101 protein-coding genes, 1 tRNA gene and 3 pseudogenes (2 of these 105 only partly in view) are annotated in these 113,282 nt (G+C 72.3%); 51 read left to right on the forward strand and 54 right to left on the reverse strand.

Annotated features, from left to right (window positions below; all coding sequences use genetic code 11):
• Positions 1-601: the 3' portion of an SURF1 family cytochrome oxidase biogenesis protein gene (locus ACQPYA_RS25370; RefSeq protein ID WP_433529578.1), read on the forward strand. Its footprint begins 209 nt before the window's first position; only the last 601 of its 810 coding nucleotides appear in the window; its start codon lies off the left edge, out of view; the stop codon is at positions 599-601.
• A gap of 15 nt (positions 602-616) precedes the next feature.
• On the opposite strand, the gene ACQPYA_RS25375 is transcribed toward ACQPYA_RS25370, so the two are convergent.
• From ACQPYA_RS25375 to ACQPYA_RS25390, 4 genes are all read right to left on the reverse strand, one after another.
• Positions 617-2,215, reverse strand: coding sequence for an ATP-dependent DNA ligase (locus ACQPYA_RS25375; protein WP_433529579.1), 1,599 nt, complete (start codon positions 2,213-2,215; stop codon positions 617-619).
• A 122-nt stretch (positions 2,216-2,337) separates the two neighbouring features.
• Positions 2,338-2,544: a hypothetical protein gene (locus ACQPYA_RS25380; protein ID WP_092377633.1), complete on the reverse strand. Its 207-nt coding sequence runs from the start codon at positions 2,542-2,544 to the stop codon at positions 2,338-2,340.
• 70 nt (positions 2,545-2,614) lie between these two features.
• Positions 2,615-3,961, reverse strand: coding sequence for a dipeptidase (locus tag ACQPYA_RS25385; RefSeq protein WP_433533614.1), 1,347 nt, complete (start codon positions 3,959-3,961; stop codon positions 2,615-2,617).
• Positions 3,962-3,997: 36 nt separating this feature from the next.
• A complete protein-coding gene (locus ACQPYA_RS25390; protein ID WP_433529580.1) occupies positions 3,998-4,681 on the reverse strand; it encodes a uridine kinase family protein in 684 nt (227 codons plus the stop codon).
• Positions 4,682-4,774: 93 nt separating this feature from the next.
• Between ACQPYA_RS25390 and ACQPYA_RS25395 the strand changes: the two genes are divergently transcribed.
• Entirely contained in the window at positions 4,775-5,176 is a 402-nt protein-coding gene (locus ACQPYA_RS25395; RefSeq protein ID WP_433533615.1) for a rhodanese-like domain-containing protein, read from the forward strand.
• Positions 5,177-5,214: 38 nt separating this feature from the next.
• Here the strand turns inward: ACQPYA_RS25395 and ACQPYA_RS25400 are convergent, their stop codons facing one another.
• The 3 genes and pseudogenes from ACQPYA_RS25400 to ACQPYA_RS25410 all read right to left on the reverse strand — a co-directional run bounded on the left by ACQPYA_RS25400 (position 5,215) and on the right by ACQPYA_RS25410 (position 9,011).
• Entirely contained in the window at positions 5,215-6,753 is a 1,539-nt protein-coding gene (locus ACQPYA_RS25400) for a cobyric acid synthase (RefSeq protein WP_433529581.1), read from the reverse strand.
• A gap of 110 nt (positions 6,754-6,863) precedes the next feature.
• Positions 6,864-7,865, reverse strand: a pseudogene (locus tag ACQPYA_RS25405) (cobalamin biosynthesis protein); the annotation flags it as partial.
• 225 nt (positions 7,866-8,090) lie between these two features.
• Positions 8,091-9,011, reverse strand: coding sequence for a single-stranded DNA-binding protein (locus tag ACQPYA_RS25410; RefSeq protein ID WP_433529582.1), 921 nt, complete (start codon positions 9,009-9,011; stop codon positions 8,091-8,093).
• A gap of 346 nt (positions 9,012-9,357) precedes the next feature.
• Here ACQPYA_RS25410 and ACQPYA_RS25415 point away from each other — a divergent pair, with 346 nt between their 5' ends.
• From ACQPYA_RS25415 to ACQPYA_RS25445, 7 genes and pseudogenes are all read left to right on the forward strand, one after another.
• Positions 9,358-9,771 carry an HPF/RaiA family ribosome-associated protein gene (locus ACQPYA_RS25415; protein WP_433529583.1) on the forward strand — a complete coding sequence of 138 codons (414 nt, stop codon included), beginning with the start codon at positions 9,358-9,360 and terminating at the stop codon, positions 9,769-9,771.
• Positions 9,772-9,864: 93 nt separating this feature from the next.
• A complete protein-coding gene (locus ACQPYA_RS25420; protein WP_433529584.1) occupies positions 9,865-10,920 on the forward strand; it encodes an alpha/beta hydrolase in 1,056 nt (351 codons plus the stop codon).
• 123 nt (positions 10,921-11,043) lie between these two features.
• Positions 11,044-11,116, forward strand: a tRNA-Arg gene (locus tag ACQPYA_RS25425).
• Between the two features lie 372 nt (positions 11,117-11,488).
• Positions 11,489-12,433 carry a hypothetical protein gene (locus ACQPYA_RS25430; protein ID WP_433529585.1) on the forward strand — a complete coding sequence of 315 codons (945 nt, stop codon included), beginning with the start codon at positions 11,489-11,491 and terminating at the stop codon, positions 12,431-12,433.
• A gap of 39 nt (positions 12,434-12,472) precedes the next feature.
• Positions 12,473-12,723: pseudogene (locus tag ACQPYA_RS25435) on the forward strand (transposase); the annotation flags it as partial.
• 148 nt (positions 12,724-12,871) lie between these two features.
• Complete coding sequence (locus tag ACQPYA_RS25440) at positions 12,872-13,438, forward strand: hypothetical protein (RefSeq protein ID WP_433529586.1); 567 nt, start codon at positions 12,872-12,874, stop codon at positions 13,436-13,438.
• A gap of 3 nt (positions 13,439-13,441) precedes the next feature.
• Positions 13,442-14,092 carry a nucleotidyl transferase AbiEii/AbiGii toxin family protein gene (locus tag ACQPYA_RS25445; RefSeq protein WP_433529587.1) on the forward strand — a complete coding sequence of 217 codons (651 nt, stop codon included), beginning with the start codon at positions 13,442-13,444 and terminating at the stop codon, positions 14,090-14,092.
• A gap of 126 nt (positions 14,093-14,218) precedes the next feature.
• Here the strand turns inward: ACQPYA_RS25445 and ACQPYA_RS25450 are convergent, their stop codons facing one another.
• Together ACQPYA_RS25450 and ACQPYA_RS25455 are read right to left on the reverse strand one after the other, a co-directional pair.
• The gene (locus tag ACQPYA_RS25450; RefSeq protein ID WP_433533616.1) at positions 14,219-14,524 is read right to left on the reverse strand and encodes a cellulose binding domain-containing protein; all 306 of its coding nucleotides are present in this window, start codon (positions 14,522-14,524) and stop codon (positions 14,219-14,221) included.
• 90 nt (positions 14,525-14,614) lie between these two features.
• A pseudogene (locus tag ACQPYA_RS25455) lies at positions 14,615-15,712 on the reverse strand (PQQ-dependent sugar dehydrogenase); the annotation flags it as partial.
• Positions 15,713-16,002: 290 nt separating this feature from the next.
• Between ACQPYA_RS25455 and ACQPYA_RS25460 the strand changes: the two are divergent.
• The 4 genes from ACQPYA_RS25460 (at position 16,003) to ACQPYA_RS25475 (ending at position 19,835) form a co-directional block, all read left to right on the forward strand.
• The gene (locus tag ACQPYA_RS25460) at positions 16,003-17,178 is read left to right on the forward strand and encodes a sensor histidine kinase (protein WP_433529588.1); all 1,176 of its coding nucleotides are present in this window, start codon (positions 16,003-16,005) and stop codon (positions 17,176-17,178) included.
• Complete coding sequence (locus ACQPYA_RS25465; protein WP_433529589.1) at positions 17,168-18,373, forward strand: hypothetical protein; 1,206 nt, start codon at positions 17,168-17,170, stop codon at positions 18,371-18,373. Before ACQPYA_RS25460 ends, ACQPYA_RS25465 begins: the two co-directional genes overlap by 11 nt.
• A complete protein-coding gene (locus tag ACQPYA_RS25470) occupies positions 18,346-19,059 on the forward strand; it encodes a response regulator transcription factor (protein ID WP_433529590.1) in 714 nt (237 codons plus the stop codon). The genes ACQPYA_RS25465 and ACQPYA_RS25470 overlap by 28 nt, the downstream gene beginning before the upstream one ends.
• A gap of 74 nt (positions 19,060-19,133) precedes the next feature.
• On the forward strand, positions 19,134-19,835 hold the full coding sequence (locus tag ACQPYA_RS25475; protein WP_433529591.1) for a hypothetical protein: 702 nt from the start codon (positions 19,134-19,136) through the stop codon (positions 19,833-19,835).
• 47 nt (positions 19,836-19,882) lie between these two features.
• Here ACQPYA_RS25475 and ACQPYA_RS25480 read toward each other — a convergent pair whose 3' ends face one another.
• The 9 genes from ACQPYA_RS25480 to ACQPYA_RS25520 form a co-directional block, all read right to left on the reverse strand.
• Positions 19,883-20,632, reverse strand: coding sequence for a lysophospholipid acyltransferase family protein (locus tag ACQPYA_RS25480; RefSeq protein ID WP_433529592.1), 750 nt, complete (start codon positions 20,630-20,632; stop codon positions 19,883-19,885).
• A gap of 89 nt (positions 20,633-20,721) precedes the next feature.
• Positions 20,722-22,782, reverse strand: a complete 2,061-nt coding sequence (locus ACQPYA_RS25485; RefSeq protein ID WP_433529593.1) for an amylo-alpha-1,6-glucosidase — start codon at positions 22,780-22,782, stop codon at positions 20,722-20,724.
• Positions 22,782-23,150 (reverse strand): SCP2 sterol-binding domain-containing protein, encoded by a 369-nt coding sequence (locus tag ACQPYA_RS25490; RefSeq protein ID WP_433529594.1) that lies wholly within the window; start codon positions 23,148-23,150, stop codon positions 22,782-22,784. The genes ACQPYA_RS25485 and ACQPYA_RS25490 overlap by 1 nt, the downstream gene beginning before the upstream one ends.
• Before the next feature lie 153 nt (positions 23,151-23,303).
• A complete protein-coding gene (locus tag ACQPYA_RS25495) occupies positions 23,304-23,720 on the reverse strand; it encodes a CBS domain-containing protein (RefSeq protein ID WP_433529595.1) in 417 nt (138 codons plus the stop codon).
• Positions 23,721-23,845: 125 nt separating this feature from the next.
• Positions 23,846-24,868: an aspartate-semialdehyde dehydrogenase gene (locus ACQPYA_RS25500; protein ID WP_433529596.1), complete on the reverse strand. Its 1,023-nt coding sequence runs from the start codon at positions 24,866-24,868 to the stop codon at positions 23,846-23,848.
• 73 nt (positions 24,869-24,941) lie between these two features.
• Positions 24,942-26,288 (reverse strand): M16 family metallopeptidase, encoded by a 1,347-nt coding sequence (locus tag ACQPYA_RS25505; protein ID WP_433529597.1) that lies wholly within the window; start codon positions 26,286-26,288, stop codon positions 24,942-24,944.
• Between the two features lie 263 nt (positions 26,289-26,551).
• Positions 26,552-27,844 (reverse strand): M16 family metallopeptidase, encoded by a 1,293-nt coding sequence (locus ACQPYA_RS25510; RefSeq protein ID WP_433529598.1) that lies wholly within the window; start codon positions 27,842-27,844, stop codon positions 26,552-26,554.
• An 81-nt stretch (positions 27,845-27,925) separates the two neighbouring features.
• Entirely contained in the window at positions 27,926-28,141 is a 216-nt protein-coding gene (locus tag ACQPYA_RS25515) for a hypothetical protein (RefSeq protein WP_433529599.1), read from the reverse strand.
• Positions 28,142-28,244: 103 nt separating this feature from the next.
• A complete protein-coding gene (locus ACQPYA_RS25520) occupies positions 28,245-29,399 on the reverse strand; it encodes an alkaline phosphatase PhoX (RefSeq protein WP_433529600.1) in 1,155 nt (384 codons plus the stop codon).
• A gap of 303 nt (positions 29,400-29,702) precedes the next feature.
• Here ACQPYA_RS25520 and ACQPYA_RS25525 point away from each other — a divergent pair, with 303 nt between their 5' ends.
• From ACQPYA_RS25525 to ACQPYA_RS25535, 3 genes are all read left to right on the forward strand, one after another.
• Positions 29,703-30,803 (forward strand): 3-deoxy-7-phosphoheptulonate synthase, encoded by a 1,101-nt coding sequence (locus ACQPYA_RS25525; RefSeq protein WP_433529601.1) that lies wholly within the window; start codon positions 29,703-29,705, stop codon positions 30,801-30,803.
• 250 nt (positions 30,804-31,053) lie between these two features.
• Entirely contained in the window at positions 31,054-31,296 is a 243-nt protein-coding gene (locus ACQPYA_RS25530; RefSeq protein ID WP_433533617.1) for a hypothetical protein, read from the forward strand.
• A 165-nt stretch (positions 31,297-31,461) separates the two neighbouring features.
• Complete coding sequence (locus tag ACQPYA_RS25535) at positions 31,462-31,659, forward strand: hypothetical protein (RefSeq protein ID WP_433529602.1); 198 nt, start codon at positions 31,462-31,464, stop codon at positions 31,657-31,659.
• Between the two features lie 75 nt (positions 31,660-31,734).
• On the opposite strand, the gene ACQPYA_RS25540 is transcribed toward ACQPYA_RS25535, so the two are convergent.
• From ACQPYA_RS25540 to ACQPYA_RS25550, 3 genes are all read right to left on the reverse strand, one after another.
• Complete coding sequence (locus tag ACQPYA_RS25540) at positions 31,735-32,262, reverse strand: DUF1360 domain-containing protein (protein WP_433529603.1); 528 nt, start codon at positions 32,260-32,262, stop codon at positions 31,735-31,737.
• A gap of 88 nt (positions 32,263-32,350) precedes the next feature.
• Positions 32,351-32,674 carry a hypothetical protein gene (locus tag ACQPYA_RS25545; RefSeq protein WP_433529604.1) on the reverse strand — a complete coding sequence of 108 codons (324 nt, stop codon included), beginning with the start codon at positions 32,672-32,674 and terminating at the stop codon, positions 32,351-32,353.
• Complete coding sequence (locus ACQPYA_RS25550) at positions 32,674-32,997, reverse strand: DUF6158 family protein (RefSeq protein ID WP_433529605.1); 324 nt, start codon at positions 32,995-32,997, stop codon at positions 32,674-32,676. The genes ACQPYA_RS25545 and ACQPYA_RS25550 overlap by 1 nt, the downstream gene beginning before the upstream one ends.
• Positions 32,998-33,121: 124 nt before the next feature.
• Between ACQPYA_RS25550 and ACQPYA_RS25555 the strand changes: the two genes are divergently transcribed.
• Entirely contained in the window at positions 33,122-33,589 is a 468-nt protein-coding gene (locus ACQPYA_RS25555) for a hypothetical protein (RefSeq protein ID WP_433529606.1), read from the forward strand.
• 26 nt (positions 33,590-33,615) lie between these two features.
• Positions 33,616-33,951 carry a DUF3817 domain-containing protein gene (locus tag ACQPYA_RS25560; RefSeq protein WP_433529607.1) on the forward strand — a complete coding sequence of 112 codons (336 nt, stop codon included), beginning with the start codon at positions 33,616-33,618 and terminating at the stop codon, positions 33,949-33,951.
• Positions 33,952-33,964: 13 nt separating this feature from the next.
• On the opposite strand, the gene ACQPYA_RS25565 is transcribed toward ACQPYA_RS25560, so the two are convergent.
• Positions 33,965-34,495 carry a DUF6232 family protein gene (locus ACQPYA_RS25565; RefSeq protein WP_433529608.1) on the reverse strand — a complete coding sequence of 177 codons (531 nt, stop codon included), beginning with the start codon at positions 34,493-34,495 and terminating at the stop codon, positions 33,965-33,967.
• Positions 34,496-34,952: 457 nt separating this feature from the next.
• Between ACQPYA_RS25565 and ACQPYA_RS25570 the strand changes: the two genes are divergently transcribed.
• On the forward strand, positions 34,953-35,924 hold the full coding sequence (locus ACQPYA_RS25570) for an NlpC/P60 family protein (RefSeq protein ID WP_433529609.1): 972 nt from the start codon (positions 34,953-34,955) through the stop codon (positions 35,922-35,924).
• Positions 35,925-36,007: 83 nt separating this feature from the next.
• Here ACQPYA_RS25570 and ACQPYA_RS25575 read toward each other — a convergent pair whose 3' ends face one another.
• The 3 genes from ACQPYA_RS25575 to ACQPYA_RS25585 all read right to left on the reverse strand — a co-directional run bounded on the left by ACQPYA_RS25575 (position 36,008) and on the right by ACQPYA_RS25585 (position 39,276).
• Positions 36,008-36,997 (reverse strand): sigma-70 family RNA polymerase sigma factor, encoded by a 990-nt coding sequence (locus ACQPYA_RS25575; RefSeq protein WP_433529610.1) that lies wholly within the window; start codon positions 36,995-36,997, stop codon positions 36,008-36,010.
• Between the two features lie 414 nt (positions 36,998-37,411).
• A complete protein-coding gene (locus tag ACQPYA_RS25580) occupies positions 37,412-38,365 on the reverse strand; it encodes an N-acetylmuramic acid 6-phosphate etherase (protein WP_433529611.1) in 954 nt (317 codons plus the stop codon).
• Complete coding sequence (locus ACQPYA_RS25585) at positions 38,362-39,276, reverse strand: MurR/RpiR family transcriptional regulator (RefSeq protein ID WP_433529612.1); 915 nt, start codon at positions 39,274-39,276, stop codon at positions 38,362-38,364. Before ACQPYA_RS25585 ends, ACQPYA_RS25580 begins: the two co-directional genes overlap by 4 nt.
• 193 nt (positions 39,277-39,469) lie before the next feature.
• Here ACQPYA_RS25585 and ACQPYA_RS25590 point away from each other — a divergent pair, with 193 nt between their 5' ends.
• Positions 39,470-40,159 carry an SDR family NAD(P)-dependent oxidoreductase gene (locus tag ACQPYA_RS25590; protein WP_433529613.1) on the forward strand — a complete coding sequence of 230 codons (690 nt, stop codon included), beginning with the start codon at positions 39,470-39,472 and terminating at the stop codon, positions 40,157-40,159.
• 20 nt (positions 40,160-40,179) lie between these two features.
• Here ACQPYA_RS25590 and ACQPYA_RS25595 read toward each other — a convergent pair whose 3' ends face one another.
• The gene (locus ACQPYA_RS25595) at positions 40,180-40,920 is read right to left on the reverse strand and encodes a dTMP kinase (RefSeq protein WP_433533618.1); all 741 of its coding nucleotides are present in this window, start codon (positions 40,918-40,920) and stop codon (positions 40,180-40,182) included.
• A 150-nt stretch (positions 40,921-41,070) separates the two neighbouring features.
• Here ACQPYA_RS25595 and ACQPYA_RS25600 point away from each other — a divergent pair, with 150 nt between their 5' ends.
• The 10 genes from ACQPYA_RS25600 (at position 41,071) to ACQPYA_RS25645 (ending at position 50,595) form a co-directional block, all read left to right on the forward strand.
• A complete protein-coding gene (locus ACQPYA_RS25600; RefSeq protein ID WP_433529614.1) occupies positions 41,071-41,655 on the forward strand; it encodes a nucleotidyltransferase family protein in 585 nt (194 codons plus the stop codon).
• The gene (locus tag ACQPYA_RS25605; protein WP_433529615.1) at positions 41,652-41,927 is read left to right on the forward strand and encodes a hypothetical protein; all 276 of its coding nucleotides are present in this window, start codon (positions 41,652-41,654) and stop codon (positions 41,925-41,927) included. Before ACQPYA_RS25600 ends, ACQPYA_RS25605 begins: the two co-directional genes overlap by 4 nt.
• 10 nt (positions 41,928-41,937) lie before the next feature.
• Positions 41,938-42,714 carry a metallophosphoesterase family protein gene (locus ACQPYA_RS25610; RefSeq protein ID WP_433529616.1) on the forward strand — a complete coding sequence of 259 codons (777 nt, stop codon included), beginning with the start codon at positions 41,938-41,940 and terminating at the stop codon, positions 42,712-42,714.
• Positions 42,705-42,851, forward strand: coding sequence for a GPGG-motif small membrane protein (locus ACQPYA_RS25615; protein WP_433529617.1), 147 nt, complete (start codon positions 42,705-42,707; stop codon positions 42,849-42,851). The genes ACQPYA_RS25610 and ACQPYA_RS25615 overlap by 10 nt, the downstream gene beginning before the upstream one ends.
• A 293-nt stretch (positions 42,852-43,144) precedes the next feature.
• Positions 43,145-44,494 (forward strand): ABC transporter substrate-binding protein, encoded by a 1,350-nt coding sequence (locus ACQPYA_RS25620; RefSeq protein ID WP_433529618.1) that lies wholly within the window; start codon positions 43,145-43,147, stop codon positions 44,492-44,494.
• 70 nt (positions 44,495-44,564) lie between these two features.
• Positions 44,565-45,617, forward strand: coding sequence for a carbohydrate ABC transporter permease (locus tag ACQPYA_RS25625; protein WP_433529619.1), 1,053 nt, complete (start codon positions 44,565-44,567; stop codon positions 45,615-45,617).
• Between the two features lies 1 nt (position 45,618).
• The gene (locus ACQPYA_RS25630) at positions 45,619-46,584 is read left to right on the forward strand and encodes a carbohydrate ABC transporter permease (RefSeq protein ID WP_433529620.1); all 966 of its coding nucleotides are present in this window, start codon (positions 45,619-45,621) and stop codon (positions 46,582-46,584) included.
• Positions 46,585-46,647: 63 nt separating this feature from the next.
• The gene (locus tag ACQPYA_RS25635; RefSeq protein WP_433529621.1) at positions 46,648-47,682 is read left to right on the forward strand and encodes a LacI family DNA-binding transcriptional regulator; all 1,035 of its coding nucleotides are present in this window, start codon (positions 46,648-46,650) and stop codon (positions 47,680-47,682) included.
• A gap of 64 nt (positions 47,683-47,746) precedes the next feature.
• Positions 47,747-49,402 (forward strand): glycoside hydrolase family 13 protein, encoded by a 1,656-nt coding sequence (locus ACQPYA_RS25640; protein ID WP_433533619.1) that lies wholly within the window; start codon positions 47,747-47,749, stop codon positions 49,400-49,402.
• A gap of 152 nt (positions 49,403-49,554) precedes the next feature.
• Positions 49,555-50,595 (forward strand): IS630 family transposase, encoded by a 1,041-nt coding sequence (locus tag ACQPYA_RS25645; protein WP_433529622.1) that lies wholly within the window; start codon positions 49,555-49,557, stop codon positions 50,593-50,595.
• A gap of 75 nt (positions 50,596-50,670) precedes the next feature.
• On the opposite strand, the gene ACQPYA_RS25650 is transcribed toward ACQPYA_RS25645, so the two are convergent.
• The 3 genes from ACQPYA_RS25650 to xylA all read right to left on the reverse strand — a co-directional run bounded on the left by ACQPYA_RS25650 (position 50,671) and on the right by xylA (position 55,005).
• A complete protein-coding gene (locus ACQPYA_RS25650; RefSeq protein ID WP_433529623.1) occupies positions 50,671-52,089 on the reverse strand; it encodes an MFS transporter in 1,419 nt (472 codons plus the stop codon).
• Positions 52,090-52,328: 239 nt separating this feature from the next.
• Positions 52,329-53,807, reverse strand: a complete 1,479-nt coding sequence (xylB, locus tag ACQPYA_RS25655; RefSeq protein ID WP_433529624.1) for a xylulokinase — start codon at positions 53,805-53,807, stop codon at positions 52,329-52,331.
• Positions 53,808-53,817: 10 nt separating this feature from the next.
• On the reverse strand, positions 53,818-55,005 hold the full coding sequence (gene xylA, locus ACQPYA_RS25660; RefSeq protein WP_433529625.1) for a xylose isomerase: 1,188 nt from the start codon (positions 55,003-55,005) through the stop codon (positions 53,818-53,820).
• 49 nt (positions 55,006-55,054) lie between these two features.
• On the opposite strand from xylA, the gene ACQPYA_RS25665 reads away from it, so the two are divergent.
• Together ACQPYA_RS25665 and ACQPYA_RS25670 are read left to right on the forward strand one after the other, a co-directional pair.
• Positions 55,055-56,314 (forward strand): ROK family protein, encoded by a 1,260-nt coding sequence (locus ACQPYA_RS25665; RefSeq protein WP_433529626.1) that lies wholly within the window; start codon positions 55,055-55,057, stop codon positions 56,312-56,314.
• Between the two features lie 188 nt (positions 56,315-56,502).
• A complete protein-coding gene (locus ACQPYA_RS25670; RefSeq protein WP_433529627.1) occupies positions 56,503-57,120 on the forward strand; it encodes a hypothetical protein in 618 nt (205 codons plus the stop codon).
• Between the two features lie 140 nt (positions 57,121-57,260).
• Here ACQPYA_RS25670 and ACQPYA_RS25675 read toward each other — a convergent pair whose 3' ends face one another.
• Positions 57,261-57,824: a MarR family winged helix-turn-helix transcriptional regulator gene (locus ACQPYA_RS25675; protein ID WP_433529628.1), complete on the reverse strand. Its 564-nt coding sequence runs from the start codon at positions 57,822-57,824 to the stop codon at positions 57,261-57,263.
• 92 nt (positions 57,825-57,916) lie between these two features.
• On the opposite strand from ACQPYA_RS25675, the gene ACQPYA_RS25680 reads away from it, so the two are divergent.
• Positions 57,917-59,044 (forward strand): PP2C family protein-serine/threonine phosphatase, encoded by a 1,128-nt coding sequence (locus tag ACQPYA_RS25680; protein WP_433529629.1) that lies wholly within the window; start codon positions 57,917-57,919, stop codon positions 59,042-59,044.
• A gap of 18 nt (positions 59,045-59,062) precedes the next feature.
• Here ACQPYA_RS25680 and ACQPYA_RS25685 read toward each other — a convergent pair whose 3' ends face one another.
• From ACQPYA_RS25685 to ACQPYA_RS25715, 7 genes are all read right to left on the reverse strand, one after another.
• Positions 59,063-60,550 carry a sugar transferase gene (locus ACQPYA_RS25685; RefSeq protein WP_433529630.1) on the reverse strand — a complete coding sequence of 496 codons (1,488 nt, stop codon included), beginning with the start codon at positions 60,548-60,550 and terminating at the stop codon, positions 59,063-59,065.
• 206 nt (positions 60,551-60,756) lie between these two features.
• Positions 60,757-62,520, reverse strand: a complete 1,764-nt coding sequence (locus ACQPYA_RS25690) for a VWA domain-containing protein (RefSeq protein WP_433529631.1) — start codon at positions 62,518-62,520, stop codon at positions 60,757-60,759.
• A 145-nt stretch (positions 62,521-62,665) separates the two neighbouring features.
• The gene (locus ACQPYA_RS25695) at positions 62,666-63,703 is read right to left on the reverse strand and encodes a lactonase family protein (RefSeq protein WP_433529632.1); all 1,038 of its coding nucleotides are present in this window, start codon (positions 63,701-63,703) and stop codon (positions 62,666-62,668) included.
• Between the two features lie 114 nt (positions 63,704-63,817).
• Positions 63,818-64,420: a GTP-binding protein gene (locus ACQPYA_RS25700; RefSeq protein ID WP_433529633.1), complete on the reverse strand. Its 603-nt coding sequence runs from the start codon at positions 64,418-64,420 to the stop codon at positions 63,818-63,820.
• Positions 64,401-64,790, reverse strand: a complete 390-nt coding sequence (locus tag ACQPYA_RS25705; RefSeq protein WP_433529634.1) for a DUF742 domain-containing protein — start codon at positions 64,788-64,790, stop codon at positions 64,401-64,403. The genes ACQPYA_RS25700 and ACQPYA_RS25705 overlap by 20 nt, the downstream gene beginning before the upstream one ends.
• Complete coding sequence (locus ACQPYA_RS25710; protein WP_433529635.1) at positions 64,780-65,199, reverse strand: roadblock/LC7 domain-containing protein; 420 nt, start codon at positions 65,197-65,199, stop codon at positions 64,780-64,782. The genes ACQPYA_RS25705 and ACQPYA_RS25710 overlap by 11 nt, the downstream gene beginning before the upstream one ends.
• Positions 65,199-67,889, reverse strand: coding sequence for a sensor histidine kinase (locus ACQPYA_RS25715; RefSeq protein WP_433533620.1), 2,691 nt, complete (start codon positions 67,887-67,889; stop codon positions 65,199-65,201). The genes ACQPYA_RS25710 and ACQPYA_RS25715 overlap by 1 nt, the downstream gene beginning before the upstream one ends.
• Positions 67,890-68,271: 382 nt before the next feature.
• On the opposite strand from ACQPYA_RS25715, the gene ACQPYA_RS25720 reads away from it, so the two are divergent.
• The 3 genes from ACQPYA_RS25720 (at position 68,272) to ACQPYA_RS25730 (ending at position 70,551) form a co-directional block, all read left to right on the forward strand.
• Entirely contained in the window at positions 68,272-68,859 is a 588-nt protein-coding gene (locus ACQPYA_RS25720; RefSeq protein WP_433529636.1) for a hypothetical protein, read from the forward strand.
• Positions 68,860-68,869: 10 nt separating this feature from the next.
• Positions 68,870-69,970 carry a hypothetical protein gene (locus ACQPYA_RS25725; RefSeq protein ID WP_433529637.1) on the forward strand — a complete coding sequence of 367 codons (1,101 nt, stop codon included), beginning with the start codon at positions 68,870-68,872 and terminating at the stop codon, positions 69,968-69,970.
• A gap of 143 nt (positions 69,971-70,113) precedes the next feature.
• The gene (locus ACQPYA_RS25730; protein ID WP_433529638.1) at positions 70,114-70,551 is read left to right on the forward strand and encodes a hypothetical protein; all 438 of its coding nucleotides are present in this window, start codon (positions 70,114-70,116) and stop codon (positions 70,549-70,551) included.
• A gap of 201 nt (positions 70,552-70,752) precedes the next feature.
• On the opposite strand, the gene ACQPYA_RS25735 is transcribed toward ACQPYA_RS25730, so the two are convergent.
• Positions 70,753-72,546, reverse strand: coding sequence for a glycoside hydrolase family 6 protein (locus ACQPYA_RS25735; RefSeq protein ID WP_433529639.1), 1,794 nt, complete (start codon positions 72,544-72,546; stop codon positions 70,753-70,755).
• 640 nt (positions 72,547-73,186) lie between these two features.
• Between ACQPYA_RS25735 and ACQPYA_RS25740 the strand changes: the two genes are divergently transcribed.
• Together ACQPYA_RS25740 and ACQPYA_RS25745 are read left to right on the forward strand one after the other, a co-directional pair.
• On the forward strand, positions 73,187-74,152 hold the full coding sequence (locus tag ACQPYA_RS25740; protein WP_433529640.1) for a hypothetical protein: 966 nt from the start codon (positions 73,187-73,189) through the stop codon (positions 74,150-74,152).
• A complete protein-coding gene (locus ACQPYA_RS25745; RefSeq protein ID WP_433529641.1) occupies positions 74,136-74,843 on the forward strand; it encodes a class F sortase in 708 nt (235 codons plus the stop codon). Before ACQPYA_RS25740 ends, ACQPYA_RS25745 begins: the two co-directional genes overlap by 17 nt.
• Before the next feature lie 176 nt (positions 74,844-75,019).
• Here the strand turns inward: ACQPYA_RS25745 and ACQPYA_RS25750 are convergent, their stop codons facing one another.
• Positions 75,020-80,077, reverse strand: a complete 5,058-nt coding sequence (locus ACQPYA_RS25750; protein ID WP_433529642.1) for an NAD-glutamate dehydrogenase — start codon at positions 80,075-80,077, stop codon at positions 75,020-75,022.
• 336 nt (positions 80,078-80,413) lie between these two features.
• Between ACQPYA_RS25750 and ACQPYA_RS25755 the strand changes: the two genes are divergently transcribed.
• On the forward strand, positions 80,414-82,336 hold the full coding sequence (locus tag ACQPYA_RS25755; RefSeq protein ID WP_433529643.1) for a penicillin-binding transpeptidase domain-containing protein: 1,923 nt from the start codon (positions 80,414-80,416) through the stop codon (positions 82,334-82,336).
• A 33-nt stretch (positions 82,337-82,369) separates the two neighbouring features.
• Here ACQPYA_RS25755 and ACQPYA_RS25760 read toward each other — a convergent pair whose 3' ends face one another.
• The 6 genes from ACQPYA_RS25760 to ACQPYA_RS25785 all read right to left on the reverse strand — a co-directional run bounded on the left by ACQPYA_RS25760 (position 82,370) and on the right by ACQPYA_RS25785 (position 89,214).
• Entirely contained in the window at positions 82,370-83,524 is a 1,155-nt protein-coding gene (locus ACQPYA_RS25760; protein ID WP_433529644.1) for an arginase family protein, read from the reverse strand.
• A gap of 178 nt (positions 83,525-83,702) precedes the next feature.
• On the reverse strand, positions 83,703-84,611 hold the full coding sequence (locus tag ACQPYA_RS25765; protein ID WP_433529645.1) for a tetratricopeptide repeat protein: 909 nt from the start codon (positions 84,609-84,611) through the stop codon (positions 83,703-83,705).
• Positions 84,612-84,734: 123 nt separating this feature from the next.
• The gene (locus ACQPYA_RS25770) at positions 84,735-86,423 is read right to left on the reverse strand and encodes an acyl-CoA mutase large subunit family protein (protein ID WP_433529646.1); all 1,689 of its coding nucleotides are present in this window, start codon (positions 86,421-86,423) and stop codon (positions 84,735-84,737) included.
• Positions 86,424-86,527: 104 nt separating this feature from the next.
• Positions 86,528-86,932, reverse strand: a complete 405-nt coding sequence (locus ACQPYA_RS25775) for an Asp23/Gls24 family envelope stress response protein (RefSeq protein WP_433529647.1) — start codon at positions 86,930-86,932, stop codon at positions 86,528-86,530.
• Between the two features lie 84 nt (positions 86,933-87,016).
• Positions 87,017-87,952 carry a methylmalonyl Co-A mutase-associated GTPase MeaB gene (gene meaB / locus ACQPYA_RS25780; RefSeq protein ID WP_433529648.1) on the reverse strand — a complete coding sequence of 312 codons (936 nt, stop codon included), beginning with the start codon at positions 87,950-87,952 and terminating at the stop codon, positions 87,017-87,019.
• 62 nt (positions 87,953-88,014) lie between these two features.
• On the reverse strand, positions 88,015-89,214 hold the full coding sequence (locus ACQPYA_RS25785) for an acetyl-CoA C-acetyltransferase (RefSeq protein ID WP_433529649.1): 1,200 nt from the start codon (positions 89,212-89,214) through the stop codon (positions 88,015-88,017).
• Between the two features lie 61 nt (positions 89,215-89,275).
• Here ACQPYA_RS25785 and mce point away from each other — a divergent pair, with 61 nt between their 5' ends.
• From mce to ACQPYA_RS25810, 5 genes are all read left to right on the forward strand, one after another.
• The gene (mce, locus tag ACQPYA_RS25790) at positions 89,276-89,740 is read left to right on the forward strand and encodes a methylmalonyl-CoA epimerase (RefSeq protein WP_433529650.1); all 465 of its coding nucleotides are present in this window, start codon (positions 89,276-89,278) and stop codon (positions 89,738-89,740) included.
• A gap of 310 nt (positions 89,741-90,050) precedes the next feature.
• On the forward strand, positions 90,051-91,406 hold the full coding sequence (gene ccrA / locus ACQPYA_RS25795) for a crotonyl-CoA carboxylase/reductase (RefSeq protein WP_433529651.1): 1,356 nt from the start codon (positions 90,051-90,053) through the stop codon (positions 91,404-91,406).
• Positions 91,407-91,686: 280 nt separating this feature from the next.
• Positions 91,687-92,949: a cell division protein DivIVA gene (locus tag ACQPYA_RS25800; RefSeq protein ID WP_433529652.1), complete on the forward strand. Its 1,263-nt coding sequence runs from the start codon at positions 91,687-91,689 to the stop codon at positions 92,947-92,949.
• A 173-nt stretch (positions 92,950-93,122) separates the two neighbouring features.
• The gene (locus ACQPYA_RS25805; protein ID WP_433529653.1) at positions 93,123-95,459 is read left to right on the forward strand and encodes a hypothetical protein; all 2,337 of its coding nucleotides are present in this window, start codon (positions 93,123-93,125) and stop codon (positions 95,457-95,459) included.
• A gap of 558 nt (positions 95,460-96,017) precedes the next feature.
• The gene (locus tag ACQPYA_RS25810) at positions 96,018-97,346 is read left to right on the forward strand and encodes an AI-2E family transporter (protein WP_433529654.1); all 1,329 of its coding nucleotides are present in this window, start codon (positions 96,018-96,020) and stop codon (positions 97,344-97,346) included.
• Positions 97,347-97,384: 38 nt separating this feature from the next.
• On the opposite strand, the gene ACQPYA_RS25815 is transcribed toward ACQPYA_RS25810, so the two are convergent.
• From ACQPYA_RS25815 to ACQPYA_RS25830, 4 genes are all read right to left on the reverse strand, one after another.
• A complete protein-coding gene (locus tag ACQPYA_RS25815; protein ID WP_433529655.1) occupies positions 97,385-98,194 on the reverse strand; it encodes an alpha/beta hydrolase in 810 nt (269 codons plus the stop codon).
• Positions 98,195-98,333: 139 nt separating this feature from the next.
• On the reverse strand, positions 98,334-98,660 hold the full coding sequence (locus ACQPYA_RS25820; protein ID WP_433529656.1) for a hypothetical protein: 327 nt from the start codon (positions 98,658-98,660) through the stop codon (positions 98,334-98,336).
• Between the two features lie 127 nt (positions 98,661-98,787).
• On the reverse strand, positions 98,788-100,584 hold the full coding sequence (locus ACQPYA_RS25825) for a 3-hydroxyacyl-CoA dehydrogenase family protein (protein WP_433529657.1): 1,797 nt from the start codon (positions 100,582-100,584) through the stop codon (positions 98,788-98,790).
• 108 nt (positions 100,585-100,692) lie between these two features.
• Complete coding sequence (locus ACQPYA_RS25830) at positions 100,693-101,142, reverse strand: FHA domain-containing protein (RefSeq protein ID WP_433529658.1); 450 nt, start codon at positions 101,140-101,142, stop codon at positions 100,693-100,695.
• A gap of 253 nt (positions 101,143-101,395) precedes the next feature.
• On the opposite strand from ACQPYA_RS25830, the gene ACQPYA_RS25835 reads away from it, so the two are divergent.
• Entirely contained in the window at positions 101,396-102,895 is a 1,500-nt protein-coding gene (locus ACQPYA_RS25835; RefSeq protein ID WP_433529659.1) for an aldehyde dehydrogenase family protein, read from the forward strand.
• Here ACQPYA_RS25835 and nucS read toward each other — a convergent pair.
• A complete protein-coding gene (gene nucS, locus ACQPYA_RS25840) occupies positions 102,892-103,551 on the reverse strand; it encodes an endonuclease NucS (protein ID WP_433529660.1) in 660 nt (219 codons plus the stop codon). The two genes, ACQPYA_RS25835 and nucS, sit on opposite strands and share 4 nt — an antisense overlap.
• Before the next feature lie 71 nt (positions 103,552-103,622).
• Here nucS and ACQPYA_RS25845 point away from each other — a divergent pair, with 71 nt between their 5' ends.
• Entirely contained in the window at positions 103,623-104,243 is a 621-nt protein-coding gene (locus ACQPYA_RS25845; protein WP_433529661.1) for a DUF4126 domain-containing protein, read from the forward strand.
• Positions 104,244-104,292: 49 nt separating this feature from the next.
• Complete coding sequence (locus ACQPYA_RS25850) at positions 104,293-105,213, forward strand: polysaccharide deacetylase family protein (RefSeq protein WP_433529662.1); 921 nt, start codon at positions 104,293-104,295, stop codon at positions 105,211-105,213.
• 17 nt (positions 105,214-105,230) lie between these two features.
• Here ACQPYA_RS25850 and ACQPYA_RS25855 read toward each other — a convergent pair whose 3' ends face one another.
• Positions 105,231-107,234, reverse strand: a complete 2,004-nt coding sequence (locus ACQPYA_RS25855; protein WP_433529663.1) for a protein meaA — start codon at positions 107,232-107,234, stop codon at positions 105,231-105,233.
• Between the two features lie 166 nt (positions 107,235-107,400).
• Here ACQPYA_RS25855 and ACQPYA_RS25860 point away from each other — a divergent pair, with 166 nt between their 5' ends.
• Together ACQPYA_RS25860 and ACQPYA_RS25865 are read left to right on the forward strand one after the other, a co-directional pair.
• Positions 107,401-108,249: an ABC transporter ATP-binding protein gene (locus ACQPYA_RS25860; protein WP_433529664.1), complete on the forward strand. Its 849-nt coding sequence runs from the start codon at positions 107,401-107,403 to the stop codon at positions 108,247-108,249.
• Complete coding sequence (locus tag ACQPYA_RS25865) at positions 108,246-109,094, forward strand: ABC transporter permease (RefSeq protein WP_433529665.1); 849 nt, start codon at positions 108,246-108,248, stop codon at positions 109,092-109,094. The genes ACQPYA_RS25860 and ACQPYA_RS25865 overlap by 4 nt, the downstream gene beginning before the upstream one ends.
• A 218-nt stretch (positions 109,095-109,312) precedes the next feature.
• Here the strand turns inward: ACQPYA_RS25865 and ACQPYA_RS25870 are convergent, their stop codons facing one another.
• On the reverse strand, positions 109,313-110,161 hold the full coding sequence (locus ACQPYA_RS25870) for a 3-hydroxyacyl-CoA dehydrogenase family protein (protein ID WP_433529666.1): 849 nt from the start codon (positions 110,159-110,161) through the stop codon (positions 109,313-109,315).
• A 73-nt stretch (positions 110,162-110,234) separates the two neighbouring features.
• Complete coding sequence (gene murA, locus ACQPYA_RS25875) at positions 110,235-111,677, reverse strand: UDP-N-acetylglucosamine 1-carboxyvinyltransferase (RefSeq protein WP_433529667.1); 1,443 nt, start codon at positions 111,675-111,677, stop codon at positions 110,235-110,237.
• Between murA and ACQPYA_RS25880 the strand changes: the two genes are divergently transcribed.
• A complete protein-coding gene (locus tag ACQPYA_RS25880; protein ID WP_433529668.1) occupies positions 111,676-112,248 on the forward strand; it encodes a cob(I)yrinic acid a,c-diamide adenosyltransferase in 573 nt (190 codons plus the stop codon). The two genes, murA and ACQPYA_RS25880, sit on opposite strands and share 2 nt — an antisense overlap.
• Positions 112,224-112,640, forward strand: coding sequence for a VOC family protein (locus ACQPYA_RS25885; protein ID WP_433529669.1), 417 nt, complete (start codon positions 112,224-112,226; stop codon positions 112,638-112,640). The genes ACQPYA_RS25880 and ACQPYA_RS25885 overlap by 25 nt, the downstream gene beginning before the upstream one ends.
• A 58-nt stretch (positions 112,641-112,698) precedes the next feature.
• Here ACQPYA_RS25885 and ACQPYA_RS25890 read toward each other — a convergent pair whose 3' ends face one another.
• Positions 112,699-113,282, reverse strand: partial view of a hypothetical protein gene (locus ACQPYA_RS25890; protein WP_433529670.1) — the 3' portion only. Its footprint extends 1 nt past the window's final position; only the last 584 of its 585 coding nucleotides appear in the window; its start codon straddles the right edge of the window (only 2 of its three bases are visible, at positions 113,281-113,282); it ends in the stop codon at positions 112,699-112,701.

Raw genomic sequence — 113,282 nt, forward strand, 5'->3', positions numbered from 1 at the left:
CGGCCCGCCGCCGGCCGAGGAGCGGACCTTCACCCGGGTCACCGTGACCGGCCGGTACGACGCCGACAACATCGTCCTGGTCCGGGGCCGGACGGTCGAGAGCCGGGTCGGCTTCGAGGTGGTCACTCCGCTGCTGCTCGCCGACGGCACCGCCGTCCTGGTGGACCGGGGCTGGATTCCGCCGGCGCCGGGCGGGGCGATGGCGCAGCCGCAGGTGCCGGCGACGCCGGTGGGCGAGGTGACCGTCGAGGGCCGGGTGCACGTGAGCGAGAGCGGGGACGGCCGGGTGGCCCGGCGCGACGGCCGGCTGGAGAGCCGCCGCGTCGCCGTGCCCCAGCTCGCCCGGGAGCTGCCGTACCCGGTGCACGGCGCGTACCTGATGCTCGACGAGCAGACCCCGGCGGCCGATCCGGCGTTCAAGGCGGTGGCGATCGGCCACGCCAACAACTGGCAGAACCTCGGCTACGTCGTACAGTGGTGGATCTTCGCGGCGATGACCGTGTTCGGCTACGGCTGGGTCGCCCGCCGCGAGGCCCGCCGCCGCGCCGGCATCACCGACCAGCGGCCCCGCGACCGGGCCGCCGAGCCCACCCCCGGCTGACGCCGGCCACTCGGGTCAGGCGATGGGACGGGCGGTGTGGATGGCGCGTACGGCGTCGATGGTGTCGGCCTCGGCGGCCGACTTGTCGTGGCGGTAGCGGACCACTCGCGCGAAGCGCAGGGCCATGCCGCCCGGGTACCGCGAGCTGGTCTGCACCCCGTCGAAGGCGATCTCCACGACCTGCTCGGGCCGGACCCGGACCACCCAGTCACCGCGCTCCACGGCGAGCCCGAGGAAGCGTTCGGTCTGCCAGCGCAGCAACTCGTCGGTGAGCCCCTTGAAGGTCTTGCCGAGCATCACGAACCCGCCGCCACCCGGGTCGCGCGCCCCCAGGTGCAGGTTGGACAGCCAGCCGGTGCGCCGGCCGCTGCCCCACTCCACGGCGAGCACGACCAGGTCGAGGGTGTGCCGGGGTTTCACCTTGACCCAGGCCGCGCCGCGCCGGCCGGCATCGTAGGGCGCCTCGGGGGCCTTCACGACCACGCCCTCCTGGCCGGCGTCGAGCGCCGCGGCGAAGGCCGCGCCGGCCTGCTCCGGCCCGTCCACCTCCACCCTTCCCACCAGCAGCGACGCGTCGACCGTGCCGCGCAGCGCCGCCCACCGCTCGCGGCCGGGCAGGTCGATCAGGTCCGCGCCGTCGAGGTGCAGCAGGTCGAAGAAGTACGGGGTGAGCACGGTCCCGCCGCCGCGCGCGGCGGCGCGCACCGCCGGGGCGACCGGTGGCCGGTCGACGGTGGCGTCCGACCCGGTGCGGCCCGGCCCGGCCCGGCGGGCGGCGACACTGGAGGTCTGCTGGAACGGCAGCGGCCGACCGGTCTCGTCCAGCCCGATCGCCTCGCCGTCGAGCACCAACTCCCGGGCGGGTAGCGCCCGGACGGCGGCCACCACCTCGGGCACCCGGGCGGTGATGTCGTCCAGGCTGCGGGTGAAGACGGCGATGTCGGGGCCGCTTCGGTGCACCTGGATGCGGATGCCGTCGAGTTTGACGTCGACCACGGCGGGCGTGCCGGTGGCGGTGAGCGCCTCGTCGACCGACGACGCGGCCTGCGCCAGCATCGGCGCGAGCGGCCGGCCGACCCGCAGCCCGAACCCGGCCAGCGCCGCGGCCCCGCCGTCGAGCGCGGCAACCGCCACCTCCCGCAGGTCACCGGCGAGCAGCAGGGCCCGGCGTACCGCGGCGACCGGCACCCCGGCGGCCCGGGCGATCGCGTCGGCGAGCAGCCCGGCCTGGGCGCCGTGGCGCAGCTCGCCGAGGAACAGACCGGTCAGCAGACGCTGCTCGTCGGCGGTCGCGGCGGCGTAGAGGGCGTCCAGCAGGGCCCGTCGGCGGGCCTGCGAGCCCGCCCCGCGCACCGCCGCGATCCCGTCGATAGCGGCGTCGACCGCAGCCACGGTCAGCGTCGGCGCCACGGCCGGCGGGGGCAGGTCGCGGAGGCTGGCCCAGCCGACACCGGTCTGCCGCTGGCGCAGCTCACCGGCGAGCCAGCCGGACCCGGCCGCGACCTCGGCCGGGTCGAGCCGGCGCAGCGCGTCGGCGAGCAGCTCGACCTTGGCCCGCCGGCCGCTGGTGGCGCCGACGGCCGCAGAGGTCGCAGCCAGGTCGAGAAACCGCACGCCCCCAATCCTGCCAGCTGAGCAAGGAAGGGCCCCCTGTTAACGCCTCGTGTATAGGAGGGGGCCCCTCCTAACATCCAGCGGTCGGCACGGCTGGACCGGGCTGGCCGGCGGGGCCGGGGTCAGGCCGGGACCGGTTCCTCGACGCGCAGGCCGCGGGCGCGGACCCCGTCGGCGATCCGGGACAGCGACGTGTCCAGGGCAACCAGGGCGGCGGATAGCTCACCGAGCTGTTCCTTGAGCGTGTCCTCAGGCCACGCGGAGACGTCGACGTCCCCCAGAGCACTGACGGCGGCCTCCAGGCGGGCCAGAACCTCGTTCGTACGCATGTTCGAGAGGCTACAACAGCCCGACGGCCGACACACCGGAAACGGCGACCATCCGCCGGAAGTTACGGGTTCACCCGCGCCCCGCCCCGGCCACCCGGGCCAGCAACAACGCCTCGGCCAGGCAGACCCGGGCGAACTCGCCCAGGTGCAGGCTCTCGTTCGGCCCGTGCGCCCGGGCGTGCGGATCCTCCACACCGGTCACCAGGATCGCCGCCCGCGGGAACATCTCCTGGAAGGTGGCGATGAACGGAATCGAGCCGCCGACGCCGATGTCCACCGGGTCGATGTCGTCCCAGGCGGCCCGGAAGGCCGAGCGGGCCGCGTCGAACATCGGACCGGTGGCGTCGATGACGCAGGGTGCCCCGTCGTGTTCGAGGGTGACCTCCACCTGGGCGCCCCAGGGCGCATACCGCGCCAGGTGGTCGCGGAGCGCGTCGTACGCCCACTTCGGGTCGTCGCCCGGTGCCAGCCGTACGCTCAGCTTGGCCTTGGCGGCCGGGACCAGGGCGTTCGGCGCCTCCGCGGTGGGCGGCGCGTCGATGCCGAGCACGGCGACCGCCGGCTTGGTCCACAGCCGGTCGGTGATCCGGCCGGTGCCGATCAGCTGCACACCCTCGGCCAGCCCCGCCTCGGCGCGGAACCGATCCTCGGGGTAGTCGACGCTGGCGGTCTCCCGGGCGGCCAGCCCCGTCACCGCCACGTTCCCGGCGTCGTCGTGCAGCGTGGCGAGCAGCCGGACCAGGGCGGTGAGCGCGTCCGGCACCGGGCCGCCGAACATGCCGCTGTGCACGGCGTGGTCCAGGGTGCGCAGCTCGACGAAGCAGTTGACGACGCCACGCAGCGAGGTGGTCAGGGCCGGCACCCCGACGTCCCAGTTGGCCGAGTCGGCGATCACGATGACGTCCGCGGCGAGCTTGTCGCGGTGCTGGGCGAGCAGCAGTTCGAGCGAGTCGGAGCCGTACTCCTCCTCGCCCTCGATGAAGAGGACCACGCCGACCGGCAGCCGGTCGCCGAACGCGCGCAACGCCGCGACGTGCGCCATGATGCCGGCCTTGTCGTCGGCGGCACCCCGCCCGTACAGCCGGCCGTCCCGCTCGACCGGCTCGAACGGGTCGGACTCCCACAGCGCCCGGTCGCCGACCGGCTGCACGTCGTGGTGGGCGTAGAGCATGACCGTCGGCGCGCCGGGCGGGGCCGCCTTCCGGCCGATCACCGCCGGCTGGCCGCCGGCCCGCACGATGTCGACATCGAGCCCGCAGCCGCGCAGCAGCTCGGCCACCGCCTCGGCGGAACGTTCCACCTGCGAGTGGTCGAAGCCCTCGAAGGCGATCCCGGGAATGCGGACGAGTCGCTCCAGGTCGGCCCGGACGCCGGGCAGTTCCCGCGCGACGGCGGCCCGCAGGTCGGACTCGGACATGATCGGTGTGGTCATGACCGGAATCGTATGCCGGCCTTACCCCGGGCCATCGCCCGAGGCCACACCCCCCGCAGCCGGAACGAGGCGCAGGAAGTGGCGGTCGGCGTCGTGGGGCAGCGTGGGCGCGCCGTCGACCACCAGGTCGGCCCGGGACTCGGTACGGTCGGCGGCGAAGTGGTCCCGCTCGGCAGCGTGCCAGCGCCGCAGCTCCGGCAGGATCGAGGGGCCGTCGCGGGCCACCGCCCGGGTGAGCCGCAGCGGCTGCGGGGCGGTCACGAAGACCGCCAGGGTCAGGTCGGGCCCGGCGGCGGCCCGAGCCGCGCTGACCCCCTCCACGATCAGCACGGGGGCGGCCGGCACCGGCACCGGCCCGGGCAGGAAGCGGTGCTGCGTCCAGCTGTAGCGGTGATACTTCCCGGCGCTGCCGGCCCGCACCGGCGCCAGCACCGACTCCTCCAGCCGGTCCCAGAAGGTGAGCTGGTCGTCCCACCCGTCGAGCAGGTCGTCGGTGTGCACCACCGGCGGTCGCCCACTGCCGACACAACATGTCCCGGCGGCGCGGGTCTCGACGGCGATGGCGTCGGCCAGGCGGGCGGCGAAGGCGGTCTTCCCGGCGCCACTGGGCCCGTCGACCGCCACCAACCGGGTACGCCCCAGCCGGGCCCGCCCAGCCAGCACCCGGCGCGCCAGCCCCGCGTACCCCTCGAAGACCACCACCACGGGCACCGACGTTACCGATCGGGTTGTCCCGGGCGGCTTCGGGCCGTGCGCCCGCCGGGCAGGCGGCATGATCGTGCCGTGTCCCATTCCGTGATGAGTCCCGGCGTCGAGGCGTTGCTGGAACAGGCCCGCGCGGGCATGAACCGGTTGACCCCGCAGGAGACCGTGCAGGCCGCCACCCGGGGTGCACTCGTGATCGACACCCGCACCGACGAGCAACGGCGGGAGCAGGGCGACCTGCCCGGCGTCATCGTGATCGACCGGACGGTGCTGGAGTGGCGGATGGACCCGGCCAGCGACTGGCGCATCCCCGAGGCCACCGGGTACGACATCGAGGTCGTGGTGGTGTGCCGCCAGGGCTACAGCTCCAGCCTCGCCGCGGCGAGCCTGCGCGCCCTCGGCCTGCACAAGGCGACCGACATGATCGGCGGGGTGGACGCGTGGCGGTCGGCCGGGCTGCCCTTCACCGACAAACCCGCCGACACCCGCTACTGACCCGGGCCTCTCGGCCCCGACCAGGACAGCGGCGGACGTCAGCGCGGCGCGCCGGGTGGGACGAAGGGCAGGCCCGCGGGCGGGCCACTCTCGATCAGCCGCCACAGGGCCGTTGTGTCCAGGTGTTCCTCGACCAGATCGCCGAGCAGGTCGAGGGTGCGCTCGCGGGCGGCGGCGAACGAGGTGCCCGGCGCGACCCGAAACCCGGTGCGCCCGGCGAGGCGGGCCGTCCGGGCGAGGAACCACCGGCGGAACTCGTCGGACTCGAAGGCGCCGTGCCAGTGGGTGCCGTGCACGACGCCGTGTGCCGCGCCCTCCCCGGTGCCGTCGGCGTGGTGCAGCAGCGGGGGCAGTTCCGGGTCGGCGGCCGAGACGTGCCCGTGGTGGATCTCGTAGCCACGGACCGGCCGGTCGCCCCCGCCGGTGCCCACCGCCGGCCGCACGGTCTTGCGCGAATCGAAGGTGATCTCGGTGGGGAGCAGACCGAGGCCGGGAACGGTGCCCCGGCGGCTCTCCACCGGGTCGTGGATGGCGCGGGCCAGCATCTGGAAGCCCCCGCAGATGCCGAGCAGCGGCCGGCCGGCCGCCACGTGCCCGGTCACCGCGTCGGCCAGGCCGGTCTCGCGCAGCCAGGCCAGGTCGGCCACGGTCGACTTGGAGCCGGGCAGCACCACCAGGTCGGCCGCGGCCAACTCGGCCGGCTCGACGGTCAGCCGCACCCGCACCCCGGGTTCGGTGGCGAGCGCCTCGACGTCGGTGGCGTTGCTGATCCTGGGCAACCGCACCACGGCCACGTCGAGCCACTCGGTGCCGTGCGGTGCGGCGGGACGGCCGAGCACCCGCCCGTAGGCCAGCGAGTCCTCCGCGTCGAGCCACAGGTCCAGCGCCCAGGGCAGCACCCCGTACGTCGGGCGGCCGGTGAGCCGGCGCAGCATGTCCAGCCCCGGAGCGAGCAGGCCGAGGTCACCGCGGAACTTGTTGACCACGAAGCCGGCGACGAGCGCCTGGTCGGCCGGGTCGAGCAGGGCCAGGGTGCCGAACATGGCGGCGAACACACCGCCCCGGTCGATGTCGCCGACCACGATCGTGGGCAACCGGGCGTGCCGGGCCAGGCCCATGTTCACGTAGTCGCCGTCGCGCAGGTTGATCTCCGCGGGGCTGCCGGCACCCTCACAGATCACCACGTCGTACGCCGCCCGCAGCTCCGCCAGGGCCGCGTACGCCGTCTCGGCCAGCCGGGGTCGCAGCGTGCGGAAGGTGCCGGCGGTGACGGTGTCGACCGCCGCGCCGAGCAACACCACCTGGCTGGCCAGGTCGCTGCCCGGCTTGAGCAGCACCGGGTTGAACCGCAGGTCCGGTGCGAGCCCGCAGGCCGCCGCCTGCATCGCCTGCGCCCGGCCGATCTCCCCGCCCCGGCCGTCCGGCCCGACCACGACGGCGGAGTTGTTGGACATGTTCTGGGCCTTGAACGGCGCCACCTGCACGCCCTGCCGATACAGCCAGCGGCAGATGCCGGCGGTGAGCACGCTCTTTCCGGCGTCGGAGGTGGTCCCCGCGACCAGCAGACCGCCGGTCACCGCCGGCTCCCGACCTCACCGCCGGCCGGCCCGGCAGGTGCACGCCCGCCACCGGGCAGCCGGACGAGCCGCGTCACGGCGCCAGACCGGGCGGCCCGGCGGGTGAGAGCGCCGGTCAGCCGCCTGCTGAGAGCGCCGGTCAGCCGGCGGGTGAGAGTGCCGGTCAGCCGGCCGGCGGTGAGCGGATACGCCGCCGCCAGCCCGAGCGCGGCCAACCCGACCGCGCCGGAGATCCGGGCGGCCCGCGCCAGGTGCCGCGCCTCGGGCCGGGGGCCGTCGCCGAGGAATGGACGCACCTCGGTCCGACCGAAGTAGACGTTGCGCCCGCCCAGCCGTACGCCCAACGCGCCGGCCATCGCCGCCTCGCACTGCCCCGCGTTGGGGCTGGGGTGGTCGGCGCGGTCCCGCCGCCAGACCCGCAGGGTCTGCTCCCGGTCGCCGCGCCCGGTGGGCGCCAGCGCGACGGTCAGCAGCCCGGTCAGCCGGGCCGGCACCAGATTGAGCAGGTCGTCCAGGCGGGCGGCCGGCGTGCCGAACCGGGCGTAGCGGGCGCTGCGGTGCCCGACCATCGCGTCGAGGGTGTTCGCCGCACGGTAGCCGAGCAGGCCCGGCAGCCCGGCGACCGCGCCCCAGAGCAGCGGGGCGACCACGGCATCGGAGGTGTTCTCCGCGACCGACTCGACCGTCGCCCGGGCCAACTCGGGCTCGTCGAGCGCCGACGGGTCCCGCCCGCAGAGGTGCCCGAGCCGCTGCCGGGCGGCCGGCAGGTCACCGTCGCGCAGCGCACGACCCATCGCGTCCGCCTCGTGGCGCAGGCTGCGCCCGCCCAGCACCGCCCAGGTGCCGGCGGCGACCAGCACCGCACGGGCCACCGGCCGACGCCGGGTGCCGTACGCCGCGACGGCCCCGACCAGCACCGGTCCGCCCACGGTAAGCGCGGTGAAGACACTCCCGGCCAGCCGGTCCGGCCGGTAGAGGCGGCGTTCCAGGGCGGCAGCGGCCCGGCCGAACCCGGCAACCGGGTGCCCTCGACGGGGGTCGCCGAACAACGCGTCCAGCGCATATCCCGCGACGAGACCCGCCGCGTTCGCCACCGCACCCGCGTTCCGCACCCACATCACCCCCGGCCGGCCAGCCTAACCGAAGCCCGACATCCGCCCCCGCCCACCGTTCCCCGCCCCCCTCAACCCCCTCCCCTCCCCACCCCAGCAGGCCCCACCCCCCGCCTCGGCACCTCCCGCCGCCCTCGATCGTTTGCGGACGAGTGACTCGACACGCCGGTCACCTGGTCACTCATCCGCAAACGATCACTGGCCAGCCGCTCCCGGCCGCTGTGGTCAGACCGGCTGCGGCAGCCGCCCGCGACCCCGCCGGCTGCGCCCGGTCGCTGCGTCGCCCGCCCCCGATTCCTCCGGACGCGCCGCCGACCCGCTCTCCTGCCCACCGGCCGCCCCCTCCGCCGGCACCCCGCTCGCCCCGTCCCCGTGCAGCGGGGCCAACTCGTCGGCCTCTGCCTCTGCTCCACCGGTGAAGTCGTCGAACGGATCGGACGAGAGAAGCTCGTCGCGGGCGGCCCCTCGCGGGGTTGCGGCAACCGTGGTCGGCTCGACGTCGTCGGCCACGCCCCGCCCACTATCGGCACCCGACAACCCGACCTCACCGGCCGCACCCGGCCGGTAGCCGGCGTCGGACGGCTCGACGCCGTCGGCCGGGCCCGGCCGGTAGCCGCCGGTGTAGGCCCGCGACGGGGCGAGGTCGGGCAGCTCGAACTCGTCGTCGAGCGGACGGTCGTCGAGCTGGGCGGGGGCCTCGGCGTCCGGCACCGGCTCGGTCGGCTCGCCGTGCACCCGCTGCTCGGCCTCGTCGTCGGAGACGGCGCTGGTGGTCAGGCTCGGCCGGTTGCGCAGGAACCGCCCGCGACCCCGGGACAGGTCGTGACCGACCGCGACGGCCTCCAACTCGTAGAGCGTGCGGTGGTTGCCGGCGTCGTCGGTCCAGTCGCGGGTGTAGAGCCGCCCGCAGACGACCACGGGATCGCCGAGCGCCACGGAGGCGGCCACCCCCTCGGCGAGCTTGCGCCAGCAGTTGACCCGTACCCGCAGGCTGTTGCCGTCGACCCAGCGCCCGCTGTCGCGGTCGAGGCGCCGGGCGGTCGAGGCGACCTTGAAGTTGGCCACCAGGGTGTTGCTCTGGGCGGTCCGCCGCCACTCGGGCGCGGTCAGCACATTCCCGACAATCGTCACATAAGTATCGAACATCGTCCCTCCAGCGGGGATCGGTGGCCGGCCTCCGCAAGCCGACTCGCAGCCGAGCCTGCGGCCCGGCGCCACCGCCGGGCAGCCCCGAGACCCCGATCTGTGGACAACCGGGCCGCCTGTGGACAACCGCCTGATCAAGGTCCCGGTGTGGTAGGCCGGCCGGCCCTGCCCACCCGGCGCCCGCGTCGCGATGATCGAGAGGCACCGGAAATGCTCACGTTCCGGACGGAGCCAACCTGGGTAGGGATCTTCCAACCGCACCAGTGAGCACGACGTCGAACGAAAGGTCAGTGATCATGAAGATGACCACCACCCGTTCCATCCGCGTCCCTGGTCAGGTGCGGCGATGAGCACGAACCCGGCCACCGTGGCGAAGTGCCTCCGGCTCGGCGCCGGTTTCTCGCAGGCCGACCGGGACTGGATCCTCGGGCAGTTCGGCACGCTCGACGCCCGGCTGGCCACCTTCCACGCCGACGCCACCGAGCTTGAGCTGTCGGTGAAGAACCGGGAGTCCCGGGGCCAGCGGGTCACCCTGGAATGCTGGATCGCCGGCCGGCAGAAGATCGTCACCACCTCGGCCGAGGAGGACCTGCGCGCCGCGCTCCACGATGCCCGCGACGACCTGCGCCGCAAGCTCAACGACGCGAAGACCCGACAGGAGCCGCGCAACAACAAGCACCTGCGGGTGACGACCCCGCCCGGTCAGGCCACGCCGGCCGACGAACTGGCCGATGCCGGGGTGACGACCGACGAAGGGTGATCGCGCCGCTGGCCGGGGGTGACCCCGGCCAGCGCGCTGGCCGGGCGCGCTCGGGGCTACCACCCGGTAGCTCGTCGGCGTACCGTCGGCAAGGTGGAACCGGACCTGCTGGGCCCGCCGTACGAGCGGCACACCATCGACCTGGGCAGCGACGACGAGGGGCCGGTGGTGGCCACCCTGGTCCGCCGCCGGGCCGAACGCCCCACCGGGCGGGCGGTGCTCTACGTGCACGGATTCGTCGACTACTTCTTCCAGACCCACCTGGCCGACTTCTTCGCCGAACGAGGCTGGGACTTCTACGCGCTGGACCTGCGCAAGTACGGCCGCAGCCTGCTACCGCACCAGACCGCCAACTTCTGCCAGGACCTCGGCGACTACTTCCCCGAGCTGGACGCCGCCGCGCGGATCGTCCGCACCGAGGACGGGCACGACACACTGCTGGTGATGGGCCACTCCACCGGCGGCCTGATCCTCTCGCTCTGGGCCCACGCCCGCCGCGACGCCGGGCTGGTCGACGGCGTCTTCCTGAACAGCCCCTTCTTCGACCTGAACGCCCCGTGGTTCGTCCGTCGACCCCTCGCGGCCGCCGTCGCCCGCCTGGGCCGCAGGGCGCCGCACCGAATCCTGCCGTTCGGGCTCGGCACGGTGTACGGCGAGAGCATCCACGCCGACCATCACGGCGAGTGGACGTACGACCTGGCCTGGAAGCCGCTCGCCGGCTTCCCCGTCCGGGCCGGCTGGCTGGACGCCATCCGCACCGGCCAGCGACGCCTGCGCGCCGGACTGGACATCCCGGTGCCGGTACTGCTCGCCTGTTCGACCCGCTCGTTCCGGAGCACGAAGTGGCACGACTCGGCGTCGCTCGCCGACGCCGTCCTCGACGTCGAGCACATGGTCCGCTGGGCACCCCGGCTGGGCCAGCACGTCACGCTGGCCCGCTTCGACGGCGGACTGCACGACCTGACGCTCTCCGGCCCCGCCGTACGCGAGAAGGTCTTCACCGAGGTGGGCCGATGGGCCGAGGCGTTTCTGGATGCCGGACCGACGACCGCCCGCCCGGCCACCCCGGCACCCCGCCGCCCGGTCGACGGCGCCCCGGACCCGCTGGCCGAGGCCCCACCCCACGCGAACGCCGCGACGAACGGCTGACCGCAGCCCGCAGCCGGCGAGTAACCGGGTGCGCGACGCCGTCCCACGTGCGACGCTTCCCCCGCCACCCGTTCCGTCGCGCAGGGCCGGGGCGGCGGTACCCTTCTCGCGCGATACCACGATGCGCCCGTAGCTCAGCGGATAGAGCAGGGGACTTCTAATCCCAAGGCCGCAGGTTCGAATCCTGCCGGGCGCACAGCCACTTCCCTCGACGGCTCACGTGGAGCTTCGTGGTGCGGGGGAGCCACGGTTGCCGCGTGGCGAGTTCGAGCAGGCGCAGCAAACGCCACAGCGCGGCGAGGCCGAACGCTGCCCAGCGGGGACAGACGAGGCCAGCGATGATGGCAGCGCGGGCAAGACTCACTTCGGGCGATCGGCATAGCGTGGAGAACCTTGATGATCTTTTGACCGGTCATACCCGTCTTGCTGCGGCCAACAGCGCGCTTCTACTCCAATCCTCATAATTCAGACACCATCACGACTTTGCCGGGGACTGCGCGGCGGGCCCACCCCGACATCGAGGCGACCCTTGGACAACCCGTCGCACACCTGTGCCAGAGTGACCCACATGCGAATGACCGACGACCGCGGCCAGGTACTCGACGCTGAATTTTCCGCAGAACCCGATGGCGACCACGTCGCCGTCATCCTCGAAAGCATGAGCGGCCGGGCTACGGGCAGAGCAGCCCGGAACACCGACTATCGGGTCGCATTAGAACTGATCTTGCAGCGTCTCAAGGACCGCCGAGCTGTCATCGAGGCAGCCGTGGTCGATTCTCAACGCACTCAACTACTTCCCGAGTCGACCCGTGGTCTGGTCAGCGAGCCCATTCGCCTGGTCGATGTTCCCGATCCCGATGGACTGCGACGGAGACTGACCAACGCACAGACCACGATCGGGCAGGCGCCCACCGCCAAGCGCCCCGGCAACAGCACCAAGCGGATTCGACTACGTCTCAGCGTCCCCGGCTACAACCCGTCCGATGCGGATCAACTGGCGGTCGATCTCGCCGCAGGATCTTTCATTACAGTCGGCGTCCCCGAGAGTCTCCCAGCCGACCTAAGCGAGCTGCGGAAGGCCATCAAGGACTTCCCCGGCGACCCAGACGGTCGCCGCCTCGCCGCGTACCGAAGGGAGCAAGCACAGCTCAAGCGACGCCTGTGTGACATCGGCGGAGCGGCATGCGCGCTCTGCGGTCGTGGACTGCCACCGCAGTTCCTTGTCGCCGCCCACATCAAGAAGCGCTCCGAATGCACGGACGCCGAGAAGCTCGACTACGACAACGTTGCGATGCTTGCCTGCGTCCTCGGGTGCGACAGCCTCTATGAACACGGCTTCGTGGCGGTCCAACCGGGAGGCGCCATCGAAGTCAGCCCGCAGGTAGCGCTTGCCCCCGCGGTCGCCGCTCACTGCAGCACTGTGTTGACCAGAAAGACGACCGACTGGTGGTCCGCCAGTCGAGAGCCCTACTTCGCCTGGCACAGAGGCCACACCTTCCGACGCGCCCTGTAGGCCACTTTGCTCCGCCACGACGCCGCCCTCAGTTCGTGCCCGTTCCTCGCCTTCGACATCGAGATCCGCAAGGTCATCTGCTCCATCAACGCCATCGAGTCGGTGAACGCCCGCATCCGCAAGGCCGTCCGCGCCCGCAGCCACTTCCCCAACGAACACGCCGCGCTCAAGTGCGTATACATGGCCTTGATGAGCCTCGACCCCATCGGCACTGGACCACACGCTGGAAAGCATCCCTGAACGCCTTCCAGATCGCCTTCGAAGGCCGGCTCACCCCGGCCAACCACTGACCACCTAAACAACCAAGATCAGCCGTTAACTTGTCGGACTCGCCCAGGGTTCACAGACAGCCCCCGTGGTGGCGTGAAGGGCTTGGGTGACTCCGGAAAGGGGCAGGAAAGCCAAGCGCGCTTGGCCTAGCGTAGTAGGCTGACGGCTGTGGGCCGGTTTTCCGAGGATGAGTTGCATGCGGTTGTCTCCAGGTACGAGGCGACGCGGGCGGCAGCGTTGACCGAGCGGGACGAACAGCTGCGGGCGTTTCATGCGGCCGGCTGGCGGCCGGTGGATCTGCAGCGGGTCACCGGGTACAGCCGGGAGACGATCCGTCAGGCGCTACGGCCGGAAGTCCGGCGGGCGACCAACATCAGCCGGCGCAGGACATCGCCTCAGCCCCCGGCGGACTACCGGCCCTACGGCGACCGGAAGCCCTACGTGGTGGCCGAAACCCTTGCCACGCTGCACGGCCCGACCGAAGGCAGGGTCACGCTTCCGCGTCATCTCGACTGGTCCGGGCAGGCCGAGTACGACCTGAACCGGCCCGCACGCCTGGCCAGCATGTACAAGGTGGTGCTCACCGAAGCCAACGCGGCAGAGGACTTGAACACCTGGCTCGATGCCGACCTCCTCCGGCGACTCTGGCCCACCCTCTGGCTGCCACCCCAGCTCCGCCAACGCTGGGAGGAAGCCTTCCCCGAACTCGCCGCGACCCGCAACAACGCGGCGTAGCGGATGGATCCGTTCCACGAACGCCTCGCCCGCACCGGGCTCGGGGCCGCCGACCGGTACGGCTTCGCTCTGGCTGGCGGCTACGCGGTCCAGGCCGCCGGGCTTCTGGAGCGGCCCAGCGAGGACGTTGATCTGTTCACCGCCTGGGACCGCCGCCAGGAGTTCACCGCCGCGGTCACCGCCGTCGTGCACGCCTACCGAGACGACGGCCTCACCGTCGACATCGAGCGGCACCACGACACGTTCGCCCGGCTGACTGTCACCGACGATGTGCGGGTTTCCAAGGTCGAACTCGGCGTGGACTGGCGCGCCAACGAACCGATCCTCATGGCGATCGGACCGGTACTCCACCCCGACGACGCGGTCGCGAACAAGATGAGCGCGCTTTACGGGCGAGCGTTCGCTCGCGACTTCATCGACATCGACGCCACGCTCCGATCCGGCCGCTACACCCCCGAAGCCCTCCTCACCCTGGCACAGCGCGCCGACCGCGGCTTCGACCGGCGCGTCTTCGCCGACGCTCTGGGACAGGCCACCCTGCTCGATCCCGACGACTTCGCCCAGTACGGCGTCACCGGCCAGGCGCTGGACAATCTCCGGAGCCGATTCGCCGCCTGGCGCCGTGAGCTGCTCGGCGAGGAGAGATCCGCTTGACCTGGCGGCTCCGTCGGCTGATCCCGTCGTGCTCCGCTGGTTTTCGGACGGCGGGCGATCAGGCGACCCGAACAGCGCCCCACCGTCCGACATGAGCCGACGGGGCGCCGTCCCGCGCGGGTGGGGTCAGCCGGTTTGGCAGGGGGTGTTGTTGAGGCGGAAGTCGGTCGGGCGGTCGTTGGTGCCGGAGTAGGTGGCCTGGAGGCCGAAGGTGACCGTGCCGTTGGTCGGCAGGCTGCCGTTCCAGGCGACGTTGCGTGCGGTCACGTTCCGGCCGGACTGGGTGACCTGTGCGTTCCACGCGTTGGTGATCTGCTGGTTGCCGGTGAACGACCAGGTCAGGGTCCAACTGGTCAGGGCGGGCCCGCGGTTGGTGACGCGTAGGTCGGCGGTGAACCCGTTGTTCCACTGGTTCGCCGTCCAGTTGACCACGCAGGAAGAGCCGGGCGTGGTCGGGGGCGGCGTGGTGGGGGGCGGTGGCGGGGTGGTGGGGGGCGGGGTGGGGGTGTCCCGGGGCGGGAAGCGGAGGATGCGGTCGTCGCTGGCCGCCGGGGTGCCGCGGCCGTCGCGGTTGCTGGTGGTGACCCAGAGCCAGCCGTCGGGGCCGTACTCCACGGTGCGCAGCCGTCCGTAGGTGCCGACCAGTTCGGCGACGGGGGTGCCGACGCCACCGGAGCCGTTCAGCGGGATGTTCCACAGCCGGGTGCCGCGCAGGCTGGCCACGAAGAGGCGGTTGCCGGCGATGGTGGCGCCGCTGGGCGACGCCTCGGCCGGGGTCCAGGTGATCAGCGGGTCGCGGAACCGGGAATCGTTCGCCCGTCCCTCGACCGTGGGCCAGCCGTAGTTGCCGCCGGCCACGATGAGGTTGACCTCGTCCCAGGTGTTCTGACCGAACTCGGTGGCATATAGTCGGCCCTGGGCGTCCCAGGCCAGACCCTGCACGTGGCGGTGGCCGAGGCTGTAGACCGGCGAGCCGGCGATCGGATTGCCCGGCGGGACGGAGCCGTCCGGCCGGATCCGCAGGATCTTGCCGTTGCGGCTCTGCGGGTCCTGTGCGGTGGCGGTCTGTCCGGCGTCACCCACCCCGACGTAGAGCAGCCCGTCCGGGCCGAAGGCGATCCGGCCGCCATTGTGGATCGCCGCCCGGGCCAGCCCGGTGAGGATCGGCTCCTGGTTCTGCGGTGCGGTGAGCCGGAAGCGGGCGATGCGGTTGTCGGTCGCGGTGGTGAAGTAGACGTAGATCCAGCCGTCCTGCGGGTAGCTCGGCGAGATGGCGAGGCCGAGCAGGCCGCCTTCGCTGGTGGCGGTCACTCCGGAGATCTGGGCGACCGGTTCGGGCTGCTGGCCCGGGCGCACCCGCACCACCTGACCGGTGGGGCGTTGGGCCACCAGGGCGCTGCCGTCGGGGAGGAAGTCCATTCCCCACGGCACCTGGAGCCCGGTGGCGACCGTCTCCGGCCGGGTGAGGTCGAAGTCGCCGACGGCGAGCAGCCCGGGCGCCGCGGCGGCGTCCGGCGGGCGTTCGGTGGTCGGTACCGCGCCGGCGAGGCCGCCGACACCGACACCGCCGGCGACCAGCGCAGCGGTGAGTACGGCCCCGACCGCGAGTCGGATTTTCATGCCACCCCCTCAGATAGTGATATTCATCAATATAACACGCCGTGGTCGAATGCGAACCGAAAAGGTGTTGGCCCGGCGACCGGTGGATCGCCGCGCAACCCGCGCGCCACCGGCCAAAGTGCAGCCGTACGAGATGTCGAACGCCGGGCGACCAGGCTCTCCAGGCTGACGCATCGGCGACACACCCACCACCCACCGTCACCGGAACCGCCTCGGCATGTTATTCTCCGGCGTCGATCTCCGCAGCGCGGACCCGGATCGGGTCGTTTGTCGCAAAGGACGCCCTCCCGATGCCGGCCCTGCCCACGCTGAGTACGCCACCGGACACGGTGGAGCCTCCAGCCGCTGGCGCATTCGCATTCATCTTCACCCGGCTGCCGGCGGTGTTGCGGCTCTCCTGCGGGCTGGTCTGCGCGGTGGTGGCGCTCGCCGTGCGGACCCCGCCGGTACGCCCGGAACTGCTGCTGCCGGCGGTGGCGGCGCTGACCGCATGGTCGGTCTGGTATGCGCTGCGCGCCTGGCGCCACGGCATCGGCGGCGCGCTGGTCGCCGGGGACGTGGCCCTGACCAGCGCCGCCTGCCTGGCGATGCCGGTACTGGTCGCGCCGGAGGTGCTGCCCGGCGAAGCCAGTTGGATCGCGGTGCTGGCCAGCACCACGGTGATCAACACGCAGGCGACCGCGCCGGCACGCTGGTCGGTCCCGGCCGGGTTGCTGCTCGCCGCCACCTACGCGGCGGGCGCGCACACGGCCGGCAACACGGCCGAGGCGAGCGCACACGCGGCGACCCTGCTGGCGCAGACCGCCTGCACGGCGATGCTGACCACGGTCATGCGCCGGCGGCTCGCCCGGGCCGACGCCGCCTTCGTGGCGGACCAGCGGGCCACCCGGGAGGCGCTGGTCGCCCGCACCGCCCGGGAGGAGGAGCGGCAGCAGAACCGCGACCTGCACGACACCGTCCTGGCCACGCTCACCATGGTCGGGCTCGGCGCGGTCGCCGGCCCCTCCGCGGCGCTACGCGAGCGATGCGCCGCCGATCTGCGTACCCTCGCCGCCCTGGCCGAGGCCCGGTCGGTGCCGAGCGGCACGGCGTGGCTGGACGAACGTCTGCGGGAGGTACTCACCCGGCTGCCCGGCCCGCCGGTCAGCGCCGACCTGCCACCCTGCGCGGTGCCGGCGCCGGTCGCCGAGGCGATCGCGGAGAGCGCGCACGCCGCACTCTCCAACGTGTCCCGGCACGCGCCCGGCGCCGCGACGGTGCTGCGGCTGCGGTGTGACGCGGGCGCCGTCGCGGTCGAGGTGATCGACGACGGTCCCGGCTTCGACCCGGCCACCGTCCCGGCCCACCGGTACGGCCTGCGCGAGTCGGTACGCGGCCGGATGGCGACCGTCGGCGGACGGGCCGACGTCGACTCCGCGCCCGGCCGGGGGACCCGGATCCGACTGGAGTGGTCGGATGTCGGTTGAACCGGACACCACCCTTGACGGGTGGGCGCGACGGGGCAGCAGGCTACCGACTCCGCGTAGCGCGGGACTGGCCGACGAGGCGGAGGCGGGCCGGGCGGCGGCCGCGGTGGCCCGTACCTCGGACCGGGGTGCCCGGATCGTGGCGGTGACCATCGCGCTGGTCTGGCACCTGGCGATCGGTCTGCCCGCGGTGCTGGCCGCCCGGGCGGAACTGGCGGTGCCGCAGGTGGTGCTCGGTGGCTGGCTGCTGGTGGCGGCCACCGGGGTGGTCGCCGGGCTCCGGCTGCTGCGCGACGCCCCGTTGCCGGCGCCTCCGCTGGCCGGACTGCTGCTCGCGGTCGACGTGGCGGTCTTCGCCGCGGTGGGCCGGCCGCACCTTTTCGGCCCGGCCAACTGGGTCTGGGGCACGCTCGCCTGGTTCTTCGTGGTGGCCGTCTGGGGGCGGCCGGTGCGCTGGCTGCTCGCCCTGCTGGTCGTGCACGCGACCACCGCGCTGACGGCGGTCGCCCTGTACGGCGCTACCGGCGCCGCGGACCTGGCCCGCTCCACGATGGCCCTGTACGGCACGTCGTCGCTGCCGGTGGCCGTCTTCGCCGGGGCCACGGCGCTCGCCGCGCTCTCCCGCAGCCGGGCCACCATCGCCGCCACCGCGAACGCGATGGTGGCCGACCGCGAGGCCGCCGAGCGGGCCCGCCACGACCGGCGCGAGCGGCTGGCCCTGGTCAGCGGCGCGGCCGGGGACGTGCTGACCGAGTTGACACAGGGCCGGGCCGATCCGGCCGACCCCGAGGTGCAGCGCCGGTGCGTACGCGCCGCCGGGCGGCTGCGCCGGCTGATCGCCGAGTCCGACGACGTGCCCCATCCGCTCCTGCACGAGCTGCGGGCCGCCGCCGATCTGGCCGAGCGCAACGGACTGCCGATCGACCTGGTCACCGTCGGCACCCCGCCACCGCTGCCGGTGCAGGTCCGTCGGGCCCTGGCCGATCCACTCACCGCCACGCTCGCCGACGCGCGTGACTGGGCCCGGCTGACCGTCGTCGCCGGCCCGGACGAGGTGGTGATCGGTCTGGTCACGCCGGACCGGTCGGGTCCTGGCGCGACCGGACCGCCGCCGGATGATGGTGATGGTCAGGTCGAGCACCTAGACGAACGGGACGGGAAGATCAGATGGACGCAGACGCGCTGGCGGCGGTGACGCCGGGGCGGCCCGTCGGCGTGGCGATCGTGGACGACCACCCGGTGGTCATCGACGGGGTGCGCGCCTGGCTGGCCACCGAGCCGCGGCTGACCGTACTGGCCACCGGTGACGATCCCGACGAGGTGCTGCGGGCGGCGCCCGAGGCCGACGTCGTGCTGCTCGACCTTCGGTTGCACGGCCGGGTGATGCTGGACAAGCTGGCCGAGCTGAGCGCCACCGGCCGGCGGGTGGTGGTCTACTCCGAGCACTCCGACCCGCAGACGATCCTGGCCGCCCTGGACGCCGGGGCGGTCGCCTTCCTCGCCAAGCACGAGGGGCGGGAACACTGCGTGGCGACCGTGCTGGACGCGGCGAGCGACCGCCCGTACGTGGCGCCCGCGCTGGCCGGGGCGATCGTCGGCGATTCGCGGCCGGACCGGCCGGTGCTGTCCGACCAGGAACGCGAGGCGCTGTTGCTGTGGTTCCAGTCGATGTCGAAGGCGTCGGTCGCGCGCCGGATGCGGATCAGCGAGCACACCGTGAAGCAGTACGTCGACCGGGCGAGGATCAAATACACCCGGGCGGGCAGGCCGGCCGCCACGAAGGCGGCGCTGCTCGCCCGGGCGATCGAGGACGGCCTCGTCCGACCGGAGGAAATCGGTATCTACCGGTCGCAGGCGTCGACCGATTGGCCGACCCCCTAACGGGTGTCATGACAGCCCGGCCCGGCTGGGCGAGGCTCGTCCGCAGATGCCGTCTGCACCGGAGGTCCGTGGCGATGCACGATGACGCGTCCCCCTTCTTCATCGCCCCGCATCGTTTCGACGCGGTGGACGACGAGGCCGGCCCGGTCCTGGACCGGCGGCACGAACTGGTGCCGGAGAACGGCGAGCGGGTGCTCGGTCGCCACCGGCTGGACGTGGCGGGATACCTGCTCGGCCCCTCCGAGGCGTGGCGCCGGTGGGCGCTGCCCGCCGCGGTGACGCTCACCGTCACCGACCGCCGGATGGCGTACGTCGGCAGGGGCTCGCAGCTCGCCCTGGTCGGTGCCCGGCACCGGCGCGGCGCCCGGCTGCCCGGGCTGGTCAGCGGGCAGATCCGCTGGCAGTGGCCGTCCCGGCTGGAGCTGCTGCCGGCCGCCGAGGGTCGTCCCGCCCGGTTGCTGGTGGTCTGCGACGCGTTGCGCACCATCCAGCAGCCCGCGCTGGCCCTGATCGCCTCGGCTGGGCAGGTCGACGAGTTGGCCCGGCAGCTCCGCCGGGTGGTGGCCACGTTCCGCCTGACCCGGCCCGAGCTGGTGGACCTGTCCCCGCCGGAGCGGGACGTGCTGTCCCGCCTGACCATCGTCGCGCCACGGGCCGCCGAGGCACGGGTGCTCCTGCCCGGGTCGCTGCCCGTCGAGTTCCACTCCCGCGAGGACTACTACCGGCCTCGGCACGTCGACCAGATGCCGTACGACGCGGCCTCCGGGCAGCGGTAGGCGCAGCCCGGCCTGGCCCACCGGCCGCCGACGCCCGAGCAGCACGGTCACCGGGCGGAGGTACGGCGGTCGGCCGCGTCCAGCGCGGCGGCCTCCTCCGCGGTCGGCGCGGTGCCGTCGAGATGCGCCGGCAGCCACCACCGGTCCGCCGGGCCGGCCGGCCGGTCCGGGTACTCCCGCTGGGCCCGGTCGACCAGCGCGTGCAGTCGGGTCCGCAGGTCGGCGCTCATCGCGTTGGCGTCCGGGTAGCCGGCCGGATCCATCGGCTCGCCGACCAGGATGGTGATCGGGATGTGCCGCCGGGTGAGCGTGCGCGGACGGCCCTTGGTCCACAACCGCTGGGTGCCCCAGAGCGCCACCGGCAGCACCGGCACGCCCGCCTCGCCGGCCATCCGGGTGGCCCCGCTCTTGAGTTCCTTGACGGTGAAGGAGCGGCTGATGGTCGCCTCCGGGAAGACTCCGACCGCCTCGCCGGCCCGCAGCGCGGCCACCGCGGCGGCGTACGACTCCGCGCCCGCGCGCCGGTCCACCGGGATGTGCCGCATGCCGCGCATCAACGGCCCGGACACCCGGTGCCGGAACACCGAGTCCTTCGCCATGAACCGGACCAACCGCTTCGACTTGAGCGCGCCGAGCCCGCAGAAGATGAAGTCCAGATAGCTGACGTGGTTGCTGGCCAGCACCGCCCCGCCGGCACGCGGCACGTGCTGGTCGCCCTCGACGGTGATCCGCAGGTCGAGCACCCGGAACATCGTCTTGGCGGCGGCGATCACGGGCGGGTACACGAGTTCCGGCATCCGGCAACTTTACCGTGAGTAGGTTACGCGTCGGTAGGGCCGGGGTGCACGCGACCGGGCCCCGGGTGGGCGGTCCGGCCACGCGACCCTCATCCGGCGAGCTTGTCCAGGTCGAGGCGGCCACGGGCGAAGGCGTCGACCCGGCCCCAGCGCCCCGGGATGTCCAGCACCTCAATCCGTCCCATGCCCACCGGCAGCCGGGGCTCGACCGCCAGGTGCCCCTCGTGCGGTTCCAGGCCCAGCATCGTCCGCAGCAGCAACAGCGGCGCGCCGGTCGACCACGCCTGCGGGCTGCACGCCGTCGGGTACTCCACCGGAAACTTCGTCTGCTCACGCGGATAGCCGCCGAAGGCCTCCGGCAGCCGCCCGTCGAAGTACCGGGCGGCGTCGAGGATCCCGCTGGCGATGGTGGCCGCCTCCTCGGCGAAGCCGTACCGCCGCAGGCCCCAGGCGCACAGGGAGGTGTCGAAGGGCCAGACCGTGCCGTTGTGGTACCCGATCGGGTTGTAGCGGACCTCCCCCTCGGCCAGCGTCCGCACCCCCCAGCCGGAGAAGAGCCGCGGCCCGACCAGGTGTTGCGCGACCTGCTCGGCCCGGTCGTCGTCGACGATCCCGCTCCACAGCAGGTGGCCGATGTTGGAACTGAGCACGTCGCACTGCCGCCCGTCCGGGTCCAGCCCGAGCGCGTAGTAACCGCCGTCGGTGACCCACCAGTCCCGGTTGAACCGTTGCTTCAGCTGGGCGGCCTCCCGCTCCAACTGCTCGGCGTACCCCGGGTCGCCCCAGAACTCGCGGGCCAGCCGCGCCGCGCGCATCTTCGCGTCGTACGCGTACCCCTGCACCTCGCAGGTGGCCCGCGGGAAGGGCGGCAGCGTGCCGTCGGCGTACGAGATGGAGTCCCAGGAATCCTTCCAGCACTGGTTCTCCAGGCCCTTGTCGGTGTTGCGCCGCTCGTACCAGACGTAGCCGTTGCCGACCAGGTCGGCGTAGTCGTCGATCCACCGCAACGCCCGACGGCACTCCTGCTCCAGCTCCTTGACCAGCGCGACGTCGCCACTCCACCGCTCGTACTCGTCGAGCAGCACCACGAACAGCGGCGTGGCGTCCACCGAGCCGTAGTACGGCGAGTGCGGCTGTTCCTCGAAGGCGGCGCTCTCGCCGTAGCGCATCTCGTGCAGGATCCGGCCCGGGTCCTCCTCCCGGAAGTCGTCGATCCGGGTGCCCTGTAGGGCGGCCAGGATCCGCAGCGTGGTGGCGCTCAGCTCCGGCGTGAACGGCAGCGTCTGTAGGCAGGTCAGAATGCTGTCCCGGCCGAACATGGTCATGAACCAGGGCAGGCCGGCGGCGGGGAGCGTCTGGCCGCCGAGCGACAGCGGCGAGAAGCGCAACGCGGCCAGGTCGATCATGCACCGCCGGTAGGTGGCGGAAAGCTCCCCGTGCTCGCTGTTCACCTTCGGCGCCTTGGCAATCCACTCCTCCAGGTCGTGCTGGAGGGCGAGCCGCTCGTTGCCGTGGATGGTCAGCCCGATCCGCAGGTCCCGTCCGCCGGGGCCGAGCGCCAAGGTCTGTACGTCGATGGCGGTGTCCCACTGCTCGTTCGGCTCCAGGTGGACGGTGTAGGAGAAGCCGTTGCGGTCATACCGCGCCGCAGCCGAGGAGCAGATGACCGTCTCCCGGGTGAAGTTCCCGCGCCGGTAACCGAGGCGCAGCCGGTCCGGCTCCACCTCGGTGTAGATCTCGCCCTTCTTGTTCAGGATCTCGTCCTTGACCTCGAACAGGTCGGCGAAGTCACAGCCGGCGTCCATCCTGATCTCCAGGTCGACCGCCTTCTCGTCGTGGTTGAGGATGGTGATGCTCTCCCGGAAGCTGCCGCCCACGGCCCGCTCCCGGATGATCGACAACTTCGCGTCGACGTAGTGCGTGGCCAGGCCGGGCACCAGGAAGAAGCGCGACTCGAAGTACTGGAGGTCGTCGTAGGAGAGGGCGTTGAGCCGCTCGCCGTTGACCCGGAGCACCCACTTCGACAGGAACCGGGTGTCGAGGGAGAAGAGCCCGGTCGGCTCGGTCGGCGTCGCCTCGATGTCCCCGGTGGCCTCGCAGACGACGAACGTGTTGCCGTCCAGGATCCGTACGGTGTGGCTCGGTGCCATCAGCGCACCCCCTTCCGGTGCCGGCGCGGTCCCTCGGCCTGCGGCGGCCCCGGGAAGATCCGTTCCATCTGCACCACCAGGCGGGCGTCACCGGTCACCGTCATGTCGCCACGCAGCAACGCCGACAGCCCGTTCTCCCGCCCGCTGACCAGGTCCTCGAAGAGGGCCGGGCTGGCGCCGACCACCGTGTCCGCCGCCATGTCCTGCTGGCTGACCCGGACCTCCCCCCGGTCGATCCGGACCAGCCAGTGCGTGGTCTGCGGCCCCTCGTGCAGGTCGAAACGCAGGGCTCCGGAGGACTTCGCCAGCAGGGGGTCGTACCCCCGGCGGTCGAGGTCCTCGAAGAACCGCATGGTCGCGTCCCCCATCGGGCCCTCCCTCCCGTTCGCTGATGTCCTCCAGGCGGGTCCCCGCCCGGTGCCGGGTCAACCTCGCCCGGATCGGGTGAGCCGGTGGCCACGCCGGCCGGTACGCGTCGACGCCGGCTCCTCGGAAGGAACCGGCGTCGCGCGGCAGGAGGGTCAGTTGTTGGGGTCGTCGGCGCTGATGTCGGCGAGCACCGACTGCGGCTCCCGCTCCACGGCCAGGTCGCCCATTGACACGAGGCCGATCAACCGGCCGTCCTCGACCACCGGCAACCGCCGAACGGCGTACGTCCGCATCAGGTCGGCGGCGGCCACGGAGTCGTCGTACTGGCTGACCGTGATCACGTCCTTGGTGGTGAGCTGGTTGAGCCGGGTGCTGCTCGGGTCCAGGTTCTCCGCCACGCCACGGACCGTGATGTCCCGGTCCGTGATGATGCCGACCACGCTGTCGCCGTCGGTCACCACCACGTCGCCGATCGCCGAGTCACGCATCACCTGGGCCGCCGCGACGAGCGTGTCGTTGCCGTCCATGGTCACCAACCGGGTCGTCATGAACTCTCCGACCGTTGTCATGGTGCCTCCCTCTGGGTGTAGGGCAACCACGGTCTACCCGACGGCCGCGACCAGTAACGCCCCCGGCGCCGGCCCGGCGGCCGCAACCCTCGGTAACGGCCCGGCGGGACCGGTCCTCGGCCGCCTCAGCCCTCGGCGGCGACCAGCTCGGCGAGCTGCACGGCGTTGAGCGCGGCCCCCTTGCGCAGGTTGTCGTTGGAGCAGAACAGGGCCAGCCCGTGCTCGACGGTCTCGTCGGCGCGGATCCGGCCCACGTACGTCGGATCCTGGCCGGCGGCCTGCAACGGGGTCGGCACGTCGGTCAGCGCCACACCGGGCGCGTCGGAGAGCAGCTCCAGCGCCCGCTGCGGGCTGATCGGCCGGGCAAACCGGGCGTTGATCTGGAGCGAGTGCCCGGTGAACACCGGGACCCGGACACAGGTGCCGGAGACCTTCAGGCCGGGGATCTCCAGGATCTTGCGGCTCTCGTTGCGGAGCTTCTGCTCCTCGTCGGTCTCCGCCGACCCGTCGTCGACGATCGACCCGGCGAGCGGAAGCACGTTGAACGCGATCGGCCGGGCGAACGAGCGGGGCGCGGGGAAGTCCACCGCGGCACCGTCGAAGGCCAGGCCGGAGGCCGTCTCGGCGACCTTGCGAACCTGCTCGTCCAGCTCGGCGACGCCGGCCAACCCGGCCCCGGAGACCGCCTGGTACGTCGAGACGACCAGGCTGACCAGTTCCGCCTCGTCGTGCAGCGGGCGCAGCACCGGCATCGCCGCCATGGTGGTGCAGTTCGGGTTGGCGATGATGCCCTTCGGCCGGAGGGCGGCGGCGTGCGGGTTGACCTCGGCGACCACCAGCGGCACCTCCGGGTCCATCCGGAAGGCCGAGGAGTTGTCGATGACGACCGCACCGGCGGCGGCGACCCGCGGCGCCAGCTCCTTGGCCGTGCCCTTGCCGGCCGAGAAGAGCACGACGTCCAACCCCGAGTAGTCGGCGGTGCCCGCGTCCTCGACGGTGATCTCCTCGCCGCGCCACGGCAACGTACGCCCGGCCGACCGCGCGGAGGCGAACAACCGCACCTGTTCCGCCGGGAACTCCCGATCCGCCAGCACCTGCCGCATCACGCCACCGACCTGGCCGGTGGCGCCCACAATCCCGATCCTCATGCCCGCGAGGCTACCCAGCCGGCCGGTGGCGGCGGGAACGGTTTCCCATCGCCCCGGCCGGGCAGCGCCCCGATCACAGCGTGGCGTCGATCACCTCGCCCAGCTCCGTCACGACGAGTTCGTCCCTGATCATCGCAGCGTCACCCTCGATGACCAGGGTCAGCGACTCCGGGTGCAGGTGGGCGGCGGCGGCCGCCGAGACCTGCGCCACGTCGGCGGCGAGCAGCGCCTCGCGCAGCCGGGCGTGGTAGTCGTCCGGCAGGTCGTGCACCACCAGCGTGGTCAGCGCCCCGGCGATCGCCCGTGGGCTCTGCAACTCGACCGAGAGCTGTCCCGCCCGCCAGGACCGGGCCACCGCCAGCTCCTCCTCGGTCACCCCACCGGCCTGGGTACGGGAGATCTCCCCGACCGCCTCCACCAGGGCGGGCGCGGTCACCGCGGTCTGCACTCCCGAGCTGACCGCGAACCGGCCGAACCGGCGGGACGAGGCGAAGTCGCCCCGGATGCCGTACGTGTAACCGCGTACCTCGCGGATGAGGTGGTTCAGCCGGGAGGTGAACGCCCCGCCGAGCACCGTGCCGGCGAGGGCGATCGGCACGTGGTCCGGGTGGGCCCGGTGCGGGGCGGGGTGGCCGAGCCGCAGCGTGGACTGCACCGAGCCGGGCCGGTCGACCAGGATGATCCGGCGACCGGTGTGCAGCGGCACCTCGATCGGGCCGCCCCGGTCCACCGGCCCGCCGCCGGTGCCGGCGAACGCCGCCGCGGCGAGCCCGTCCAGGTCGATCCGGTCCAGGTCACCGGCGACCACCAGCGTCCCCGGGCGGAGGAACCACTCGGAGTGGAAGACGGTGACGTCCTCCACGTCCAGCCCGGCCACCGACTCCGGATCGCCGTACATCGGGCGGCCCCAACGGTTCCCCACGCCGAACAGGTCGGCGCGCAGCACCGCGTCGGCGCGCGGGCCCGGGTTGGCCCAGTCCATCCGCAGCGCGGTCGCCTCGTCGTCGCGGACCCGCCGCACGTCGTCCGGGTCGAGCTTCGGCGTACGCAGCGCCTCGGCGAGCAGTTCCACCGCGGCGCCCAGCCGGTCCACCGGCACCTGCACGCTGGCCTGGAAGGTGTCCCAGTCCAGCGCGGTCACCAGCTCGGTGCCGAGCGCCTCGATGGCGAGCGCGTACGCGGTGGCGTCGCGCCGCGTGGTGCCCTCCTCCAGCGCCTTGGCCAGCACCCCGCCGAGCCCCTCCTTGCCCACCGGTTCCCGGCCCGCCCCCGCGTCCAGCAGCAGCAGCGCGACGGCGAGGTTCTGCCCGGGCAGGTGGGCGGCGACGACCTGGCCCCCCGCGACGGCCCGGCGAACCACCGGCGGGAACCGGTACGGACGGGCCGCCCCCGGTCCGGGACGAGCGGCGATCAGGGTCACTGGACAGTCCTTTCGTTCGCGACTGCGGGGCTCGCGGGTACCAGGTCGCAGCGCCCCACCGGGCCGCGCCGCGCACTCCTCGCGCTCACCGAGCCGTCCTTTCGTTCGCGACTGCGGGGCTCGCGTGCGCCAGGTCGCAACGCCCCACCGGCCCGCGCCGCGCACTCCTCGCGCTCACCAAGCCATCCTTTCGTTCGCGACTGCGGGGCTCGCGTGCGCCGGGCCACAGCGCCCCACCGGGCCGCGCCGCGCACTCCTCGCGCTCACTGGTCCCCCTCGGGTAGGTAGGTCAGGATCGCCCGGTCGGGGGCGGCGAGCACCTCGGCGGCTGCCCCGGCGATCTGGTCGGCGGTCACCGCGAGCCAGGCCGGCAGCCGCTCGGCGACGGTCCTCGGGTCGCCGAACTGCGTGGCGTACCGGCCCAGCGCGTCCGCCCGGCCGTCCACCGTGGACATCTGCCGCCACCAGGCGGTGGTCAGCAACGCCTTAGCGCGGTCCAGCTCGGCGGCGGTGACCGGCACGGTGGTCAGCTCGTCGACCACCTCGGCCAGCCCGGCGGCCAGCCGCTCCGCGTCGACCCCGGGGCGCGCGGTGGCGGTGGCGATCAGCGGTGCCGGGGCGTGCGCCAGGTCCACCCCGTACGCCCCGACCAGATCCGGCTGGGCGATCCGCTCCCCGTCGGCGAGGCGCTGGTAGAGCCGGCTGCCTCGACCGCTGCCGAGCACGGTGGCCAGCACCGTCACCACGTCGTAGCCGGGGCTGCCGAACGGGTACGTCCGGTGTGCCACGTAGACCCGGGGCGCCGGCACGTCGGCGACCACGATCTCCACGGCCGGCTCGCCGGTGGCGGGTACCACCCGGCCGTCCGGCGCGGGCGGGATCTCCGGCCGGGGCGCGATGGCGCCGAAGTACTTCCCGGCCAGCGCGACGACCTCGTCGGCGGTGGTGTCGCCGACCACGGTGAGCACCGCGTTGTTCGGCGCGTAGTAGGTCTGGTGGAACGCCTGGAAGGTGGCCAGGCCGGCGGCGTTCAGGTCGGCCATCGAACCGATGGTGGCGTGGTGGTAGGGGTGACCCGGCGGATAGAGCAGCGGCAACAGCCGCAACCAGGCATCGCCGTACGGCACGTTCTCGTAGCGCTGGCGGCGTTCGTTCTTGACCACGTCCCGCTGGTTGTCCAGCGTCTCCTGGGTCAGCGCCGGCACCAGCCCGCCCATCCGGTCGGCCTCCAGCCAGAGCGCCAGCTCCAGATGCTCGGCCGGGACCGTCTCGAAGTAGTTCGTCCGGTCGGGGTTGGTGGTGGCGTTGAGCGAACCGCCCGCCCCCTGCACCAGCTTCATGTGCTCGGTCTTCGCGACGTTCACCGAGCCCTCGAACATCAGGTGCTCGAAGAGGTGGGCGAACCCGGTCTGGCCGGCCGGCTCGTGCCGCGAGCCGACGTCGTACCAGAGGTTGACCGCCACCGCCGGGGCGGTGCGGTCCTCGCTGACCACCACGCGCAGGCCGTTGTCCAGTCGGGTCGTCGAGATGGGCCAGGGGTAACCGCTGTCGGGCATGGCCCCGACGCTATCCGATCTCCGGGGCTCGGCGGGGGTGGGACGCGGCAGGGCTCGGCCCGGAAGCCGGGCGGGCGCGGGTCAGTCCGGCGGTTCGACCGGGGTCACCGTCTCCGCCGAGGTGCGCCGTTCCAGGACGGTGTCCGGTGCGGCGTTGCGGTCGGCCTCGCGGATATCCGACTCGCTCAGGATCGCCTCCGCCTGGGCCTCGGCGTCCTCGCTGCCGGCCGCCGCCTCCTCGGGCAGCAGGTGCGCCCGGGACTCGATCCGCTCCTGATCGCTCTTCCCCTCAGTCATCCCCCTCCCATACCCCCACCACATCCCACCCACGCGTGAAAGGAGGGGTCCCTTGTTAACGCCTCGTGTACTAAAAGGGCCCCCTCCTAACACTGGGGGCGGGTCAGGAACGGAACGGGCCGCGCACCTCGTAGGTGATGCCGCCGGAGGACGATCCGGAGGCGCCACGCTGCGAGGAGAAGTAGAACCGGGTGCCGTCCGGCGAGAAGGCCGGCCCGCAGATCTCCGAGGCGGACTGGCCGGTGATCCGCAGGAACGGCGCGACCACCTCGGCCGGCGTGATCACGCAGATCTCCATGTTGCCGCCGTCCTCGGCCACGTAGAGATCGCCCGAGCGGGCACCGGTGATGTTGTCCACCCCGGTCAGCGGCGCGCCACCGGAGACCCGCGCGGCGTCGTACGCCAGGTCGATGCGCTGGTTGACCGCGTCGTACGCCCAGACCCGGTTGTCGCCCTTGGTGGTGAACCAGCAGGTGCCGTCGGCGTACCAGCAGCCCTCGCCGCCGTTGAAGCGCTTGGCGCCGGAGACCTGGTTCCGGGTCAACGTGCTCGCCGCCGACGGGTCGGGCACCCGCGCCCAGGTCACCGGCCCGCTGGTGGCGGTCCCCGCGACCAGCACCTCCAGCGTGCCGGCGGAGAGGTCGCCCCAGTTCGTGGGCCGGAACCGGTAGAGGCAGCCGTTGGTCTCGTCCTCGGTCAGGTAGATCACCCGCCGGTCCGGGTCGCAGGCGGCGGCCTCGTGCTTGAACCGTCCCATCGCCCCCCGGCGCACCGCCGCCGTCCCGCCCTGCGGGTAGGTCTCGTAGACGTATCCGCGGCTGACCTCCTCGCAGGAGAGCCAGGTCGCCCACGGGGTGGCGCCGCCGGCGCAGTTCTGGTTGGTGCCGGAGAGGATCCGGTACGCCGAGGCGATGCTGCCGTCGGCGTTGAACCGGACCGCCGAGGCACCGCCGCCCGGGGTGATCTCGGAGTTCGAGACGTAGATCCAGCCCGCGCCGACGGCGAAGCAGGCGCCGCCGTCGGGCGCGTCGTGCCAGGCGTACGACGTGCCGGGCACCGCCTGGCGGGACCGGGCGACCACCCGGCTGGTGAATCCGGCGGGCAACTGGATGCCGTTGGCGTCGGCCGCGCCCGGCGGCCCGTACGGGCTGGGGCCGGGCTGGGCGGGTGCGGCCACGGCGGCACCGGTCCAGAGGCTGCCGGCGAACGCGGCGGCGCCACCGGCGACGGTGGCGCGCAGGACGGTACGGCGATCCATCGAGTACCTCCGATTTGGCGACTTTCGGTGGCGCCGAAGTTACCGGCGGCTCCATAGATGGAGGTGAACGTAGGGCAAGGCTTTGCCGACGAGGGGGTGAGCGGCGGCGTGCGGTCGGGTACGCTTACCGCCGTGACGCGCTCGTATCGATGGTTTAGGCAGCCGGCTCGCAAGCCGGTGACCTCACCATGATCTGACGTCACCGAATTCGAGCCGGCCGGGCAGGAGCTTTCGCTCCTGCCTTTTCGCGTACGAGCAGCCGGCTCGACCCGGGCACCGGCCCCGGGTGCGGTCGGCGAAAGGATGCCCACCGTGACGACCCCGGAGACCCACCGGGTCATCGACCAGCGGATCGACCGTGTCGTGCCGCTGACCACCCCGGCGCTGCTGCACCACGAGTTGCCCCTGGACGACAGCCTCACCTCGGCCGTGCTGGCCGGCCGGCGGGCGGTCGGGCAGGTGCTCGACCGGGTCGATGACCGACTGCTGGTGGTGGTCGGGCCGTGTTCGGTCCACGACCCGGCGGCGGCCCTGGACTACGCCCACCGGCTACGCGAGGCGGCCGAGCGGGTCGCCGACGACCTGCTGGTGGTGATGCGGGTCTACTTCGAGAAGCCGCGCTCCACGGTGGGCTGGAAGGGCCTGATCAACGACCCGGGGCTGGACGGTTCCGGCGACGTCAACACCGGCCTGCGGATGGCCCGGGCGCTGTTGCTCGACGTGTTGCGCCTCGGCCTGCCGGTGGGCTGCGAATTCCTCGACCCGATCACCCCGCAGTACATCGCGGACACCGTGGCGTGGGGCGCGATCGGGGCGCGCACCGTGGAGAGCCAGGTGCACCGCCAGCTCGCCTCGGGCCTGTCCATGCCGATCGGCATGAAGAACCGCCCCGACGGCAGCATCGCCACGGCGGTCGACGCGATCCGGGCGGCCGGCGTACCGCACGTCTTCCCCGGGATCGACGTCTCCGGCACCCCGGCGATCATGCACACCCGGGGCAATGCGGACGGCCACCTGGTGCTGCGCGGCGGTGGCGGTCGACCGAACTACGACGCCGAGTCGGTGGCCGGCGCGCTGGGCCTGCTGCGGGCCGCCGGGCTGCCGGAGCGGCTGGTGGTGGACGCCAGCCACGCCAACAGCGGCAAGGACCACCGTAACCAGCCCACGGTGGCCGCCGACGTGGCCGCGCAGATCGCCGCCGGCCAGCGGGGCATCGTCGGCATCATGCTGGAGAGCTTCCTCGAACCCGGCCGCCAGGACCTGGACCCCACCCGTGAACTCACCTACGGCCAGTCCATCACCGACGCCTGCCTCGGCTGGGAGACCACCGAAGAGGTCCTCACCACCCTGGCCACCGCCGCCCACGCCCGCCGCACCCCAGACCCCCACCCCACGCTGCGTTGATCAAAGAGTTTGGGTCGCCGAGAGGCCGGAACCAGGCGCACACCTCTTGATCAATTTTGTCATGGGGTAAGGGTGGGGGGTGTTTTGCGGAGTCTGTCGCGGGTAGCTGACGGGCGTGACCGATGACGTACCTGTGACCGGGGCACCCACGGCACCCGCGACGCCGACGACCGAGGCGCGGTTGCCCGAGGCCATCCTCGCCGACGTGCCCGTGGTCGACACCGCCGCGCTCGATCAGCCGACCACCGAACTGCCCGGTACGGCCGCCGCCGTACCGGGCGAGGTGGAGACCGAGGAGGTGGACACCAGGCCCCTCGACGAGCTGCTCGACGACCTCTACCACGGTCAGGAGCGGATCAGCCAGGTGGACATCTACCGGCGGGCGGTGGCCGCGGAGTTGCCGGCCCAGTTGCTCTCCCGGCTCAACGCGCTGCCACAGGGCGAGTACGCGGTGGACGAGGTGACCGACCTGCTGGGCGGCTCGGTGAGCTGATCCACCGACCGCCCCACGGCCGGCCGCGCCCAGCCCGGCTCAGGACCGACCACGGCCGGCCCGGTCGATCCACGGCACGCCCGACCGACCCAACCGACCCACGGCCGGCCCGGCCGGCGCCCGGCCGCACGGCAGTCCGGCCCCGGCGACCAGGAGAGGACCGCGATGTCGCAGCGCGAGGAACGTCAGCAGGATCGGATCAACGCGCTCGCCCAGCCGCCGGAGGGCATGGACACCCTGCCCGAACCGGACTTCGCCGACGAACACGACCGGACCGCTGTCGACCGGGACATCGTCACCGGGGCGGACGAGGAGGAGCGGGAGCCGGAATCGCCACGTGGCTGGTCCGGCATGCAGCGCTGACCGCAGAAGGCAACACCGGCGAGCAAGCGAGCAAAGATACGATGCCGGCCCGGGTCACCCGCCCCGGGCCGGCGGTCAGTCCTTCTGGCCGTGCGCACCCTGCTGGGCCATCGCGTACGCCATCTGGAGGAAATCCGAGGCGGCCACCGCGGTCAGCGCGGTCGCGACCAGGCGGGTGAGCCGCGGGGCGAGCACCAGGGCGCCGGTGAACCCGGTGGCCACCCAGACCGCCAGGCAGAACGGGCAGCTGAGCAGTTCGCCGATGGCGTGCCGGGTGGAGCTGCCCGAGTCACGTACCTGCTCCATCACCTCGCCGCTGCCGATCGGCCGGTCGTAGCGGGTGAAGGGAGCGCGCAGCGGGCTGGTCACGGCGTCCTTGGAGAGCAGCCGGCTGAGCTTGTGGGTGGCGATGGCGAGGAGCACCACGTCGGACGTGGCGGGCCGCTCCGGCACGCTGCGTCCGGTCGCCTTGACCAGGCCCGCGATCGCGCCCGCCGCACCCGCGTAGGTGCCCATCGCGGCCAGGTAGCCGCCGAGCGGCCGATGCTCGTGCGGGGCGTACGCCTGGCGCAGCCGTGTCACCTTCTGCTTCAGCTCGCTCACCCGGCCTCCTTCGGTCACGCCACGATCGTGTCGACCGGCCCGGGACGGGCCGGTGATTCGTCGCCCCGCCCGGGCCGGGCCAGCCGGGTCAGCCGGCCTGCAGGTTGTCGGCCACCTCGCGAACGAGGTTGACCAGGGCCTCGTCGGCCAGCCGGCCGGTCTCCTGGCCGCCACCGTCGAGGTCCAGGCAGACCCGGGCACCGCCGGCGTCGACCGGCTCCACCCGCAGCTCGGCCGACCAGTCCGTACGCCGGGCGGCCCAGCGGGCCCGCAGCCGCTCCGCGTCGGCGTCCCGGGTCGGCTCACCGGAGAGCAACGGCTCGGGCAGCCAGGCGGAGACCCGGCGCGGGTCGGTCGCCGTGTTGAAGACGACCTCGGGCGGGGCGGACATGCCCCGCTCGGCGTACGCCATCACAGGTCCCGCAGCCGGCTCGGGTCGACCTCCCGGCCGGGGTGCCGGGCGAGGTACTCGGTCTCCAGTTCGGCGGTCCGCCGCAGGTGGTTGGCGAGCGCCGAGTCGGTCGCGTGCCGCAGCGTGTCCAGCCGGGTGCGGTGCAGGCTCTGCATCTCGCGGATGAGTTGGTCGTCGGGCAGCTCGGCCGGGTCGATGCCGGGCAGGTCGGCGTCGAGCGCCGGGGTGGCCACCCGGTCGTCACCCCATTCGGGGATCCGCTGCTCGGGGCTCACCTCCGTGCCACCGGCCGGAAATCCGTCCTGTCGTCCCGATGCCGTCATCTCGCGCCCCCTCGTCCGTCGTGGGCTGGCGTCTGTACGGATGCCCACGCCGGATGCGACCAAACCACCGCCGCCACTACGACACCGCGTCGGAGAGCGCCCGGCAGCCCGGTACCCTCGTGGCATGAAGCGGCTCTGGACACCGGCGTGGATCGCCCGCCACGTGGCCATGGTCGTGCTGGTGACGTCCTTCCTCGGGCTGGGCTGGTGGCAGGTCAGCCGGGCCGCCGCGGGGAACGCCATCAGCTGGGGCTACGCCGTGGAGTGGCCGATCTTCGCGGGGTTCGTGGTCTTCGTCTGGTGGCGCGAGGTGCGCCACACGCTGCACGGCGCGGCATCGACGACCACCGCCGAGGCCGGGTCGACCACCGAAGCGCCCGCCGAGATGCCGGCGGTCACCGGCGGACCGGACGGCCCCGCCGAGGCGCTGGTCGGGACGAACCGGCCACGGCCCGGGATCCGCCGGCCGGTACGTGTCGCCCGGGTCCCGGTCGACGACCACCCGGACGACGCCGACCTGGCCGCCTACAACCGCTACCTGTCATGGTTGAACGCCAACCCGGGCGCGAAGCCCGGCGACTATCCCGGCTGAGCCGGGCCTGGAAGGACGGACGAGAAGTGCGTGCTGCCCTTACCCGCTACCGCGTGATCGCCTGGGTCGTCGGGGTGGTGCTGATCCTGCTGGTGGTGATCGGCATGCCGCTCAAGTACGGCTTCCACAACCCGATCGTAGTGGAGACCGTGGGTCAGGCGCACGGCTTCCTCTACATGGTCTACCTGGTCGCCGCGTTCGACCTGTCCCGCCGGGCCAACTGGCCGCTCAAGCGCATGATCCTGGTGATGCTGGCCGGCACCGTGCCGTTCGTCTCGTTCTGGGCCGAGCGTCGGGTGAGCGCCCTGGTCACCGCCGAAGAGCGGGAGCGCGAGCCGGCACCGGAGCCGGTGGCCGGCTAGCGGTTCCCGCCGCTCATCGCCGCGGTCGCCACGGGTCCGCGGTGGCCAGCGGGTCCTCCCAGCCGCCGTAGCTGTTCATCTCCCGCGCCCGGCGCACCGCGCGGGTCACCTGGCCGAACTGGTGCTCGTCGTCGCTGCTGAACAGCAGCTCCTCCACGCCCCCGCGCTGGCCCCACAGCTCGTACGCCGGCGGACGCCACCGGTCCCCCGCCGCCGCGAGCAGCACCGGCACCAGGAACACGGCACCGAGCAGGAGGTACGCCCCGGCGGTGAGCCGTTGCAGCCCCCCGGTGAAGCCGAGCAGCAGGCCGGTGCCGCCGATCACCACGGTGGAGACCAGGACGGCTCGCGTCGCCACCCGGTCGTGTGGCCCACGGGTGGTGTGCAGGTGGGTCAGCTCGGCGACCCGCCAGCTGCTCCGGCCGACGGTGAACCGGTCGACCGTGACCACGATCCCGGGTCGGGCGTAGAGCAGCGTCGGCCCGTTGCCGGCGGTGCCGCGCGGTGACCGCGGCGGTCGCGTCGTCGCGCCTTCACGATCCACGGCCCCTCCTCCCACCGCTGGTGGTGCCGGATCGACCCCGCCGGCCGCTCGCATCGATGCCGGTTGACGGGATTCCCGGCTGTGCGCTTCATTGTGTGCCTCGTTCGCCAGCCTGACCTGCCGTTTCGAGTGGCCTGCGGCCAGTCCCGGCAACGGCATCGCCGGAAAGAGACCCCCAAGTCCGGCTTATCGGTTATAGCGCTCAGCCAACCGGCGTCATGTGCCGAGAGCGACTAGTCCGGCATCTACTTAGATTGTCGGGCATTCCCAGCACGGACAGGCCCGGCCAGCCCCAGCGCCATCATTGGTCCCGTCTTTCTCTGCGGGTGACTCCTGTCCCGTACTAGGTTGGGCGGGTCGGCCCGGTCGGCCGCCGTCCACCCGGATGGCGCCGGGCCGGTGCCGTCGCGGGGCGTGAGCAGCCCGCGCCGGCGTTGGGAGAGGAGCATCCGAGCTCTTGTCATCCCTGACCCACACGCTGCGCGCCCTTGCCGTCGCCGCCCTCTCGCTGGCGCTGGTCGCGCCGGCCACGGTGGCCCGGGCCGAACCTTCCCCGGCCGAACTGACCCGGCGGATCGACAAGTCCTCCGCCGAGCTGGAGCACGTGGTGGAGGCCCACAACGAACTACGCGAAAAAATCAAGGCGAACCAGGCCGCGGTACGGCGGTTGCGGGACCGGATCGGCCCACTGGAGCAGCGGGCCGCGCAGAGCCGGGCGGACGTCGGCCAGCTGGCCGCGACCGCGTACAAGACCGGCAACCTCGGCACCGTCGACGCGCTGTTGCACGCCGGTGACTCGGCGTCCGTGCTCGACCGGCTCGGCACCCTGGACCACCTCACCCGACAACGCCAGGCGACCGTCGCCGGCTACACCGCCGACCAGCAGCGACTGCTCGGCGAGAAGACCCGGCTGGACGTCACGCTCAGCCGGCAGGCGGCCCAGTCCCGGGAGCTGACCGCGGCGAAGAACCGGATCGAGCGGGACCTGGCAACGCTGTACGAGCTGCGCCGGCAGGCGTACGGCCGGGCCACCGAACGCCCGGCCACCCGGTCGGGCAGCGCCGACGACGCACCGTCCGTCTCCGGCCAGGCCGGCGTCGCCGTCCGGTACGCCTACGGCGCGCTGGGCAAGCCGTACGCCTGGGGTGAGGACGGGCCCAACGGCTACGACTGCTCCGGGCTGACCTCGGCGGCCTGGCGGGCGGCGGGCAAGTCGCTGCCGCACAACACCCGGATGCAGTGGGGGGTGGTGGCCCACATCAGCCGTAGCGAGCTGCGCCCCGGCGACCTCGTCTTCTACCGCAGCCTCGGGCACATGGCCATCTACGTCGGCGGAGGGCAGGTGATCCACGCGCCGACCTTCGGCCGCAACGTGGAGAAGCGGAGCGTGGACCTGATGCCACCGTACGGCTACGGCCGGGTCCGCTGACTCGACGCGCCGGGCTCCGGAGCCGACGAACGGCCGGCGTCTCCCTATCGGACGCCGGCCGTTCGTCGTCAATTACTACCAGCTCAGGCCGCCTGGAGGCCCTCCGCACGGGCCAGCTCGCGGAGCCGGCCGAGCGCCTGGATCTCCAACTGCCGGATCCGCTCGCGGGACAGCGAAAATCGCGAAGCCACCTCGGTCAGCGAGTGCTCGCGACCGTCCTCCAGCCCGTAGCGCGCCCGCATGATGCCGGCGGAGCGATCGTCCAGGTGGTTGAGCAGCCCCTCGATCCGCTGCCGCTCCAGCCCGGTCAGGACGATCTCCTCCGGCGACGGGGCGTCGCTGTCGGCGACCAGGTCGCCGAGGTTGGTGTCGCCGTCGTCGCCGACCGGCGTGTCCAACGACACGGTGTCCTGCGACCAGCGAACCAGCTCGTTGACCCGCTCGACGGTCACGCCGAGGGCCGCCGCGATCTGCTCCGGCTCCGGGTCGCTGCCCAGCTCACGGGTGAGCTGACGGGCCACGTTACGCATCCGGTTGACGTCCTCGACCAGGTGCACCGGCAACCGCACGGTGCGCTCCTGCTGGGCGATGGCCCGGCTGATCGCCTGGCGGATCCACCAGGTCGCGTAGGTGGAGAACTTGTAGCCACGCTCGTAGTCGAACTTCTCGACCGCCCGGACCAGGCCGGTGTTGCCCTCCTGGATCAGGTCCAGCATGGGCATTCCCGAGCGGACGTAACGTCGGGCGATCGACACCACCAGCCGCAGGTTGGCCCGGATGAACAGGTCCTTGGCCCGCTCACCCTCGGCGACCAGCCGCGCCAGCTCCTCCCGGGTGGCACCGTCCGGAACCCGGTCCTCGCCGAGCAGGTGCTCGGCGTAGAGGCCCGCCTCGATGGCCTTGGAGAGATCGACCTCCCTGGCGGCGTCCAGCAGTGGCGTCCGGGAGATCTCGTGCAGGTAGACTCCGACCAGGTCGCGCTCCTCGGCAACCTCGTCGGTTCGCATACCAATGTTCTTGTCCACGTTGCCCACGGTCCCCTCGCTCGCGCCGGTTGCCCGGTTCCTTGCCATCCCCACGCCCTCCCCCGTACCTCCGCTGTGCCCATCGGTGCGGACATCTACACAACAGATGAGACGTGTCGGGGATTCCATGTCGTGGGTCGAAAGTGTCACGAATGCCTGATAATCAGCTGAGAGCACGGTCCATGTTTGCTGTCAGCACCCTGCCTGACTGGTCGTCCGCAGGCACCCCGTGAGGTCGACGGATCGACGGATCGCCGTCCGTTCCGGTCCATGGCAACACTGCCCGGCCATCAGGCACAGCGACCCGAGTCACCACCGTGCTGCGATCCTGGTCACTGCCAGATACGCGTACGCGGACCGGTTGGTTCATCCACGCCGGTGGTAATACCCCACGCCCTGATGAACAATCCGTGCCCCGCTCCTATGCCCGCCCCCGGGCACGCGTTGCGGGCACTGTCGGGATCAGGACGCGAGCAGGGCCAGCGCACCACGGACCTGGTCGGCGGAGCGGGCCAGCGCCGCCCGCGCGGCCGTCGCCGCCACCCCGGAGACGAGGCTGACCAGGGCGGTCTTCAGGTCGCCGTCGGCCTCGTCGAGGGCACGACGGGCGACCTCCTCGGGACAACCGGTCACCTCGACCAGGATCGAGATCATTCGTCCCCGGAGCTTCGCGTTGGTCGCCACCACATCGATCATGAGGTTCGAGTAGACCCTCCCCAGGCGCACCATGACCGCCGTGGAGAAGCTGTTCAGCACGAGTTTCTGGGCGGTACCCGCCTTCATCCGGGTCGACCCGGCCACCACCTCCGGCCCGGTGTCCACCCCGATGAAGACCTCGACGGCGCGGGCGGCCGGCGCCTCCGGGTTCGCGCAGAGCAGCACCGTGGCGGCGCCCTTCGCCCGGGACGCGGCAAGCGCCCCGAGAACGTACGGGGTACGTCCACTCGCGGTGAGTCCGACCACCAGGTCCCCGGCGGCCACGCAGCCGGCCGCCTCGGTCGCGCCGCCGGAGTCGTCGTCCTCGGCGTCCTCGACGGCGCGCCACATCGCGTCGGGGCCACCGGCGAGATGGGCGCAGAACCAGTGCCGCGGCGAGTTGAACGTCGGCGCCAGTTCGGCGGCGTCGAGCACGCCGAGCCGCCCGGACGTGCCGGCGCCGAAGTAGTGCACCCGGTGCCCGCCGCGCAGCGCCGTGACCGCGAGATCGACCGACGCCACGATCCCGTCCAGCACCGCGGCGACCGCGGTCGGCACCCGACGGTCCGCCTCGTTGATCACGGAGAGGACGTCGCGGGTGGACATCAGATCCAGGTCGACGCTGAGCGGGTTGCGCCGTTCGGTAGGTGCGCCGACCCGGATCGCCGGCCGGGCCGCCGGCGTGGGGGCCCCGTCCGGCTCGACCGCACCGGCGGTCATGCCCGCCTCCGGCCGGAGCCGATCCGGTGGGACCGGACCGCCTCGGCCGTCGCCTCCAGTGCCTTGCGGGCGCGGGGTCGGTTGCGCGCGGCCACCCCGACGAAGAGGCAGTCGACCACGGTGAGCTGCGCGATCCGGCTGGCCGTCGCCCCGGAACGGTAGGTGGTCTCCCGGGCCGCGGTGGTGAGCACGTGGTCGGCGACCTCGGTGACCGGCGAGCGCGGGAAGTTGGTCAGCACCACCGTGGTCGCCCCCCGGCCCCGCGCCTGCTCCAGCACCTCGATGACGTCGGTGGTGGTGCCGGTGTGCGAGATGCCGATGGCGACGTCACCCCGGCCCAGCAGGGCCGCCGAGGTCAGCGCGGTGTGCACGTCGGGGAAGTAGAAGGCGGTGCGGCCGATCCGGTGCAGCTTCTGCTGGAAGTCCGAGGCCACGAAGCCGCTCGCGCCCGCGCCGTAGATGTCGATCCGGCCGGCGCCGACGATCGCCTCCACCACCTCTTCGCAGGCCGCCGGGTCGAGCTGTTCGGCGGTCTCCTCCACCGCCCGCGCGTCGTTGAAGGCGATGGTCGCGATGATCTGGGTCAGATCGGCGCCGGGCGGGATGTCGCCGCCGACCACCCGGGCGTCCGGTGGTTCGACCCGCCGGGCCGCCTCGGCGGCGAGCCGGATCCGCAACTGTGGGTAGCCGTCCATGCCGACCGACCGGCAGAACCGGATCACCGTCGCCTCGGATGTCTCGGCGGCCGTGGCGAGGTCGGTGATGGTCCGGCGGGCCGCCTCGGCGGGGTCGGCGACGACCAGCCGGGCCACCCGCTGCTCTGCCGGCGACAGCGACGGGAGCAGGCCGCTGATGTGGACGATCAACCCGCCCGACTCGCGACTCGCAGAAATCTTCGGACTTTTCGCCACGGATGAAACTTACTTTCATGAGCCCGGGAGCGTCAACCACGACGCGCACTCCGACGAACGTGCCGGCGAGTGCCGGTCACGGTGCGTACAGCCTGCCACCCGGCCCACCCCACCGCCTCCTCCGGCGGGTCGGGTCCGGCCGTCGGGTGGGGCCGGGTAGGGGTCGACCGGACGGCGGCACTAGCGTGAGGAGATGGCGGATCGCAGTGTGCTGGTCACCGGAGGCACGGGCGGACTCGGCGCGGCGGTCACCGCCGCGTTCGTCTCGGCCGGATGGCGGGTGGTCACGCCACAGCGCCGACCGCCGGGGCCGGGGCCGGGCGGCAACGAGCCGGTCCGGTTGGTCGCGGACCTGACCGACGCGCAGGACGCGGCCCGGGTGGCCGAGGTGGCGGCGGGCGATCCCGAGGCGCCGCTGCGGGCCGTGGTCAACCTCGTCGGCGGGTACGCCAGCACCGGGCTGGTGCACGAGACCCCGGTCGAGGAGTTCGACCGGATGCTCACCCTCAACCTCCGCCCCACCCATCTGGTCACCCGGGCGGCGCTGCCACACCTGGTCGCCGCCGGTGGCGGGGCGGTGGTCTGCGTCGCGGCCCGCGCGGCGGTCGCGCCGTTCCCGGGCGTCGCCGGCTACGTGACCGCCAAGGCCGCCGTGCTCGGCTTCGCCTCCGCCGTGGCGGTGGAGTACCGGTCGGCCGGGGTGCGCTGCAACACCGTGCTGCCGAGCGTCATCGACACGCCCACGAACCGGGCCGCCATGCCCGACGCCGACCACACGCGCTGGGTCGAACCGGCCGAGATCGCATCGGTGATCCATTTCCTGGCCTCGGACGAGTCGGCGCCGACCAGTGGCGCCGCCGTGCCGGTCTACGGCCGCGCCTGAACCGGGGTTACGACCCCGGCCTACGGCCGGGCCTGAACCGGGATCAGACCCGACACCCGCGCCGCGCGCCGCGCCGGGGACGGGCCGGCCGGCCCGTCCCCGGCGGCCAGCCAGCCGGCCAGGTGACCGTGGATCTGCCGGGCCACCTCCTCGGCCGGCCGGTCCGCGTCGATCAGTACGAACGTCGGGTACTCCGGCAGCGTCCGGTAGGCGAGATCGGCGGCGGCCAGATAGCCGAGGCTCTCCTGGTCGGTGCCCCGCCGCTCGATCCGCCGGTACGCCTCCGCCGGCTCCACGGTCAGCAGGAACGTCACCTGCGGTCGCGGGAAGAGTCGGTAGCCGGCCCGCACCAGGCGCTCCCACCGCCGCCCGCCGTGCGCCCGGAGGCTGGCGTACTGGCAGGCGGCGTACCGGTCCATCACGGCGATCCGGCCGGTGCACAGGCTGCCGAGCAGCGCCATCGCGATGGCCAGCCAGCGCAGCACGGACTCCAGCACGAGCATCCCGTCCCGCCCGACCAGCCCCTGGGCGTCCGGCCGGCCGAACCGGTGCGCGGTCCGGCCGAGCCAGCGTCGCCCGCCGGCGTTGCGGTGATAGGTGGCGGGGTATCCGCCCGCGCTGAGTGCCCCGGCGAGCCGGTACGCCTGGGTGGTCTTGCCCGATCCGTCGATGCCGATCAGGGCAACGGTGCGGAGTCGGGCCGGACCGCGCCAGCCGCCGGTCGATCTGTGGGCTCCCGTCGATCTGGCCACTCTGCACAGATTATCCGAGCCATGCATTGAGCCTGCGTTGTCTGTCCGCTTATATCGCTGTTCGCACCCTTCCACGGGGCCCCGAGGTGTGGGCGACCGGAATGCCGGGTACCGATCGGGGATCCCACCGGTGGCAGACGACGCGACAGGAGCGGCGAGATGGCCGAGCGCGACGACGAGACGCTTCTCCACACCCTCAAGAAGGTCGCCGCCGTGCTCAAGCAGTCCGAGATTCCGTTCGCCCTCGGCGGCAGCTTCGCGGTGTACGCGCACGGCGGGCACTCCAGCGAGCACGACGTGGACTTCCTCATCCGGGAGCCGGACGTCGAGGCCGCCCTGGCGGCGCTGGTGGCCGCCGGGTTCACCGCCGAACGGCCGCCGGAGGACTGGCTGGTCAAGGTCTACGACGGCGGCCGGATGGTGGACCTGATCCACCGGCCGATCGAGACACCGGTGACCGAGGAGACCTTCGCCGACACGGTGGTACGACCGGTCGACGCCATCCACATGCCGGTGCTCTCGGCCACCCAGCTGATGGTGCACAAACTGCTCAGCTACTCCCAGCACTACTGCGACTTCGCACGCGGGCTGCCGCTGGCCCGGTCGCTGCGGGAGCAGATCGACTGGGAACGGGTACGCAAGGAAACGCAGCACTCGCCGTACGCCGAGTCGTTTCTGGTGCTGCTGGACCGGTTGGAAGTCGTGCCGTACTCCGGCGCGGCCGACGGGAGGGGGACCCCGTGACCACGCACCGCGACTACGGCGCCGGACCACCGGACGAGTACGTCGAGGCGGAGATCCACCGCCTGCTCACCGAGGATCCGGCCGTCGCCGAACAGGGCATCACCGTGGTCCGCCGGGAACGCGCCCTCGTGCTCAACGGCGAGGTCGAGAGCGCGCACCGGCGCGAGGAGATCCTGCGCCGGGTGGCCGAACGTTTCCCGGACCTGCCGATCACCAGCGACATCGGGGTGATCCGCGCGCAGGCGCCGACGGAGATCGAGCAACTGCCCTGAGGGAGGTTCGATGGTTATCCGGATCGCCGCGGTGGGCGACGTGCATCTGGACGAGGACGTGATGGGCCGGTTCCGGCCAGCCCTGGAGGAGCTGCCGGAGAGCGCCGACGTGCTGCTCCTCGCCGGCGACCTGACCCGGCACGGCACCGAGGCCGAGGCGCGCTGCGTGGCGCGGGAGTTCGGCGGGCTGGGCGTGCCGGTGGTCGCCGTCCTGGGCAACCACGACCACCAGTGCGACCAGGTGCCGCAGGTGGTCGCGGCGCTGGAGGAGGCGGGCATCATCGTGCTGGAGGGCAGTGGCGTGGTGCTGGACTGCCCGGGCGGCCGGCTCGGCGTCGCCGGGGTGAAAGGCTTCGGCGGTGGCTTCGCCGGCCGGTGCGCCAGCGACTTCGGCGAGCCGGAGATGAAGGCGTTCGTCCGCACCACGACCGAGAGCGCCGACCGGCTGGGCGAGGCGCTGCGGTCGCTCGACTGCGACACGCTGGTGGCGCTCACCCACTACTCGCCCGTACCGGACACCCTCGCCGGCGAGCCGCTGGAGATCTATCCGTTCCTCGGCTGCTACCAGTTGGGGCAGGCGATCGACTCCGCGCCGACCGCGCTGGCCCTGCACGGGCACGCGCACCACGGTTCCGAGCGGGGCACCACGCCCGCCGGGGTCCGGGTACGCAACGTGGCGCACCCGGTGATCAAGCAGGCGTACAGCGTCTTCTATCTGGGCGACCACCTTGATCAGGGCGAGGTTTCCCGAGTGGGAGCCGGGGGTATTCAGCAAACATGGAGCTGATTCTCTGGATTCTCGCAGTCGTACTGGTGGTCTCCGGCATCCTCGCGCTGTTCCGTCGGCAGATCCTCTGGGGCATCGTCCTCATCGTGGTCGGGTTGTTGGTCGGCCCGGGCGGTGTCAGCATCTTCACCCAATGACGCGCGGGCGACGCTCCGCGTCGCCCGCATCGGACCCGCCGGGGTCGTCGTGACCGGAACTCCGTCCTCCCGACCGGAGCCACCGGGCACGGCGACCCCGGCGCGTTTTTTGTGTTCGCAGTTGGGAGCGCACCCAAGGGCCGGTGCCCAGGTTTCTGGATTGTTACTTGTCCGTGTCCGTCCGGGGGCTGGACCGCGCCGGATGCAAGCGCTTACATGTGAAAACGCCCATCGGACCGGCGCCAGGTCAACCGGATGCGACCCGGCCAGCGCCGGCTAGGAAGGAGGACGGCATGGCGGTCTTCTCCAGGCCACGCCAGGCCCTCGCGATCGCTGGTGTGATCGGACTGGCGCTCAGCGCCACCGCTTGCGGCACCGGAAGCAGCAGCAACAGTGGGAACAACAACGCCGATTCCGCGGAGTGCGCCCCGTACGAGAAGTACCAGGGACACACCGGCAAGAAGGTGACAATCTACTCGTCCATCCGGGACATCGAGGCCGACCGGCTGGCGGAGTCCTGGAAGCAGTTCGAGGACTGCACGGGCATCCAGATCAACCACGAGGGCAGCGGCGAGTTCGAGGCCCAGCTGCCCGTACGGGTCGACGGCGGCAACGCCCCCGACCTGGCCTTCATCCCCCAGCCCGGCCTGCTGGCGCGGTTCGCCGAGCGCAACCAGCTCAAGCCGGCCAGCGCCGACACCAAGGCGATGGCCGAGGAGAACTACTCGGCCGACTGGCTGAAGTACAGCACCGTGAACGGCACGTTCTACGGCGCGCCGCTCGGGTCGAACGTGAAGTCGTTCGTCTGGTACTCGCCGAAGATGTTCCAGGAGAAGGGCTGGTCCGTCCCGGAGACCTGGGACGACCTGATCAAGCTCAGTGACACGATCGCGGCCAGCGGCACCAAGCCGTGGTGCGCCGGCATCGAGTCCGGCGACGCCACCGGCTGGCCGGCCACCGACTGGATCGAAGACGTCATGCTGCGGACGCAGACCCCCGAGGTCTACGACCAGTGGACGACCCACCAGATCCCGTTCAACGACCCGCGGGTCGCCGAGGCGCTGGACCGCGCCGGCACCATCCTGAAGAACGAGAAGTACGTCAACGGCGGCTTCGGCGGGGTGCGCAGCATCTCCACCACCTCCTTCCAGGAGGCCGGCGTGCCGATCACGCAGGGCAAGTGCGCGCTGCACCGGCAGGCGTCGTTCTACGCCAACCAGTGGCCGGCGGGCACCAAGGTCGCCGAGGACGGCGACGTCTTCGCGTTCTACTTCCCGGCCATCGACCCGGCCAAGGGCAAGCCGGTGCTGGGCGGTGGCGAGTTCGTCGCGGCCTTCGCCGACCGTCCCGAGGTACAGCTGGTGCAGACGTACCTCGCCTCGGGTGAGTACGCCAACAGCCGCGCGAAGATCGGCGACTGGGTGTCGGCGAACAAGAAGGTCGACCTGGCCAACGTCGCCAACCCGATCGACAAGCTCTCCGTGGAGATCCTCCAGGACGACAGCTCGGTCTTCCGGTTCGACGGTTCCGACCTGATGCCCGCCGCCGTCGGCGCCGGGACCTTCTGGAAGGGCATGGTCGACTGGATCAACGGCAAGGACACTGCCACCGTCCTCCAGGGCATCGAGAGCAGCTGGAAGTGAGTCCAGCGGTGGGCCGGTCCGCGATCGCGGACCGGCCCACCGGCTCTGCCGAGAACCCGTGGGAGGGTTGATGAACTTCGACTTCGCCGACCAGGCGCCGAAATTCATGATGTTGCTGTGGGGGCTGATCGCCTTCGCGGTGGTGGTCGGCGGCCTGCTCGTCCTGCTCGACGTGGTGCCGGCGTACTTCGCCCGGCGCCGCGAGGCGCTGATCGTCGCCGCGTCCGCCAGCGGGGCCCCGCTGCCCCGGCGGACCAAGCCCCGCGAGGGCATGTTCGCGCTGTTCTTCCTGCTGCCGACGGTGCTCCTGCTGCTGATCGGCCTGGTCGTCCCGGCGATCCGGACCACGCTGCTGTCCTTCATGGACGGCGGTAGCCAGAACTGGGTCGGCCTGGACAACTACCGCTGGATGTTCGCCGAGGACGCCATCCTGCGGGTGCTGCTCAACACCCTGATCTGGGTGACCCTGGTCCCGCTGGTGGCGACCTCCATCGGTCTGATCTACGCCGTCCTGGTCGACAAGGCCCGGCTGGAGGTGGTGGCGAAGTCACTGATCTTCATGCCGATGGCGATCTCGTTCGTCGGCGCCAGCATCATCTGGCGGTTCGTGTACGCCTACCGGGCCGAGGGCGAGGACCAGATCGGCCTGCTCAACCAGATCGTGGTCAGCCTCGGCGGCGAACCACGGCAGTGGCTGCTGGACTCGCCGCTGAACACGCTGCTGCTCATCGTGATTATGGTCTGGATCCAGGCCGGTTTCGCGATGGTGGTGCTCTCCGCGGCGATCAAGGCCATTCCGGCCGACATCGTCGAGGCGGCCCGCCTCGACGGGGTCAGCCCCTGGCAGATGTTCTGGCAGATCACCCTGCCCAGCATCCGATCCGCGCTGATCGTGGTGGTGGTCACCATCTCGATCGCCACGCTGAAGGTCTTCGACATCGTCCGCACCTCGACCAACGGCAACTACGACACCAGCGTGATCGCCAACGAGATGTACAACCAGGCGTTCCGGTACGGCCAGAACGGGCAGGGCTCCGCCCTGGCGGTCTTCCTCTTCGTCCTGGTGGTACCGATCGTGATCTTCCAGATCCGCAACCTGCGTCGGCAGCGACGGGAGGGCTGAGATGACCACCACCACTCCCCCGGTCGCCGCCGGCACCCAGGACACCGGTGGCGGGCCCACCCGGGCCGCCCGGGTACGCAAACGGCTGAGCGGCCGCACCGCGACCCTCGTCGCGATCGTCATCGCGATCGTCTGGACCATCCCGACCTTCGGCCTCTTCGTCTCCTCGTTCCGGCCGGAGGCACAGCTCAAGACCACCGGCTGGTGGACCTTCTTCAGCGACCCCCAGTTCACCCTCCAGAACTACCAGGATGTGCTCTTCGGGCGGTCCGCCTCATCCGGGCAACTGGCCAGCTACTTCATCAACTCCGTGGTCATCACGCTGCCGTCGGTGCTCTTCCCGATCGCGTTCGCGGCGCTGGCCGCGTACGCCCTGGCGTGGATCAACTTCCGCGGCCGGGACTGGCTCTACATCAGCATCTTCGCGCTCCAGATCGTGCCGTTGCAGATGGCCCTCGTGCCGCTGCTGAGCTTCTTCTCGCGCGGAGTCAGCCTGGGCGGCATCACCCTGCTGCCCGCCTGGAACCTCGACGGCGCGCAGAACTTCGCCCAGGTGTGGTTCGCGCACACCTGCTTCGCCCTGCCGTTCGCGGTGTACCTGCTGCACAACTTCATCTCGCAACTCCCGAAGGACCTGATGGAGGCGGCCCGGGTCGACGGGGCCACCCACCCCAAGATCTTCCGCACCATCGTCCTGCCCCTGATCGCACCCGCCCTGGCCGCGTTCGGCATCTTCCAGTTCCTCTGGGTCTGGAACGACCTGCTGGTCGCGCTGATCTTCGCCGGCGGCAGCGACGTCACCGCGCCACTCACCGTCCGGCTGGCCGAACTGGCCGGCACCCGCGGCAACGAGTGGCAACGGCTGACCGCCGGAGCGTTCGTCTCGATCGTCGTACCGCTGATCGTGTTCCTGTCGTTGCAGCGCTACTTCGTTCGAGGGCTGCTCTCCGGCAGCGTCAAGGGCTGATCCGGCGTCGTGCCGCCGCCCGCCACCGGCGGCGGCACGACGCGGGACGTGAGCGGGGTTACCGTGACTAAGATCGACGACGTCGCCCGGCTGGCCGGGGTCTCCACGGCCACCGTCTCCCGGGCGCTGCGCGGGCTGCCGACGGTCTCGGCGGCGACCCGCCGCCGAGTGCTCGCCGCCGCCGAGCAGTTGCAGTACGCCGTCTCGCCGAGCGCGTCCCGGCTGGCCGGCGGGCGGACCGGCACCGTCGCGGTGGTGGTTCCCCGGATCACCCGATGGTTCTTCGGGGTGGTCGTCGAGGCGGTCGAGGACTTCTTCCACCACGCCGGCTACGACCTGCTGCTGCACAACCTCGGCGGGCGGGAGCAGAACCGGCAACGGCTGCTGCGCACCGCCAACCTGCACAAGCGGGTGGACGCGATCATGCTCGTCGCCACCCCGCTGCGGGCCGCCGACCTCACCACCCTGGCCGCGCTGGACCTGCCCGGGGTGACCATCAGCTCCGGCACGACCGTGCCCGGCTGGCCCTGCGTACGCATCGACGACGTGGCCGCCGCGCGGACCGCCACCCGGCATCTGCTGGACCTCGGTCACCGACGGATCGCGCACATCTCCGGCGACCCCGACGACGAACTCGCCTTCACCGCGCACCTCGACCGGCGCCGGGGGTACCACGAGGCGCTGCGCGCCGCCGGGCTGCGCCCCGACCCGAGCGTCGACGTGGAGTCCAGCTTCGACATCGCCGGCGGCACCCGGGCCACCGAGGAACTGCTACGCCGGGGCGACCCGCCGACGGCCATCTTCGCCGCCTGCGACGAGATGGCGATGGGCGCGCTGACCGCGCTGCGCGACGCCGGCCTACGGGTCCCGCAGGACGTCAGTGTGATCGGCATCGACGACCACGCGCTCTCCGGCGTGCTCGGGCTCAGCACCATCGCCCAGCCGGCGGCCGAGCAGGGCCGGCTGGCCGCGAAGATGCTGCTCGACCCGCTCGGTGGACCGACCGGCGAGCCCGGCACGATCGCACCGGGTTCATCGGTGATCCTGAACACCCGGCTGGTCGTGCGGGAGTCGACCGCACCCCCGCGGGCACACTGAACGACAGTCACCACGCCTCGCCCGGCGCCCGCCGGCCCGCACGGCCCGACCATGGGAGTACGCCCTGAACAACAACCCGAGGCACCAGTCCCCGCCCACCGACCCGGCCACCGGCTGGTGGACCGAAGCGGTCATCTACCAGGTCTACCCGCGCTCGTTCGCCGACTCGGACGGCGACGGCATCGGCGACCTGCCGGGCATCACCGCCCGCCTCGACCACCTGGCCGAGCTCGGGGTCGACGCGATCTGGCTCTCCCCGTTCTACCCGTCGCCCCAGGCCGACGCCGGGTACGACGTGGCCGACTACCGGGACGTCGAGCCGCTCTTCGGCACGCTCGCCGACGCCGACCACCTCATCGCGCAGGCCCGCGCCCGCGGGCTGCGGGTGATCGTCGACCTGGTGCCCAACCACACCTCCGCCGCCCACCACTGGTTCCAGGCCGCCCTGGCTGGCGGGCCGGGCAGCGCCGAGCGGCAGCGCTACGTGTTCCGCGACGGCCGGGGGCCGGACGGCACCGAAGCGCCCAACGACTGGCAGAGCGTCTTCGGCGGGCCGGCCTGGACCCGGGTCGCCGACGGGCAGTGGTACCTGCACCTGTTCGACCCCGGCCAGCCCGACCTGAACTGGGACAACCCCGAGGTGCGGGCGGAGTTCCTGGACGTGCTGCGGTTCTGGCTGGACCGTGGCGTGGACGGCTTCCGGGTGGACGTGGCGCACGGCCTGATCAAGCAGGCCGACCTGGCCGACTGGCACGAGCCGCAGGAGATCCTCTCCGGGCAGGAGACGGAGAAGCCGCGTCCGCCGATGTGGGACCAGGACGGCGTACACGAGATCTACCGGGACTGGCGGCGGCTGCTGGACGGCTACCCCGGCGAGCGGATCCTGGTGGCCGAGGCGTGGGTCGAACCGGCCGAGCGGCTGGCCCGGTACGTGCGCCCGGACGAGATGCACCAGGCGTTCAACTTCGAGTACCTGCTCGCCTCGTGGACCGCACCCGCCCAGTACGCGGTGATCACCCGGTCGCTGGCGGCCACCGACGCGGTGGGCGCCCCCACCACCTGGGTGCTCTCCAACCACGACGTGGTGCGGCACGCCTCCCGGCTCGGCCTGCCGGTCGGCACCGCCCGACCCAACGGCATCGGCATCGGCGACCCACAGCCGGACGCGGCGACCGGCCTGCGCCGGGCCCGCGCGGCCACCCTGCTGATGCTCGCCCTGCCCGGTTCGGCCTACCTCTACCAGGGCGAGGAGCTCGGGCTGCCGGAGCACACCACCATGCCGGACGAGGCCCGCCAGGACCCGACCTGGGAGCGCAGCGGGCACACCCAGCGCGGCCGGGACGGCTGCCGGGTGCCGATCCCGTGGGAGGCCGACGCGCCCTCGTACGGCTTTGGGCCGACCGACGCGAGTTGGCTGCCACAGCCGCCGGTCTGGGCCGAGTACGCGCTGGACCGCCAGCGCGAGGTGCCCGGCTCGACGTACGAGATGTACCGGGCGGCGCTGCTGCTGCGGCGTACCCACGGGCTCGGCCGGGGCACCCTGGAGTGGCTCTCCTCCGGCGACGAGGTGCTGACCTTCCGCAACGGCGACCTGGTCGTACTGACCAACTTCGGCGTCACCGCTGTCCCCCCGCCCGCCGGCGAACTGCTGCACACCAGCGCTCCACTGAACCCCGACGGCTCGATCCCCACCGCCGTAACCATCTGGGTCCGGGTGTAAGGAAGGGCCCCTTATTAACGCCTCAGGTAGAGGAGGGGTCCCTTGTTAACACCGCAGACCGGCGGACCGGCGCGCGGCGGCAGCGGGTGCCCCACCATGTGGTGGTTTGTTATTGATGGGTAACCCAAACATCCCGTGATCGTTGAGTGTGTATGGGTGTTGCGGTGACCGATGCGAGGCGGCTTTCCCAGCAGGCGCAAGAGGATCTGCGTCGGCGGGCGGTGGCTGCGTGGCAGGGTGGGATGTCGCAGGCTGAGGTGGCGCGGGTATTTCGGGTCGGGCCGAAAACGGTGTGGGTGTGGGTGGAGGCGTTCCGCCGTAAGGGGAATCGGGGGTTGAACGCCAAGAGACGTGGTCGGCGGCCGGGTGAGCAGAAGGCGTTGACGGCGCGGCAGCAGGCGCGGGTGCGGCGGGCGGTGATCCACCAGTGTCCGGACCAGTTGGCGTTGCCGGGGTTGGTGTGGACCCGTCCGCAGGTGCGGCAGTTGATCCGTGACTGGTTCGATATCGGGTTGTCGCTGGTCACGATCGGCAAGTACCTGCGGTCGTGGGGGCTGTCGCCGCAGAAGCCGATCCGTAAGGCGTACGAGCAGGATCCCGAGGCCGTCACGCGGTGGCTGGAGGTGACCTACCCGGCGATCGCCGGGCAGGCCAAGGCCGAGGGCGGTGTGGTGTTGTGGCTGGATCAGACTGGGCTGCGTTCCACCGCCGCGGTGGGCACCACCTGGGCGCCGGTCGGGCAGACCCCGGTGGTGGCCAGGACCGGCCGACGGTTCTCGATCAACGTGATGGCCGCGATCTCCAACAAGGGCGAGCTGTACTTCACCTGCTACCTGGGCACCCTCAACGGGGAGGTGTTCCTGAAGTTCCTGGACCGGCTCGTCCGCCACCTCGACCGGAAGATCCACCTCATCGTCGACGGACACCCCGTCCACCGCCGTACCGAAGTCCGCACCTGGGTCGCCGAACGTGTTGCCCAGCTTGAGATGCACTACCTGCCCGGCTACAGCCCCGAACTGAATCCCGTAGAACTACTCAACGGCGACATCAAACACCATGTCGCACAAGCCAATCCCGCCAACCAGCAGCAGCTGGCCGCGCAGGCTCGCACCCACCTCCGCCGGCGACAGAACCAGCCCGACCGGATCCGGAGCCTGTTCGGCAAACCAGAAGTCCGCTACGCCGCCGGATGACCACGGGACGTTTGGGTTACCCATCAATAACAGGGGGCCCTTGCTATACACCAGGCGTTAAGAGGGGGCCCTTCCTTACAGCTTCTCGGCGCGGGTGTGGAGGAGGTGTTGGACGTCGGCGATGTCCTTGGGTGAGGTGCGGGACGCCAGCCAGTACATGATGCCGGTGGGGATGAAGAAGAGTTGGAACGCGGCCAGCCCGACCGCGTAGTTCAGCGGCGGTGGGAAGGCCACCCGCAGGCCGTGGAAGGCCACCCCGACCAGACCGTTGCCGGCCGCCCGGCCCACCCCGTTGACCAGGTTGCCGAGGCTGTAGACCGTGCCGCGGTGCTCGGGCGGGTTGGCGTCGGCGATCAGGGCGAACCAGTTCGGCGAGTTCGCCGAGGTCAGCGCCAACGCGAGCAGCGCGGTGAGCAGGCTCAGCCCGACCGTCGGCTCGCTGACCACGCTGCCCAGCACCGCACCCACCACCGTGCCGGTGCCGGCGCCGTCGGGCACGTCGATGCGGATCGGCACGAAGAACAGCACCAGGTAGAACGGGACCGCGGCGAGGATGCCGACCGCGGCGACCAGGGCCCGGCCCGAGGGCGTACGCCGTTGCAGCGCGTCGCCGATCAGCCCGCCGACGATGGAGAGCACCCCGCCGAGCTGGAAGAGGGTGGCGAAGACGCTGCCCACCACGGTCGCGGTCGCCAACGAGTATCCCTGGGCCTGCGCCCGTTCGGCGAACAGCCACGGCAGCCAGACCAGCGAGCCGAACGCGGCCTGCGCGGTGAGGCCCTGCATGATGAGCCAGCGGTTGGTCCGCCGGCCCAGGATGGCGGGTAGGTCGGTCCGGCTGATCCGGTAGTCGTAGTCGGCACCGGTGGCGAGCGCGTCGGCCAGTTCCGGTTCGCTCTGGCCCCGCCGGATGTCGTAGGTGAACAGGTAGAGCGCCGTGGCGGCCAGGCCGACGACGGTGAGCAGCAGGAACGGTCGACGCCAGTCGGCCGCGCCGAGCAGCCCGCCGACCAGCGTGCCGGCCAGCGTGCCGATGCCCTGGGAGAGCCCCCAGAAGCTCATCACCATGCCCCGCCGGCGAGGCGAGATCAGGTCGGTGACCACCGAGAAGCCGACCGACCCAACCGCGCCGAGCCCGATCGCCGCCAGCAGCTGCGCGGCCAGGAACGTGGGGTAGTTGCCGGCCAGCCCGCTGCCGCCGGTACCGGCGGCCCAGATCAGCGTGCCGATCATGAGCAGCGGCTTGCGGTTGCTGCGGTCACCGACGTACGCCCAGCCGACCGCCGCCACCGCGCTGACCAGGAAGCTGACCGCGGTGACCAGGCCGAGCAGCCGCTGTGGCACCGCGAAGGACTCCGCGATCGCGCCGTACAGCGGGGGCACCAGACCGATCGCCACGTTGTCCAGCGAGGCGAGCAGCACGAAGACCACGACGCTGTAGAGCCGGTGCGCCCGGCCCCCGCCCCGCGCGGGCCGGGTCCTGGTCAAGGTCATGCGGGCAGCCAACCAGGGTCAGATAACGGCCCGATCACCGGGTCACCCTCGACCTTGGACGCAGCCCGCCGGGCTCGGCATCCAAGTGGACCCCCGCCGCTCGCCGAGCCTGATGCCCCCGCACGGCCCTCGCAAGATCGTGCCCGATCCCGGATCGGGCGCGGCGTGGCCACTCGATCCCGGATCGGGCGTGATCTCTCCGACCCTACGGGCCGGCTGATCCCGGAGCGGGCCTGGTCTCAGGCGTGAGCCGGGCGGTCCAGGTGGCGTTCGCGGGCCTGCGCGTAGCGCTCCCGGATGGCCGGGACGGGTTCGGCGGCGTACTCCTCGGTGCCGGCCGGAGTCCACGACGGCGGCTCGGAATCGCCGAGGGCAAGCCAGGCGGCCTGGCGGGCGGCACCGTCGGCGACGTACTCGCCGGGGGGCGGGACGACCACCGGGCAGCCGAAGACCTGCGCCGCGATCCGGCGTACGGCCGCGGAGCGGGCCCCGCCGCCGACCAGGATGACCCGCCGGACGGCCGCGCCCTGGGCGGCGAGCGCGTCGAGCCCGTCGGCGAGCGCGCAGAGCATCCCCTCCACGGCGGCCCGGGCCAGGTGCGCCGGGGTCGAGGTACGCAGGGTCAGCCCGTGCACCGAGCCGCTGGCGTGCGGCCGGTTCGGGGTCCGCTCGCCCTCCAGGTAGGGGACCATGACCAGCCCGTCCGCGCCGGCTGGCGCGGCGAGCGCGAGGTCGGAGAGCTGGTCGAGGTCGACCTGGAGCAGCGCCGCGGCGGCGTCGAGCACCCGGGCGGCGTTGAGCGTGCAGACCAGCGGCAGGAACCGCCCGCTGGCGTCGGCGAAGCCCGCGACCGTGCCGCTCGGATCGGCGGTCGGGGCCGACGCGACGCTGAACACGGTGCCCGAGGTGCCGATCGAGACGACCACGTCGCCCGGGCCGGCGCCGACGCCGAACCCGGCGGCGGCGTTGTCGCCGGCCCCGGCACCGAGCAGGATCTCCCCGGACGAGCGCGCCGGACCGGCGAGCGCGGCGGTGTCGGGGACGCCCGGGAGCGCGCCGGGATTCAGGACGCCGGCGACCTCGGCCGGGCCGAGCACGACCGGCACCTGCGGCCGCCGACCGAAGGCGCGTTCCAGCAGGTCGTGGCGGTACTCGCCGGTGGCCGGGGACCAGTAGCCGGTGCCGCTGGCGTCGCTGCGGTCGGTGCGCAACGCGGCCAGGCCGGGCGCGCCGGCCAGCCGCCAGGTCAGCCAGTCGTGCGGCAGGCAGACCGCGGCCACCCGGTCGGCGTTCGCCGGCTCGTGCCGGGCCAGCCAGCGCAGCTTGGTCACGGTGAAGCTGGCCACCGGCACGCTGCCCACGGCGTCGGCCCAGTAGCGGTGCCCGGCCGGCCCGCCGCCGGCCTCCTCGATCAGCTCGGCCGCAGCCCCGGCGGACCGGGTGTCGTTCCAGAGCAGGGCCGGCCGGACCACCTCTCCGGCCTCGTCCAGGCAGACCATGCCGTGCTGCTGGCCGGCGACGGAGACCGCGGCGACGTCGGACAGGCCGCCCGCGGCCTCGACCGCCGCCGCCAGGGCGGACCACCAGGCCGACGGGTCGACCTCGGTGCCGTCCGGGTGCGGCGCCCGGCCCTCCCGGACCAGGGCGCCGGTCTCCGCGTCCCGGACGACCACCTTGCAGGACTGGGTGGAGGAGTCCACCCCGGCGACGAGCGGCATGCCGACCGCCTCAGCGCGCGCCGAGCACGTGCTCGACGGCGAGCTGGTTCAGCCGGATGAAGCCGAAGCCCCGGGCAGCGGTCGCGTCGGCGTCGAACTCCTCGAACGCGGCGCGGTCGGCAATCAGCTCGGCGTACCCCTCGCCGTCGCCCAGGGTGGGCCGGCCCAGCTCGGTGACCTTGCTCGCGGCCAGCGCCTCGGCCACCTCCGGGTCGGCCCGGAACGCCGCGGCCCGCTCCTTGAGCAGCAGGTACGTGCGCATGTTCGCCGCGGCCGAGACCCAGACCCCGTCGATGTCCTCGGTCCGGGAGGGCTTGTAGTCGAAGTGGCGCGGCCCGTCGTAGCCGGGGCCGCCGCTCGGTCCGCCGTGCTCCAGCAGGTCGACCAGGGCGAACGCGTTGAGCAGGTCACCGTGGCCGAAGACCAGATCCTGGTCGTACTTGACGCCACGCTGGCCGTTGAGGTCGATGTGGAACAGCTTGCCCTGCCAGAGCGCCTGGGCGATGCCGTGGACGAAGTTCAGCCCGGCCATCTGCTCGTGGCCGACCTCGGGGTTCAGCCCGACCCGGTCGGGGTGGGCGAGGGTGGAGATGAACCCCAGGGCGTGCCCGACGGTGGGCAGCAGGATGTCGCCGCGCGGCTCGTTGGGCTTCGGTTCCAGGGCGAAACGCAGATCGTAGCCGCGGTCGATGACGTACTGGCAGAGCAGGTCGACGGCCTCCCGGTAGCGCTCCAACGCGGCCTGGACGTCCTTGGCCACGTCGTACTCGCCGCCCTCCCGGCCGCCCCACATGACGAAGGTGCGGGCGCCCAGCTCGGCGGCGAGGTCGACGTTGCGCAGCACCTTGCGCAGCGCGAACCGCCGCACGTCGCGGTCGTTGCTGGTGAAGCCGCCGTCCTTGAAGACGGGGTGCTGGAAGAGGTCGGTGGTGACCATCGGCACCACCAGGCCGGTCTCGTCGAGCGCCTTGCGGAACCGGGCGATCTGGGCGTCGCGGGTGGCGGCGTCCGCGCCGAAGGGGACGAGGTCGTCGTCGTGGAAGGTGACGCCGTACGCGCCCAGCTCGGCGAGCCGGTGCACCGACTCCACCGGGTCCAGCGGGGCGCGGGTGGCGTGGCCGAACGGGTCTCGGCCCTGCCAGCCGACCGTCCAGAGCCCGAAGGAGAACTTGTCGGCGGGGGTGGGACGGGATGCCATGGCAGACCTCCGGTGGTGTCGTCCGCTATTTGTTCAGTGGTTGAATTAAATGACCGCGGTGTGGCACTGTCAAGGGGTGAACCGAACCGCGGCTCCGGCCGGCGCAGCCCGGCAGGGCAGCCTGCGCGAGCTGAACCTCGCTCTCGTGCTCGGCCGGATCGCCGCCGCGCAGCGCCCGCCGTCCCGGGCCGCCCTGGCCGCCGAGACCGGCCTGACCCGGGCCACCGTCTCGGCCGTGGTGGAGGATCTCGTCGCCGGCCGGCTGGTCACCGAGGCGGCGCCGACGCCGCGCGCCGGCGCCGGCCGACCGGCCCGCGGCCTGGTGCTCGCCGGCGACGGCCCGGCCGGGCTCGGTCTGGAGATCAACGTCGACTACCTCGCCGCCTGCGTGGTCGATCTGGCCGGCGAGGTGCGGCACCACACGGTGCACCGCGCCGACCTGCGGCCGGTCTCCCCGGGCGACGCGCTCGGCCGGCTGGCCCGGCTCGCCGCCCGGGCCCGCGCCGACGCCGAGGCGCAGGGCCTCACCCTGGCCGGCGCCGCCCTGGGCGTGCCCGGGCTGGTGGACGACACCGGGCTGGTCCGTCTCGCACCGAACCTGGGCTGGCACGACGTGCCGGTGCCGGAGCTGCTCGCCGGTCATCCGGCGCTCACCGAGGCCGTCGACGGCGTGCCGGCGCTGGTGGTGGAGAACGAGGCCAACCTCGCCGCCCTCGGCGAGCTGCACGCCGTCGCCGGGTCGGGCAGCTTCCTGCACATCTCCGGGGAGGTCGGCATCGGCGCCGGGATCGTGCTCGACGGAGCCCTGTTCCGGGGGGCCCGCGGCTGGAGCGGCGAGATCGGCCACATCCCGGTCCGCCCGGACGGGCCGCCCTGCCGCTGCGGCGGCCGTGGCTGCCTGGAACGCTACGCCGGCCAGGAGGCGATCCTCTCGGCGGCCGGCCTGGCCGGCGCCGACCTGCCGGCCGATACCGCGCCGACCCGGCTCGCCGAACTCGCCGGGGCCGGCGATCCCGCCGCGCTGCACGCCCTGCACGAGGCCGGCACGGCGATCGGGGTCACCGTGGCCAGCGTGGTCAACCTGCTGGATCTCGACACCATCGTGCTCGGCGGCGGGTACGCCCCGCTCACCGAATGGCTCCGGCCACCGGTGCTCACCGAGATCGATCGCCGGGTGCTCACGGCGGCCTGGTCACCGGTGACCGTCCGGCCCGCCACCCTCGGCGCCACCGCTGCCGCGGTGGGCGCGGCCGGTTCGGTGGTACGCCGGATCATCGCCCGCCCAGCCGGCTGGCTGGCCCGGCTCTGAGCGGCCTCGGGCCCGCCCGGGCGAGCGGGGCGGAGATCCGGCGGCGGACCGGCTCCGGCCGCTTTCCCGGACGGGCGGGTTCCGGGGCACCTCGGTACCCTTGCCGCCAGGCAACGAACCCCTGACCACGAGGAGCGCAGCACCGGCATGCGTACAGGTGGACAGCGCAGGGTGCCCGGCGAGCGCCGGTGACCAGCACCCCACGCGGTCCCGCCGACGACGGGCGGTCCGACCAGGGCTCACCTCATCCCCCGCCGCCGGTGGACGCCGACCTCGCCCACGAACTCCTCGACGGGCTCGCCGAGGCGGTGCTGACCATCGATGCCGCCGGACTGGCCGTGCTGGTCAACGCGACGGCCGCGAAGCTGCTCCCCGAACTCGCCCCCGGCTCCGACCTGGCCCGCTGCGCGGTGCCGGCCCTGGCGGCCGCGGTCGCCAACGGGACGGGTCACTTCGAGACCGAACACCACTGCCGGCGGTTGCGCGGAGTTCGGCGCGCCCTGACCGGTGACCGGTCCGTCTGGTACGTCCGCGACATCACCGACGAGCAGGGCCGCGTCGAGGCGCTGCGGGCTGAGCGGCGACGTACCGCCTTCCTGGCCCGCACGGGCCGCCAGCTCGGCCTGGCGGCACACCGCGACCAGGCGCTGCGGGCCGCCGCCGCGCTGCCGGTGCCGTACCTGGCCGACCTGGCCCTGGTCGTGCACCTGCCGGCGATGCCCGCGGAGCCCCGGCCGCGCTGCTCCGCCTCCTCGACGACTGGTGCGCCGGGCGCCACCACGACGACGTCGCGATGCTGGCGGTGAGCCCGACCGCCGGCCGCTGAGCGTTCCGGCGGAGGAGCCTGGCCCCGGATCACCACCGATCGCCCCCCGGGCCCGGCCGGCCGCCCGGCGACCGCTTCCGGGTCGGGGCAGGGCGTCCGGCCCCCGCCCCGGGGCCGGGGTCAGGCCGTCCGGCAGACGGATGCGTCTCCCGCCGACCAGCCACGCGGCGGTTCGGCGCCGCGGTCCAGGCCACCACGGGCCTCCGGCAACTGCTCCGCGTGTGGCTTCTCCGGCTGGGGCAGCAGCGGCGACACGGGTCGGACGACCCGCGCGCGGGCCGCCTCGTCGAACTCCCGCAACCCGTGCAGCAGCGCCTGCCGCCCGTCGGGGGTCATGTCGGCCAGGATCGCCGCCAGGTGCTGGCGGCGGTCGTCGCGCAGCTCGGCGAGGAGCCGGCGGGCCTCGGCGGTCAGGTGCAGCGAGATCTCCCGCCGGTCCGACCGGCCCGGCTCCCGCTCCAGCATCCCGGCGGCGACCAGCCGGTCGCAGAGCCGGCTCGCCGAGGAGAGCAGCATGTCCAGCCCGGCGGCCAGCCGGCGCAGGTTGATCCCGTCCTCCCGCTCGACGAGCATGACGGCCCGAAGCTGGGCGGTGGAGATCCGGTTGGCCGTCCGCTCCCGCGCGCCGTCCCAGACAGTCAGCAGGGCGCCCGCCGCGGTATCCAGCTCGGCAGCCATACTCATCTCGGGTCCCGGTGGACCATGCAGTTCCGCCATGGTGGGCCTGAGCGTACTCCGATTCTGTCGGCGAATGGGCTCGTGATCAAGGAGAGAGCATGGCCGAACCGGTCGACGAGGCCCGCGCCGCCCTCACCGCGGCCCCTGCGGACCTGCTCGTGCGGCGGGTCGCCGGGCTCCTCGAACAGGAGTACGGCATCACCGACACCGAGCTGCTCCAGATCGACTATCGGCTGGCCGCGCTGCTCCCGCTCGGCGACGGGGACGAGGTGACCACGCCCGGGCACCCCGCCTGGCGCTGCTTCGACCACCAGAACCCGGTGCACGCCGACGGCGCCGGATACCTGCCGGTCAGCATGCGCGGCGAGCGGCGCGGCGTGCTCCGGGTGGGGCCGGTCGCCGACGCGGAACTGCTGGCCGGGCTGGCCGAGATCGCCACCGCGCTGGCCCACGAGCTGGCCGCCGTCGACCCGGGCACCGACGTGTACCGCACCGCCCGGCGCAGCCGCCGGCTCACCCTCGCCGCCGAGGTGCAGTGGGAGCTGCTGCCGGGGCGCAGCCGGATCCGCCCCTCGTTCAGCCTGGCCGGGCAGCTGGAACCCGCGTACGCGGTGCGCGGCGACAGCTTCGACTGGTCCGACGACGGTGAGCGGGTCTGGACCGCCACGATCAACGGCATGGGCGAGGGCGTCGCCGCGTCGATGCTCAGCACCCTGGCCACCTGTGCGCTGCGCAACGCCCGCCGGGCCGGCGTCCCGCTGGCCGACCAGGCCGCGCTGGCCGACCAGGCGATCTACGCCCTGCACCGGGGTCAGCAGCACGTGGCCACCCTGCTGCTGGAGGTCGACCTGCGCAGCGGGCTGCTGACCGCCGTCGACGCCGGCTCGCCCCGGCTGGTGTTGCTGCGTGCCGGCGAGGTGAGCGTGCAGCCGCTGGAGGAGCAGTTCCCGCTCGGGATGTTCGAGGGGACGCACTATCGCGAGCAGCACCTCCAGCTCCAGCGCGGCGACCGGCTCTTCATGCTCAGCGACGGGGTGGTCGAGGCGAGCGGGCAGAACGTACGGTACGGCGAGAGCGCGCTGGACCGGATGCTGCGCCGGACCGGGCCGATGTCCCCGCTGGACGCCGTCCGCTCCCTCCTCGGCGATCTGCGGGCGTTCGTCGCCGGCGACCTGACCGACGACGCCGTGGTGGTCTGCCTGGACTGGTTCGGACCGCAGCCCTGAGCCGGCACCCGGCGGGGGTCAGTACGCGCCCCGACTGTTGACCACCGCTCCGAAGGTTTTCCAGAGGATCGTCAGGTCGGCCGCGAGCGACCAGTTCTCCACGTAGTAGAGGTCGAGCCGGATGCCGTCCTCCCAGCTCAGGTCCGACCGACCGCTGACCTGCCAGAGGCCGGTGATCCCGGGCTTGACCAGCAGCCGACGGGCCACGTCGCCGTCGTAGCGGGCGACCTCGGAGGGCAGCGGCGGTCGTGGCCCGACCAGGCTCATCTGCCCCAACAGGACGTTGACCAGCTGCGGCAGCTCGTCCAGCGACCACTTGCGCAGCAGTCGGCCGACCCGGGTGACGCGCGGATCGTGACGCATCTTGAACATCAGGCCGTCGGTCTCGTTGCGGGCGGCCAGCTCCGCCAGCAGCACGTCCGCGTTGACCACCATGGTGCGGAACTTGAAGACCCCGAACTCCCGGCCGCCCTGCCCGACCCGGGTCTGCCGGAACAGCACCGGACCACGGCTGTCCAGCTTGACGGCCAGCGCGATGATCGCCAGCAGGGGCAGCAGCAGGGCCAGCGCCACCAGCGACGCCGACCGGTCGACGAAGCCCTTGACCAGCTTGCGCACCCCACGGAACTCCGGTGCCTCGACGTGGATCAGCGGCAGCCCGGCGACCGGGCGGGTGTGGATGCGGGGGCCCGCGACGTCGGTCAGCGCCGGGGCGAGCACCAGGTCGATCCCGGTGCCCTCCAGCTGCCAGCCGAGCCGCCGTAGCCGGGTGGCGGTGAGTTCCCCGGAGGCGGTGACGGCGACCGTGTCCGCGCCGATCGCGGCAGCGGCCTCCGGGATACCGCGGAACGAGCCGACCACCGGCACGTCGCCGAGCCGCTGCGCCACCGGGGCCAGCAACGCGTCGGGGATGCAGGCGCCGACCACCTGGTAGCCGGCGTACGGTTCGCGGCGCAGGGTGTGCACGAGTTCCAGCACGTGCGCGGTGTCGCCGACCACCAGCACCCGCCGCGACCAGCCCACGCCCTGCGAGCGGGCCCGGTGCAGGCGCTTGCGGGCGGCGAACCGGGCCACTTCGAGGCCGACCAGGCCGACGGCGAACGAGATCGCCAGGAAGCCGCGGGAGACGCCGACGTCGGCGACGTAGCCGGCGATGGCGGTCGCCCCGGCCAGTCGGAGGCTGGCCATGCTGACCCGCCGGTACTCGTCCGCGCCGTAGCCGACAACCCGGTTGTCGTAACAGCCCAGGGCCTTCAGGGAGACCAGCCAGGCCAGCACGAGCCCCGGGGCGACCAGGACGTACGGCACATGCGCGCCACTTGGCGTGGCCTCACCGAACCGGGCCGCGTATCCGACGAGCACCGCCAGGGCGAGGACGGTGGCGTCCAGCACGACCAGTGTGCGGATGTAGGTCCGCTGGTCGGTGCGCAGCGACCCGCTCGATGACGAGGCGTCGTCCGGTCGCGATGTCGATCTGGCGGGGGTCAACAGCGTCGCCGAGGTCACCAGCCCTCCCACTTCGCTCGCAACGGCCCGGGCCCGGCCCGGGTGGAGGCCGGGAGCTGCCGGTGCACGACGACATCCTGCCCCGACAACCATGGTGGCCGATTACTTCGGACGTATTGCCGTCAGTTTCTGCGGCGGAGTGCGACCGGAAAGGGCCTGTGGTACCGGTTTCGCCGGCATCACAGGCCCCGTTCCTGTGTCACGGATCAGGCCGGCGCCTTCCGCAGGGCGATCGCCCGGAGGAAGATGTCGCCGATCTTGGTCGGGTCCTCGGCGATGAAGGCGTTGCCCCCGGCGCCCGTCGCGATGGCGTCCAGCTCCGCCTTGCTGACCTCGTTGCCGATACCGATGATGATCACCTGGATCGGCAGGTCCGGGTCCCGGATCCGCTTCAGCTCGGCTAGCAGGTCCTTCTGCGAGATGCCGTTGGCGTCCTCGTTCTTGCCGTCGGTGAAGAGCACGATCGAGTTGACCTTGCCCGGCTCCCAGTTCTGCTTGACGTCCTTGTACGCCGCCAGCAGCGTGTCGTACAGGCCGGTGTCGCCACTGGTCGAGGTGACCGAGTCCAGCCCCTGCAACAGGGCGCTGCGCTGCCGGGACAGCGGGCCGATGGGGACCACCTCGCGGTAGTCCCGCGAGCCCACCAGGTTGGTCGAGAAGACCCACAGCCCGATCGACCACGAGTCGTCGAAGAGGTTCAGGCCGCGCCGGGCCGCTTCCACGGTGACCTGCTGCCGGGTGGCCCCGTTGGCGCTCGGGACGGGCTTCTTCATCGATCCGGAGACGTCGATGATGCTGAGCATCCGGCCGGAGAGGGTGGCGATGGACCAGCTGGAGACGGCCCGCTCCACCGCGTCCGGGGCCAGCCCACCGGCGGCGATGCCGCCCTTGGCGGGCGGCGCGGCGGAGGCGTCGCCGCTGGCCGGGCTCGGCGCACCCTGCGGCGGGTTGAAGCCGTTGCCCCAGTTGCCGTCCGGCCCACGCAGCGCCTGTGCGGCCAGCTTGTCCTTGAACGACGGGGTGGTGAGCACCTCGAAGAGCACCCGGGCGGCGGCTGCCTTGGCCGGCTCGATGCCGGGCAGCACCGCGTACGGGTAGTCCAGGGGCAACGGCGCCGGCTTCAGGTAGAGCGCCGCCAACGGCACCGGCGGCTTCTTGGCGTTGTACTGGATGACGTCCTCTTCGGACAGTGCCGCCGCGCCGAGCGCGCTGGCCAGGGTGGTGCTGTCCGCGGCGGTCGGGAACTTGGCGAGCAGGTCCTGGCGCAGCGCGGAGGAGCCCGAGGCCAGGGCACGCAGCGCGCCGATGCGCTCCTGCTCGGCGGTGGCACCGCCGGAGGCCGCGGCGGCGGTCATCAACGACAGCAGGCCGGAGAGGCCGGCGGCGTCCCGGGTCGGCTCGACGATGCCCGTCTTCAGCGGCCGGTCACTGTTGACCCGGGTCAGCAGCTGGGTCCAGCCGAGTTCCTTCTGCGGCCAGCCCAACCGGGTGGCGATCGGCTCGGGCATGGCCACGACGACCGGGCTGCTGGCGATGGAGGCACCGTTACCCGGCTCGAAGGCCGCCGCGCCACCGGTCTGGAGTCGCAGCAACCAGGTCGAGGAGTCCGGGATCCAGACGTCCGGGCTGACCGCGGTGCCGCTGGCCTGACCCACTCCGGCCAGGCTGGCACCGTGCTTGGCCGCGACCACCGCGGCCACCTCGACCGCGTCGGAGGCGGCGACCGTCACGTCGATGCAGGTCCCGTCGACCGCGGCGCCCTTCGCCTCCCACTCGGTGGCCGCCTCGTCGACCGCCGGGGCGAGCTCGCTCGCCACCGCGACGGAGAGTTCGATCTTGCCCGAGCAGTCCTGGCCGGCGAGCTGGCGGTAACCCACCCAGCCACCGGCCGTGACGATGAGCACGCCGACCGCCGCTGCTGCGGCGGCGCCGTGGAAACCTGAACGCATGCGATGGCGGCCTGTTGACACGCAGACCATCTTGCGTACCCGACCGATGGACTGCCATGGCCGTTCGGACGAAAGTTACAGAGGAGAAACAGTTGACCGCTTTTTAGTAACGCTGAGTGATGAGTCAGCGGCACAATGTGGATGCATAAATATTCATCGCACCCGATCAGGGCAGCACGCAGGTGGGGCTCGGCACCGTCAGCGGCTCCCCGACCGGCACCGGCACCCCGGTCTCCCGGTCGACGCGGAAGGTCCGCACCATGTCCGCCCGCTCGTCGGCGACGTAGAGGTGGTCCCCGGCCAACACGAAGTGTCGGGGCCACTCGCCGCCGGTCTCCACCTCGTCCACCAGCTCCGGCCGGCCGGTGCCGAGCGCGAAGACGGCCACCGTGCCCACACCCCGGTTCGCGACGTAGAGGAAGCGTCCATCCGCGCCGACGGCGATCTCCGACGGCTGGACGTGACCGGCCCGGTCGCTGGCCGCCACCCGCCCCTGCTGGTGCAGCGCGCCGTCGCCGGTCAACCCGTACGCCAGCACGGAGCCGTCCAGTTCGCCGGAGACGTAGCAGCGCTCGCCGTCCGGGTGCCGGGCCAGGTGCCGGGGGCCGACTCCCGGCGCCGTACGCACCCGTGGCGCCCGGGGCACCAGCCGCCCGGTGGCCGCGTCGAGGTCGTACCGGTAGATCGAGTCGGTGCCGAGATCGACGGCGAGCAGCGGCTGACGTCCGCTTCCCGGCGCGACCATGTGCGCGTGCGCCCGCTCCTGGCGTTCCGGGTCGGCCCCGTGCCCCTGGTGTTCCACCAGGTCGCTGCGCTCGCCGGGCACCCCGGCGGGGTCGAGCGGAAAGACCGTCACGCTGCCGCCCCCGTAGTTGGCCACGAAGAGGTGGGTGCCGTCCGGCGCGACCGCCAGGTGGCAGGGATCCGCCCCACCGGTCGGCCGCGAGCCGATCGACGTCAGGCCACCGTCGGGATCCACCCGCCACGCGCTGACCTCACCGGTGGGCAGTTCGTTCGCCGCGTACAGCACGGGCAGGGTCGGATGGCGGGTGAGGAAGGACGGCGACGCGGTGACCGCGACCGTACCCAGCATGGTCAGCTCGCCGGTGCCCGGATCGCGCCGGGCGGCGACTATCCCGGTACCCCGCCCGCCACTGTGCGCGGTGTACCCGCCGATGTGCACGACCTCGCCCCGACCTGCCACCGGTCCCTACCCTCCGCCGATCCCCGCCGATCCCACCGGAGCCTTCCCCGGACACCGGCGGGTTAGACCTCCGATCCTCGCCGCGCCGCAGCGCGCGCCGCCGCCCGGCGGCGGTCAGGCCGCCGGCACCGGCTCACCCCGCTGGCGGGCGACGTGCTCCACCAGGGAGATCAGCACCGTCTTGCCGGACTGCCGGTCGCGGGCGTCGCAGAGCACCATCGGCACATCGGGGTCGAGATCCAGGGCCCGGCGTACGGCCTCCAGGCTGAACCGGCGGGAATCGTCGAAGCAGTTCACCCCGACCACGAACGGGATGCCCCGCTGCTCGAAGTAGTCGATCGAGGGAAAGGAGTCGGCGAGCCGGCGGGTGTCGGCGAGCACCACCGCGCCGAGCGCGCCGAAGGCCAGTTCGTCCCAGAGGAACCAGAACCGGTCCTGTCCCGGCGTGCCGAACAGGTAGAGCTGGAGGTCGTCGTTGATGGTGATCCGTCCGAAGTCCATCGCCACCGTGGTGGTCGACTTGGTCTCCACGCCGGAGACGTCGTCGGTGTCCAGACCGGCCCCGGTCAGGATCTCCTCGGTCTGCAACGGCCGGACCTCGCTCAACGCGCTCACCAGCGTCGTCTTGCCGGCGCCGAACCCGCCGGCGACGAGGATCTTCAGCGCGATCGGGACGTGGTGACCCCGTCGCTGACCGTCATAACGCACGGAGTCCATGGACCACCGCCTTGAGGATGTCGTTGTCGGGTAGGTACGTGGCACGTGGCGGCTGGTGCACGGCGACCAGTCCCCGGGACAGCAGATCACCAAGTAGTACCCGAACCACGCCGACGGCGAGGTCCAGGTCGGCGGCGAGTTCCACGACCGGCGTTCCCCGGCCGGCCAGCTCCACCAGCAGCCGGTGTTCCGGATGCAACTCCGGGTAGGCGGCGAGGTCCGGGTCCGGCTTCGCCAACACGTACGCCACCAGGTCGAACCCGTCCGCGCTGGCCCGGACCCGGCCGCCGGTCAGGGTGTACGGCCGCACCACCGGGCCGGCGTCACCGTCGAGCCACTCGTGCTGGGGCCCGGGTAAGTCAGTCTGCATCTGTGCCACCCACCGACGCCCGGCTCGGCACACCGAGGTTCTCCCCCACCCGGGTCACCAGCATCGCCATCTCGTACGCCACCAGGCCGATGTCCGCGTCGGTGTCGCTGGCCACCGCCAGGCACGCGCCCTGCCCCGCCGCCGTCACGAAGAGGTACGCGGACTCCATCTCCACCACCGTCTGGCGGACCGGCCCGCCGGTGAGGTGCCGGCTGGCCCCCCGGGCCAGGCTGGAGAGGCCGGACGCCAGGGCGCAGAGGTGCTCGGCGTCGGCCCGGTCCAGCCCGGCGGAGGAGCCCAGCAGGAGCCCGTCGGCCGAGAGCACCACGGCCCGCCGGGCGGTCGGCACCCGCTCGACCAGATCGTCGAGCAACCAGTCGAGATCGGCGCTCTGCCTCGTAGATCGCATCAGGCGTCCCTCTCAGTCGTGGTCGGGGATTCCACAGTCACCGGCTTGGCCGGGTCGGCGGTCCGGTGCTGATCGGCAGCGGCCCGGTCCGGTTGGACGGGGGCGGCTCCGGATTGGCCGGCGGCGGCCACGGACGCCGGCCCGGGATGGCCGGCGGCGGCCGGGACGTCGGCGGCGGCCAGCCGGCCCCGCTCGGTGCCGGCCTGTAGGGCGGACATGAACCGGCGGGCCTCCTCCGGGCTGCGCGGTGCCGGGTCGTCGAGCGCCCCTGCCGAGGCACGGGGTACCACCACCGGCTGCCGCACGGTCGGACCGTCGATCGCCGCGGCCGGTCCCGGCCGGGCGGTCACCGCCGGCAGCCGGACCGTCGGGGTGTCCACCGGGCCCCGACCGTCCTCAGCCGCGGCCGGCCGGGCTCGAACCGCCGGACCGGCAGCGGGCGAGGCCCCGGCGGGCGACCCGGGCAGCGACGCAGCCTGCGATCCGGCGGATGGTCCGGCCGGGTCGCGGCGGCGGATCCGGCGGGGTAGCCCGTCGGCCTCCTCGGGCAGGCCGACGGTCGAGCCGCGGGCCAGCCCGGCCGCGCCCGCGCCCGCGGCCGGCTCGCCGGCCGGTCGGCTCCGCTCCGGACCCTCGGACGGCGTCGACTCCACCCGCCGGCCCGTGCGGGAGCGCTGTCGGGGCACGGTGGTCAACCGCGTCGCCCGGGCCAGCCGCCGTTGCTCCGGAGTGGTGGCCTGGTCGTCGGCCACCGGCACATCCAACTCGGGCAGTGGCGAGGGTTCGGTGGTGATCAGTTCGGTGGGGATCAGCACCACCGCGGTCAGGCCGGTCCCCTCCGACGGACGCAACCGCACCCGTACGCCGTGCCGGGCGGCCAGCCGCGCCACCACGAAGAGTCCGAGCCGGGCCGTCTCGGCCGGGTCGAACTCCGGGGCCTGGCTCAGCTTGCGGTTGGCCTCCTCGATCGCGGTCGCGCTCAGGCCGAGGCCGTGGTCGGTGATGGAGAGCGCGTACCCCTGCGCGACGTGCTCGCCGGAGACCTCGACCCGCGACTCCGGCGGGGAGAAGGTGGTGGCGTTCTCCATCAGCTCGGCGAGCAGGTGGATGACGTCGCCGACCACCCGGCCGACCGTGCCGGCGGGCTGCACGCTGATGATCTCGATCCGGTGGTACGCCTCGACCTCGGAGATCGCTCCCCTGATCAGGTCGACCATGGCGACCGGGTTGCGCCAGCCGCGCCCGGGGGCGGCATCGGCGAGGATGACCAGGTCCTCCGCGTGCCGGCGCAGCCGGGTGGCGAGGTGGTCGACCCGGAACAGCTCGGCGAGGTGGTCCGGGTCCTCCGCGTCGCGCTCCAGCCGGTCGAGCAGGGCGATCTGCCGGTGCACCAGGCCCTGGCTACGCCGGGCGATGTTCAGGAAGACCTCGTTGAGGCCACGGCGCAGGCTCACCTCCACCATGGCGGACTGGATCGCGGCCTTGTGCACCTCGGTGAACGCCTGCGCGACCTGGCCGATCTCGTCGGCGCCCCGGTCGGCCACCGGGGTCTCCTTGGCGATGTCCACCTGCTCGCCCCGGCGCAGCTGGTCCACCACGTCCGGCAGCTGCTGTTCGGCCCGCTTGAGCGTGCCGCGGACCAGGGTGAGCCGCTGCGCGAGGGAACGACCGACCCGCACCGCCACGACCAGCGAGAGCACGACGGCGATCAGCCCGAGCAACCCGGCGCCGGCCAGCCGGGCCAGGGTGCGTACCGCCATCGGCACCGACCGGTCGGCCAGCCCGTCGGCCTGGGTCAGCTCGAAGTCGCGCAGCGACTGCTGCACCGTGTCGTAGCCGGCCTGCCACGCCGACGGGTCGACCTTGGGCCGGGCCGAGGGGTCGGCGGCGATCAGCTCGTCCTGCATCGCCCGCAGCCGGCCGAACGCCGCCTGCTCGGTCAACCGCTGGTACGCGACCCGGTCCGGCCCGGGCAGTTCGGCCACCGCGGCGTCGGCCAGGAACCGCTGGTTGCCGATGGCCTGGACGAACAGCGTGTGCTCCCCCGCGGCGAACCCGCCACCGGTCAGCGCTCCGGCCAGCAGCGCGTCGGCCTGCCCGAGCAGCTCCCGCGAGCGGCCGAGGTCCGTCAGGGCCAGCGCCTCCCGGTTCAGGTCATGATCCGGCAGGTTCGCCATGGCGGCGAAGGCCTGGAAGGCGGCGGAGATCATGCCGCTGTAGAGGCCGACCGCGCCGGCCCGGTCGAGGTCCCGCCGGTCGATGAACCCGCGCCCGGCCGGCAACGCGTCCAGCTCGCTGACCAGCCGGTCCAGCCGGGCGTCGAGCAGCTCCCCGGCGGCGTCCCGCAGCTTGTCGCCCGCGACCCGGCGACGCAGCTCGGCCACCGCCGAGTCGGTGCGGGCCCGCTGCTCGACCAGGGCCGGCAACACGCAATTGGCCGGTGCCTGGTCGCAGGCCGACCGGGCCGAGGCGAGGTGCACCACCGAGAGCCGCCGCTCCCGTTGCAGCTCGGCCACCACCGTCTCGCCCGGCCGGCCCAGGTCGTAGAGGAGGGTCCGGGCGGCGAGCAGGTCGAGCGCCGGCCCGAAGGTGAGGGTGGTCGCGAATATCCACAGTGCCAACAGCGCGGTCACCGGCACGACGACCAGCGCGGTCAGCTTGGAGCGGATCGGCCAGTCGCGGGTGTTCAATCGGACCTCGCCCGGAAAGGGTGGCTGGAAGGGCTCCCCGGCCTCGGCCGGGCAGCGCCGTCGCCGGGGCGCACCCCGGTTGCCCCGCCGGGACGCCGGCTCGGGCGCCTTGGGCAGGATACGTAATCCGAGCCGCACGCACTACCGTCCGTCGAAACCACCGGCACAGTCACGGACCGCCGGAGGCCGGACTCCCGGCAGGTCCCGACGGGCCCGACACACCGGTCAACCGCACTTTTCTGGACCGGCTGGGGTTTGCCACCAGGGTCGCGCGGTATTGAGCCTTCGGGTCCGCCGCGACCCTCCTCGGGTGAGGAAAATGCTCCGAAACGGGATTGGCGATCAGTGGGCGGAGGGAATACCTGCAGGCGAAGGAGGAGCCATGTCGCCCACGCAGATAGTCGTCACCGTCCTCGTCATCCTGGTGATCGCCGCCCTCGCCGCGGTGGTCGTGGTGGCCGGTCGCCGCCGGACGCTCCGGCAGCGCTTCGGCCCCGAGTACGACCACGTCGTCGCCGAGCAGGACAGCCGCAGTGCGGCCGAGCGGGAGTTGCGGGACCGGGAACGCCGGCACGCCGAACTCCAGCTGGTGCCGCTCGACCCCGACTCCCGCGCCCGGTACGCCGAGGCATGGGAGGAACTCCAGGTACGTTTCGTCGACTCCCCCGCCGAGACCCTCAGCCAGGCCGACGAACTGGTCACCCGACTCATCGCCGAACGGGGCTACCCGACCGGTGAGTTCTCCGACCAGATCGCCCACCTCTCCGTCGAGCACGCCCGCACGCTCGGCCACTACCGGGACGCCCACGAGATCCAGCTACGCAACGCCCAGGGCGAGGCCAGCACCGAGGACCTCCGCCAGGCCGTCGTCCACTACCGCGCGCTCTTCGCCGACCTGCTCGGCGCGGAGCCGGTCGCGGCCCGGACGCCGGAACAGCCCGACGCCGCCCATGACGCCCCGACCCGCTGAGGAGACCACCATGCGGCAGGAAGAGCAGCAGCTCAACAACGACCACCCGGAGGCCGTCCGGGCCGCCGCCCCCGTGCCGGTGCCGCCCGCCGCGGACGACCGTGACGTGACGGACCGCGCTGTGACCCACGACCGTGACGTGACGGACGACCGCGATGTGACGGACGACCGCGATATGGCTTACGACGGTGACGTGACGGACGAACATGACGACCCCGATGGCGCGGACGACCGCGACGAGCCGACCGATCGCGACCGGTCGGCGGCCGGCGGGGACCGCTCGTTGGACAGCCTCCCGGACGACGACGCCGCCGAGCGGGCCGAATTCCACCAGCCCGGTCCCGTGCCGACCACCTTCGGCGCGACCACCGTCGGCGGGGCGGTCGCGGCGTCCGCGCTCGCCAGCGCGTACCCCGAGGACGAGCCCGACCCCCGCGAGGAGCGCACCGCCCGACCCGGTGACGGCGCGGCCGGCGGCGCCCGCGAGGGACGGCGCGCGGATCCCACCGCCGAGTTCGACCGGCCCCACGCGGACCTGGCGAACGCGGACGCCGGCGAACCCGCCGTGGGGTCGCCGGCCGGCGTCGATCAGGAGGCCGGCACCTACCGGGCCGACCAGGACCACACGGCGGCGGACGACCGCGCCGGGCAGCCCGACCTGCCCGGCGTGACCGAGGACGGACCGAAGCGGCCGGTCGCCGCGGCGGCCGGCGGGCCGGGGTACGGCAGCGCCACCCCGACGATGGTCGACCCGGACACCCAGCTCCGCAACGGCGACGCGCCCGCTGCCACGGCCGCACCCGCCGGAGCCACCGTGCCCGCCGGAGCCGCCGTACCTGCCGGGGCGGCGACGCTCTTCGACGAGCCGACGGCCCAGCGCTTCCAGGACCGCTGGCGCGATGTCCAGCTGCGCTTCGTGGACGACCCCCGGGCCGCGGCCGGTGAGGCGCAGTCCCTGGTCGACGAGGCCATGCAGGCGCTCTCCGCGGCGCTGACGGAGCACAAGAGCAGGCTCGGCGGCTGGCAGGACGCGGGCTCGACCGACACCGAGCAACTCCGGGTGGCCGTACGCGAGTACCGCGACTTCCTCGACCGGGTGCTCGGCCGCTGACCGGCGACGAAGGCGGGCGTCCCGGTCCGGGGCGCCCGCCTTCGTTCGACCGCCGACAGGCATGGCGACCCGCCCGGCGGGTACCCGGAAGGGGGCCAGGGAATCGGCGCCAGCGAATCGGCGGCGGACAGGAGGGCAGCAAGATGACGGATCGGGACCGGGAACGGCCGCTGGAGGAGCGCCCCGAGGTGGCCGCGGCGGTGGACGACGAGACCGGTATCCCCCAGCTGATGACCGGCGGCGGGACCGACCCGGACACCCCGGCCTTCGCCGAACCGGACGAGCGAGCCGACCGGGCCGGCCGGACCGACCGGGGCGACCGGACCGACCGGGGCGACCGGACCGACCGGGGCGGGCCGACCGAGGACATCCTCGCCGACCCGTACGCCGCGGGCACCGGGGCGACGGGGACCGGCACCGGCGCCGGCGGGAAGAACATCCGCACCGGCGCCGAGCAGCCCTGGGAGCCGGAGGACCTGGTGATGGCGCGGGGCCAGGACCTCACCCCGGAGAACGTGGAGCGGGCCCGACGCGAGCTGAACGAGATCGGCCGGGCGGCGATCGAGAAGACCGTGCCCTGACCGGGGCCGCTGGCCCCGTCCTCGGCGAACACCTCAGCCCACGTCCGGAGTGGAGCCTCCGGCGTGCGGGGCGGCCGGCAGGCGACTGCGGGCCGTGCGGCGAGAGGGGCCCCTGGTCCGACCGGTGCGGTCGGACCAGGGGCCCGGGGAACCTGCCGCAGCAGCGCCTCACCTACTGCCGGCGGCGGGTGTGCCTGGCCGTCAGGACAGCGGCGGGTAGGCGTTGCGCATCAGCTCGGTGAACTGCGCCGAGAACCACGCGCCCGAGATCGGGGCGTTCGGCAGGGCGCCGCTCAAGCTGTTGCCGTTACGGGCGTTTCCGGTGTAGGTCGGATCGCACATCCGGTCGAAGCCCTTGCCGTCGTTGTTCGGGATCTCGCGGCTGGAGCCGTCCGACTCACCCGGGGGCTTGATCCAGACGTACGCGTCGATGCCCGGCTCCGGGTTCGCCCGCGGCCGCTCGCCCAGGCCGGCACCCGACTGGTTGCACCAGTTGCCGGCGTGGATCCGCCGGTCGACCCGGCCGCCGTCGACGTAGGTGTCCACGCTGGTCTGCGGGCCCGGGCCGGTGGGCCGGGCGGTGCCGCCCCAACCGTTACGGGAGGTGTCGATCAGCATGCCGATGTTGCTGTCGAAGCCACGGCGGACGAGTTCCTGGCGGAACGCCTGGGCGAAGCCGAGTTCGTCGACGTAGCGGTTCCAGTCGATCCACTTGGACTGCCGGACGTCCTGGCCGTTCACCCGGTCGTTGACGGTGAAGTAGGGCTCCTTCAGCGCCGAGTAGTTGGCGGTGTTGACGATGAAGCCGTGCACGTTGGCCGGGCTACCGCCGGAGGAGCCGGCGGCCTCCCGCAGGATGGCGGCCGTCGGGCCGAAGTTGTCGTCCCAACCGATCCAGCCGTGGTGGCCGGCGTCGATGTAGTTGTAGACGTTCGGGATCGCACCCAGCTTGCCGATGGCGTAGCCGACACCCTGGACGTAGGCACCGTTGGCCTTGACGGTGTCGCACATCGCGGTGGCACCGGCCCGGCCGGACACGTTGGTCACGATGTTCGGCAGCGAGTCGATCTCGATGATGTTGATGATCCGCAGGTTGCGGTACTTCGCGTCACCCTGGATCGCCGCGATCGGGTCGATGTACTGCGTCCGGTACCTGGGCAGCTCGGTCGGGCCGAGTTCGCCGTTGGAGGCGAGCGCCGCGCAGTCGCGACCGGGCAGGTTGTAGATGACGAACTGGATGTACTGGGCGCCCTGGCGCAGCGCCTCGTCCAGGTGGTCACGCACGCCCATCGGGCCGTTGGACTGGCTGTCCGGCGTACCGTTGATCGCCGCGATCCGGTCGATCCAGACCCCGGTCGGGGTGTTCGACACCCGGCTGCCACCGCTGACCGACTCGGCCCTGGCCTTCCACTCCGGGTTCACGTACCCACGGGCGTTCAGGTAGGGGTTGTCCACCCGCGGCCCGCCGGGAGGCGGCGTGGTCGGCGGAGGAGTCGTGGGCGGCGGCGTGGTGGGCGGCGGGGTCGTGGGTGGCGGGGTGGTGGGCGGCGTCGTCGTGGGCGGCGTGCCGCCATTGCAGGTCACCCCGTTGATCGTGAACGAGGTGGGCCGCGGGTTGCTGCCGCTCCAGCTGCCGTTGAACCCGATGCTCGTGCTCGCCCCGGTGGCCAGCGTGCCGTTGTAGGACTCGTTCTGCGCGGTGACGTTACGGCCCGACTGGGTGTACCGGGCCGACCAGCCCTGCACGACGCGCTGGTTGGCGTCCGGGAAGGTGAAGCCGAGGGTCCACCCGTTGAGCGGATCGCCGATGTTCCTGATGGTGATGTTGGCGGTGAAGCCACCCTGCCAGTCGTTCGTCGTGTAGGCCACATCGCACTGGGTCGCCGCGTGCGCCGCAGTGACCGGAAGCGTCACCAAACCGCCCGCGACCAGCGCGCTCGCGCCAGCCAGCGCGACAGTCCGGCGTCGGCCGGACAGCCTTCTCCACAAATTCATGCCACTGATCTCCTTGGGCGAGACCGGATCCGCGTACGGCCCGGCACGTGGCCCGAGGGGCGTCCTACGCGGACGACCGCCGGTGCCAACGGGATTCTTCGGGAGCGCCCGACCCGGACGGGCGTTGGTGGTGGTACGACGACCAGGGGTCCCGGCCGGCGGCGGGTGGTCGTCCGGTGGACCCGGCTGCCCTCGACACCTACCTACGCGGTGTGGCTCCCCGAACCGCGTGCAGCGATTCTTGCATGGGAGCGCTTCCATGGCAATGGTTCGATATTTTCGAAACCCTACCCCCGCCCAGTCGACCTCCACCTCGCCGATCCCGCACTTCTCGCTGGCAAAATGCACGTTTTGGGGCCATTTAGGGCGGTCGGCATGCGGCGCGCCGAGCGTTGGCGCGCAAGGCCAGCGGGGCAGTCGGGCATCCCGGCCGGCAAGGTCGACAGGGCCGCAGGCCGACCGCTCCACCCCATCCCCACGCAGGGCGACACACCCCGGCCAACCGGCACCGCTCCACCCGCAAATCGAACTAATGCCAGAACACGAATCTTTCACTTCATAAGTCGTGAAACGGTCTAACGTCGGTTCTGGCTCGGTTGTTACCGGCCGCAGGACAACCAGGGATGGAGTGACACAGGTCATGGCTAAGAAGATGCTGGGGAAGGTTGTTGCGGGTGCTGCGCTCGGCGGCGCCTCCCTGCTGGTGTTCGCGCCGGGAGTCGCGTTCGCCGACGGCCACCCCCACGACGACGAGGGCAAGGTCTTCGCCAAGCCGCACGCGGCCAAGCCGGGCGAGGAGATCAAGCTGGTGCAGATCTGTGAAGAACCGCAGGAGCACCCCTTCGTCTGGTCCAAGGTCACCGGCAAGGTCAAGCTCGAACCGGCCCACAAGGACCGGGACTGGGACGGGGACCGCGGCGGCTGGGACGACAAGGACCGCGACCACAAGGACCGGGACAAGGACTGGGGCAAGGACAAGGACTGGGACAGCGGCAAGGACTGGAAGGACGAGAAGGACCGGGACCACGACCAGGACCGCAAGGACTGGACCGGCGGCGAAGAGCGCGGGGACCGGGCCGGTGGCGAGGAGCGCAAGGACTGGACCGGCGGCGAGGAGTGGTCCGGCGAGTCCGCGACCCAGCCGGCTCCGGAGGCGGGCGCGGGCGGCGGCGCGGCCGACGGCGAGGACCGCGACTGGAAGGGACACGAGGGCGACGAGCGGGACGGGAAGAAGGGTCGCGAGCACGACGAGCGCGACGAGAAGGGCCACAAGGACGACGAGCGTGGCTGGAAGGGCGACTGGAAGGACGAAAAGTCCGACGAGCACGGCAAGGACGACGGCTGGGAGCACAAGAAGGACTTCGTCTTCTTCGGCGAGGCCCGGATCGCCCGGGACGCCAAGCCCGGCACGTACAAGCTGGAAGGCTCCTGCGGCACGGGCGAGCTGGTCGTCCTGCCGCACGGCGGGGTCGACGGCGGTGACGGTGGCATCGCCACCGGCGCCAACGGCGGCATGGCCACCGCCGGAGCGAGTCTGGTCGGCGCGGCCGCCCTCGGTGGCCTCGTGCTGATGCGCCGGCGTCGGACCGATGAGTTCACGGCCTGACGCGACGGCGAGACGGGCCGGCGGCCGCCATGGTCACCCGTGGCGCGCCGTCGGCGCCGCCGTCGTCGTCCTGCTCGCCATGGTGGGCTCCGGGCTGATCGGCGCCTCGCTGAAGACCGCCGAGGCCGTCCGCCCGCCCCAGCCCCAGGCACAGGCCGGGGCGGGAGCGCCGACGCCGGCCAGCCCGTTCTCCGACGCCGATCTCGACGGCACGGACGAGCCGCCGGCCGGGCTACCCCGTTCCGCCCCCACCACGATCAGCATCCCCCGCATCGGCGTCAACGCGGAGGTCATGACGCTCGGCACCAATCCCGACGGCACCGTCCAGGTGCCCCCGCTGGACCAGGCTCTGCTGGCCGGCTGGTACGAGCCGGGACCGAGCCCGGGCGAGGTGGGCAACGCGGTCATCGTCGGGCATGTCGACTCGGCGGCGATCGGCCCCGCCGTCTTCTTCAACCTCGGCGCCCTGCAACCCGGCGACACCATCACGGTGAACCGCGAGGACGGTCAGCCGGCCAGCTTCCGGGTGGAATCGGTGACCTCCCACCCGAAGGATGCCTTCCCCACCGAGCAGGTGTACGGCCCGAGCGACCGGCCCGGGCTGCGGGTGGTCACCTGTGGCGGCCAGTTCGACGAGGCGACCGGCAGCTACCCCGACAACGTGATCGTCTTCGCCTCCCTCATCACCTAACCCACCTCCCCCACACCTCCCCACCGGCCCCACCCCACCCCGGTCGATCATGCAGTTGTGGTGCCTCACAAAAGCCGCATAACCACCCATCCCGCCCACCACAACTCCATGATCGACGGGGTGGGGCGGGCGGGACGGTGGGGCGGGGTGGGGCGGGCGGGTGGGTGGGTGGGTGGTTAGGTGGCGGATGAGGTGCGGACCAGGGTGCGGATCTGGCGGAGGAGGACCGAGAGGGCGGCCAGGTCGGCGCGGGACTCGTCGAACTCGCCCATCGCCCGTTCGGCGCGGTGGATCGAGGTGGCGTTCGACTGCTCCCACTGCTGCACCCGCTCCTGCGGGGACAGATCCCTCGGCGTCGAGTCGAGCACCTCCGCGGTGAGCGCGGCCAGCGCGGCGTACAGGTCGTAGCGCAGCGCCATCCGGGCCAGGGTCTGCCACCGGTCCTCGCGGGGCAGCAAAGAGATCTTCGACAGCAGCGAGTCCACCCGGAACCGGTCCGAGAGCACGAAGTAGACCGAGGCCACCTCGCTCACCTCCCGGCCGCTGCCGGTGGCGGTCTCCACCACGTCGAGCAGGCCGAAGCTGTACATCAGGCGGGTGCTCTGCTCGGCCAGCTCGCGGGGCAGGCCACGCTCGGTCATCGAGTCGATGTGCGCCGCGATACCCTCCCGCTCGCTGCCGTAGAACAGCGTCTCCAGCTGCGGCAGCAGCTGAGCCACGCCGTCGCGCAGCCGGACGATCTCCGCCCGGACGTCGATCGGCGAACGGCGGTTGGTTACCAGCCAGCGCACCGCCCGGTCGAGCAGCCGCCGGGTGTCCAGGTAGACGCTGGTCTGCAACTCCGGGTCGACCCGGTTGTCCAGCGCCTCGACCGCGTCCCAGAGCTGGCGCAGCCCGAACACCTCGCGGACCACCACGTACGCCCGGATCACGTCCGCCGCCGTCGCGGCGGTCTCGTCGACCACCCGGAAGACGGAGGAGATGCCGCCCCGGTTGATCGCCTCGTTGACGAGCACGGTGGTCACGATGTCGCGGCGCAGCCGGTGCCGGCCCATCCGGTCGGCGAACCGCTCCCGCATCGGGGTCGGGAAGTAGTTGACCAGCACCTCGCTGGTCCACTCCTCGTCGGCCAGCCCCTCGGCGAGGATCTCCTTCTCCAGCGCGATCTTCACGTACGCGAGCAGCACCGCGAACTCCGGCGCGGTCAGCCCGGACTCGGCCCGTACCGCCAGTTCCTCGTCCGGCGGCAGCGCCTCCAGCGCCCGGTCCAGCGTCCCGGAGCGCTCCAGTTCGCTGATCATGCGGCGGTGCACCGGGAGCAGCGAGGCGGCCTGCGCCTGGGCGTTGTTGATCGCCCGCGCCTGGTCGTAGTTGTCCCGCAGCACCAGCTCGGCGACCTCGTCGGTCATCCGGGCGAGCAGCTCGTCCCGCTCGGGCACGGTCAGCTCACTGTCGGCGACCGCGGTGTTCAACAGGATCTTGATGTTCACCTCGTGGTCGGAGCAGTCCACCCCGGCCGCGTTGTCGATGAAGTCGGTGTACATCCGGCCGCCGGCCTGGGCGTACTCGATCCGGCCGTGCTGGGTGAAACCCAGGTTGCCGCCCTCGCCCACCACCCGGCAGCGCAGGCTGCGGCCGTCCACCCGGATCGAGTCGTTGGACTTGTCGCCCACCTCGGCGTTGGTCTGGCTGGAGGCCTTGACGTAGGTGCCGATGCCGCCATTCCAGAACAGGTCGACCGGCGCGGTCAGGATCGCCTTCATCAGCTCCTGCGGGCTCATCTGGTCGACCTCGTCGGCCAGCCCGAGCACCGCGCGGACCTGCGGCGACACCGGCACCGACTTCGCCGTACGCGGGTAGATCCCGCCGCCGGCCGAGATCAGCTCGGCGTTGTAGTCCTCCCAGGTCGAGCGGGACAGCTCGAACAGCCGCTTCCGCTCGCGGTACGAGGTGGCCGCGTCCGGGTCCGGGTCCAGGAAGATGTGCCGGTGGTCGAAGGCGGCCACCAGCCGGATGTGCTCGGAGAGCAGCATGCCGTTGCCGAACACGTCACCGGACATGTCGCCGACACCGACCACGGTGAAGTCCTGGCTCTGGGTGTCGTGCCCCATCTCGCGGAAGTGCCGCTTGACCGACTCCCAGGCGCCCCGGGCGGTGATGCCCATCTTCTTGTGGTCGTAGCCGGCCGAGCCGCCGGAGGCGAAGGCGTCGCCCATCCAGAAGTTGTGCGCGATGGAGATCTCGTTGGCGATGTCGGAGAAGCTCGCCGTGCCCTTGTCCGCCGCCACCACCATGTACGGGTCGTCGCCGTCGTGGCGGACCACGTCCTCGGGCGGCACGATCTCGCCGGCCGAGATGTTGTCGGTGACGTCCAGCAAGGCCGAGATGAACTCCTTGTAGCAGACGACCGCCTCGTCCCGGTCGCCCGGCTTCTGCTTGAGCACGAAGCCGCCCTTGGCGCCCACCGGCACGATCACGGCGTTCTTCACCATCTGCGCCTTGACCAGGCCGAGCACCTCGGTGCGGAAGTCCTCCCGCCGGTCCGACCAGCGCAGGCCACCCCGGGCCACCGGCCCGAACCGCAGGTGCACGCCCTCGAACCGGGGCGAGTACACGAAGATCTCGAACTTCGGCCGCGGCGCGGGCAGTTCGGGGATCGCCTGCGGATCCAGCTTGAATGCCACGTACGGCTTGGGTCGCCCGCCGACCGGCTTCTGGTAGAAGCTGGTCCGCAGGGTGGCCTGGATCAGCGTCAGGTACGACCGCAGGATCCGGTCCTGGTCGAGGCTGGCCACGTCGTCGAGGGCGGCCCGGATCTCGGCGACCAGCTCCCCGCTGCGCTGTTCGCGCTGCTCGGCGGCGACCGAACCCGGCTCGAACCGCGTCTCGAAGAGCTGCACCAACAGCGTGGCGATCCGCGGGTACGCGATGAACGTCGACTCCATGTAGTCCTGGGAGAAGACGGTGCCGGTCTGCCGCAGGTACTTCGCGTACGCCCGCAGCACCACCACCTGACGCCAGGTGAGCCCGGCGCGCAGCACCAGCTCGTTGAAGCCGTCCACCTCGGCCTCGCCCCGCCAAGCCGCCGCGAAGGCGTTCTCCACGTGCGGGCGCACCTCGGCCAGCTCCTGGTGGCCCTCGGGCAGGCGCAGCCCGAAGTCGTACAGCCAGATCCGGCCGTCGACGCGCTCCACCTCGTACGGGTGCTCGTCGACCACCCGCACGCCGAGCGAGTGCAGCACCGGCAGCACCGCGGAGAGCATCATCGGCTCGCCGTACCGGTAGACCTTGAACCGGACGTCCATCGACTCGTCGACGTCCGAGCCCCGGAGGGCGGCGCGCGGCAGCGGCTGCTTGCGGAACAGGTGCATCTCCAGCTGGCCGGACTCCTCCAGCAGCTCCAGCTTGGCCAGGTCCTTCATCGCCTCGTACGGCGTGTGCCCGTCCTTGTAGCCCTCCGGGAACGCGTCGGCGTACCGGGCGAAGAGGTGCTTGGCCTGCTCGTCGCCGAGCTTGCGTTCGAGCACCAGCCGGTAGTCGTCGTCCCACAGCCGGGTGGCGTCGGCCAGCTCCTCGGCCAACAGATCGGCGTCGATATCACCGGGCGGACTGGTCGGGTCGGTACGCACGATGAAGTGCACCCGGGCCAGCATCGACTCGGTGACCCGGGTGGTGTAGTCCACCCCCACGCCGTTCAGCTCGCGGAGCAGGATGTCCTGCATGCGCAGCCGGTTCTGCGTGGTGAACCGGTCCCGGGGCAGGTAGATCAGGCAGGAGATGAAGCGCCCGTACGCGTCCCGGCGCAGGAAGACCCGCAGCTGCCGGCGGCCGGCCATCCGCAGCACGCCGATCACTGCGTGGTAGAGGTCGTCGGTCTTGATCTGGAACAGCTCGTCGCGCGGGTAGGTCTCCAGGATCTGGAGCAGGTCCTTGCCGGAGTGGCTGCGCAGGCTCAACCCGGAGCGGTCCAGCACCTCGGCGACCTTGCGCCGGACCACCGGCAGCTCCTGCACGCTGGTCCGGTACGCCGCGGTGGAGAAGAGGCCCAGGAACCGCCGCTCCCCCACCACCTCGCCGTGCTCGTCGAAGATCTTGAAGCCGATGTAGTCGAGGTAGGCCGAGCGGTGCACGGTGGCCCGCGAGTTCGCCTTCGTGATGATCAACAGGCGCTTCTCGGTGACCTTCTCGTGCGCCTCCGGCGTCATCGACGACAGCGCCCGCGCCTCCGGCGAGTCCTGCCGCAGGATGCCCAGCCCGGTGCCGAGCACCGCCTCCAGCGCCGGCCCGCCCTGCTCCGAGTCCGGCACCAGCCGGTACTCCCGGTAGCCGAGGAAGGTGAAGTGGTCGTGCGCCAGCCAGCGCAGCAGCTCCACCGAGTCGGTGATGTCCTTTTCCGGCACCGGCGGCCGGTTGTCGCTGGTCCGCGCGGCGGCCAGCTCGTCGGCGAGCGCCAGGGCGCACTGGCGCATCTTCGGCCAGTCCTCGACCGCCTCCCGCACGTCGGTGAGCACCCGCTGCAACTCCCGGCGCAGCTTGCCCCGCTCCTCCGGGTCACGGACCGGGTCGATCTCGATCCGCATCCAGCTCTCGACCAGGTCGCCGGAGATCGCGTCGTCCGGCTCGACGTCGGCGGCCACCTCGACCAGCCGGCCCAGCGGCTCCCGGCGCACCACGACCAGCGGGTGGACCAGCAGGTGCACGTCCAGGTGGTGGGTGTTGAGCAGGGCGGTCACCGAGTCGACCAGGAACGGCATGTCGTCGGTGACGATCTCGACGACGCTGTGGTGCTGCTCCGCGTCGGGTGAGTGGATCCGCAGCTTCAACTCGCCCGGCACCCGCTGCTGAGCCAGCTCCCGGTGGGCGCGGGCGGCGTCGAGCATCTCCTCGGCGGTGAACCCGATCAGCTCCTCGTCCGGCGCGAACCGCCAGAAACGGCCGACCAGGGTCGCCGCGTCGTGGTCGTCGCCGGCCAGCGTGACCGCCTGCGCCACCAGCCGCTCGGCGTTGGGCACCGGCTCGTCGAGTTCGGCGTCCTCCGCGTCGTCCGCCAGCGCATCCGGCGGCAGACCCAGGTCGTAGAGGGTGTCGATGCTCGAACCGGTCATCCCGGTCACTCCTGTGTCGAGTCGGCCGAAGCCGTCCCCGTCGGTCGCCGAATCGAAGCTGTCGTCGTCCCGGCCGGTGTCAACCTGCCGGAGGTCGGGTCCCGGTTTGATCGCCGGACGCCGGTCCATCGGTGCCACTCCCCTCGACCCACAACGCTGTGGGTCACTCTGCCGCCAAGCCTAGGCCGACCGACCGGTCCCTTCGTCGGCGGACCACCGGCCGGACTTCCGGATTGGGAGATCGTCCTTTCACCCGTTGCGGTACGAGGTTCGGCCGGATCAGGAGTACCCCGCCTGATGTTGTTCATCACACCGTCACCGGGCCGTCTTTCCGCCCGACCGGGCGCCGGCGGGACGGCGCGGAGCGCACGGGACGGTGCGGAGCGCATCGGCGTACTAGCGTGCAGGGCAGCCTGACCGGGAGGAAACGCCGCCATGCACCGGCCGCACCGGAACCGTCACACGATGTCACGACTCGCCGGCGTCGCCGCCTGCCTGATCGCCTCGGCCAGCCTGGTCGCCTGCTCGGCCGAGGACGGGCCGCAACGCGGCGTGGACGCCTTCCTCGCCGGGTGGAAATCGGGCGACCTCCACAAGGTCGGCTTCGTCGACCCGACCGGCGCGAGGATCCCGGCCGCCGACGTCGCAGAGGCGATCAGGGAACTCTCCGGCGAGTTGGCCGACACGCCGCCGAAGCTGAGCCGGCAGGGCGACCCCGAAATCGTCCGGGACACCGCGACGGCCACCATCCGGGTCGAGTGGACGCTGCCCGGTGAGACGGTCTGGACCTACGACCGGCCGCTCCGGCTCACCCAGGGGCGGGACGACGAGTGGCAGGTGATCTGGGAGCCGCAGGTCGTGCACGAGCAGCTCACCCGCGGTGACCGGATCGGCCTGCAACGGGCGACCGATCGACGGGCCGGGGTGCTCGACGGTGCCGGCAATCCGCTCGTAGCGCCGCGCCCGGTGGTCCGGGTGGGGCTCCAGCCCAGCGAGGTGAGCGACGTCGAGGCCGTGACCCGCGAGCTGGACGCCGCGTTGCGGGCGATCCGGCCGGCCATCACGCCGCCGGTCGACCTCTCCGGCCTGCCGAAGCGGCTGGACGAGGCGAAGCCGGACGCCTTCGTCGAGGTGGTCACCCTGCGCGACGAGGCGTACCGGCAGATCAAGTCACGCATCTACGACCTGCCGGGGACGAAGTTCCGCTCCGAGAAGCTCGATCTTGCCCCCACCCGCGAGTTCGCCCGGGCGGTGCTCGGCACGGTCGACCCCGCACAGGCCGACGACCTGAAGAAGTTCCCCGACCGTTACTTCCCCGGGGACCTGGTCGGCCACGGCGGGTTGCAGGGCCGGTGGGACGAGCGGCTGCGCGGCGTGCCGGGACTCGCCGTGATCGTCAAGCGGGCCGGGCCCGACGGGACGCTGGAGCCCACCGGCACCAAGCTGTTCCAGCGCGACCCGCAGCCCGGCGAGCCGGTACGCACCACCCTCGACGTGTCCACCCAGAACGCGGCCGACCAGGCGCTGCGCGGTGAGCGCCGACGGACCGCCCTGGTGGCCGTACGCGTCAGCGACGGCGCGGTGCTCGCCGCCGCCAACGGCCCCGGCGTCGCCGGGGAGAACCTGGCCTTCACCGCGCAGGTGCCGCCCGGCTCCACGTTCAAGATGGTCAGCGCGCTCGGGCTGCTGGAACGCGGCGCGGTGACCCCGGACACCACCGTCGCCTGCCCGAAGACCCTCGTGGTCGACGGTCGCTCGTTCAAGAACGCCAACGACTTCCAACTCGGCGCGGTGCCGTTCCGCACCGACTTCGCCAAGTCCTGCAACACCGCCTTCGCGGCGCTCGCTCCGCAGCTCGGCGCCGACGGGCTGGCCGCCACCGGCCGGACGCTCGGCCTGGAGGGCAAGTGGGAGGTCGGCCTCGACGCCTTCACCGGGAAGGTCTCCGCGGACGGCGGCGCCACCGAGCAGGCCGCCGCCGCGATCGGGCAGGGAACGACCCTGGTCAGCCCGCTGGCCATGGCGGCGGCGACCGCGGCGGTGGCCAAGGGCGGCTTCATCGCGCCGAAGCTGACCGTGGACCCGGCGCCGGAGCCGGCCACCGAGCCGGCCCCGGAGCTGAAGCCCGAGCCGGTCGCGGCGGTCCGGACGATGATGCGCGAGGTGATCACCAGCGGCACCGGCACCGCGTTGAAGGACGTCCCGGGCGAGCCGGTGTACGGCAAGACCGGCACCGCCGAGTACGACGACAATCCGAAGAACACCCACGCCTGGTTCGTCGGCTGGCAGGGCGACGTGGCCTTCGCGGTCTTCGTCGAGAAGGGTGGCTCGGGCAGCGGCACCGCCGTCCCGATCGCCGAACGCTTCCTGCGCGCCCTGGCCCGGTGACCCACCGGAACGGCGTCGACCAGGCGCTGACGATCAGGCGCTGAGGCCGCCGGTTGCCGGTGACGGGTGGGGGGTCTCCACGTCCGAGGGGTCGGCGTCGAGCGGCTCCGCCGGCTCGTCGCCGGCCGGAGCTGGACCGCCGGCAGCCGGATCGGCCGGCGGCGCGCCGTCGCCGGCCGCCGGCTCCCGCTCACCGCGACGGTCGATCGCGCGCCGGGGCGCAGGGGCGGGGCGCTCGGCTGGCCCGGGACGGAGCCGGGGCGGCACCGACCCCGGTGCGGTGACCGGGCGCAGGCCGGCGACCACGGTGTTGACGATCTCGGCGGCGTACCCGCCGTCCGGGTCGTAGTCGGGGTCGAAGACGGTCAGCTCGACGCCGAGACAGTGCGGGGTGTCGACCAGGCCGGCGAGCAGGATCTCCAGTTCGGCGAAGGCGATGCCGCCCGGGTCGGGGGCGTCGACCGCCGGCATCACGGCCGGGTCGAGCACGTCCACGTCGATGTGCACCCAGTAGCCGGCGCAGTCGGCGAGCTGCTCGTGCGCCCACTGGGCGGTGCGGGCCGCGCCCTCGGCGCGCAGCGCCGGCACCGGTCTGGTGACGATCCCGGCGGCCTGGAGGTCGAGCCGGTACTCGTCCTGCGCGCGGATGCCGAGCACCACCACGTCGATGTCCCGGAAGTAGGGCCGCCGCCCTTCGAGCGCCGCCAGGTCGGCCTGGCCCCGACCGGTGACCAGGGCGAGGTCCTCGCCCGCCGCTGCGCCCACGTACGAGGCGTTGCCGGGGTGCCGGAAGTCGGAGTGGCCGTCGACGAAGACCAGGCCGATCCGGCCGCCGACCGCCTCGCCGAGCCGGTGCATGGCCAGGGCCGAGCCGAGCAGGATCGAGCAGTCCCCGCCGAGCACGACCGGGAACTCTCCCCGGTCGATGATCGCGCCGATCCGGTCGGCCAGCGCCACCGAGTAGTCGGCGATCTCCCGCGCGTGGCACACGCCGTCGCCCGGCCGCCAGTCACCGGCGTCGTAGCGGGGCGGGGTCAGGCAACCGGCGTCACGGGCCCGTAACCGGGGCAGCAGCCCCTGGTCGCGCAGTGCGCCGGGCGCCTTGCCGCAACCCGGGACCGAGGTGGGCGTGGGTGGACGCAGGCCGAGGTTGCTCGGCGCGTCGAGGACGGCGATCCGGCGCATCATGGGCCGCTGTCGTTCGCGACTGCGGGGCTCGCAAGCTCACTCCTCGCGCTCACGCGAGCCCTGCTGTCGTTCGCGACTGCGGGGCTCGCAAGCTCACTCCTCGCGCTCACATGGGCTCCCGTCCTCCGGTGTCGGGCGGGCCGGCGGTCCGCCGGCCCGCGCTGGCATGGCAGGTGGCTCAGAACAGGGCGCTGGCCAGCGCCCGGCGGGCCGCGGCGACCGCGGGATCCTCCGGCCCGGCGATGGTGAAGAGTCCGACGAGGTGCTGGCGTACCTTCTCCCGGTCGTCGCCGGCGGTCCGCCGGACCAGCCCGACCAACCGCTGGTACGCCTGCTCGGCCAGGCCGCTGAGCACCTCGATGTCGGCGGCCAGCAGCTGGGCGTCGACGTCGTCGGGGTCGGCCGCCGCGGCGAGCGCCGCCTGCGGGTCGACGCCGGCCACCCGGCGGGCAAGCCCGACCTGGGCCAGCCCGGCCTCGGCGGCGGCGTCCGTCGGGGTCTCGGCGAGGATCTTCCGGTACGCCCGCTCGGCGGCGTCCAGGTCGCCGGTCATCAGGGCGTCGTCCGCCTCGTCGAGGCGGGGGTCCTCCGGCTCGGCCACGGTCACCCCGCCGGCCTTGAGAACCGCCTGGATCCACTGGCGCAGCTGCGCCTCCGGCACCACACCGGAGAAGGCGTCGACCGGCTGCCCGCCGACCACCGCGTACACCATCGGGATGCCCTGGACCCGGAACATCTGCGCCAGCCGGGGGTTGGCGTCCACGTCGACCTTGGCGAGCACCCAGGCACCGCCGCCCTCCACCGCCAGCCGCTCCAGCACCGGCGAGAGCTGCTTGCAGGGCTGGCACCACTCCGCCCAGAAGTCCACCACCACGGGTGTTGTCAGCGAGCGCTCCAGGACCTCGGACTGGAAGGTCGCCTCGGTCACGTCGAGGACGGTGACCCCGCCGACGGCGCCGCCGGGGGCTCCGGCGGGGGGACCGGACTGGACGGGTGCCGGGGCGGGACTGGGTGCAGGGGTGCGCAGCGCGCTGAGGTCGACCGCGCCGCGGGTGAAGATCGACGAGGTGATCCGTGGGTCGCTCATGGTTATCTAGTCTCGCACGCAATTTGCCGAACTCAGATCAACCGCCACCCGGGCAGTTGCCACTGTCACCCCTGCCCAGCCGCCCCGGCAGGGCGGCCGGGCGGCCGCCCGCCGGGACGGGTGTCAGAACCGTGCGGGCTCGCGGTAAACGCCCCATTCGGCGCGCAGCGCGTCGCAGATCTCGCCGAGGGTGGCCTCGGCCCGGACCGCGTCGAGCATCGCGGGAATCATGTTCTCCCCGGTACGGCTCACCGCCACCATCGCCTCGACGGCGGCGCGTACCCTGGCCTCGTCCCGGCCGGTCTTGCGCTCGGCGAGCATCCGCCGCTGCTCCAGCTCCACCTCGTGCGAGATGCGCAGGATCTCCAGCTCCTTGGCGACGGTGCCGGTGTGGCAGTTGACCCCGACGATCTTCTTGTCGCCCTTCTCCAGCGCCTGCTGGTAGACGAAGGCGGACTCGGCGATCTGGCCGGTGAACCAGCCGTCCTCGATGCCGCGCAGGATGCCGGCGGTCATCGGGCCGATGGCGTGCGGCCCCTCACCGCCCAGCGCGCGGATCCGGGCGAAGATCTCCTCCGCCTCGGCCTCGATCCGGTCGGTGAGCGCCTCGACGTACCACGAGCCGCCGAGCGGGTCGGCCACGTTGGTCACCCCGGTCTCCTCCATCAGCACCTGCTGGGTACGCAGGGCGATCTCGGCGGACTCGTCGGTGGGCAGCGCCAGGGTCTCGTCCAACGCGTTGGTGTGCAGCGAGTTGGTGCCGCCGAGCACCGCGGCGAGCGCCTCGACGGCGGTGCGTACCACGTTGTTGACCGGCTGCTGCGCGGTCAGCGACACCCCGGCGGTCTGCGTGTGGAACCGCAGCCAGAGCGCCTTCTCACTGGTGGCGCCGTAGACGTCGCGCAGCCAGCGGGCCCAGATCCGGCGGGCGGCGCGGAACTTGGCGATCTCCTCGAAGAAGTCGACGTGCGAGTCGAAGAAGAAGCTCAGCCCGGGCGCGAAGACGTTGACGTCCAACCCGCGGGAGAGCCCCAGCTCGACGTAGCCGAAGCCGTCGGCGAGGGTGTACGCCAGCTCCTGCGCGGCGGTCGAACCGGCCTCCCGGATGTGGTAGCCGGAGACCGAGAGCGGCTTGTAGCGGGGGATCTCCCGGGCGCAGTACTCCATCAGGTCGCCGATCAGGCGCAGGTGCGGCTCGGGGTCGAAGAGCCACTCCTTCTGCGCGATGTACTCCTTGAAGATGTCCGTCTGGAGGGTGCCGTCGAGCGTCGACAGGTCGGCGCCCTGCCGCTCGGCGGCGACCAGGTACATGCAGAACACCGGCACCGCCGGGCCGGAGATGGTCATGCTGGTGGTGACGCCGGCCAGGTCGATGCCGTCGAAGAGCACCTCCATGTCGGCGGCGCTGTCCACCGCCACCCCGCAGTGCCCCACCTCACCCAGCGACTGCGGGTCGTCGGAGTCGCGGCCCATCAGGGTCGGCATGTCGAAGGCGACCGAGAGACCACCGCCACCGGCGCCGAGGATCATCTTGTAGCGCTCGTTGGTCTGCCGGGCGTTGCCGAAGCCGGCGAACTGCCGGATGGTCCAGGTCCGCCCGCGGTAGCCCGTCGGGTGGAGCCCCCGGGTGTACGGGAACTCCCCCGGCCAGCCGATCCGCTCGAAGCCGGGATATGCCGCGCCCGAGGGGGGCCCGTAGACCGGCTCGACGGGCATCCCGGAGAGCGTGGTGAAATCGGCGTCCCGCTTGCGCGCGGCGTCGTACCGGGCCTGCCAGCGGGCCTGTCCGGCGGCGATCTCGTCGGCGTTCATCCCCGGGCTCCTCCTCGGTGTCCTTAGCTGCACATCGAGTGTAGAGCCTCACCTGAACGATCGATAAGGAAGTTCGTACCGATCAGTAACTGAGCTGCTGGTACTCAGGCGGCAGGCCCGTCGATGGCCACGTCGTCCACCCGGATGTTGATCTCGTCGACCCGCAGCCCGTACGTCTCGACCGCCTGGGTCACCCCGGCCCGCACGGCCGTGGTCACCTCGGGCACCGGATGCCCGGCGTCGGTCACGATGACCAGGTTGATCACCGCGCCGCCGTTGACGACATGGGCGGAGCAGCCCCGCCGCGCGTCGCCCAACTGGTCCAGCCCGACCCGGTCGAACACCGCGTTGAAGAACCGGGCGAGGTCGCCACCCAGCTCCACCACGCCGGGCACGGCCTTCGCCGCGGCCACCGCGATCTTCTCCACCACCTCGTCCGAGATGTGCGTACGCCCGCCCGCCACCGCGTCCGGCGTCATCGGCAACTCCTGCGTCATCTCGTGGTCCATGCTCTCCCCAGCGGCCGTCACACCACCCCACGCGCGTTGCGGGGCGGTGCGAGCCTACTCGTCGGGGACGGTCCGCAGTGGACCTCAGGCGGCCAGTTGGGCGAGCAGCGCGTCGGCGGCGGCGTACGGGTCGGTCACCCCGGCGGCCACCTCGGCGGCGAGCGCCGGCAGCTGCGTACCGTCGCGCAGCGAGCCGATCCGGGCGCGGAGCACGCCGAGCGCGATGGCCTCGATCTCGGCGGCGGCCCGCGCCTCACGGCGGCGGCGCAGCTCGTCGTGCTCGACCAGCCAGCCACGGTGCTTGTCGATCGCCGCGGCGATGTCGTCGATCCCCTCGGCGCGGGCGGCCACCGAGCGCACCACCTGCGGCCGCCACTGGCCCGGACCGCGCTCGCCGAGGGCGATCATGCCCTGGATGTCCCGGACGGTCGCGTCGGCACCGTCCCGGTCGGCCTTGTTGACCACGAAGATATCGGCGATCTCCAGGATGCCGGCCTTCACCGCCTGGATCGCGTCGCCCATGCCCGGGGCGAGCAGCACCAGCGTGGTGTCGGCCAGCGAGGCCACCTCGACCTCGGCCTGCCCGACGCCGACCGTCTCCACCAGCACCACGTCGCAGCCGGCGCCCTCCAGCACCCGCACCGCCTGCGGGGTGGCCGCCGAGAGCCCGCCGAGGTGCCCCCGGCTGGACATCGACCGGATGTAGACCCCCGGATCGGTGGCATGGTCCTGCATCCGCACCCGGTCGCCGAGGATCGCGCCGCCGGTGAACGGGCTGGACGGGTCGATGGCCAGCACGCCCACCCGGTGGCCGCGGGCGCGCAGCGCGCGTACCAGCTCGTTGGTGGTGGTCGACTTGCCCACCCCGGGGGCGCCGGTCAGCCCGACCACCTGGGCCTGGCCGGCGTAGGGGGCGAGCGCCGCGGCGATGCCCGGCACCGTCGGGTCGCCCGACTCGACCAGGGTGATCAGCCGGGCCACCGCGCGCGGGTCACCGGCGCGGGCCCGCTCGACCAGCATTGGTACGTCCCGGCTCCGGCGCACCGATCCGGTGGCCGCCGGGGCACCCCCGTTCGCCTCGCTCACAGATCGCTTTCGGTGGGGCCGGGGACGTGGATGATCAACGCGTCGCCCTGGCCGCCGCCACCGCAGAGCGCCGCCGCCCCGGTGCCGCCGCCGCGCCGCTTGAGCTCCAGCGCGAGGGTGAGCACCAGCCGGGCGCCGGACATGCCGATCGGGTGGCCCAGCGCGATCGCGCCGCCGTTGACGTTGACCTTGGCCGGGCTGATCCCCAGGTCACGGGTGGACTGGATGCCGACCTGGGCGAACGCCTCGTTGATCTCGATCAGGTCGAGGTCGGAGACGCTCAGCCCGCCCTTGCGCAGGGCGTGCTGGATCGCGTTGGACGGCTGCGAGTGCAGGGAGTTGTCCGGGCCCGCCACGTTGCCGTGCGCCCCGATCTCGGCCAGCCAGGTCAGCCCCAACTCCTTGGCCTTCGCCTTGCTCATCACCACCACGGCGGCGGCGCCGTCGGAGATCGGCGACGAGCTGCCGGCGGTGATGGTGCCGTCCTTCGCGAAGGCCGGGCGGAGCTTGGCCAGCGACTCGGCGGTGGTGTCCGGCCGGATGCCCTCGTCCTCGCTGATCACCAGCGGGTCGCCCTTGCGCTGCGGGATGGTCACCGGAGTGATCTCCTCGGCGAAGTGGCCGTTCTTCTGCGCGGCGGCGGCCCGCTGGTGGCTGGCCGCGGCGAAGGCGTCCTGCTCCTGGCGGGTGATGCCCCGGACGCCGCCGTGCCGCTCGGTGGACTCGCCCATCGAGCAGCAGTCCCCGGCGTCGGTCAGCCCGTCCAGCGCCATGTGGTCCTTGATCACCACGTCGCCGTACTTGTAGCCGGCGCGCTGGCCGAGCATCAGGTGCGGCGCGTTGGTCATCGACTCCATGCCGCCGGCCACCACGACGTCGAACTCGCCGGCCCGGATCAGCTGGTCGGCCAGGGCGATCGCGTCCAGGCCGGAGAGGCAGACCTTGTTGATCGTCAGGGCCGGCACGGACATCGGGATGCCCGCCGCCACGGCCGCCTGGCGGGCCGGGATCTGCCCGGCACCGGCCTGGAGCACCTGCCCCATGATCACGTACTGCACCTGGTCGGGGGCGACCCCGGCGCGCTCCAACGCCGCCTTGATGGCGATGCCGCCGAGCTTCGTCGCCGGTAGATCCTTCAGGTTGCCCAGCAGACGCCCCATCGGGGTCCGCGCGCCGCTGACGATCACCGAAGCCATAACTGCCTCCGAGGGGGTGCCGACCTGTACGCCTTAACAATCGTTCGGTCAGACTAGCGTCATGCCTGAGAACTCCCCCGTCGAGCCCGCTGCCGACTATGTCACAGGGATCGGCCTGCGCCGTATCGACCATGTCGGGATCGCGGTGGCCGACCTCGACGCCGCGATCGACTTCTACCAGCGGACGTTCGGGATGCGCTGCGTCCACACCGAGACCAACGTCGAGCAGGGGGTCCGCGAGGCGATGCTGGCGGTCGGACCGACCGCCGAGGGCGGCTGCGTGCAACTGCTCGCCCCGCTGAGCCCCGAGTCGACCATCGCGAAGTTCCTCGACCGCAACGGCCCGGGGGTGCAGCAGGTGGCGTACACCGTGGCCGACGTCGACGCGGCCTGCGCGGCGCTGCGCGCACGTGGCCTGCGGCTGCTCTACGAGACCCCCCGGCGCGGCACCGCCAACTCCCGGATCAACTTCGTCCACCCCAAGGACGCCGGCGGCGTCCTGGTAGAACTCGTCCAACCCGCCTGAGGCGCAAGGAAGGGCCCCTATTAACGCCTGGTGCATAGCAGGGGACCCCTATTAACAAGCCGCCCGGTAACACGCCGCCCGGCGGTGAGCGGTTGACCGGGGTCGCGAGCAGGTCCGCTCATCGACCAATGCAGTTCTTCACAGAGGACTTCCGACCAAAGCTACCGTTCAGTAACGTCCGCCCCCACAGGATTGCGGCCGGTGTCGGATGTGTCGGTGACCGACATGGTGGTGGAGCGCACCGACGCCGAAGATGGCAGCGCCAGGCCCGCATGCCGGGTGGGGTGCGCGGCGAGTACCGGAGGTCACCGTGCAGGACATCCTCGAAGCCATCATGGCGGCGGAAGGGTCGGCCGACCCGGGACGTGAACTGGCCGGTGTCGCCGGGCTGCCGGTGCCGGAGAGCTACCGGGGCGTCGTGGTCCGGGCCGAGGAGGCCCGGATGTTCACCGGTGTGGCCACTCGGGACAAGGACCCGCGCAAGGCGCTGCACCTACAGGAGGTGCCGACCCCCGAACTCGGCCCGGGCGAGGCGCTGGTCGCCGTGATGGCCAGCGCGATCAACTACAACACCGTCTGGACCAGCATCTTCGAACCGCTGCCCACCTTCAGGTTCCTCCAGCGGTACGGCCGCACCTCCGAGCTGGCCCGCCGGCACGACCTGCCGTACCACGTGGTGGGGTCCGACGCGGCCGGCGTGGTGCTACGGGTCGGTGCCGGGGTCAGCCGGTGGCGTCCCGGCGACGAGGTGGTGGCGCACTGCCTCTCGGTCGAGCTGGAGGACGCGGCCGGACACGACGACACGATGCTCGACCCGCAGCAGCGGATCTGGGGGTTCGAGACCAACTTCGGTGGCCTGGCCGAGCTGGCCGTGGTCAAGGCCAACCAGCTGATGCCCAGACCCCGGCACCTGAGCTGGGAGGAGGCGGCCAGCCCGGGCCTGGTCAACTCCACCGCGTACCGGCAGTTGGTGTCGCACCACGGCGCCAACATGAAGCAGGGCGACGTGGTGCTGATCTGGGGCGCTTCAGGCGGCCTGGGCAGCTACGCCACCCAGATGGCGCTGCACGGCGGCGCCGTACCGGTCTGCGTGGTCTCCTCGCCGGAAAAGGCGGAGCTGTGCCGACGGATGGGCGCCGACCTGGTTATCGACCGCTCCGCCGAGGGTTTCCGGTTCTGGTCCGACGAGCAGACCCAGGACCCGGACGAGTGGCGTCGCTTCGGCGAGCGGATTCGGGAACTCACCGACGGCGAGGACCCGGACATCGTCTTCGAACACCCGGGACGGGAGACCTTCGGCGCCAGCGTGTACGTGACCAAGCGCGGCGGCACCATCGTCACCTGCGCCTCCACCAGCGGCTTCCTGCACCAGTACGACAACCGTTACCTCTGGATGCACCTCAAACGCATCGTCGGCAGCCACTTCGCCAACTACCGGGAGGCGTGGCAGGCCAACCGGCTGGTGGCACTCGGCCGGATCCACCCGACGGTCTCCCGGACGTACCCGCTGGAGCAGACCGGCCAGGCCGCGTACGAGGTGCACCGCAACACCCATCAGGGCAAGGTCGGCGTACGCTGCCTGGCTCCCGAGGACGGCCTCGGCGTACGCGATCCCGAGTTGCGGGCCCGGCACGCCGACGCGATCAACCGGTTCCGCGGGCACTGACCTGACGGACGAGCTGCTGCTGGCCATTCGGTGAACGGCGATTGGCTTTCCACACACCCGGCCCGGCACCCATTCGTGTGACCGGGCCGGTGTGGAAACAAAGGGCCACCGGGACCCCTATTCCGCATCTCGCCCACGGCCACCGGCTCGCCCTGGGAGCTGGCAAGATCGCCTCTCGTGGCCACGGGTCCGGCGACCCGGCGAGTTGACCATGTAATGAGGACGCCAAAGGGCGGCACGCTCTTGCGAAGCACCCCGGGGGGTCTGCCAGTATGTCCCAATGCCCCAGCAGCAGTCCTCCCCTCTCGCGTTCTTCGATAACGCGAACTCGCAGCCCGACTTCACGGTTGGCCTGCGCGGATACAACACCGGTCAGGTCGATGACTTCATCGGCCGACTCAACGGCGCGCTGAGCCAGGCCAACAAGGACCGCGCCGACGCCGAGCAGGCGCTCAACGACGCGCAGCGCCGCCTCCGGCAGTCCGAGCAGCGGCTCACCGCCTTGGAGCAGAAGCTCACCGACACCAGCAAGCAGCTGGAGGAGAACAGCCGCCCCACGCTGTCCGGCCTCGGCACCCGGGTGGAGCAGATCCTGCGGCTTGCCGAGGAGCAGGCCAACGACCACCGCAACGAGGCCAAGCGCGAATCGGAGGGGATCCTCTCCGGCGCCCGCCTGGAGGCCCGGGAGATCACCGACAAGGCGCGCGCCGAGGCGGCGGCGATGAAGGCCACCGCCGAGCGGGAGGCGGGCAACGTACGCACCGCCGCCGAGCGGGAGGCGGCCGAAGTCCGGGTCCAGGCCCGCCGCGAGGCCGACACGCTACGTGCCGACGCCGAGCGGGAGACCAAGCAGCTGCGTACGGTGACCGCCCACGAGGTCGCCGAGCTGAAATCGACCGTGGAGCGGGAGGTGGCCACCCTGCGGGCCACCGCCGAGCGCGAGATCACCCAGCAGCGGGCCAAGGCCGCCCGCGAGGCCGAGGAGAAGCGCGCCGAGGCGACCAAGCTGCTCACCGACGCCCGCGACAAGCGCGACAAGGACCTCCAGGCCCTGGAGCTCCAGCTCGCCGAGCGGCGGGAGAAGGCCGAGCGCGAGGAGTCGGCGCGGCACGCCGCCCAGGTGTCGCAGACCCAGAAGCTGGTCAACGAGGCCGAGCAGCGGGCCCGCGCCGCCCAGGAACGGGCCAAGGAGATCGAGCAGCGCGCCGAGGCGCGCCGGGTCGAGTCGGAGCGCACCGCCACCGAGACGATCGAGAAGGCCAAGGCGTTGTCGGAGCGTACGCTCAGCGATGCCCGCGGCGAGTCGCAGCGCCTGCTCAGCGAGGCCCGCACGGAGGCCGAGCTGACCACGCAGGCCGCCCGCCGCGAGGTCGAGGACCTCACCCGGCAGAAGGACGCCGTCACCTCCCAGCTCGGGCAGATGCTCTCCGGTCTGGCCGGCATCGTTCCGGGGACGCCCAACAACGCCGCCGGTTCGGAGAAGGCCGCGGCCAAGAAGGCGGACGGAGCCGACGACAAGGTGGCTGCGGAAGCCTCCAACTGACCAGGACCACCGGGGCATGATCCACGGCGCGGGGTGACACCGGGTGACGGTGCCACCCCGCGCCGCCCTGCATTCGGCACCTACCGACCACGGTCCGCCGGGCGCGATGAAGTAGCTCCGAACATGGAGTCCGTATCGCCCCAGGAGAACCCGATGCGTGTGAGGATGGGAGCATGTCGCACGGCGAGGATCTGTTCGCGCTCAGCGGAGACGTGACCACCCAGCCCAATTTCGATCTGGCCCTGCGGGGGTACGACAAACGGCAGGTCGACCGGTACGCCGCTCGTTCGGAGCACGAGATCGAGACACTGGCGGCCGAACGGGAACAGGCCTATACCCAGATCCACAAGCTGGTCGGCCAGGTCGAGGTGCTCCAGCGTGACCTCGCCGCCGTACGCAAGCAGGTCGGGGTGGTCGACCGCGCCGCGTTCCGACACCTCGGCCCGCGGGTGGAGCAGATCCTCGGCCTGGCCGAGGATCAGGCCGAGGACATTCTCACCGCCGCCAACGAGGAGATCGAGGCCCGCCGGGCCGCCGCCGAGCACATCATCGAGGAGGCCCGCGCGGAGGCCGCCAAGGCGCTCAAGGACTTCGAGATCGCCCTGGCCGCCCGCCGCTCCGAGGAGGATCGGCAGGCCGCGGCGCGCAAGGCGGAGTCCGAGGCCGCCAGCAAGGCGGCCAAGGAGGAGGCCGCCCAGCTGCGCAGGACCGCCCAGGAGGAGACCACCCGACTGCGCAAGGCCGCCCAGGAGGCACTGGCTCGGGCCGAACAGGAGGCGGCCCAGCTGCGGGCCACCGCCAAGGAGATCCACACCCGGGCACAGCAGGAGGCGACCAAGCTACGCGAGGCGGCCCGCCAGGCGCACGCCACCGCCCAACAGGAGGCGACCCAGCTGCGCGAGGCCGCGAAGGAGGTGCACGCCAAGGCCCAGCAGGAGGCCAAGCGCCTGATCGACCAGGCCACCGAGGCCGGGCGGGCCACCCACGCCAAGGCCAGCCAGGAGGCCAAGCAGATCATCGACGACGCCTCCGAGGCCGGGCGGGCCGCCCGCAACAAGGCCCGCCAGGAGGCCGAGCGGCTGACCACCGCGGCCACCGAGACGGCCAAGCGCACCCGCGCCGAGACCGAGGGGTACGCCCAGCGCATGCGCAGCGAGACCGAGGCGTACGTGCAGCACACCCGGGCGCAGGCGCAACAGGAACTGGGTGCCTGGCGGGCCGGGGTGGAAAAGGAGGTCAACGGTCGGCGTGAGGCGGCGGATCGGGAGCTGGCCCAGCGCAAGGCGAGCGCCGAACGCGAGTTCACCAGCCGCCGTGACGAGCTGGAGAAGCAGTACAAGACCCGCAACGCCGACCTGGATGGACGGATCCGCACCCGCACGGCCGAGTTGGACGAGCGGATCCGCGTGCGCAGCGCCGAGCTGGAGTCCGGGTACGAAGCCCGCCGTGCCGAGTTGGAGTCCGGGTTCGAGTCCCGCCGCGCGGAGCTGGAGTCGGAGTACACCGCGCGGAAGAACGAGATCGAGCAGGGTGCCGACGGGGTCCGCCAGGCCGCCGAGCAGGAGGCCGCCACCGTGCGTGCCCAGGCTGAGGAGCAGGCCGGCGAGATGCTGCGTCAGGCCGAGACCGAGTCGGCCACGAAGCGCCGCGAGGCCGACGAGTACGCCACCACCACCCGCACCGAGGCCGAGGAGTACGTCACCACCGTGCGACGAGAGGCCGATGAGCATGTCGCCTCCTCCCGCCGGCAGTTCGAGGAGTACGCGGCCACCACCCAGCAGCACCTGGCCACCACCCAGCAGCACCTGGCCGCCACGCAGCAGGAGGCGGCTGCCGGCCGCCAGCAGCTCGCCCAGGTGATGCTGGAGATCGCCAAGGCCCAGCAGCAGCTCGCCGACCTGCGGCAGGAGACCTGGAAGTCCCGGCAGGAGTCCGACGAGTTGCAGCGCAAGCTGCTCGACCTGCGCCTCCAGGCGGCCTCGGCACCTGACGGCCCGACCTCACCCGCACCCGCCGGCCTGGCCACCCCGGCGCCGACCGGCGCGGCCCTGTCCGCACCCGACGGCCGGGCCACCCCGGCACGGACCGGCGTGGGCAGCTCCGGACCCGACGGCGCGGGCACGCCGGTCTCCGCCGGCTCCGGCACGGCCGCCCTGGCCGTCCCCGGCGGTGGGTCGGTCAACGGCGGACGCCCGGCACCGGATGACGCCCTTCCGGCGACCAAGCCGGTGGGCGAGCCGGTCACCACGGTCGAGGACGGCCCGGGGGCGAAGCCCGGCGAGCCGGTCACCACGGCCGACGGCGGTACCGCGAGCGCCGGCGTGGACGGCGAGCCGACGGTGGCGGCGATGCCCGGCACGGGTGGCCGGGGCGCCACCCCGACGAAGATCACCAGCACCGGCGAGAACGGCAAGCGGCCGACCAAGCCGACCACGGACGAACGCAGCGCCAAACCGAGCAAGGTCACCGACGACCGCGAAGCGACACCGAGCAGAGTCACGCCCGACTGACCCCACGTCCCGCCCCGGCGCGCCATGCTACTGACGCCACGTCCCGCGCCCCCGGCGCGGGACATGCTGCCGCAACACCCGGCCGGCCGGATGAGGCTGCCGCAACACCGGCGGCCGGATGGGGCCGCCGCCCGCACCGGAGGAAAACGGAATCGGCCCCGGCCGTCCGCGCACTTCCCGGCGGCCGACGTGCCCGACATGACTGACAGCCTGGTGACCGCACCACTACCGTCGGAGACGGGTTCGCCGGTCCCCGGGACGGGGCACTCCCCCTAGTCATCGTGATTTCACACCGAAATAAATACTTCTCTGTGAAATCACCCTCCGGAGAACACTCACTTTGACTCGCCCCCCGACTACCCGCACCGCTGGCCCACGCCGGCCGGCCCACGCCTGCTTTGCCCACGCCGGCTGGCCCGCACTGGCTGGCCCGCGCCGGCTGGCTCAGGCCGCACGCTGGGCACTACCCTGCCGTCAGCACCCGTCGGGCCACGACGGTCGGGCGGGCCGCACGAAACTCCGGGCAATCGACCGCCGGGGCGTGAACGGGGAGGCCGGATGGTGCAGGACGGGCCGGAGCAGCCCGGGACGGCGTCGGAGGGGACTGCCAGCGGGACCCGCGGCGAGAGCAGCAGCGCGGCGAGCAGCAGCGCGACCGGGAGCAGCGCGAGCAGCGGCAGCGCCAGCAGCGGCAGCAGCGGCAGCAGCGGCAGCAGCGGGACCGGTGGAGGCGCGACTGCGACCAGGGTGCCGCCTCCCGACGCGGAGGCGTCCGCTGCCGTGACGGAGGAGACGTCGGCAGCGCCCGCGCCGAGCCAGCGCTCGGTGGGCGGAGACGCCGGACGGTTCGGCATCCCCGGTCGTCCGTTGCGGCGCAACAGCTTCCTGGTCGGGTTCACCGGGGCGCTCGGCGTGCTTCTCGCGTACGCCGTCTATCTGGGTCTGCGCAACGCGGCGGGGATCCTGGTCCTGGTGGTGATCGCGCTCTTCCTCGCGGTGGGCCTGCACCCGATGGTGATCCGGTTGCGCTCCTGGGGGCTGCCGCGCGGCCTCGCCGTCGCGGCGGTCACGCTGACCGTGCTGGCCCTGCTCTGTGCCGGCGTGCTGGCGCTGGTGCCGCCGATCGTGACCCAGACCGGGCAGTTCCTCGACCAGGTGCCGAGCTACCTGGAGACGTTGCGCCGCAACGAGACGGTCAACGACCTGGCCGAGCGGTTCGACCTGATGCGCCGGGCGCAGGAGGCGGCGAACGCGGATGTGGTCGGCCGGGCGTTGGGCGGGGTGCTCGGCGGCGCCCAGTTCGTCTTCGGCACGGCCTTCCGGGTGCTGACCGTGCTGGTGCTGACCATCTACTTCCTGGTCTACTTCGACCGGCTCCGCGACCTCGGCTACGCGCTGGTGCCCCGGTCGCGGCGGGAACGGGTGCAGTTGATCGGCGACGAGATTCTCACCAAGGTCGGGGCGTACATGGTGGGTGCGCTGACCATCGCGGTGCTGGCCGGTGCGATCGCCTTCGTGTTCGCGCTGGCCGTCGGTTTGCCGTACCCGTTCGCCCTGGCGGTGGTGGTCGCGGTGACCGACCTCATCCCGCAGATCGGCGCGACCATCGGCGCGGTGATCGTCAGCCTGGTCGGGTTCGCCACCGATCCATCCATCGGCATCGCCTGCGTGGTCTTCTTCGTGGTCTACCAGCAGATCGAGAACTACCTCATCTATCCCAAGATCATGCGAAGGTCGGTGCAGGTCAACGAGGTCGCGGCGCTGGTCGCCGCGCTGCTCGGGGTGTCCCTGCTGGGGGTGATCGGCGCACTCATCGCCATCCCCACGGTGGCCGCCGTCCAGCTCATCCTGCGCGAGGTGATCATCCCCCGCCAGGACGCCCGCTGACCCGGTGCGCCCGCTGACCCCTTACGCCGGCACCCGGATCAGTCGGCCCGGCGCTGCGGCGGGCCCGCCACCGGGGTGTCGGCGAAGGCGGCCACCGTGCGGTCGGCGTACACGCTGGCGTCGCCGGTCTCCATCGGGCCGTCCCAGGTGGTCGGCAGCGGCACCGGCACCGCCGGATTGATCCGCCGGACCACCTCGTCGAGCACCGTCTCGGCGTCGCCGACCCAGAGGTGCTTGGCACCGGGCACGCCGACCACCTCGGCCTGCGGCACCGCGGCGAACCGCTCGCGGGCCTGTTCCGGGCGCAGGTAGTCGTCGAACTCCGGCACCAACGCGGTGAGCGGCCGGCCCGACTCCGCCCAGTGGGCCAGGTCGGCCGGCTCGGCGAAGCGCAGCGGCGGAGAGAGCAGGATCGCGCCGGCCACGGCCGGGTCGCAGCCGTACTTCAGCACCAGGTCGGTGCCGAACGACCAGCCGAGCAGCCAGATGTCGGGCAGCTCGTGGAACTCGGCGTACTCGATGGCGGCGGCAACATCGAAGCGCTCGCCGACGGCCGAGTCGAAGACTCCCTCGCTGGTGCCGCGCACGCTGCTGGTGCCGCGGGTGTTGAACCGGAGCACGGCCACGTCGGCCAGGGCGGGCAGCCGCCAGGCCGCCTTGCGGAACACGTGGCTGTCCATCATCCCGCCGTGGGTGGGCAGCGGGTGCAGGCAGACCAGGGTGGCCGCCGGTGCCCGGTCGGCCGGGCGGGCCAACTCACCGACCAGCCGTAGACCGTCCGCGGTGTGCAGCTCGATGTCCTCCCGGTGCCCGGGCAGAATCGACGACGCGCGGATCGGTGTGCTCACCCCCACATCCTCCCGCCCCACCACCCCCCACACCGCCAGACGTGACAAAGATCGCCGCCGGCGGTGCAAGGAGGGGCCCCCTATTAACGCCTCGTGTAGGTGAAGGGCCCCCTATTAACAATGTGCCGGCTGGGGCGACTCAGCCGTGGCGGGGCACGCCGCGACCGCGCTGGATCACCGGGGCCCGGCGGTCCCGGGCGCGCCAGCATCCGCTGTGCCAGTGCCGCCGGTCGGTGAGATCACCCCGCCCGTCCGCCGGCCAGGCCACCACGTGCGCCACGCCGGGCGGGATCTCCTGGTCACAGCCGGGGCAGCGGTACGTCTTGACCGACGCGCCGCCGGTGATCCCGCGTACCTGCCAGTCGCCGTCCCGCCACTGCTGCACCGCCGCGACGCCGTGCCGGGCACGCTCGGCGTCCAGGCGCGCGTCGTCGTCACGGCGTGGGCGGTTACGACGGGGGCTCACATCATCCAGCGTACGGGGCTGGCCGGCGCTGCCCCCGTTGCCGCCCAACCACGCACGGGGCGGGGGGCGCGTTAAGAAGGGACCCTTCACCTACACCAGGCGTTAATAGGGGGCCCTTCCTTACACCTCAGCGGGGGGTGTGGTCGCGGAAGCCGCGGCCGGTCTTGCGGCCCAGGTAGCCGGCGGTGACCAGGTGTTCCAGCAGTGGCGCGGGGGCGAACCCGGGCTCGCGCAGCTCCAGGTACAGCTCCCGCTGGATGGCCAGCGACACGTCCAGGCCGACCACGTCGAGCAGCTCGAACGGGCCCATCGGGTAACCGCAGCCGAGCTTCATCGCGTGGTCGATGTCGTCGGCGGTGGAGTAGCTCGCCTCCAGCATCCGCACCGCGTCGTTGAGGTACGGGAACAGCAGCGCGTTGACGATGAAGCCGGACCGGTCGCCACAGAGCACCCCGGTCCTGCCGAGCGCGGCACAGACCGCCCGGGCGGTGGCGGTGGTCTCCGCCGAGGTACGGATGGTCCGCACGATCTCCACCAGCGGCATGACCGGCGCGGGGTTGAAGAAGTGCAGCCCCACCACGTCGGCCGGGCGCTGAGTGGCCATCGCCAGCTCGATCACCGGCAGGGCGGAGGTGGTGGTGGCCAGCACCACACCCGGCTTGCAGATCTCGTCCAGGCTGGCGAAGAGCGCCTTCTTGACGCTCAACTCCTCGACCACCGCCTCGACCACCAGGTCGACGTCGGCCAGGTGCTCCAGCGTCGCCGACCAGTTGATCCGGCCGAGCGCGGTGTCCCGGTCGGCCTCGCTGAGGATGCCCCGGACCACGCCCTTGTTCAACGAGGTCTTGACCGCCTCGCAGACCTGGGCGGACTTCTCCGCGCCCCGGGTCACCGAGACGACCTCGTAGCCGGCCCTGGCGAAGACCTCGATGATGCCGGTGGCCATCGTGCCGGAGCCGACGATGCCGACCTTCGAGATGCCGTTCGCGAGGCCGCGCGTACCGTCGGCGAGCGCCGACGCCGCCGGTGTCTGATCGTCCGGTACGACCTTCGGCGAGCCCGGCCGTTCGTAGGTGTAGAAACCCCGGCCGGACTTCCGACCGAGCAGGCCCGCGGTCACCATCTGCTTGAGCAGCGGCACCGGGGCGTGCCGGCGGTCGCGCCCGCCCCGCCGGTACATGGTGTCCAGGATCTCGTAGGCGGTGTCCAGGCCGATCAGGTCCATCAGGGCGAGCGGCCCCATCGGCAGGCCGCAGCCGAGCTTCATCGCGGCGTCGATGTCCTCGCGGCTGGCGTACCGGGCCTCGAACATGCCGACCGCGTGGTTGAGGTAGCCGAAGAGCAGCGCGTTGGCGATGAACCCGGCCCGGTCGTTGATGGTCACGTCGACCTTGCCCAGCCGGGCGCAGAGCGCCTCCACGTCGGCCACCACGTCGGCGGAGGTGACCACCGTACGGACCACCTCGACCAGCTTCATCACCGGCGCGGGGTTGAAGAAGTGGATGCCGATGACCTGGTTGGGCCGGGTGGTGGAAACCGAGATCTCGGTGACGCTCAGCGACGAGGTGTTGGTGGCCAGGATGGCCTCGGGCTTGCAGACCCGGTCCAGCTCGCCGAAGATCCGCTGCTTCAGGTCGAGGTGCTCGGGCACCGCCTCGATCACCAGGTCCACCGAGTGCAGCGCGTCCAGCCCGACGGCGAAGGTGACCCGGCCCAGCAGCGCGTCCCGGTCGGCCTCGGCGAGCTTGCCCTTGGCCACCGCCCGGTCGGTCGAGCCGGTCAGGTTGGCCCGCCCACGGTCCAGGGCGGCGTCGGAGATCTCCACGGCGACCACGTCGATGCCGTTACGGGCGAATACCTCGACGATGCCGGCACCCATCGTGCCCAGACCTACCACGCCCACACTGGTGAACTCGCGCGCCACGACCCGGCCTCCCCTGTCAGCTCGGCACGGCCGGACATGAACGGCCGCTAAGGTTATGCGCGCGAGTCTGCCACGTGACGCAGCGCTGTCGGGACGCCGTGGGGCATCTCACCGCCGCATCGGCGCCGGCGCTGCGTCCGCCGGTGCCGGCGTCGCGCCGGCCGGCGCGACGGGCAGCGGCAGGGTCGGCCGCCGTTCCTGCCGTGGCATGCCGAACCGCAGGCCCACCGGGTCGGTACGCGCCACCCCGGGGTCGAAGAACCGCAGTTCGGTACGGCCGATCCGGATCACGTCACCGTCGGTGAGGCGGGCCACCCCGCTGGTCCGGAGGCCGTTCACCCAGGTGCCGTTCGTGGAGCCGAGATCCGCCAGGGAGACTCCCTCGCCGGTCAGCCGGATCTCGACGTGCCGGCGGCTCAGGTGCGGATCGTCGACGACGATGTCGACCGCCGGATCGCGGCCGATCACCTGCGGCTGGTGACTGAGTCGAAAACCGAGCCCGCGCATCGGCCCGGTGGCCACCGTCAGCAGTGGCATCAGTTGCGGAATTTCCTCCATGGCAGTCAGACCTCCACCCGGCGCGCGGCCACCCCCGGGTCAGCCTGCCACCACCGAGTGGCCGCCTCCAATACCCGGCCGGGCAGCTATGAGTCACCGCCCGGGTACCTACCGTTCGGCCCTCCGGCGGAAGGGACCGCGGCCCGCCCAACGGCAACCGCGTGCCATGCGCTTCAGCGCGCGGGTGCTCGATCGGGTTCGCCCCGGTTCCGCACCCCTACCGGCGAGTAGGTATCGGGTCTAGACTTCCGCCATGACGGCTGTGCGGCTCCCCGGCACCCCGGTTATCGAAGGCGGTCACCTGATCTCGACCAGCCCGGCGACGGGCGGCGAAGCCGGCCGCGTCCCGGTCGCCACCCCGGCGGACGTCGAACACGCGGTCGAGCGGGCCCGCGCCGCCGGCCAGTGGTGGGCGGGGCTCGGCTTCACCGGGCGACGCGAGCGGCTGCTGCGCTGGCGGCGGCTCATCGCGCAACGGATGGAGCAGCTCGCCGAGCTGGTGCACGCCGAGGGGGGCAAGCCGGTCGCCGACGGCCTCGTCGAGATCCTGACCGCCGTGGAACACGTCGACTGGGCGGCCCGCAACGCCCGCCGGGTACTGGGTCCCCGCCGGGTCCGCTCGCGGCTCATCCTGGCCGAGTTCTCGGCTCACCTGGAATACCAGCCGCACGGCGTGGTCGGCGTCATCGGCCCCTGGAACTACCCCGTCCTCACCCCCATCGGCTCCGCCGCGTACGCGCTGGCGGCTGGCAACGCGGTGGTCTTCAAGCCCAGCGAGTACACCCCGGTCGTCGGGCAGTGGCTGGTCGACAGCTTCGCCGAGGTGGTGCCCGAGCAGCCGGTCTTCGCCACGGTGCACGGGCTCGGCGACGTCGGCGCCGCGCTCTGCCGCGCCGGTGTCGACAAGCTCGCCTTCACCGGCTCCACGGCGACCGCGAAGAAGGTGATGGCGGCCTGCGCCGAGTCGCTGACCCCGGTGCTGCTGGAGGCCGGCGGCAAGGACGCGATGATCGTGGACTCCGACGCCGACCTGGACGCCGCGGCCGAGGCAGCCGTCTGGGGCGCGATGACCAACGCCGGCCAGACCTGCATCGGCATCGAGCGGGTCTACGCCGTGCAGCCCGTCTTCGACGCCTTCGTCGACAAGGTGGTCGAGCGCGCCGGCCGGCTCACCGTCGGCCCGGAGGACGCCGATGTCGGTCCGATCACCATGCCGAGCCAGCTCGACGTCATCCGCCGGCACATCGACGACGCGCTGGCCCGCGGCGGTCGCGCCGCGCTGGGCGGACCGGACGCGGTGCAGCCGCCGTACGTGCGCCCGACCGTGCTGGTGGACGTGCCGGAGGACTCCGCCGCGGTCCGCGAGGAGACCTTCGGCCCCACCCTGACCGTCAACCCGGTCCGGGACGTGGACGAGGCGATCGCCCGGGCCAACGCGCTGCCGTACGGCCTGGGGGGTTCGGTCTTCGGCCGGCGGCGCGCGGTGGCGATCGCCCGGCGACTGCGCTCCGGCATGGCCTCGGTCAACTCGACCCTCACCTTCGCCGGCATGTCCACGCTGCCGTTCGGCGGGGTCGGCGAGTCAGGTTTCGGCCGGATCCACGGCGAGGACGGGCTACGCGAGTTCGGCCGGGCCAAGGCGGTGACCCGCCGCCGGGCCCGCTCGCTGCTGCCCTCGACCACCTTCGAGCGCACCCCCGCCGACGTGGCCCGCCTGGTCAAGGCGGTCAAGATGCTGTACGGCCGGGGCTAGAAGAGCGTCAGCTCGTCGCGCTCGATGCCGCGCAGCCGGTCGTAGTCCACCACCACGCAGCGGATCCCCCGGTCCGTGGCGAGCACCCGGGCCTGTGGCTTGATCTCCTGCGCGGCGAAGACCCCGGCGACCGGGGCGAGCAGCGGATCCCGGTTGAGCAGTTCGAGGTAACGGGTGAGCTGCTCCACTCCGTCGATCTCGCCCCGGCGCTTCACCTCGACCGCGACGGCCCCCTGGTCGGCGTCCCGGCAGAGCAGGTCGACCGGGCCGATGGCGGTCATGTACTCGCGGCGGACCAGGGTGTAGCCCTCGCCCAGCGTCTCCGGGTTGGCCGCCAGCAACTCCTGTAGGTGCGCCTCGACCCCGTCCTTGCGCAGCCCCGGGTCCACGCCCAGGTCGTACGAGGTGTCCTGGAAGATCTCCTCCAGGGTGATCCGCAGCTCCTCGCCGGCCTTGTTGACCACCCGCCAGACGCCGGGGGCCTCCTCCAGCCGGCATGGCGGGCTCATCCAGTTCAACGGCTTGTAGGCCCGGTCGTCGGCGTGGATGGACACCGACCCGTCCGCCTTCACCATCAGCAACCGGGTGGCCGGCGGCAGGTGAGCCGAGAGCCGTCCGACGTAGTCCACCGAGCACTTCGCAATCACCAACCGCACCCGACGAGGGTAGCGGAGCCACCGGGATTCGCCGCCGAGCGCCACTGGCGCGCCGGTGCGATGCTGGGACCGTGTTCGAATTGCTCACCGGTACCGGCCTCGCCGCCTCGGCGGGGCTGAACGCGTACATCCCGCTGTTGGTGACGGGGCTGCTGGCCCGGTACACCAGCGTGATCGACCTGCCCGCCGGGTGGGAGTGGCTGGGTAACGGCTGGATGCTGACCGTCCTGGCGGTGCTGCTCGTCGTCGAGTTCGTCGCCGACAAGGTGCCGGTGGTCGACCACGTCAACGACGTGGTGCAGACGGCGATCCGGCCGACCGCCGGCGGCCTGGCGTTCGGCGCCGGCACGGCCGCCGAGACGGTCACGGTGAGCGACCCGGACAGCTTCTTCGCCAGCAGCGGCCAGTGGCTACCGGTGGTGGTCGGCGCGCTCATCGCCCTCGGCGTACACCTGCTCAAGTCCGCCGCCCGGCCGGTGATCAACGCCACCACGGCCGGGTTCGGCGCCCCGGTGGCGAGCACCGCCGAGGACGCCACCAGCGTGCTGATGTCCCTCGTCGCGATCCTCCTGCCGGTGCTGGTGCTGGCGTTCCTGGTCGGGTTCGTGTTCTTCCTGATCTGGTTCCTGCGGCGTTGGAGGGAGCGCCGCCGGGAACGAGCGGCGGCTCGGGCCGCCGGCTTCCGGGTCTGATTCCGGTACGCGGGACCACGGTTCACGGCTGAGCTGAGATCATCTCCCGGTGCGCGTGAAGATCTCCCCCGTCCCGCTCGTCGCGGTCCTCGTCGCCCTGCTCGGCGCGGTGGCGCTGCTGGTCGTCATGAACCCGCGGCACCAGGCGGAGAATGCCGGCCGGCCACCCACCTCGGACCGGGCCGCGGAGATGGCTGTCGACAGAGAGCCGGACGGTGCTGCGGAACCCACGCCGACGGGCATCTCGACGCCGTCGCCGGAGGCAGCCGTCCTGCCCGGCGCGACCCGGGCCGGAACCCGGCCGCCGGTGCTCGACCATGGTCCGCGCACCGGCAACAAGGTGGCGCTCACCTTCGACGCGGACATGACCGACGCCATGCGGTACCAACTGCGCTCCGGTGCCGTGCGGTCGTACGCGAACCTGAAGATCATCGACCTGCTGGAGCGGGAGGAAGTGCCGGCGACCTTCTTCCTGACCGGCAAGTGGGTCGAGCAGTACCCGCAGGTGACCCGGCGGCTCGCCGGCAACCCGCGGTTCGAGTTGGCCAACCACACGTACGGGCACCTGGCCTTCACCCCGGACTGCTACGGCCTGCCACGGATCGCCCGGCGCGAGATGACCGCCGACGTGGCCCGGACCTTCGACGTGGTGGGTGCGTACGGGGGACGGCAGACCCGCTACTTCCGTTTCCCCGGCCTCTGCCACGACCGCACGGCCCTGACCGAGCTGGCACCGCTCGGCCTCACCGTGGTCGACGGCGACGTGGTCAGCGGGGACCCGTTCGCGACCTCCTGGCGACCGATCGTGCGCGCCGTGCTGGCCGGCGTACGCCCCGGCTCGGTGATCGTCCTGCACGTCACCGAGGCGAACGCGCCGATGACCGACGAGGCGCTGCCGCACATCCTGGCCGGACTGGCCGAGCGTGGCCTCGAGCCGGCTCCCCTCTCCGAGGTGCTCGACATCGGGTAGGGCCACCGCCGGGTCGGTTACCGGTCGTTCGCCTCGCGGATGACGGTCACCAGCTCGTCGATGATGCCGGTCAGCGCGAAGTCCTTCGGCGTGAAGACCCGGGCCACCCCGGCGGCGCGCAGTTGCTCGGCGTCCGGGGCGGGGATGATGCCGCCGACCACCACCGGCAGGTCGGGCCGGCCGGCGGCCCGCAGGCCGTCGAGCACGGCGGGCACCGCCGCCAGGTGCGAGCCGGAGAGCACGGAGAGCCCGACCAGGTCGACGTCCTCCTCGACGGCGGCGGCGACGATCTGCCCGGCAGTGAGCCGGATGCCCTGGTAGACCACCTCGAAGCCGGCGTCGCGGGCGCGTACCGCGATCTGCTCGGCGCCGTTGGAGTGCCCGTCCAGGCCGGGCTTGCCGACCAGCAGGCGCAGCCGTCCGCTGCCCAGTTCGCGGGCGGTCGCGGCGACCCGCGCGCGGAGCGCGGTCAGCTCCGCCCCACCGCCCGAGGCGGCGCCACCGGCCAGCCCGGTGGGCGCCCGGTACTCGCCGAAGATTTGGCGCAGCGCGCCGGCCCACTCGCCGGTGGTCACCCCGACCCGCACGCATTCCAGAGTGGCGGCCATCAGGTTCTCCTCGGTCGCGGCGGTCGCCCGCAGCCGGGTGAGTGCCGCGTCCACCGCCGCCGCGTCCCGGTCGGCCCGCCACCGGCGTACGGACTCCGCCGCGGTCGCCTCCACCGCCGGGTCGACCTGCTCGACCGCCTCGGCTCCGGCTGCGGTCAGCGGTGACGGCTCGGTCCCGGTGAACCGGTTGACGCCGACCACCACGTCGCTGCCGACCTCCATCCGGTGCCGCCGCTGCGCCAGCGAGGCGACCAGCGCGCTCTTGAGGTAGCCGGTCTCCACGGCGGCGACCACGCCACCCATGTCCAGCACCTTCGCCAGTTCGACCCGGGCGCCGCCGACGATCCCGTCGACCAGCGCGGTCATCACGTGCGAGCCGGCGAAGAGGTCCGGGTATTCCAGCAGATCCGACTCGTACGCGAGGACCTGCTGCATCCGCAGCGACCACTGCTGGTCCCACGGGCGGGGCAGGCCGAGCGCCTCGTTCCAGGCCGGCAGCTGCACCGCGCGGGCCCGCGCGTCCCGGGAGAAGGTGACCCCGAGCATCTCCAGCACGATGCGCTGGACGTTGTTCTCCGGCTGGGCCTCGGTCAGGCCGAGCGAGTTGACCTGTACGCCGTACCGGAAGCGGCGCTGTCTCGGGTCCTCGACGCCGTACCGGTCCCGGGTGATCTCGTCCCACAGCGCGCCGAAGGCCCGCATCTTGGCGATCTCCTCGACGAACCGCACGCCGGCGTTGACGAAGAACGAGATCCGCTGCACCACGTCACCCATCCGCTCGGCGGGCACCTGCCCGGAGTCGCGGACCGTGTCGAGCACGGCCACGGCGGTGGCCAGCGCGAAGCCGACCTCCTGCACCGGCGTGGCACCGGCCTCCTGGAGGTGGTACGAGCAGATGTTGACCGGGTTCCACCGCGGCATCTCGCGCAGCGTGTACGCGATCACGTCGGCGGTCAGCCGCAGCGACGCGGCCGGCGGGAAGATGTACGTGCCCCGGGAGAGGTACTCCTTGATGATGTCGTTCTGCGTGGTGCCGGCGCAGCGGGACAGCTCGGCACCCTGCTCGGTGGCGACCGTGCTGTAGAGGCCGAGCAGCCACATCGCCGGCGCGTTGATCGTCATCGAGGTGTTCATCTCGGCCAGCGGAATGCCGTCGAAGAGCGCCCGCGCGTCGCCCAGCTGCGACACCGGGACACCGACCCGGCCGACCTCGCCGACGGCGAGTTCGTGATCGGGGTCGTACCCGGTCTGGGTGGGCAGGTCGAAGGCGACCGACAGGCCGGTCTGCCCCTTCGCCAGGTTGCGGCGGAAGAGCGCGTTGGTCGCCGCCGCCGACGAGTGCCCCGCATAGGTCCGCATCACCCAGGGGCGGTCGCGCTCCGGCAGCCGGCCCGGGAGTGCCTTCTCGTCCATGGCCGGAGTTTAAGTTACCGTTCAGTAAAACGGTCTGTGGAAAACCGCACAGCTCGATAGGCGCGGCACCGGGGCAGGTGGCGGGCCGGCACAGGACGCCCGCCATGGCTCGGACCACCACCCCCGGTGGTCAGGCCGGATGACCGGGGGTCGCACACTTGACGGCATGAGTGACGACGTCGCGATCCACGTCCGGGGGCTGCGCAAGGCGTACGGCGACAACATCGCGGTGACCGACCTGGACCTGGACGTCCACCGGGGCGAGGTGTTCGCGCTGCTCGGGCCGAACGGTGCGGGCAAGACCACCACCGTGGAGATCCTGGAGGGCTACCGCCGCCGGGATGCCGGCGAGGTACGGGTCCTCGACGCCGACCCGGCCGAACCCGCCCCCCACTGGCGCGGGCGGGTGGGCATCGTGCTCCAGGGCACCGGCGAGTTCGACGAGCTGACCGTCGCCGAGGTGGTGCACCACTTCGCCGGCTTCTACCCGGACGCCGACGACCCGGACAAGGTGATCGCCCGGGTCGGGCTGACCCGCAAGGCCACCGCCCGTACGCACACCCTCTCCGGCGGGCAGAAGCGCCGGCTCGACGTGGCGCTGGGCATCATCGGCCGCCCCGAGCTGCTCTTCCTCGACGAGCCGACCACCGGCTTCGACCCGGAGGCCCGGCGCGGGTTCTGGGAGCTGATCCGGGACCTCTCCGCCGCCGGCACCACCATCGTGCTCACCACCCACTACCTGGACGAGGCCGAGGCGCTCGCCGACCGGGTGGGGGTGATCGCCAGCGGTCGGCTGGTCGAGGTTGCCGCGCCGAACCGGCTGGGCAACCGGCAGGAGGCGCTGGCCACCGTCTCCTGGCGTACGCCGGAGGGCAGGATCGAGAGCGCGGAGAGCGCGACGCCGACGGCGCTGGTGACGGAGTTGGCCGCGCGCTTCGGCGGTGAGGTGCCCGGCCTGACCGTCACCCGGCCCACCCTGGAGGACATCTACCTGCGGATGATCGGACACCGATGACCACGACCACCAAGCCGGCGGCCCCGGTCGCCGCCGCTCCCCCAGCCCGTCGGCTCGGGCCGACCAGCCTCGCCCTGCGCCAGGGCCGCCTGGAGATCCGGCAGTTCCTGCGCAGCCGGGAGTCCGTCGTCTTCACGCTGGGCTTTCCGGTCATCATGGTGCTGATCTTCGCCTCGATCTTCGACGACGACCTCGGCTTTGGGGTCAGCTACACGCAGTACTTCATCACTGGCATGATCGCGACCGGCCTGATGACGGTCAGCTTCCAGAACCTCGGCATCTGGATCCCGATCGAACGGGACCGGGGCGTGCTCAAGCGCTACCGGGGCACGCCGATGCCGAAATGGGTCTGGTTCGCCGGCAAAGTGATCATGGTGCTGGTGGTCGGTGTGGCGATGACCGCCCTGCTGCTCGCCGTCTCGGCGACCCTGTTCGACCTGAACCTACCCAGCACCGCGGCGGCCTGGCTGACCTTCGGCTGGGTCAGCGCGCTGGGCATCACCGCCTGCACGCTCTGCGGCATCGCGATCTCGTCGCTGGCCCGTACCGCCCGCAGCGGCTCCGCGGTGGTCACCCCGATCGCGCTGGTGCTCCAGTTCATCTCCGGGGTCTTCTTCGTCTTCACCAACCTGCCGCCCTGGATGCAGCAGGTGGCGGCCCTCTTCCCGCTCAAGTGGATGTGCCAGGGGCTGCGGGCGGTCTTCCTACCGGAGAGCTTCGGCGCCCACGAGCCCGGCGGCTCCTTCGAGCTGGGCCGCGTCGCCCTGGTGCTCGGCGCCTGGTGCGTGATCGGCCTGGTGCTCTGCCTGACCACCTTCCGCTGGACCACCCCCCGCCACACCTGAGGTGCAAGGAGCTGAGGTGCAAGGAGGGGCCCCCTATTAACGCCTCCGGTAGAGGAAGGGCCCCCTATTAACACTTTGCCGAGCACGCGCCCGGCACCGCGCCGAGCGCGCCAGCGCCACGCTGCGCATGCCCAGTGCCGTGGGCGGCAGCGCCGCACGCCGTTAATAGGGGGCCCCTGCTATGCACCAGGCGTTAACAGGGGGCCCCTCCTTACATCTCAGTAGGTGTAGAAGCCTTGGCCGGTTTTGCGGCCCAGGTCGCCGGCGGTGGCCATGCGCTGGAGCAGCTCCGGCGGGAAGAACTTCTCGTCGGCGGTGTCGGTGTAGATGTTGCGGGTCGCGTTGAGCAGCACGTCGACGCCGGTCAGGTCGACGGTGGCGAGCGGGCCCATGGCGTGCCCGAAGCCGAGCTTGCAGGCGGTGTCCAGGTCCTCGGCGGAGATCACGCCCGCCTCGACCAGCCGGACCGCCTCCATCGCCAGGGCGCTGATCAGCCGGGTGGTGACGAAGCCGGCGATGTCCCGGTTGACCACCACCACGGTCTTGCCGATCTCCTCGGCGAAGGACTTCGCCGTGGCCAGGGTGGCGTCGCTGGTCTTGTAGCCGCGGACCAGCTCGCAGAGCTTCATCATCGGCACCGGCGAGAAGAAGTGGGTGCCGACGACCGCCTCGGGCCGCTCGGTGACCGCCGCGATCTGGGTGACCGGGATGGCCGAGGTGTTGGTGGCCAGCACGGCGTCCGCCTTGCAGATCTTGTCCAGCGCCCGGAAGACCTCGTGCTTGATCTCCAGCCGCTCGAAGACCGCCTCGACCACGAGGTCCGCCTCCGCCGCCGCCTCCAGATCGGTGGTCGGGGTGATCCGCCCGAGCGCCGCCTCGACGTCGGCCGCGTCGATCCTGCCCTTTTCCGCGAACTTCTCCAGCGACCTCCGGATGCCGTCCAGGCCACGCCGCGTCGCCGCGTCGTCCAGATCCCGCAGTGTCACCTGCCAGCCTGCCTGCGCCGCCACCTGGGCGATACCCGAGCCCATCAGCCCGGCACCGACGACCGCGAGTCGACCCGCCATCTGCCTCTCCCTCGCTGCGATTGAGTTTCTCCCTGCACCCTAATCGGCGAGCCTGAACGGAGGCTAAGGCGGCTCAGATGGTCAGCTCCGGCTCCTCCGGTGCGGTGGCCCGCTCGACCTCGATGCCGAGCGCCCGCAGGTCGGCCACGAAGTCGGGATAGCCCCGGTCGACGTGGTGCACGTGGGAGACCTCGGTCACCCCGTCGGCGCAGAGCCCGGCGATGATCAGGCCGGCGCCGGCCCTGATGTCGGTGGCCCGCACCGGCGCTCCGGAGAGCCGATCCCGGCCGCGTACCACGGCGTGGTGCCCGTCGGTCTTGATGTCCGCGCCGAGCCGCATCATCTCGTTGGCGAACATGAAGCGGCCGTCGAAGATGTTCTCGGTGATCAGTGAGGCGCCGTCGCTGAGCGCGGCGAGCCCGATCGCCATCGGCAACAGGTCGGTCGCGAAGCCCGGGTAGGGCAGGGTCACCACGTCGACCGCCCGGGGCCGGTCGTCCATGCGTACCCGGAAGGCGTCCGCCCGGGTCTCCACCAGCCCGCCGGCCGCGACCACCTTGTCCAGCGCGACCTCCAGGAACGCCGGGTCCAGCCCGGTCACGGTGACGTCGCCGCGGGTCATCGCCGCCCCGAAGGCCCAGGTCCCGGCGACGATCCGGTCGCCCACCGTGGCGTGCCGGACCGGCTGCAACCGGGGTACGCCGACGATGCTGATGGTGGAGGTCCCCTCGCCCTCGATCAGCGCGCCCATCCGCTGGAGCAGCGTGCAGATGTCCACGATCTCGGGCTCGCGGGCGGCGTTCTCGATCACGGTCCGGCCGTTGGCCAGCACCGCCGCCATGACCAGGTTCTCGGTCGCCCCGACGCTGGGGAAGTCGAGCACGATCTCGGCGCCGTGCAGCCCGTCGGGCGCGGAGGCGATCACGAAACCGTGCTCGCCGGAGATGTCGGCGCCCATCCGGGTCAGGCCGGAGATGTGCATGTCCAGGCCCCGGGAGCCGATCGCGTCGCCGCCCGGATGGGCCACCCGGACGTACCCGCGCCGGGCCAGCAGCGGGCCGAGCACGCAGATCGACGCGCGCAGCCGGCGGACCAGGTCGTAGTCGGCCTCGACGCCCGGCCGCTCCGGCACGTCGATGGTGACCGACCGGGACCGGGCCACCCCGCCGGCCGCCACCATCGGGTCGACCGGATCGTCCGCGTCGAACCGTACGCCGCAGCCGAGGCGGCGCAGCACCTCGCCCATGATGGCGATGTCGGTGATCCGTGGCACGTTGGTGATCACGCTTCGGCCGGGGGCGAGCAGCGCGGCGGCCATCAGCTTCAACGCCGAGTTCTTCGCCCCCACCACGTGTACGCTGCCGGCGAGCCGGGCTCCGCCGCGTACCCGGATGACGTCGACGTCGGCGACCGCGGCATCACCCGCGTCGCCCGGGCCGACCCCGGCGGACCAGCCCGTGCCCGTCGCCGGCCGTGCCGGGATGGTCAGGTCTGGTATCCGTAGGCTGTGCGTCATGGCCGTCCACCTCACGCGCATCTACACCAAGGCCGGCGATGCCGGCATGACCAGGCTGAGCAACAACGAGCAGGTGCCGAAGGACGATCCCCGGATCGCCGCGTACGCCGATGTCGACGAGTGCAACGCCGCGATCGGCGTGGCACTCGCGCTGGGCCAACTCGACGACGAGCTGCGAACGGTGCTCGGGCCGATCCAGAACGACCTCTTCGACGTGGGGGCCGACCTGTCCACGCCGGTCGAACCGGACCCGAAGTACCCGCCGCTGCGGGTCACGGAGGCGTACGTGGAGCGTCTGGAGGGCTGGTGCGACGAGTACAACGGGCGCCTGAGCAACCTCGACTCCTTCATCCTCCCCGGCGGCACCGCGGGCGCGGCGCTGCTGCACGCGGCGCGGACGATCGCCCGGCGCGCCGAGCGGTCGGCATGGGCCCTCGTCGCGCACGACCCCGACCGGACCAGCCACCTCCCGGCAAAGTATCTCAACCGGTTGTCAGATCTGCTCTTTATTCTGGCAAGAGCGGCAAATCCGGACGGAGATGTGCTGTGGGTGCCGGGCGGAGGCCGTTGACCGTCGGAGCACTGCACCACGTGGAACTCTGGGTACCCGACCTGGGCGCGGCAATGCGCAGTTGGGGCTGGCTCCTCGGTGAACTGGGCTGGGCACCGTTCCAGGACTGGCCGGCCGGCCACTCCTGGCGGCTCGGCCCGACGTACCTGGTGCTGGAGGAGTCACCCGCGCTGTCCGGTCGACGGCATGACCGGCTCGCCCCCGGCGTGAACCACCTGGCCTTCCACGCCGGCCCGCCCGCCGCCGTGGACCGGCTGGTCGAGCAGGCCCCGGCGTACGGCTGGGAGCTGCTCTTTGCCGACCGCCACCCGTACGCCGGTGGCCCCGAAACCTACGCCGGGTACCTGGCCGACGGGCAGGGGTACGAGGTCGAGTTGGTCGCTTCCGTCTGAATTGCCGCTGGCCGGCACCCGGGTCGGGTGCCGGCCAGCGGCTTCGGGTTTGCGGGGGTCAGCTGTTCCAGTACTGGGCGACCAGGTCGGCGGCCTGCTGCTCCCACTGGGCGTAGGCGTCCGGGTAGGCCGAGACCTGCACGGTCTGAGCGGCCTCGGTCAGCGGCAGGTCCTGCCACCCGTCGACCTGCTTGAGGCCCTTGAGGAAGGCCAGGGTCGAGTACTCGGGGTCGGTGATCTGCTCCGCGCTACCCCAACCGCTCGACGGGCGCTGCTGGAACAGGCCCAGCGAGTCGTGGTCGTTACGGTCGCCGAGGTGGCCCAGGTTCTCCAGCTTCGACTCCTGGAGGCTGGTCGCGATCGACACCACCGCTGCCCGCTCGGGCAGGCCCGCCTTCTTGGTCGCGGCGATGATCGCCTTCGCGTTCGAGACCTGCTCGTCGTTCAGGTCGATCTTCGACTGCGCGCCCTGCACACCGTGCGGGATCAGCTTGCCACTGTCCGACCTGCCGGCCTGCGCTGCGACCGGGGTACCGGCCACCGGGCCAGCGTCGGCGTTGGCGGCGATCGGACCGGCGAAGACACCACCGGCGAAGGCCAGACCAGCAACACCAAGAACGGTCCTACGGAAGATCGTGTTCA

The sequence above is a fragment of the Micromonospora sp. CA-263727 genome (assembly GCF_050942455.1).
Taxonomy (GTDB): domain Bacteria; phylum Actinomycetota; class Actinomycetes; order Mycobacteriales; family Micromonosporaceae; genus Micromonospora.

Excerpts from the sequence above, each read along its gene's own strand:
- ACQPYA_RS25580 (WP_433529611.1), bottom strand. The coding sequence starts at position 38,365 with ATGACCGCCGGTGCGGTCGAGCCGGACGGGGCCCCCACGCCGGCGGCC.
- ACQPYA_RS25430 (WP_433529585.1), top strand. The coding sequence starts at position 11,489 with ATGCGAATGACCGACGACCGCGGCCAGGTACTCGACGCTGAATTTTCC.
- ACQPYA_RS25760 (WP_433529644.1), bottom strand. The coding sequence starts at position 83,524 with ATGATGCGCCGGATCGCCGTCCTCGACGCGCCGAGCAACCTCGGCCTG.
- ACQPYA_RS25740 (WP_433529640.1), top strand. The coding sequence starts at position 73,187 with ATGGCTAAGAAGATGCTGGGGAAGGTTGTTGCGGGTGCTGCGCTCGGC.
- ACQPYA_RS25590 (WP_433529613.1), top strand. The coding sequence starts at position 39,470 with ATGGCGGATCGCAGTGTGCTGGTCACCGGAGGCACGGGCGGACTCGGC.
- ACQPYA_RS25785 (WP_433529649.1), bottom strand. The coding sequence starts at position 89,214 with ATGGCTTCGGTGATCGTCAGCGGCGCGCGGACCCCGATGGGGCGTCTG.
- ACQPYA_RS25835 (WP_433529659.1), top strand. The coding sequence starts at position 101,396 with ATGACGGCTGTGCGGCTCCCCGGCACCCCGGTTATCGAAGGCGGTCAC.
- ACQPYA_RS25805 (WP_433529653.1), top strand. The coding sequence starts at position 93,123 with ATGTCGCACGGCGAGGATCTGTTCGCGCTCAGCGGAGACGTGACCACC.
- ACQPYA_RS25630 (WP_433529620.1), top strand. The coding sequence starts at position 45,619 with ATGACCACCACCACTCCCCCGGTCGCCGCCGGCACCCAGGACACCGGT.
- ACQPYA_RS25730 (WP_433529638.1), top strand. The coding sequence starts at position 70,114 with ATGACGGATCGGGACCGGGAACGGCCGCTGGAGGAGCGCCCCGAGGTG.
- ACQPYA_RS25720 (WP_433529636.1), top strand. The coding sequence starts at position 68,272 with ATGTCGCCCACGCAGATAGTCGTCACCGTCCTCGTCATCCTGGTGATC.
- ACQPYA_RS25775 (WP_433529647.1), bottom strand. The coding sequence starts at position 86,932 with ATGGACCACGAGATGACGCAGGAGTTGCCGATGACGCCGGACGCGGTG.
- ACQPYA_RS25445 (WP_433529587.1), top strand. The coding sequence starts at position 13,442 with ATGGATCCGTTCCACGAACGCCTCGCCCGCACCGGGCTCGGGGCCGCC.
- ACQPYA_RS25705 (WP_433529634.1), bottom strand. The coding sequence starts at position 64,790 with ATGCAGACTGACTTACCCGGGCCCCAGCACGAGTGGCTCGACGGTGAC.
- ACQPYA_RS25680 (WP_433529629.1), top strand. The coding sequence starts at position 57,917 with ATGGCCGAACCGGTCGACGAGGCCCGCGCCGCCCTCACCGCGGCCCCT.
- ACQPYA_RS25520 (WP_433529600.1), bottom strand. The coding sequence starts at position 29,399 with ATGGATCGCCGTACCGTCCTGCGCGCCACCGTCGCCGGTGGCGCCGCC.
- ACQPYA_RS25515 (WP_433529599.1), bottom strand. The coding sequence starts at position 28,141 with ATGACTGAGGGGAAGAGCGATCAGGAGCGGATCGAGTCCCGGGCGCAC.
- ACQPYA_RS25750 (WP_433529642.1), bottom strand. The coding sequence starts at position 80,077 with ATGGACCGGCGTCCGGCGATCAAACCGGGACCCGACCTCCGGCAGGTT.
- ACQPYA_RS25500 (WP_433529596.1), bottom strand. The coding sequence starts at position 24,868 with ATGAGGATCGGGATTGTGGGCGCCACCGGCCAGGTCGGTGGCGTGATG.
- ACQPYA_RS25610 (WP_433529616.1), top strand. The coding sequence starts at position 41,938 with ATGGTTATCCGGATCGCCGCGGTGGGCGACGTGCATCTGGACGAGGAC.
- ACQPYA_RS25675 (WP_433529628.1), bottom strand. The coding sequence starts at position 57,824 with ATGAGTATGGCTGCCGAGCTGGATACCGCGGCGGGCGCCCTGCTGACT.
- ACQPYA_RS25555 (WP_433529606.1), top strand. The coding sequence starts at position 33,122 with ATGAAGCGGCTCTGGACACCGGCGTGGATCGCCCGCCACGTGGCCATG.
- ACQPYA_RS25800 (WP_433529652.1), top strand. The coding sequence starts at position 91,687 with ATGCCCCAGCAGCAGTCCTCCCCTCTCGCGTTCTTCGATAACGCGAAC.
- ACQPYA_RS25395 (WP_433533615.1), top strand. The coding sequence starts at position 4,775 with ATGAGTCCCGGCGTCGAGGCGTTGCTGGAACAGGCCCGCGCGGGCATG.
- ACQPYA_RS25600 (WP_433529614.1), top strand. The coding sequence starts at position 41,071 with ATGGCCGAGCGCGACGACGAGACGCTTCTCCACACCCTCAAGAAGGTC.
- ACQPYA_RS25665 (WP_433529626.1), top strand. The coding sequence starts at position 55,055 with ATGACCGCGGTGTGGCACTGTCAAGGGGTGAACCGAACCGCGGCTCCG.
- ACQPYA_RS25855 (WP_433529663.1), bottom strand. The coding sequence starts at position 107,234 with ATGGACGAGAAGGCACTCCCGGGCCGGCTGCCGGAGCGCGACCGCCCC.
- ACQPYA_RS25745 (WP_433529641.1), top strand. The coding sequence starts at position 74,136 with ATGAGTTCACGGCCTGACGCGACGGCGAGACGGGCCGGCGGCCGCCAT.
- ACQPYA_RS25770 (WP_433529646.1), bottom strand. The coding sequence starts at position 86,423 with ATGAACGCCGACGAGATCGCCGCCGGACAGGCCCGCTGGCAGGCCCGG.
- ACQPYA_RS25735 (WP_433529639.1), bottom strand. The coding sequence starts at position 72,546 with ATGAATTTGTGGAGAAGGCTGTCCGGCCGACGCCGGACTGTCGCGCTG.
- ACQPYA_RS25485 (WP_433529593.1), bottom strand. The coding sequence starts at position 22,782 with ATGGCACCGAGCCACACCGTACGGATCCTGGACGGCAACACGTTCGTC.
- ACQPYA_RS25385 (WP_433533614.1), bottom strand. The coding sequence starts at position 3,961 with ATGTCCGAGTCCGACCTGCGGGCCGCCGTCGCGCGGGAACTGCCCGGC.
- ACQPYA_RS25535 (WP_433529602.1), top strand. The coding sequence starts at position 31,462 with ATGTCGCAGCGCGAGGAACGTCAGCAGGATCGGATCAACGCGCTCGCC.
- ACQPYA_RS25575 (WP_433529610.1), bottom strand. The coding sequence starts at position 36,997 with ATGGCAAGGAACCGGGCAACCGGCGCGAGCGAGGGGACCGTGGGCAAC.
- ACQPYA_RS25510 (WP_433529598.1), bottom strand. The coding sequence starts at position 27,844 with ATGCCCGACAGCGGTTACCCCTGGCCCATCTCGACGACCCGACTGGAC.
- ACQPYA_RS25615 (WP_433529617.1), top strand. The coding sequence starts at position 42,705 with ATGGAGCTGATTCTCTGGATTCTCGCAGTCGTACTGGTGGTCTCCGGC.
- ACQPYA_RS25525 (WP_433529601.1), top strand. The coding sequence starts at position 29,703 with ATGCCCACCGTGACGACCCCGGAGACCCACCGGGTCATCGACCAGCGG.
- ACQPYA_RS25700 (WP_433529633.1), bottom strand. The coding sequence starts at position 64,420 with ATGGACTCCGTGCGTTATGACGGTCAGCGACGGGGTCACCACGTCCCG.
- ACQPYA_RS25865 (WP_433529665.1), top strand. The coding sequence starts at position 108,246 with ATGACCACGACCACCAAGCCGGCGGCCCCGGTCGCCGCCGCTCCCCCA.
- mce (WP_433529650.1), top strand. The coding sequence starts at position 89,276 with ATGCCTGAGAACTCCCCCGTCGAGCCCGCTGCCGACTATGTCACAGGG.
- xylA (WP_433529625.1), bottom strand. The coding sequence starts at position 55,005 with ATGGCATCCCGTCCCACCCCCGCCGACAAGTTCTCCTTCGGGCTCTGG.
- ACQPYA_RS25470 (WP_433529590.1), top strand. The coding sequence starts at position 18,346 with ATGGACGCAGACGCGCTGGCGGCGGTGACGCCGGGGCGGCCCGTCGGC.
- ACQPYA_RS25410 (WP_433529582.1), bottom strand. The coding sequence starts at position 9,011 with ATGTTCGATACTTATGTGACGATTGTCGGGAATGTGCTGACCGCGCCC.
- ACQPYA_RS25830 (WP_433529658.1), bottom strand. The coding sequence starts at position 101,142 with ATGGAGGAAATTCCGCAACTGATGCCACTGCTGACGGTGGCCACCGGG.
- ACQPYA_RS25650 (WP_433529623.1), bottom strand. The coding sequence starts at position 52,089 with ATGACCTTGACCAGGACCCGGCCCGCGCGGGGCGGGGGCCGGGCGCAC.
- ACQPYA_RS25870 (WP_433529666.1), bottom strand. The coding sequence starts at position 110,161 with ATGGCGGGTCGACTCGCGGTCGTCGGTGCCGGGCTGATGGGCTCGGGT.
- ACQPYA_RS25810 (WP_433529654.1), top strand. The coding sequence starts at position 96,018 with ATGGTGCAGGACGGGCCGGAGCAGCCCGGGACGGCGTCGGAGGGGACT.
- ACQPYA_RS25490 (WP_433529594.1), bottom strand. The coding sequence starts at position 23,150 with ATGGGGGACGCGACCATGCGGTTCTTCGAGGACCTCGACCGCCGGGGG.
- ACQPYA_RS25725 (WP_433529637.1), top strand. The coding sequence starts at position 68,870 with ATGCGGCAGGAAGAGCAGCAGCTCAACAACGACCACCCGGAGGCCGTC.
- ACQPYA_RS25460 (WP_433529588.1), top strand. The coding sequence starts at position 16,003 with ATGCCGGCCCTGCCCACGCTGAGTACGCCACCGGACACGGTGGAGCCT.
- ACQPYA_RS25475 (WP_433529591.1), top strand. The coding sequence starts at position 19,134 with ATGCACGATGACGCGTCCCCCTTCTTCATCGCCCCGCATCGTTTCGAC.
- ACQPYA_RS25380 (WP_092377633.1), bottom strand. The coding sequence starts at position 2,544 with ATGCGTACGAACGAGGTTCTGGCCCGCCTGGAGGCCGCCGTCAGTGCT.
- ACQPYA_RS25645 (WP_433529622.1), top strand. The coding sequence starts at position 49,555 with ATGGGTGTTGCGGTGACCGATGCGAGGCGGCTTTCCCAGCAGGCGCAA.
- ACQPYA_RS25625 (WP_433529619.1), top strand. The coding sequence starts at position 44,565 with ATGAACTTCGACTTCGCCGACCAGGCGCCGAAATTCATGATGTTGCTG.
- xylB (WP_433529624.1), bottom strand. The coding sequence starts at position 53,807 with ATGCCGCTCGTCGCCGGGGTGGACTCCTCCACCCAGTCCTGCAAGGTG.
- ACQPYA_RS25620 (WP_433529618.1), top strand. The coding sequence starts at position 43,145 with ATGGCGGTCTTCTCCAGGCCACGCCAGGCCCTCGCGATCGCTGGTGTG.
- ACQPYA_RS25495 (WP_433529595.1), bottom strand. The coding sequence starts at position 23,720 with ATGACAACGGTCGGAGAGTTCATGACGACCCGGTTGGTGACCATGGAC.
- ACQPYA_RS25465 (WP_433529589.1), top strand. The coding sequence starts at position 17,168 with ATGTCGGTTGAACCGGACACCACCCTTGACGGGTGGGCGCGACGGGGC.
- meaB (WP_433529648.1), bottom strand. The coding sequence starts at position 87,952 with ATGCTGGTCGAGCGGGCCCGCGCCGGTGACCCGCGCGCGGTGGCCCGG.
- ACQPYA_RS25480 (WP_433529592.1), bottom strand. The coding sequence starts at position 20,632 with ATGCCGGAACTCGTGTACCCGCCCGTGATCGCCGCCGCCAAGACGATG.
- murA (WP_433529667.1), bottom strand. The coding sequence starts at position 111,677 with ATGACGCACAGCCTACGGATACCAGACCTGACCATCCCGGCACGGCCG.
- ACQPYA_RS25765 (WP_433529645.1), bottom strand. The coding sequence starts at position 84,611 with ATGAGCGACCCACGGATCACCTCGTCGATCTTCACCCGCGGCGCGGTC.
- ACQPYA_RS25880 (WP_433529668.1), top strand. The coding sequence starts at position 111,676 with ATGGCCGTCCACCTCACGCGCATCTACACCAAGGCCGGCGATGCCGGC.
- ACQPYA_RS25550 (WP_433529605.1), bottom strand. The coding sequence starts at position 32,997 with ATGACGGCATCGGGACGACAGGACGGATTTCCGGCCGGTGGCACGGAG.
- ACQPYA_RS25545 (WP_433529604.1), bottom strand. The coding sequence starts at position 32,674 with ATGGCGTACGCCGAGCGGGGCATGTCCGCCCCGCCCGAGGTCGTCTTC.
- ACQPYA_RS25710 (WP_433529635.1), bottom strand. The coding sequence starts at position 65,199 with ATGCGATCTACGAGGCAGAGCGCCGATCTCGACTGGTTGCTCGACGAT.
- ACQPYA_RS25415 (WP_433529583.1), top strand. The coding sequence starts at position 9,358 with ATGAGCACGAACCCGGCCACCGTGGCGAAGTGCCTCCGGCTCGGCGCC.
- ACQPYA_RS25755 (WP_433529643.1), top strand. The coding sequence starts at position 80,414 with ATGTCACGACTCGCCGGCGTCGCCGCCTGCCTGATCGCCTCGGCCAGC.
- ACQPYA_RS25860 (WP_433529664.1), top strand. The coding sequence starts at position 107,401 with ATGAGTGACGACGTCGCGATCCACGTCCGGGGGCTGCGCAAGGCGTAC.